Source organism: Azoarcus sp. DD4, from assembly GCF_006496635.1.
Taxonomy (GTDB): domain Bacteria; phylum Pseudomonadota; class Gammaproteobacteria; order Burkholderiales; family Rhodocyclaceae; genus Azoarcus.
In genome coordinates this window covers 445334-558241 of sequence record NZ_CP022958.1, presented here as the reverse complement: position 1 = coordinate 558241, position 112908 = coordinate 445334, and the positions used below count along the sequence as shown (strand labels likewise).

Annotated in this window: 108 protein-coding genes, 2 pseudogenes, 1 CRISPR repeat array and 2 riboswitches (2 of these 113 only partly in view); of the genes and pseudogenes, 52 read left to right on the top strand and 58 right to left on the bottom strand. The window is 66.8% G+C overall.

Going from position 1 to position 112908, the window contains the following annotated elements; translation table 11 throughout:
• From CJ010_RS02745 to CJ010_RS02720, 6 genes and pseudogenes are all read left to right on the top strand, one after another.
• On the top strand, window positions 1-581 hold the 3' end of the coding sequence (locus CJ010_RS02745) for a DMT family transporter (protein ID WP_141016621.1). The gene continues 1783 nt to the left of window position 1, outside the view; 581 of the gene's 2364 nt are visible here — the last part of the coding sequence; the start codon falls outside the window, past its left edge; the stop codon is at window positions 579-581.
• Window positions 578-1516 (top strand): NAD(P)-dependent oxidoreductase, encoded by a 939-nt coding sequence (locus CJ010_RS02740; protein ID WP_141016620.1) that lies wholly within the window; start codon window positions 578-580, stop codon window positions 1514-1516. Before CJ010_RS02745 ends, CJ010_RS02740 begins: the two co-directional genes overlap by 4 nt.
• Entirely contained in the window at window positions 1479-2828 is a 1350-nt protein-coding gene (locus CJ010_RS02735; RefSeq protein WP_240794482.1) for an NAD(P)/FAD-dependent oxidoreductase, read from the top strand. Before CJ010_RS02740 ends, CJ010_RS02735 begins: the two co-directional genes overlap by 38 nt.
• A complete protein-coding gene (locus CJ010_RS02730) occupies window positions 2825-3214 on the top strand; it encodes a GtrA family protein (RefSeq protein WP_141016619.1) in 390 nt (129 codons plus the stop codon). Before CJ010_RS02735 ends, CJ010_RS02730 begins: the two co-directional genes overlap by 4 nt.
• On the top strand, window positions 3211-4203 hold the full coding sequence (locus CJ010_RS02725) for a lysylphosphatidylglycerol synthase transmembrane domain-containing protein (RefSeq protein ID WP_141016618.1): 993 nt from the start codon (window positions 3211-3213) through the stop codon (window positions 4201-4203). The genes CJ010_RS02730 and CJ010_RS02725 overlap by 4 nt, the downstream gene beginning before the upstream one ends.
• A gap of 268 nt (window positions 4204-4471) precedes the next feature.
• A pseudogene (locus CJ010_RS02720) lies at window positions 4472-4810 on the top strand (transposase); the annotation flags it as partial.
• Between the two features lie 37 nt (window positions 4811-4847).
• Here the strand turns inward: CJ010_RS02720 and CJ010_RS02715 are convergent.
• Window positions 4848-5935 (bottom strand): IS3 family transposase gene (locus tag CJ010_RS02715; RefSeq protein ID WP_141016617.1). Its coding sequence is split into 2 segments (ribosomal slippage): window positions 4848-5683 and window positions 5683-5935, totalling 1089 coding nucleotides; the frame shifts between segments, so codons are not numbered across the junction.
• A 71-nt stretch (window positions 5936-6006) separates the two neighbouring features.
• Between CJ010_RS02715 and CJ010_RS02710 the strand changes: the two are divergent.
• Window positions 6007-6474 (top strand): annotated as a pseudogene (locus CJ010_RS02710) (IS5 family transposase); the annotation flags it as partial.
• 515 nt (window positions 6475-6989) lie between these two features.
• The gene (infA, locus tag CJ010_RS02705) at window positions 6990-7256 is read left to right on the top strand and encodes a translation initiation factor IF-1 (RefSeq protein WP_141016616.1); all 267 of its coding nucleotides are present in this window, start codon (window positions 6990-6992) and stop codon (window positions 7254-7256) included.
• 113 nt (window positions 7257-7369) lie between these two features.
• Here infA and CJ010_RS25090 read toward each other — a convergent pair whose 3' ends face one another.
• Together CJ010_RS25090 and CJ010_RS02700 are read right to left on the bottom strand one after the other, a co-directional pair.
• Window positions 7370-7531 carry a hypothetical protein gene (locus CJ010_RS25090; RefSeq protein ID WP_168224889.1) on the bottom strand — a complete coding sequence of 54 codons (162 nt, stop codon included), beginning with the start codon at window positions 7529-7531 and terminating at the stop codon, window positions 7370-7372.
• A 119-nt stretch (window positions 7532-7650) separates the two neighbouring features.
• Window positions 7651-8232, bottom strand: coding sequence for a peroxidase-related enzyme (locus CJ010_RS02700; RefSeq protein WP_141016615.1), 582 nt, complete (start codon window positions 8230-8232; stop codon window positions 7651-7653).
• Between the two features lie 187 nt (window positions 8233-8419).
• Here CJ010_RS02700 and CJ010_RS02695 point away from each other — a divergent pair, with 187 nt between their 5' ends.
• The 12 genes from CJ010_RS02695 to CJ010_RS02640 all read left to right on the top strand — a co-directional run bounded on the left by CJ010_RS02695 (window position 8420) and on the right by CJ010_RS02640 (window position 24615).
• Window positions 8420-9313 (top strand): dienelactone hydrolase family protein, encoded by an 894-nt coding sequence (locus CJ010_RS02695; protein WP_141016614.1) that lies wholly within the window; start codon window positions 8420-8422, stop codon window positions 9311-9313.
• A gap of 215 nt (window positions 9314-9528) precedes the next feature.
• A complete protein-coding gene (locus tag CJ010_RS02690) occupies window positions 9529-9894 on the top strand; it encodes a response regulator (RefSeq protein WP_141016613.1) in 366 nt (121 codons plus the stop codon).
• Window positions 9895-9896: 2 nt separating this feature from the next.
• Window positions 9897-11165 carry a methyl-accepting chemotaxis protein gene (locus CJ010_RS02685; protein ID WP_141016612.1) on the top strand — a complete coding sequence of 423 codons (1269 nt, stop codon included), beginning with the start codon at window positions 9897-9899 and terminating at the stop codon, window positions 11163-11165.
• A 4-nt stretch (window positions 11166-11169) separates the two neighbouring features.
• Window positions 11170-11484: a lipid asymmetry maintenance protein MlaB gene (locus CJ010_RS02680; RefSeq protein ID WP_141016611.1), complete on the top strand. Its 315-nt coding sequence runs from the start codon at window positions 11170-11172 to the stop codon at window positions 11482-11484.
• Window positions 11485-11497: 13 nt separating this feature from the next.
• Window positions 11498-13708, top strand: a complete 2211-nt coding sequence (locus CJ010_RS02675) for a chemotaxis protein CheA (RefSeq protein WP_141016610.1) — start codon at window positions 11498-11500, stop codon at window positions 13706-13708.
• Between the two features lie 51 nt (window positions 13709-13759).
• Window positions 13760-16210: a methyl-accepting chemotaxis protein gene (locus tag CJ010_RS02670; protein ID WP_141016609.1), complete on the top strand. Its 2451-nt coding sequence runs from the start codon at window positions 13760-13762 to the stop codon at window positions 16208-16210.
• Window positions 16211-16235: 25 nt separating this feature from the next.
• Window positions 16236-18680: a cache domain-containing protein gene (locus CJ010_RS02665; RefSeq protein WP_141016608.1), complete on the top strand. Its 2445-nt coding sequence runs from the start codon at window positions 16236-16238 to the stop codon at window positions 18678-18680.
• A gap of 29 nt (window positions 18681-18709) precedes the next feature.
• A complete protein-coding gene (locus CJ010_RS02660; RefSeq protein ID WP_141016607.1) occupies window positions 18710-19261 on the top strand; it encodes a chemotaxis protein CheW in 552 nt (183 codons plus the stop codon).
• A gap of 61 nt (window positions 19262-19322) precedes the next feature.
• Window positions 19323-22025, top strand: coding sequence for a nitrate- and nitrite sensing domain-containing protein (locus CJ010_RS02655; RefSeq protein WP_141016606.1), 2703 nt, complete (start codon window positions 19323-19325; stop codon window positions 22023-22025).
• A 34-nt stretch (window positions 22026-22059) separates the two neighbouring features.
• Window positions 22060-22650 carry a chemotaxis protein CheD gene (locus CJ010_RS02650; RefSeq protein ID WP_141016605.1) on the top strand — a complete coding sequence of 197 codons (591 nt, stop codon included), beginning with the start codon at window positions 22060-22062 and terminating at the stop codon, window positions 22648-22650.
• Between the two features lie 19 nt (window positions 22651-22669).
• The gene (locus CJ010_RS02645; RefSeq protein WP_141016604.1) at window positions 22670-23488 is read left to right on the top strand and encodes a protein-glutamate O-methyltransferase CheR; all 819 of its coding nucleotides are present in this window, start codon (window positions 22670-22672) and stop codon (window positions 23486-23488) included.
• A 26-nt stretch (window positions 23489-23514) separates the two neighbouring features.
• Entirely contained in the window at window positions 23515-24615 is a 1101-nt protein-coding gene (locus CJ010_RS02640) for a chemotaxis response regulator protein-glutamate methylesterase (RefSeq protein ID WP_141016603.1), read from the top strand.
• Window positions 24616-24767: 152 nt separating this feature from the next.
• On the opposite strand, the gene CJ010_RS02635 is transcribed toward CJ010_RS02640, so the two are convergent.
• The 11 genes from CJ010_RS02635 to CJ010_RS02585 all read right to left on the bottom strand — a co-directional run bounded on the left by CJ010_RS02635 (window position 24768) and on the right by CJ010_RS02585 (window position 32385).
• The gene (locus tag CJ010_RS02635) at window positions 24768-25316 is read right to left on the bottom strand and encodes a Gx transporter family protein (RefSeq protein ID WP_205754879.1); all 549 of its coding nucleotides are present in this window, start codon (window positions 25314-25316) and stop codon (window positions 24768-24770) included.
• The gene (locus CJ010_RS02630) at window positions 25297-25632 is read right to left on the bottom strand and encodes a NusG domain II-containing protein (protein WP_371415703.1); all 336 of its coding nucleotides are present in this window, start codon (window positions 25630-25632) and stop codon (window positions 25297-25299) included. The genes CJ010_RS02635 and CJ010_RS02630 overlap by 20 nt, the downstream gene beginning before the upstream one ends.
• 62 nt (window positions 25633-25694) lie before the next feature.
• A complete protein-coding gene (gene rapZ / locus CJ010_RS02625; protein ID WP_141016602.1) occupies window positions 25695-26573 on the bottom strand; it encodes an RNase adapter RapZ in 879 nt (292 codons plus the stop codon).
• A gap of 79 nt (window positions 26574-26652) precedes the next feature.
• Complete coding sequence (locus CJ010_RS02620) at window positions 26653-27555, bottom strand: MBL fold metallo-hydrolase (protein WP_371415702.1); 903 nt, start codon at window positions 27553-27555, stop codon at window positions 26653-26655.
• An 11-nt stretch (window positions 27556-27566) separates the two neighbouring features.
• Window positions 27567-27752 (bottom strand): DUF1289 domain-containing protein, encoded by a 186-nt coding sequence (locus tag CJ010_RS02615; RefSeq protein ID WP_141016600.1) that lies wholly within the window; start codon window positions 27750-27752, stop codon window positions 27567-27569.
• Window positions 27749-27946 carry a DUF1289 domain-containing protein gene (locus CJ010_RS02610; RefSeq protein ID WP_141016599.1) on the bottom strand — a complete coding sequence of 66 codons (198 nt, stop codon included), beginning with the start codon at window positions 27944-27946 and terminating at the stop codon, window positions 27749-27751. The genes CJ010_RS02615 and CJ010_RS02610 overlap by 4 nt, the downstream gene beginning before the upstream one ends.
• Window positions 27947-28045: 99 nt before the next feature.
• On the bottom strand, window positions 28046-28654 hold the full coding sequence (locus CJ010_RS02605; RefSeq protein WP_141016598.1) for a 2-hydroxychromene-2-carboxylate isomerase: 609 nt from the start codon (window positions 28652-28654) through the stop codon (window positions 28046-28048).
• A gap of 116 nt (window positions 28655-28770) precedes the next feature.
• Window positions 28771-29904: an acyl-CoA dehydrogenase gene (locus CJ010_RS02600; RefSeq protein WP_141016597.1), complete on the bottom strand. Its 1134-nt coding sequence runs from the start codon at window positions 29902-29904 to the stop codon at window positions 28771-28773.
• 176 nt (window positions 29905-30080) lie between these two features.
• A complete protein-coding gene (locus CJ010_RS02595; protein ID WP_141016596.1) occupies window positions 30081-31292 on the bottom strand; it encodes an acetyl-CoA C-acetyltransferase in 1212 nt (403 codons plus the stop codon).
• Window positions 31293-31371: 79 nt separating this feature from the next.
• Window positions 31372-31839, bottom strand: a complete 468-nt coding sequence (locus tag CJ010_RS02590; RefSeq protein WP_141016595.1) for a PaaI family thioesterase — start codon at window positions 31837-31839, stop codon at window positions 31372-31374.
• A 102-nt stretch (window positions 31840-31941) separates the two neighbouring features.
• On the bottom strand, window positions 31942-32385 hold the full coding sequence (locus tag CJ010_RS02585; RefSeq protein ID WP_141020541.1) for a MerR family DNA-binding transcriptional regulator: 444 nt from the start codon (window positions 32383-32385) through the stop codon (window positions 31942-31944).
• Between the two features lie 160 nt (window positions 32386-32545).
• On the opposite strand from CJ010_RS02585, the gene CJ010_RS02580 reads away from it, so the two are divergent.
• The 3 genes from CJ010_RS02580 to CJ010_RS02570 all read left to right on the top strand — a co-directional run bounded on the left by CJ010_RS02580 (window position 32546) and on the right by CJ010_RS02570 (window position 35947).
• Window positions 32546-33574: an MBL fold metallo-hydrolase gene (locus tag CJ010_RS02580; RefSeq protein WP_141016594.1), complete on the top strand. Its 1029-nt coding sequence runs from the start codon at window positions 32546-32548 to the stop codon at window positions 33572-33574.
• A gap of 41 nt (window positions 33575-33615) precedes the next feature.
• Window positions 33616-35439: an alpha/beta hydrolase gene (locus tag CJ010_RS02575; protein WP_141016593.1), complete on the top strand. Its 1824-nt coding sequence runs from the start codon at window positions 33616-33618 to the stop codon at window positions 35437-35439.
• Window positions 35440-35500: 61 nt separating this feature from the next.
• The gene (locus CJ010_RS02570; RefSeq protein WP_141016592.1) at window positions 35501-35947 is read left to right on the top strand and encodes a putative toxin-antitoxin system toxin component, PIN family; all 447 of its coding nucleotides are present in this window, start codon (window positions 35501-35503) and stop codon (window positions 35945-35947) included.
• Here the strand turns inward: CJ010_RS02570 and CJ010_RS02565 are convergent.
• From CJ010_RS02565 to argS, 19 genes are all read right to left on the bottom strand, one after another.
• Window positions 35944-36756, bottom strand: coding sequence for a helical backbone metal receptor (locus CJ010_RS02565; RefSeq protein ID WP_141016591.1), 813 nt, complete (start codon window positions 36754-36756; stop codon window positions 35944-35946). The genes CJ010_RS02570 and CJ010_RS02565 overlap by 4 nt on opposite strands.
• A gap of 18 nt (window positions 36757-36774) precedes the next feature.
• Window positions 36775-37305, bottom strand: coding sequence for a type II secretion system protein (locus tag CJ010_RS02560; protein WP_141016590.1), 531 nt, complete (start codon window positions 37303-37305; stop codon window positions 36775-36777).
• Entirely contained in the window at window positions 37292-37693 is a 402-nt protein-coding gene (locus tag CJ010_RS02555) for a type II secretion system protein (protein ID WP_240794481.1), read from the bottom strand. The genes CJ010_RS02560 and CJ010_RS02555 overlap by 14 nt, the downstream gene beginning before the upstream one ends.
• A 16-nt stretch (window positions 37694-37709) precedes the next feature.
• The gene (locus CJ010_RS02550; RefSeq protein ID WP_141016589.1) at window positions 37710-38189 is read right to left on the bottom strand and encodes a type II secretion system protein; all 480 of its coding nucleotides are present in this window, start codon (window positions 38187-38189) and stop codon (window positions 37710-37712) included.
• A gap of 5 nt (window positions 38190-38194) precedes the next feature.
• Window positions 38195-40426 carry a secretin N-terminal domain-containing protein gene (locus CJ010_RS02545; RefSeq protein WP_141016588.1) on the bottom strand — a complete coding sequence of 744 codons (2232 nt, stop codon included), beginning with the start codon at window positions 40424-40426 and terminating at the stop codon, window positions 38195-38197.
• Window positions 40410-40922, bottom strand: coding sequence for a hypothetical protein (locus CJ010_RS02540; RefSeq protein WP_141016587.1), 513 nt, complete (start codon window positions 40920-40922; stop codon window positions 40410-40412). The genes CJ010_RS02545 and CJ010_RS02540 overlap by 17 nt, the downstream gene beginning before the upstream one ends.
• Window positions 40919-41461: a GspMb/PilO family protein gene (locus CJ010_RS02535; protein WP_141016586.1), complete on the bottom strand. Its 543-nt coding sequence runs from the start codon at window positions 41459-41461 to the stop codon at window positions 40919-40921. The genes CJ010_RS02540 and CJ010_RS02535 overlap by 4 nt, the downstream gene beginning before the upstream one ends.
• Window positions 41458-41994 carry a hypothetical protein gene (locus tag CJ010_RS02530; protein ID WP_141016585.1) on the bottom strand — a complete coding sequence of 179 codons (537 nt, stop codon included), beginning with the start codon at window positions 41992-41994 and terminating at the stop codon, window positions 41458-41460. The genes CJ010_RS02535 and CJ010_RS02530 overlap by 4 nt, the downstream gene beginning before the upstream one ends.
• Complete coding sequence (locus tag CJ010_RS02525; protein ID WP_141016584.1) at window positions 41985-42722, bottom strand: hypothetical protein; 738 nt, start codon at window positions 42720-42722, stop codon at window positions 41985-41987. Before CJ010_RS02525 ends, CJ010_RS02530 begins: the two co-directional genes overlap by 10 nt.
• On the bottom strand, window positions 42703-44382 hold the full coding sequence (locus CJ010_RS02520; protein WP_141016583.1) for a GspE/PulE family protein: 1680 nt from the start codon (window positions 44380-44382) through the stop codon (window positions 42703-42705). Before CJ010_RS02520 ends, CJ010_RS02525 begins: the two co-directional genes overlap by 20 nt.
• On the bottom strand, window positions 44268-45443 hold the full coding sequence (locus CJ010_RS02515) for a type II secretion system F family protein (protein ID WP_141016582.1): 1176 nt from the start codon (window positions 45441-45443) through the stop codon (window positions 44268-44270). The genes CJ010_RS02520 and CJ010_RS02515 overlap by 115 nt, the downstream gene beginning before the upstream one ends.
• An 18-nt stretch (window positions 45444-45461) precedes the next feature.
• Window positions 45462-45911 carry a type II secretion system major pseudopilin GspG gene (gspG, locus tag CJ010_RS02510; RefSeq protein ID WP_141016581.1) on the bottom strand — a complete coding sequence of 150 codons (450 nt, stop codon included), beginning with the start codon at window positions 45909-45911 and terminating at the stop codon, window positions 45462-45464.
• Window positions 45912-46107: 196 nt separating this feature from the next.
• Window positions 46108-46986, bottom strand: coding sequence for a PEP-CTERM sorting domain-containing protein (locus CJ010_RS02505; protein ID WP_141016580.1), 879 nt, complete (start codon window positions 46984-46986; stop codon window positions 46108-46110).
• Between the two features lie 309 nt (window positions 46987-47295).
• Window positions 47296-49077, bottom strand: coding sequence for a S8 family serine peptidase (locus CJ010_RS02500; RefSeq protein ID WP_240794480.1), 1782 nt, complete (start codon window positions 49075-49077; stop codon window positions 47296-47298).
• Window positions 49078-49182: 105 nt separating this feature from the next.
• Window positions 49183-49270, bottom strand: a riboswitch (cyclic di-GMP riboswitch).
• Window positions 49271-49685: 415 nt separating this feature from the next.
• Entirely contained in the window at window positions 49686-50108 is a 423-nt protein-coding gene (locus tag CJ010_RS02495; protein WP_240794479.1) for a PilZ domain-containing protein, read from the bottom strand.
• 121 nt (window positions 50109-50229) lie between these two features.
• The gene (locus CJ010_RS02490) at window positions 50230-51015 is read right to left on the bottom strand and encodes an SDR family oxidoreductase (protein WP_141016578.1); all 786 of its coding nucleotides are present in this window, start codon (window positions 51013-51015) and stop codon (window positions 50230-50232) included.
• A 79-nt stretch (window positions 51016-51094) separates the two neighbouring features.
• Complete coding sequence (locus CJ010_RS02485; protein WP_141016577.1) at window positions 51095-51739, bottom strand: thiol:disulfide interchange protein DsbA/DsbL; 645 nt, start codon at window positions 51737-51739, stop codon at window positions 51095-51097.
• A gap of 88 nt (window positions 51740-51827) precedes the next feature.
• The gene (locus tag CJ010_RS02480; protein ID WP_141016576.1) at window positions 51828-52427 is read right to left on the bottom strand and encodes an SPOR domain-containing protein; all 600 of its coding nucleotides are present in this window, start codon (window positions 52425-52427) and stop codon (window positions 51828-51830) included.
• 16 nt (window positions 52428-52443) lie between these two features.
• Entirely contained in the window at window positions 52444-54207 is a 1764-nt protein-coding gene (argS, locus tag CJ010_RS02475; RefSeq protein ID WP_141016575.1) for an arginine--tRNA ligase, read from the bottom strand.
• Between the two features lie 232 nt (window positions 54208-54439).
• On the opposite strand from argS, the gene CJ010_RS02470 reads away from it, so the two are divergent.
• From CJ010_RS02470 to CJ010_RS02390, 17 genes are all read left to right on the top strand, one after another.
• A complete protein-coding gene (locus tag CJ010_RS02470) occupies window positions 54440-54811 on the top strand; it encodes a hypothetical protein (protein WP_141016574.1) in 372 nt (123 codons plus the stop codon).
• A 197-nt stretch (window positions 54812-55008) separates the two neighbouring features.
• Window positions 55009-57081 carry a TonB-dependent receptor domain-containing protein gene (locus tag CJ010_RS02465; protein ID WP_141016573.1) on the top strand — a complete coding sequence of 691 codons (2073 nt, stop codon included), beginning with the start codon at window positions 55009-55011 and terminating at the stop codon, window positions 57079-57081.
• Between the two features lie 308 nt (window positions 57082-57389).
• On the top strand, window positions 57390-58919 hold the full coding sequence (gene ubiB / locus CJ010_RS02460; RefSeq protein WP_141016572.1) for a ubiquinone biosynthesis regulatory protein kinase UbiB: 1530 nt from the start codon (window positions 57390-57392) through the stop codon (window positions 58917-58919).
• 95 nt (window positions 58920-59014) lie between these two features.
• On the top strand, window positions 59015-61135 hold the full coding sequence (gene rocD, locus CJ010_RS25605; RefSeq protein WP_141016571.1) for an ornithine--oxo-acid transaminase: 2121 nt from the start codon (window positions 59015-59017) through the stop codon (window positions 61133-61135).
• Window positions 61136-61312: 177 nt separating this feature from the next.
• On the top strand, window positions 61313-62773 hold the full coding sequence (locus CJ010_RS02450) for a sodium:solute symporter family protein (protein WP_141016570.1): 1461 nt from the start codon (window positions 61313-61315) through the stop codon (window positions 62771-62773).
• Between the two features lie 131 nt (window positions 62774-62904).
• Window positions 62905-63918, top strand: coding sequence for a peptidase U32 family protein (locus tag CJ010_RS02445; RefSeq protein ID WP_141016569.1), 1014 nt, complete (start codon window positions 62905-62907; stop codon window positions 63916-63918).
• Between the two features lie 14 nt (window positions 63919-63932).
• Window positions 63933-64829 (top strand): U32 family peptidase, encoded by an 897-nt coding sequence (locus tag CJ010_RS02440; RefSeq protein ID WP_141016568.1) that lies wholly within the window; start codon window positions 63933-63935, stop codon window positions 64827-64829.
• Between the two features lie 13 nt (window positions 64830-64842).
• A complete protein-coding gene (locus CJ010_RS02435; RefSeq protein ID WP_141016567.1) occupies window positions 64843-65358 on the top strand; it encodes an SCP2 domain-containing protein in 516 nt (171 codons plus the stop codon).
• A gap of 468 nt (window positions 65359-65826) precedes the next feature.
• Window positions 65827-66867 carry a peptidase M29 gene (locus CJ010_RS02430; protein WP_141016566.1) on the top strand — a complete coding sequence of 347 codons (1041 nt, stop codon included), beginning with the start codon at window positions 65827-65829 and terminating at the stop codon, window positions 66865-66867.
• Window positions 66864-67655: an alpha/beta fold hydrolase gene (locus CJ010_RS02425; protein ID WP_141016565.1), complete on the top strand. Its 792-nt coding sequence runs from the start codon at window positions 66864-66866 to the stop codon at window positions 67653-67655. The genes CJ010_RS02430 and CJ010_RS02425 overlap by 4 nt, the downstream gene beginning before the upstream one ends.
• A 21-nt stretch (window positions 67656-67676) precedes the next feature.
• Complete coding sequence (locus CJ010_RS02420) at window positions 67677-68942, top strand: acyl-CoA dehydrogenase family protein (protein ID WP_141016564.1); 1266 nt, start codon at window positions 67677-67679, stop codon at window positions 68940-68942.
• Between the two features lie 45 nt (window positions 68943-68987).
• On the top strand, window positions 68988-69509 hold the full coding sequence (locus CJ010_RS02415) for a flavin reductase family protein (RefSeq protein ID WP_141016563.1): 522 nt from the start codon (window positions 68988-68990) through the stop codon (window positions 69507-69509).
• Between the two features lie 67 nt (window positions 69510-69576).
• On the top strand, window positions 69577-70722 hold the full coding sequence (locus CJ010_RS02410; RefSeq protein WP_141016562.1) for an ABC transporter substrate-binding protein: 1146 nt from the start codon (window positions 69577-69579) through the stop codon (window positions 70720-70722).
• A 58-nt stretch (window positions 70723-70780) separates the two neighbouring features.
• Complete coding sequence (locus CJ010_RS02405; RefSeq protein WP_141016561.1) at window positions 70781-71770, top strand: NADPH:quinone oxidoreductase family protein; 990 nt, start codon at window positions 70781-70783, stop codon at window positions 71768-71770.
• Window positions 71771-71824: 54 nt separating this feature from the next.
• Complete coding sequence (locus CJ010_RS02400; RefSeq protein ID WP_141016560.1) at window positions 71825-73714, top strand: AMP-binding protein; 1890 nt, start codon at window positions 71825-71827, stop codon at window positions 73712-73714.
• 19 nt (window positions 73715-73733) lie between these two features.
• Window positions 73734-74387, top strand: a complete 654-nt coding sequence (locus tag CJ010_RS02395) for a glutathione S-transferase family protein (protein WP_168224888.1) — start codon at window positions 73734-73736, stop codon at window positions 74385-74387.
• Window positions 74388-74471: 84 nt separating this feature from the next.
• Window positions 74472-75083 (top strand): TetR/AcrR family transcriptional regulator, encoded by a 612-nt coding sequence (locus tag CJ010_RS02390; protein WP_141016558.1) that lies wholly within the window; start codon window positions 74472-74474, stop codon window positions 75081-75083.
• A gap of 17 nt (window positions 75084-75100) precedes the next feature.
• On the opposite strand, the gene CJ010_RS02385 is transcribed toward CJ010_RS02390, so the two are convergent.
• The 10 genes from CJ010_RS02385 to andAc form a co-directional block, all read right to left on the bottom strand.
• Complete coding sequence (locus tag CJ010_RS02385) at window positions 75101-75676, bottom strand: TMEM165/GDT1 family protein (protein WP_141016557.1); 576 nt, start codon at window positions 75674-75676, stop codon at window positions 75101-75103.
• An 8-nt stretch (window positions 75677-75684) separates the two neighbouring features.
• Window positions 75685-75857, bottom strand: a riboswitch (yybP-ykoY riboswitch).
• Window positions 75858-75913: 56 nt separating this feature from the next.
• Window positions 75914-76951, bottom strand: coding sequence for a CDP-6-deoxy-delta-3,4-glucoseen reductase (locus tag CJ010_RS02380; RefSeq protein ID WP_240794478.1), 1038 nt, complete (start codon window positions 76949-76951; stop codon window positions 75914-75916).
• Between the two features lie 24 nt (window positions 76952-76975).
• Window positions 76976-77692: an ABC transporter ATP-binding protein gene (locus tag CJ010_RS02375; protein ID WP_141016556.1), complete on the bottom strand. Its 717-nt coding sequence runs from the start codon at window positions 77690-77692 to the stop codon at window positions 76976-76978.
• A gap of 183 nt (window positions 77693-77875) precedes the next feature.
• Entirely contained in the window at window positions 77876-78625 is a 750-nt protein-coding gene (locus CJ010_RS02370; protein ID WP_141016555.1) for an ABC transporter ATP-binding protein, read from the bottom strand.
• Window positions 78622-79542, bottom strand: coding sequence for a branched-chain amino acid ABC transporter permease (locus CJ010_RS02365; protein ID WP_141020537.1), 921 nt, complete (start codon window positions 79540-79542; stop codon window positions 78622-78624). Before CJ010_RS02365 ends, CJ010_RS02370 begins: the two co-directional genes overlap by 4 nt.
• A 151-nt stretch (window positions 79543-79693) precedes the next feature.
• Window positions 79694-80614 (bottom strand): branched-chain amino acid ABC transporter permease, encoded by a 921-nt coding sequence (locus tag CJ010_RS02360; RefSeq protein ID WP_141016554.1) that lies wholly within the window; start codon window positions 80612-80614, stop codon window positions 79694-79696.
• A 258-nt stretch (window positions 80615-80872) separates the two neighbouring features.
• Window positions 80873-82036 carry an ABC transporter substrate-binding protein gene (locus tag CJ010_RS02355; RefSeq protein ID WP_141016553.1) on the bottom strand — a complete coding sequence of 388 codons (1164 nt, stop codon included), beginning with the start codon at window positions 82034-82036 and terminating at the stop codon, window positions 80873-80875.
• Window positions 82037-82216: 180 nt separating this feature from the next.
• Window positions 82217-82540, bottom strand: coding sequence for an anthranilate 1,2-dioxygenase ferredoxin subunit AndAb (gene andAb, locus CJ010_RS02350; RefSeq protein ID WP_141016552.1), 324 nt, complete (start codon window positions 82538-82540; stop codon window positions 82217-82219).
• A gap of 10 nt (window positions 82541-82550) precedes the next feature.
• The gene (gene andAd, locus CJ010_RS02345; protein ID WP_240794477.1) at window positions 82551-83033 is read right to left on the bottom strand and encodes an anthranilate 1,2-dioxygenase small subunit AndAd; all 483 of its coding nucleotides are present in this window, start codon (window positions 83031-83033) and stop codon (window positions 82551-82553) included.
• Window positions 83034-83038: 5 nt separating this feature from the next.
• Window positions 83039-84304: an anthranilate 1,2-dioxygenase large subunit AndAc gene (andAc, locus tag CJ010_RS02340; RefSeq protein WP_141016551.1), complete on the bottom strand. Its 1266-nt coding sequence runs from the start codon at window positions 84302-84304 to the stop codon at window positions 83039-83041.
• 247 nt (window positions 84305-84551) lie between these two features.
• Between andAc and andR the strand changes: the two genes are divergently transcribed.
• The 6 genes from andR (at window position 84552) to CJ010_RS02310 (ending at window position 89564) form a co-directional block, all read left to right on the top strand.
• Window positions 84552-85535 carry an anthranilate 1,2-dioxygenase regulatory protein AndR gene (gene andR, locus CJ010_RS02335; protein WP_141016550.1) on the top strand — a complete coding sequence of 328 codons (984 nt, stop codon included), beginning with the start codon at window positions 84552-84554 and terminating at the stop codon, window positions 85533-85535.
• A gap of 252 nt (window positions 85536-85787) precedes the next feature.
• Window positions 85788-86873, top strand: a complete 1086-nt coding sequence (locus CJ010_RS02330; protein ID WP_141016549.1) for a VanZ family protein — start codon at window positions 85788-85790, stop codon at window positions 86871-86873.
• Between the two features lie 23 nt (window positions 86874-86896).
• Entirely contained in the window at window positions 86897-87217 is a 321-nt protein-coding gene (locus CJ010_RS02325) for a ferredoxin (RefSeq protein ID WP_141016548.1), read from the top strand.
• Window positions 87218-87224: 7 nt separating this feature from the next.
• On the top strand, window positions 87225-87896 hold the full coding sequence (locus tag CJ010_RS02320; RefSeq protein ID WP_141016547.1) for an alpha/beta hydrolase: 672 nt from the start codon (window positions 87225-87227) through the stop codon (window positions 87894-87896).
• 67 nt (window positions 87897-87963) lie between these two features.
• Window positions 87964-88575: a glutathione S-transferase gene (locus CJ010_RS02315; RefSeq protein ID WP_141016546.1), complete on the top strand. Its 612-nt coding sequence runs from the start codon at window positions 87964-87966 to the stop codon at window positions 88573-88575.
• Window positions 88575-89564 (top strand): ATP-binding cassette domain-containing protein, encoded by a 990-nt coding sequence (locus CJ010_RS02310; protein WP_141016545.1) that lies wholly within the window; start codon window positions 88575-88577, stop codon window positions 89562-89564. Before CJ010_RS02315 ends, CJ010_RS02310 begins: the two co-directional genes overlap by 1 nt.
• A gap of 122 nt (window positions 89565-89686) precedes the next feature.
• Window positions 89687-93146: a CRISPR direct-repeat array (repeat unit 32 nt; unit sequence GTTTCAACCCACGCGCCCGCGAGGGGCGCGAC).
• Window positions 93147-93329: 183 nt separating this feature from the next.
• Here the strand turns inward: CJ010_RS02310 and cas2 are convergent.
• The 10 genes from cas2 to CJ010_RS02265 form a co-directional block, all read right to left on the bottom strand.
• Window positions 93330-93620, bottom strand: a complete 291-nt coding sequence (gene cas2, locus CJ010_RS02305; RefSeq protein ID WP_141016544.1) for a CRISPR-associated endonuclease Cas2 — start codon at window positions 93618-93620, stop codon at window positions 93330-93332.
• 9 nt (window positions 93621-93629) lie between these two features.
• Window positions 93630-94670 carry a type I-C CRISPR-associated endonuclease Cas1c gene (gene cas1c, locus CJ010_RS02300; RefSeq protein ID WP_141016543.1) on the bottom strand — a complete coding sequence of 347 codons (1041 nt, stop codon included), beginning with the start codon at window positions 94668-94670 and terminating at the stop codon, window positions 93630-93632.
• Window positions 94671-94673: 3 nt separating this feature from the next.
• Window positions 94674-95303, bottom strand: a complete 630-nt coding sequence (gene cas4 / locus CJ010_RS02295; protein WP_141016542.1) for a CRISPR-associated protein Cas4 — start codon at window positions 95301-95303, stop codon at window positions 94674-94676.
• A gap of 19 nt (window positions 95304-95322) precedes the next feature.
• Window positions 95323-96204 (bottom strand): type I-C CRISPR-associated protein Cas7/Csd2, encoded by an 882-nt coding sequence (gene cas7c / locus CJ010_RS02290; RefSeq protein WP_141016541.1) that lies wholly within the window; start codon window positions 96202-96204, stop codon window positions 95323-95325.
• Entirely contained in the window at window positions 96204-98027 is a 1824-nt protein-coding gene (cas8c, locus tag CJ010_RS02285) for a type I-C CRISPR-associated protein Cas8c/Csd1 (protein ID WP_141016540.1), read from the bottom strand. Before cas8c ends, cas7c begins: the two co-directional genes overlap by 1 nt.
• Window positions 98024-98638, bottom strand: a complete 615-nt coding sequence (gene cas5c / locus CJ010_RS02280) for a type I-C CRISPR-associated protein Cas5c (protein WP_371415701.1) — start codon at window positions 98636-98638, stop codon at window positions 98024-98026. Before cas5c ends, cas8c begins: the two co-directional genes overlap by 4 nt.
• A gap of 528 nt (window positions 98639-99166) precedes the next feature.
• Window positions 99167-101440 (bottom strand): CRISPR-associated endonuclease Cas3'', encoded by a 2274-nt coding sequence (locus tag CJ010_RS02275; protein WP_141016538.1) that lies wholly within the window; start codon window positions 101438-101440, stop codon window positions 99167-99169.
• Between the two features lie 158 nt (window positions 101441-101598).
• Window positions 101599-101751, bottom strand: a complete 153-nt coding sequence (locus tag CJ010_RS25085; protein ID WP_168224887.1) for a hypothetical protein — start codon at window positions 101749-101751, stop codon at window positions 101599-101601.
• Between the two features lie 274 nt (window positions 101752-102025).
• Entirely contained in the window at window positions 102026-102358 is a 333-nt protein-coding gene (locus CJ010_RS02270; RefSeq protein WP_141016537.1) for a hypothetical protein, read from the bottom strand.
• 70 nt (window positions 102359-102428) lie between these two features.
• Window positions 102429-102632 carry a hypothetical protein gene (locus CJ010_RS02265; RefSeq protein WP_141016536.1) on the bottom strand — a complete coding sequence of 68 codons (204 nt, stop codon included), beginning with the start codon at window positions 102630-102632 and terminating at the stop codon, window positions 102429-102431.
• Between the two features lie 108 nt (window positions 102633-102740).
• Between CJ010_RS02265 and CJ010_RS02260 the strand changes: the two genes are divergently transcribed.
• The 3 genes from CJ010_RS02260 (at window position 102741) to CJ010_RS02250 (ending at window position 105275) form a co-directional block, all read left to right on the top strand.
• Complete coding sequence (locus tag CJ010_RS02260; protein WP_141016535.1) at window positions 102741-103016, top strand: DNA-binding protein; 276 nt, start codon at window positions 102741-102743, stop codon at window positions 103014-103016.
• Window positions 103017-103055: 39 nt separating this feature from the next.
• A complete protein-coding gene (locus CJ010_RS02255) occupies window positions 103056-103841 on the top strand; it encodes an ABC transporter permease (protein ID WP_141016534.1) in 786 nt (261 codons plus the stop codon).
• Window positions 103842-103961: 120 nt separating this feature from the next.
• Window positions 103962-105275 (top strand): esterase-like activity of phytase family protein, encoded by a 1314-nt coding sequence (locus CJ010_RS02250; RefSeq protein ID WP_141016533.1) that lies wholly within the window; start codon window positions 103962-103964, stop codon window positions 105273-105275.
• A gap of 36 nt (window positions 105276-105311) precedes the next feature.
• Here CJ010_RS02250 and CJ010_RS02245 read toward each other — a convergent pair whose 3' ends face one another.
• Window positions 105312-105740 (bottom strand): DUF4124 domain-containing protein, encoded by a 429-nt coding sequence (locus CJ010_RS02245; RefSeq protein WP_141016532.1) that lies wholly within the window; start codon window positions 105738-105740, stop codon window positions 105312-105314.
• 32 nt (window positions 105741-105772) lie between these two features.
• On the bottom strand, window positions 105773-107413 hold the full coding sequence (locus tag CJ010_RS02240) for a Na+/H+ antiporter (protein ID WP_141016531.1): 1641 nt from the start codon (window positions 107411-107413) through the stop codon (window positions 105773-105775).
• A 135-nt stretch (window positions 107414-107548) separates the two neighbouring features.
• Between CJ010_RS02240 and CJ010_RS02235 the strand changes: the two genes are divergently transcribed.
• Complete coding sequence (locus tag CJ010_RS02235; RefSeq protein WP_141016530.1) at window positions 107549-109651, top strand: ATP-dependent helicase; 2103 nt, start codon at window positions 107549-107551, stop codon at window positions 109649-109651.
• Window positions 109652-109687: 36 nt separating this feature from the next.
• Here the strand turns inward: CJ010_RS02235 and CJ010_RS25340 are convergent, their stop codons facing one another.
• Together CJ010_RS25340 and parA are read right to left on the bottom strand one after the other, a co-directional pair.
• Window positions 109688-110437: a hypothetical protein gene (locus CJ010_RS25340; RefSeq protein ID WP_240794476.1), complete on the bottom strand. Its 750-nt coding sequence runs from the start codon at window positions 110435-110437 to the stop codon at window positions 109688-109690.
• Between the two features lie 3 nt (window positions 110438-110440).
• Window positions 110441-111100 (bottom strand): ParA family partition ATPase, encoded by a 660-nt coding sequence (gene parA / locus CJ010_RS02225; RefSeq protein WP_141016529.1) that lies wholly within the window; start codon window positions 111098-111100, stop codon window positions 110441-110443.
• Window positions 111101-111250: 150 nt separating this feature from the next.
• Here parA and CJ010_RS02220 point away from each other — a divergent pair, with 150 nt between their 5' ends.
• A complete protein-coding gene (locus CJ010_RS02220) occupies window positions 111251-112075 on the top strand; it encodes an arylamine N-acetyltransferase (protein WP_141016528.1) in 825 nt (274 codons plus the stop codon).
• Window positions 112076-112090: 15 nt separating this feature from the next.
• On the opposite strand, the gene CJ010_RS02215 is transcribed toward CJ010_RS02220, so the two are convergent.
• The gene (locus CJ010_RS02215; RefSeq protein ID WP_205754877.1) at window positions 112091-112540 is read right to left on the bottom strand and encodes a cytochrome c; all 450 of its coding nucleotides are present in this window, start codon (window positions 112538-112540) and stop codon (window positions 112091-112093) included.
• A gap of 182 nt (window positions 112541-112722) precedes the next feature.
• Here CJ010_RS02215 and CJ010_RS02210 point away from each other — a divergent pair, with 182 nt between their 5' ends.
• Window positions 112723-112908: the start of a sensor domain-containing diguanylate cyclase gene (locus tag CJ010_RS02210; RefSeq protein WP_141016526.1), read on the top strand. Its footprint extends 753 nt past the window's final position; 186 of the gene's 939 nt are visible here — the first part of the coding sequence; its start codon is at window positions 112723-112725; its stop codon lies beyond the right edge, outside the window.

Here is a 112908-nt window from a genome sequence, read left to right as displayed (position 1 = left end):
AAGATACCAAAGATTTTAGTTCGGTTTTTGCTAATTCAAGTTTTTCGTCGGAAAAGGAAGTTGCTTCATTTTCTATCGAGCCGACGGATTTGGGTGCTCTATGGAATGACGATTATCAGATCAGACTATTCTCTTTGCAATATGATCGCCACCATTATGAGCGGCCCACAGACATCCCCGATCAGGCGGAACTAGTCAGTGAAAAAAAATGCGACGGCTATATTGATTCCGTAAACGGTGCCTCACCTTCTGGTTCTGAGGTGCCTTCTGATTGGCTTATGGGGGTTAATGGTTGGCTGTCAACTTCTGGGGCAGATATAAAAAACTCAGATAAGACCTATATTACTTTAAAAAATGACCAGGGAAGAGTTTGGCTAATAGAAACGCAGAGGGCGTCACGTCCGGATGTTGGTGCCTATTTTAAGCAACCTCATTTGAACGATTCCGGATTTGAGGTGGTTGCTGATGTTTCATCGTTGAATGGAAAATTCTTGATGGGCTTGGCGTATTCATATGGAAATCGCTTATTCGTATGCCAACAATTCAAGATTAACATCCAAATTTCTGCAAATATATTATGAAAAATCAAAAAATTGTTTTGCCAGGCGGAGCAGGTCTTGTCGGCCAAAACTTAGTCGCACGTTTGAAAGAAAATGGTTACACCAATATCATTGTTCTCGATAAACATCGTTCCAATCTTGAAGTGCTAAAACGGTTACAACCTGATATCACTGTTAAATATGTTGACCTTGCCGAACACGGTGACTGGCTACAGCACTTTGTGGGCGCAGATGTGGTTGTGATGCTGCAAGCGCAGATTGGGGGTAACGAATATCAGGAGTTTGTGCGTAACAATATTGATTCAACCCGGCTGATTCTGGAGGCAATCAAGGCTAATGATGTGCCTTATTTGGTACACATCAGTTCTTCAGTGGTGGAGTCGGTCGCGGATGATTTCTATACCAACACCAAGAAAGACCAGGAAAAGATGGTGTTGGAAAGCGGACTCGCATGCCCCGTGCTACGCCCGACATTGATGTTTGGTTGGTTCGACCGCAAACATCTGGGGTGGCTGTCCCGATTCATGAAGAAGGTCCCGGTGTTCCCTATCCCGGGGCACGGGCGTTACATGCGTCAGCCACTGTATGTCGGTGATTTTGCCAACATCATCATTAGCTGCATTGAGAATCGCGTTCGCGATGGCGTCTACAACATCTCCGGTCATGAGAAGGTTGACTATATCGACATGATTCGAGAGATCAAGCGGGCGACCCGCGCAAAGACTTTGATCATGCGTATTCCGTATTCACTTTTTTATGCATTGTTATGGGTGTGGGGGTTATTTGACAAGAACCCACCTTTTACTACCCAGCAACTGGCCGCTTTGAGTGCAAAGGATGAATTTGAGGTGATCGATTGGCCGGGTATTTTCGGTGTTCCGTACACGCCATTCAAGGCTGCCTTGGATGAGACATTCAATGATCCGCGTTACAGCGGCGTCGTACTGGAGTTTTGAGATGGGTCAGCGAATTGCGGTGCTGGGTGCTGGCCCCATGGGTTTGGCGGTCGCTTACCAGCTGGCACTTGATGGGCACCAGCCGGTACTGTTCGAAGCGGACGATCGTGTAGGTGGCATGACCGCCACTTTTGACTTTGGTGGCCTGGAGATCGAGCGCTACTACCACTTCCATTGCATATCGGATCACGCCTTCCTTAAAATACTCGAGGAGTTGGGAATTTCCGACAAGATACGCTGGACTGAAACCAAGATGGGCTACTGGTACCAGGCGCGTTTGCAGCCGTGGGGCAATCCTTTTGCATTGCTCAAATTTAGTGGTTTGAGCTTTATGGCCAAATTCCGTTACGGCTTGCATGCCTTCCTTTCCATCAAACGCGATGACTGGCGGCCCCTAGATAGAGTGGAAGCCAGTGGCTGGATCAAGCGTTGGGTGGGTAGTGAAGCCTGGGAGGTGCTTTGGCGGCGGCTATTTGACTACAAATTTTACGAGTATTCCGAAGGGCTATCTGCGGCGTGGATATGGAGTCGTATCCGACGCATTGGGCGCTCTCGCTACAGCTTGTTTCGCGAGAAACTGGGATACCTTGAAGGCGGTTCCAGTACCTTGCTAAATACACTCAAGACCTCCATTGAAGCCCGGGGCGGCGATATTCGCTTCAAGTCAGCCATTGAAAAGGTCGTCATCCGTGAGGGCAAGGTGTTAGGGGTTCAGGTTTCGGGCCAGCTTGAAGCATTCGATAAGGTGATCAGCACGATTCCGCTGCCTTATGTGCCTAAGCTCATGCCGGATTTGCCAGGGGACGTTTTGGCCAAATTCAAGGCGATCAAGAATATTGCAGTCGTCTGTGTGATTGCCAAGCTCAAGAAGGCAGTCACCGAGAACTTCTGGTTGAACACCAATGACCCAGAGATGGATGTACCTGGCTTGGTTGAGTACACGAATCTGCGGCCGCTTGGCCAGCATGTTGTGTATGTGCCGTTTTACGTTCCGGGTGAGAACCCCTTGTTTGCTGAGCCGGATGAGGCCTTTCTAAACAAAGTGCGGCGCTATCTAAAGAAGATTAATCCATCGTTGACCGATGAGGATTTTGTGGATATACGCGCCAGCCGTTATCGCTACGCGCAGCCCATCTGTGATCCGGGTTACTTGGATAAGCTACCTCCAGTTGAATTGCCCGTGCGCGGACTATGGGTGGCTGATACGTCTTACTACTATCCGGAAGACCGGGGTATCTCGGAAAGCATTGGATTCGGGCGGCAAATGGCAAAAATGGCTGCGGGGCAAGACACGGGTTCTGATCGGAAATGATCGCGCCACAATTTCTGCGTTTTCTCGTGGCCGGGGGCATTGCTGCCGGCGCCAACTTTGGCTCGCGGTTTGTATTCAGTATTTTTTTTGCCTACGGTGTCGCGGTCTTTTTCGCTTATCTGGTGGGGATGCTGATCGCTTTTCTACTGATGCGAGGGCATGTTTTCAATGCGAGTCAGGGCCCTCTTGCGCCACAGGTGACCAAGTTCGTAGGCGTAAACCTTTTAGCGGTCCTTCAGACACTTGCAATCAGTCTACTTCTCGCTCGCTGGGCGCTGCCATCGGTTGGCATTCAGGACCATGCTGAGGCGTTGGGTCATTTGGTTGGTGTGGTTGTGCCGGTAGTCACCAGCTATTTCGGCCATAAGTTTTTAACCTTTCGATGAGCAAGTTCGTCGCTCGACTTCAGCTTGCTCTTCTTGAGCAGCGCACCATTCGGGCCATTGTGCGGTTTGTTACCACTGGGGCGCTGCTCTATCTGGCTGGCGTTTTCTGGTTTGGTTGGCAGGAAACAGTGACAGCCTTCGCTGCTTTAGGACTGCAGACGTTGCTGATTGGTGCCCTTCTTTCGAGCAGTTCTTATCTATGGCGCTTTGGGCGATGGGAGTATTCTCTTCAGTGTCTCGAGATTAGCGTGCCCAAATTTACTCATTTTGGCATTTACCTTTCTGGGCTTGCGCTGACTGCGACGCCAGGAAAAGCTGGGGAAACGTTTCGCTCGGCTTTACTGGTTCACCATGGAGTGAAGGTTACGCACAGCCTCGCGGCATTCCTTGCTGACAGGGGTTCGGATGTTTTAGGGATGATTTTTCTGGGTACCCTAGCTGCCACCATGGCCGGACAGCATTTTGCTTGGGTATGGCTTCTGTCATTTGCGCTCATCCTGCTCGGAAGTCTCACCTTCGCATCTCTGTTATCACACCCAGTTGCCAGCACTGGATGGTGCCGACTAGAACGTTCTTTGACTTGGCTCCCCATCAAGGGCGGGCAAGCGACACTTGAAGCTTGGGCGAAAGTGTGGATCCTGCCAAGAGTTTCTGCTTTTTCGGTTGTCGCGATGCTTTCCTATGGGACGCAAGCACTGGTGTTTTCCTGGTTCTGCCATATTTTGGGGACTGGCATTTCAGTTGCTGACTGCGTGTTGATCTTCGTGCAAGCAACTTTGTTCGGTGCGGCGAGTATGCTCCCTGGCGGACTCGGCGCAATGGAGGTTGCACTGGTTTTTCAGTTGTTAGATCGCGGCGTAGGCGACGGTAGTGCAATGTCCTTGGCAATTTCAATTCGCTTAGTGACGCTTTGGTTTGGGATGCTAACGGGTGTTATCTCTCTGTTATTTTTGTCTTCCCATGACTTGAAATCAGAAGGAAAACTGTGACCTTGATGAAGTCTAGGCGGGAGTTTTCTACCTTGAGTTTTGAGGGTGTGTATCAGCTATTGGCCAGCAATGAGGTGTTTTCCAGGATCGCAATCGTGGATTCGGCAAGCGGTGAAGTCATCCGACACGCCGTACCGTTCTCCTTCAGTACGGAACTGGATGCCGAGCTTTGAGCTTCCGCCTAAGAAGCTCTAACAAAATGGCAATAAGGGCTGTTCACCTTTGATTTCATTTGTTAACCTCTGCCTTGTTTCTCGAGGCAGAGGGGATGGCAAGACCGACACTGGACGACGAATTGTGGGCACTGATCGAACCGCTGTTGCCGCCACCGCGGCCGCGCCGAGCGAAACATCCCGGGCGCAAGCCCCTGGACGATCGCAAGGTGCTCACCGGTATCCTCTTCGTACTGCAGTCGGGCATCCCCTGGGAGATGCTGCCCAAGGAGATGGGCTGCGGCTCGCGGATGAGTTGCTGGCGACGACTGCGGGCCTGGCAGGAAGCGGGCGTGTGGGATCGGCTGCACGAAGTGCCGCTTGCGCGGCTTCGCGCTGCCGGTCGCATTGATTGGTCTCGTACCATCGTCGATTCCTCGTCTATCCGTGCTGTGGTAATCCCCCCATTTTCAGGGGCAGCCAGAAGTAGAGCTATGCGGCGATGGCCAGCCGCTGCTTTGGGGTGATACCGCCCAAGGCCATGTTGGGGCGCTCGTGATTGTAGAGCCAGAGCCAGCGGGTGGCGTAATCCTGGACCTCATCGATCGACTCGAACAGGTAGTGACCGAGCCAGTCGTAGCGTACGGTGCGGTTAAAGCGCTCGACGTAGGCATTTTGCTGCGGCTTTCCGGGCTGGATGTGATTGAGCTGAACACCGTTCTTCTGTGCCCACTCGGTCAGCGTCTTGCCGACATATTCCGGTCCGTTGTCGCTGCGGATCGCCGTTGGCTTGCCTCGCCATTCGATCACCTGTTCGAGCGCGCGCACGACCCGCTCGGCGGGCAAGGACAGATCGATGTCCATGGCGAGCGCTTCGCGGTTGAAGTCATCGATGATGTTGAGCAGTCGGAAACTGCGCCCATCGGCCAGCTGATCGTGCATGAAGTCCATCGACCAGCACTGATTGATCGCCTTGGGTACCGCCAGCGGTTCGGGTTTCTCGCGCACGATCCGCTTTCGCGGCTTGATGCGCAGATTGAGCTCGAGCTCGCGATAGATCCGATACACCCGCTTGTGATTCCAGCGGTAGCCCTTCACGTTTCGCAGGTACAAGAAGCACAGGCCAAAGCCCCAGTTGCGCTGGTTGTGGGTCAGGCGGATCAAGTGATCGGCGATCTCGGCATTCTCGGCCGAGCACTTTGCCTGGTAGTGGTAGCAGGTTTCGCTGATCCCGAATGCCGCACACGCCACGCGTATGCTCGCGCCGCGCTGCTGCACGGCCTGGTAAGCCATCTCACGCCGGCGAGATGGCTTCACCACTTTTTTTCGAGGGCCTCCTTCACGATCTCCGCCTTGAGCCGTTCTTCTGCATACATCTTCTTGAGCCGAGCGTTCTCCACTTCGAGCTCCTTGAGCCGCGCCATCAGCGACGCATCCATGCCACCAAACCTGGCCCGCCACTTGTAGAACGTCGCCGAGCTGATGCCGTGCTCCCGGCACAGCTCCGGAACCGGCTTGCCAGCCTCCGCCTGCTTGAGCACAGCGATGATCTGGCTGTCTGAAAACCTCGATGTCTTCATCTTGTAGAACTCCCTCGATCCGAGAAAATTCTACTTCTGAGCGCCCCTATTTGCCGGGGGGATTACCCTGTGGGGGCCGGTCAAAAACAGGACCGAATCCCACCGATCGCGCTCGCCCAGGCTCCAAGCACCATCTCATCACCGAAGCGCAAGGCATCCCGCTTGCGGTGATTCTCACCGGCGCCAATCGCAACGACGTCACCCAACTGCTCCCGCTGGTCGAGGCGATTCCGCCGATCCGTGGCAAACGGGGCCGCCCCTTGTCCAAACCGTCTCTGATTCAAGCCGATCGTGGCTACGGCCACGACAAATAACGTCGCCCCTTGCACGCGGTGGGCATCCAGACTCAGATCGCCCGCTGCGGCCAGCCGCATGGCAGCGGTCTCGGCAAGACCCGCTGGGTCGTCGAACACACCATCGGTTGGCTCCATAACTTCCGGCGGCTACGCATCCGCTTCGAGCGTTTAGCCTTCATTCACGAAGCCTTCCTCAAGATCGCCTGCTGCATCATCTGCTGGCGCTACTTGCGAAAGACATAACGGGCATTTTGTTAGCGCTTCTAAGCCCGCCGATTTGCGCTATAATCCGCAGCGTTGGTAGAGCACGGTTGTTAGTTACGGTGTTCTACACCACCAGAAATGCAGTAAATAGCCAGGCTCGGGCCTGGCTATTTACTTTTCGGATTCTGTCTCCCTCCGGCGCGCGACCTTATCTCCGCTGCATCGACGCCCGCCTGACCGGATTCCGAGCCGCGGGCGCGATCCGCAACACCGATCCGCTGCCCGCCCGTTGCGGCCCCCTGCCCTGAAGGCATTCCGGCCGCTGTCACGCGACGCGTTCTCCTCGCATTCCGCGCCGCTCACGTCTCTCGCCCCTGGGCGTCGACGCGCCACCCTCACTCGGCCCGCCGCTTACCGTGCCGACCCGGCCCGACCGCTCATGGCTGCACCTGCCCCAGGCGCTCTCCGGCCCGATGCTTGCCCCGGCGGAGGCAAGCCCTCCGGCGTACCGCAATCGCGGCAACACGCCGGCACAAACTAACAGGAGCCCACACATGGCCAAGGAAGAACTCATCGAAATGCATGGTTCCGTTACCGAGGTGCTGCCCGACGGTCGCTACCGCGTCACCCTCGATAATGGTCACTGCCTGATTGCCTACTCCGGTGGCAAGATGCGCAAGCACCACATCCGCATCATCGCCGGTGACAACGTGTCGCTGGAAATGTCGCCCTACGATCTGAGCAAGGGACGGATCACCTTCCGCCACCTCCCGGAACGTGCGTCCGGCGCTCCGTCTCACGCACCGGCACGCCGCCGCTGAGCCGCAGGCGGGCCACCCCGCCTCGGACGAGAAAATGCCCGGCACGATGTCCGGGCATTTTTTTGCGACTGCGAACGCATTCCGAGCCAACCGGGCGCGGCTGCCCCCGGGCTTCAGTCCCGCACCACCCCGGCATCGCTGTCGCAGCGGCCGCGCAGATCGGTGAACCAGGCCATGAAGATGGCCTCCGCGCTGGCGGCAGCGTCAGGCTCGGGCGCATCGAACCCATCCAGCTCGATGACTTCCAGCTCGCACTCGAGGTATTCGACGTCCATTTTCCTGCTCCACACCGGGGCGGGCGCCCCTTCCACGCATGGGAGCAGATTAAGGCTGGCGGCGGCCGGGCGGTCTGCCGATAAGGCGGGAAAAACCGCGCCAAATCGGCTGCGAACGCTCAACCCTTGGGCAGTCGCCCGAGCAGGTAGAACTCGTCGTTCGGTCGCATGCTGGCCAGATTCGCCAGGCGGTTGCTGAGCGCAAAGAATGCCGCGATGGCACCGATATCCCAGGCGTCCTGGTCGCTGAAACCCGCGGCACGCAAGGCCTCGAGATCGGCATCCTCGACCGCCGCCGAGTTCAGCGCGACCTTGAGCGCGAAGTCGAGCATCGCACGCTGGCGCGGGGTGATCTCCGCCTTGCGGTGATTGGTTGCAAGCTGGTCGGCAAGGCGCGGGTTCTTGGCGCGGATGCGCAGGATCGCACCATGCGCAACGACGCAGTAAAGGCAGCTGTTCGCACCGGACGTGGCGACCACGATCATCTCGCGCTCGGCCTTGGTCAGTCCGCCATCCTTCTCCATCAAGGCATCGTGATAGGCGAAGAAGGCCCGGAACTCGTCCGGACGATGCGCCAGGGTCAGGAAGACATTCGGCACGAAGCCCGATTTCTCCTGCACCGCCAGAATCTTCTCGCGGATGTCGTCGGGCAGGTCGCCCAGTTCGGGTACCGGGAAACGGCTGATCGTAGGCTGGCTCATCGGATCTCCTCTCTCATGTCTTTGTGATTGCAATACGCCTCCGTACGGACGAGGCGAACCGACTACACCATGCGTCCGGAAACATTGCAAGGGCATCGCGCGGTCGCCGGGAACAATTCGGCCACGACGGCATCATCTGCCAGACCAGCCCTGTTCCATCGTTCCACGCTCCGCCGAGGAGAACCCGATGCGCACTCGCCCCGACCCACAGCAGCACCGCGGCACCGCCGTCGACTTCGACAGCCTGCTGCCCGCCACGCACGTGGACCGCCGCGGCTTCATCGCCACCGCGCTCGGCGCCGGTTTCGCGCTGGCGGTGCAGCCGGTCCACGCGACCGTCATCCGCACCGATGCCGCCGGTCTCGAGCACGGCAACGCCACGGTGGAAATCGGCGCCGATCGGCTCCCCATCTACCATGCCCGTCCCACCGGCGGCCGGCAGCTGCCCACCGTGCTGGTGGTGCAGGAGATCTTCGGCGTGCACGAGTACATCCGCGACGTCTGCCGCCGACTGGCCCGGCAGGGCTATCTCGCGATCGCGCCGGAGCTCTATTTCCGCCAGGGCGATCCGGGCAAGCTCGACAACGTCGGCGCCATCCTGGAAACCATCGTATCCAGGGTGCCGGACGCGCAGGTCATGGCCGATCTCGATGCCTGCGCCGCCTGGGCCGCCGCGCACGGCGGCGACCCGGCGCGACTGGCAATCACCGGATTCTGCTGGGGCGGACGCATCGCCTGGCTGTATGCCGCGCACAATCCACGCCTCAAGGCCGCGGTCGCCTGGTACGGCCGGCTCGACGGCGCACCCTCGGCGCTCACCCCCGAGCACCCGATCGACATCGCCGCCCGCCTGCACGCGCCGGTGCTCGGACTGTACGGCGGCAAGGACCAGGGGATTCCGCTCGACGACGTGACGGCGATGCGTGACGCCCTGAAGCGGGCCGGCAGCCGCAGCGAACTGATCGTTTATCAGGAAGCTCCGCACGCCTTCCATGCCGACTACCGTCCGAGCTATCGCAAGACCGAGGCGGAGGACGGCGAGCGCCGCCTGCATGCCTGGCTACGCCAGCACGGCGTCTAGCGTCGCCGCCGGGGTTGCGCCGAGTTCGATGCGGATGATTTGCAGTACGGCTGCACTACACCACGCCCACACCGCAGCACAAGCGCATTTATCCATCAGCGAAGGCTAAAGTCCCTTCTCGGTGTAGTCGTTAAGTGATATGAAGAAGGACTGCCGGCCACACCCACGGACGCGGCCGGCCTGTCCTCCTCATCCTGCAAATCTGGCACCGAACAATGAAAACGATTTTCCTGGTCGACGACTCCGCAACCATCCTGCTGTCCATTTCCAACATCCTGTCCAAGGCGGGCTACGGCGTGGAGAAAGCCGGCAACGCCGCCGAGGCGCTGGGCAAGTTCCAGTCCGGCGTGAAAGTGGACCTGCTCATCACCGACCTCAACATGCCCGGCATGAACGGCATCGACTTCATCAAGGAAGTGCGCAAGCTGCCGAACTACCGCTTCATGCCCATCCTGTTCCTGACCACCGAATCGCAGCAGTCGAAGAAGGCCGAAGCCAAGGCCGCGGGCGCGTCGGGATGGATCGTCAAGCCGGCCTCGGCGGACGAACTGCTCAACACCATCAAGCTGGTCATGCGCTGAATATGCCTGTCACTACGCTCCTGCAACGCTCGCTCGTCGTCTTCGCGACCGTCGCCATCCTGGCCGGGATCACCGTCTATTTCCTCAACGACTGGTTCCACACCGCCTTCCTGCCGGCGATAGGCCTGTCGCTGCCGATCGGCGACGCGATCGGTTCGATGATGATCGTCACCGTTGCCTACGTCGGTCAGCGGCTGGTGTCGCTCGCCTTCTTCCGCGACCACATGTACGGCCTGACCTCCTCGCAGGAGCAGCTGCAGCACGCCTCGCACAACGTCGCGGCGGTCGGCGAGGAAGTCGCCGGCGAACTGCGCGCGGTGCCTACCTACAACGACGTGCTGCGCCAGCAGCTCGACAGCGTGGTGCAGCAGACCGAGCAGGCCGCGTACGACATCACCGAGCGCTTGCAGGCGATCGACGGCGTGGTCAGCCATCTCAACACCTTCGTGGCCGAAAGCTCGTCCGAATCCGACCAGATGGCGCATGCATCCGAGGCCCGCATCGCCAGCAACCAGAAGCTGATCGCCGAGATGCGCCAGTACATCGAGTACCGCATCCAGGAGGCCCGCCAGGACCAGGAGCGCGTCGGCCAGGTGGTGCACGAAGCGCGTTCGCTGGAATCGCTGACCCGGCTGATCAAGGACATCGCCGCCCAGACCAACCTGCTGGCGCTCAACGCCGCCATCGAGGCCGCCCGCGCGGGCGAGGCCGGACGCGGCTTTGCGGTGGTAGCCGACGAAGTGCGCAAGCTCTCGGCCGAGACCGAGAAGGCGGTGCTGGCGATCAACCAGGGCATCCTCGGCGTTGCCAACACCATCGAAACGCAGCTGCAGGAGAAACTTTCCGCGATCAACCTGGACCGCGAACAGGCGGCGCTCGGCCAGTTCGCCGATCAGCTCGGCGCGCTCGGCCACAGCTACGAGGAAATCCTCAAGCATCAGGGCAGCGTGATCGATACCGTGCGCGGCAGCAGCGAGGAACTGGCCAACATGTTCATGGCGGCGCTCGCCAGCGTGCAGTTCCAGGACGTCACCCGCCAGCAACTGGAGCACACCGCCGAATCGCTGCGCCGGCTCGACAGCCACCTTGGCGTACTGGCCGAGCGCCTGCTGCAGTCGGAGAACGCCAGTTTCCAATACACGCCGCTATCCGTGCATCTGGACGAGATCTACTCGCAGTACGTCATGGACCAGCAGCGCCACACCCACCGCAACGCGCTGCACCAGGCCGACGACGTAAGCGGCGGCAGCCGGAAGATCGAACTGTTCTGACCCCATGAGCACCGACACGCCGAACAGCCCCCGCCTCGCCATCGTCGAGGACATGACCATCTACCACGCCGCGGCGCAGAAGCAGCAGCTGGTGGACGCGCTTGCCGCCACCGACGATCTCGAGATCGACCTCTCGGCGGTAGCCGAGATCGACACCGCCGGCTTCCAGCTCCTGATTCTCGTCAAACGCGAAGCCAGCCGTCTCGGCAAGAAGGCCCGCATCGTCGCCCACAGCCAGGCGGTGCGCGAAGTGGTCGACTTCTTCAACATGGCCGCCGAGTTCGGCGACCCGATGCTGATTCCCGCCCAAGAAAGCTGACCCGGTACCCGCCATGGACGAAATCACAACGGTTTTCGTAACCGAGAGCCGCGAGCAGCTTGCCGCGCTCGAAGCCGCCCTGCTGCAGCTCGAAAGCACGCCGGACGACAGCGACACGCTCAACGCGGTGTTCCGCTCGGCGCACACCATCAAGGGCGGCGCCGGCGTGGTCGAGTGCGACTTCATCGTTGCCTTCACCCATGTGGTCGAGAACGCGCTCGACAAGCTGCGCAACGGCGAGATCAAGCTCGATGCCGACCTCGTCGCCCTGCTGCTCGCCTGCTCGGACCACATCGGCAACCTGCTCGGCGTGCTCGAAACCGGCGCGCCGGCACCCGACGAGGATCTGGCTGCCGAAGGCGCCGCCCTGCTCGGCCGCATCCAGCGCGACTGGCTGGACGGCCATGCAGCCCCTGCCGGCCACGCCGGCCCGCCGACCGCGTGCGAGGAGGCGGTGCACAGCTCCGGCGGCGGCGCAGTCGAAACCGACTGCTGGCACATCTCGCTGCGCTTCGGGCCCGATGTGCTGAAGAACGGCATGGACCCGCTGTCCTTCCTGCGCTACCTCGCCACGCTCGGTCAGATCCTGCGCATGGAAACCCTGGCCGACGCCATGCCGGCGGCCGAGGAGATGGACGCCGAGTGCTGTTATCTCGGCTTCGAGATCAGCTTTGCGTCCTCGGCCGACAAGGCGGCGATCGAGCGGGTGTTCGATTTCGTCCGCGACGACTGCACGCTGCACATCCTGCCGCCCAACAGCCGGCTGGCGGACTACGTCGCACTGATCAACACCCTGCCCGAGGACACGATGCGCCTGGGCGAGATTCTCGTCCGCGTCGGCGCGCTCACCCAGGCCGAACTCGACGCCGGCCTCGACGCCCAGCAACACCCAACCGCCGACGAAGCGGCCGAGGACGGCACGCCGGCCCCGATCGGCGAGATCCTGATCGAGCACAAGGTGGTGCAGCCCGAGCTCGTCGAAGCCGCGGTCGTCAAGCAGAAGCAGGTACATGACAAGAAGGCCGCCGAATCGCGCCTGATCCGCATCCAGGCCGACAAGCTCGACAAGCTCATCGATCTGGTCGGCGAACTCGTCATCGCCGGCGCCAGCGTGAACCTGCTGGCCGGCAAAAGCGGGCTGGGCGAACTGGTGGAAGCCACCTCGCTCACCAGCCGCCTGGTCGAGAGCATCCGCGACGCGGCTCTGCAGCTGCGCATGGTGCAGATCGGCGAAACCTTCAACCGCTTCAACCGCGTCGTGCGCGACGTCTCCAAGGAGCTGGGCAAGGACATCGAGCTGGCCATCTCCGGCGGCGAAACCGAACTCGACAAGTCCATGGTGGAAAAGATCGGCGATCCGCTGATGCACCTGGTGCGCAACGCCATGGACCACGGCATCGAGGCCCCCGAGGCACGCATCGCCCACGGCAAGCCGGCGCGCGGCCGGCTGGAGCTCAATGCCTATCATGATTCGGGCAGCATCATCATCGAGGTGGCCGACGACGGTGGCGGCCTCAACCGCGAGCGCATCGTCGCCAAGGCCGTCGAGCGCGGTCTGGTGCAGGCCGGCCAGCCCCTGTCCGACGCGGAAATCTACAACCTCATCTTCGAGGCCGGCTTCTCGACCGCGGCCCAGGTCAGCAACCTGTCGGGACGCGGCGTCGGCATGGACGTGGTCCGCCGCAACATCCAGAGCCTGCGCGGCACCGTGGAAGTCAGCTCGGAAGCCGGCCAGGGTTCGCGCTTCGCGATCAGGCTGCCGCTGACGCTGGCCATCATCGACGGCTTCCTGGTCGGCGTCGGCCGCGCCGCCTACGTCATACCGCTGGACACCGTGGTCGAGTGCATCGAACTCGACCACAACGCCAATGGCCGCGACTACATCAGCCTGCGTGGCGAAGTGCTGCCCTTCGTGCGCCTGCGCGACATGTTCGAAGTCGCGGGCGAAGCGCCGGCACGGCAGAACGTGGTCGTCGTGCAGTACGCCGGACTCAAGGCCGGCATCGTGGTCGACCAGCTGATGGGCGAGTTCCAGACGGTGATCAAGCCGCTCGGCTCCATCTTCCGCCATGTGAAGGGCATCAGCGGCTCCACCATCCTCGGCAGCGGCGAAGTCGCGCTCATCCTCGACGTCCAGGCCCTGGTTCAGCGCTGCGCCAGCCGTGAGGAACAGAAGGCGCGCCTGCCCGGCGCGCCCCGGCAGCTCGCATCCTCACCCAACTGATTTTTCCGTATCCACATCCACCGATAACGACCGGCAGCTCACGAGGCAAGCATGAAGAACCTGAAAATCGGGATACGACTCAGCATCGGCTTCGGCATCACCCTGGCCCTGCTCATCATCGTCGCCGCGGTTGCGGCAACGCGCGTCAACACCCTGTCGAACTCGATCGACTACGTGGTGAACGAGAGCTTTCCCAAGACCGTTCTGGCCAACCGCATCATCGACAACGTCAACGTCTCGGCGCGTGCGCTGCGCAATGCGGCCCTGGTCAAGACGCCCGATGCCATCGCCGAAGAGTTCGCCCGTATCGCCGAGGCCCGCCGCAAGACCGCGGAAGACTTCGCCACCCTGGACAGGATCATCGTGCTGCCGGAAGGCCGCCGCATCCTCGACAAGACACTGGAGAGCCGCCGTGCGACCGGTGCCGAGCAGGACAGGTACATGGAGCTGCTCAAGGCCGGCCAGACCGAGCAGGCGATCCACCACCTGCTCGGCCCGGTCCGCAAGACCCAGGCCAGCTACCTCGCCAACGCCGAAGAGATGATCGCCTTCCAGTCGAGGCTGATGACGGAATCCGGTCAGGCGGCCAACGCGCTCGCCAACAGCACCGCCATCCTGATCGGCGTGCTGGCAGCCATCGCCGTGCTGCTCGCGATCGGCTTCGGCATCTTCGTCACGCGGTCGATCACCCGGCCGATCGGCGAAGCGCTCGGCGCCGCCCGCAAGATGGCGGTAGGCGACTTCAAGTTCGAACTCGCCTCCGACGCCAAGGATGAAGTCGGCGAAGTGGTCCGCGCCGTGGCCGACGTGCAGCGCAGCGTGCGCACCATGATCGACGACGCCGGCCTGCTCGCCCGCGCCGCGGTGGACGGCAAGCTCGCCACCCGCGCCGACGCCGCCCGCCACCAGGGCGACTTCCGCAAGATCGTCGAGGGCGTGAACGCCACGCTCGACGCGGTGATCGGCCCGCTGAACGTGGCCGCCGACTACGTCGACCGCATCGCCCGCGGCGCCATCCCGCCCCGCATCACCGACAACTACAACGGCGACTTCAACGCCATCAAGAACAACCTCAACACCGCCATCGACGCGATCAACGCGCTGGTGGCCGACGCCGTCATGCTCTCGCGCGCCGCCGTCGACGGCAAGCTCGCCACCCGCGCCGACGCCAGCCGCCACCAGGGCGACTACCAGCGCATCGTCCAGGGCGTCAACGACACCCTCGATGCGGTCATCGGGCCCCTCAACGTCGCCGCCGACTACGTCGACCGCATCGCCCGCGGCGCGATCCCCGCGAAGATCACCGACAGCTACAACGGCGACTTCAACACCATCAAGAACAACCTCAACACCTGCATCGACGCCGTCGGCGCGCTGGTGGCCGACGCCGCCATGCTCGCCCAGGCCGCCGTCGAGGGCCGGCTCGATACCCGCGCCGACGCGGCCCGCCACCAGGGCGACTACCGCAAGATCGTCGAGGGGGTGAATCACACGCTGGACGCGGTGATCGACCCGATCAACGAGGTCAAGCGCGTCATGATCGCGCTCTCGCACGGCGATCTCACCCAGAAGATCGATGCCCAGTACGCCGGCGATTTCCGCGTGCTGCAAGAGGCGGTCAACGGCTCGCTCGACAAGCTCGCCGAGATCATCGAGCAGGTGCGCTCGGCCGCCGATGCGCTTTCCAACGCCGCCGGACAGGTCTCCGCCACCGCACAGAGCCTGTCCCAGGCGTCCTCCGAGCAGGCCGCTTCCGTCGAGGAGTCCTCCGCCTCGGTCGAGCAGATGACCGCCTCGATCAACCAGAACTCCGAGAACGCCAAGGTCACCGACGGCATGGCCACCAAGTCCGCCACCGAGGCGGCCGAGGGCGGCGAGGCGGTGCGCAATACCGTCGAGGCGATGAAGAACATCGCCGGCAAGATCGGCATCATCGACGACATCGCCTACCAGACCAATCTGCTCGCCTTGAACGCCGCCATCGAGGCGGCGCGTGCCGGCGAGCACGGCAAGGGCTTCGCCGTCGTCGCCGCCGAGGTCAGGAAGCTTGCCGAGCGCAGCCAGGTCGCCGCCCAGGAGATCGGCCAGCTCGCCGGCAATTCGGTCACGCTCGCCGAGCGCGCCGGCGCGCTGCTGGGCGAGATGGTGCCCTCCATCCGCAAGACCTCCGACCTCGTCCAGGAGATCGCCTCGGCCAGCCAGGAGCAGTCCGCCGGCGTCGTCCAGATCAACAACGCCATGGGCCAGCTCAACAAGGCCACCCAGCAGAACGCCTCCGCCTCCGAGGAACTCGCCGCCACCGCCGAGGAACTCGGCGGACAGGCCGGACAGCTGCAGCAGCTGATGGGCTTCTTCACCGTCGGCGACAACGCCGGTTTCAAGCCCGCCGTGGCCTCGCGCAAGCCCGCGCCCCGGGCCGCGCCGGCACCGGCCGCGGTGCCCGCAGCGCGCAGCACCCGCAAACCCGTCAGCTTCTCCGAAGCCGATTTCGAACGTTTCTGACCACTCTTATCACCCCCCAGCCTCCATGAAGATCGCAACCAGAACCCGGCTGCTCGTACTCGTCGCGGTCCTCGGCATTGCCGTGGCCGTGGTGTTTGCGCTGTTCAGCCTGCAGTCCAGCATGATGGCGGACCGCAAGGACAAGACCCGCAACCTGATCGAGCTCGCGCACGGCATCCTCAAGCACTATCACGAGCGCGAGCTCGCCGGCCAGATGGGTCGCGAGCAGGCCCAGGCGGCGGCGATGGACGTGATCCGCGGCCTGCGCTACGACGGCGAGGAATACTTCTGGATCAACGACCTCGACCACAAGATGCTGATGCATCCGATCAAGCCCGAACTCAACGGCAAGGACTTGTCGCAGATGAAGGACAGCGGCGGCAAGCTGTTCTTCGTCGAGATGGTCAGCGTGGTCAGGCAGCGCGGCGAGGGTTTCGTCGATTACCTGTGGCCGCGGCCGGGTTCGGACAAGGCGGTGCCCAAGCTGTCCTACGTCAAGGGCTTCACCCCCTGGGGCTGGATGCTGGCGAGCGGTATCTACATCGAGGACGTCGAAGCGGCGCTGTGGCAGGAAATCGGCGTGCAGCTGACGATAGGCGGCGTGATGATCGCCGGCCTGCTGCTGCTCTCGGTCGCCACCGTGCGCGACCTGACCCGTTCGATACGCAGCGCGGTGGATTCCGCCCGTCACCTGGCCGACGGTGATTTCGACACCGTAACCGACAACACGCTGAAGAACGAACTGGGTGCGGTGCTGGACGCCAACGATGCGATCCGCATCAGCGTCCGGCAGATGCGCGCCGAGGCGGTGTCGCTGTCGCGCGCCGCGGTCGCCGGCCAGCTCGCCACGCGTGCCGACCTAGAGAAGTACCACGGCGGCTACCGCGAGGTGGTCGAAGGGGTGAACGCCACCCTGGACGCGGTGATCGGCCCCCTGAACGTGGCCGCCGACTACGTCGACCGCATCGCCCGCGGCGCCATCCCGCCCCGCATCACCGACAACTACAACGGCGACTTCAACGCCATCAAGAACAACCTCAACACCGCCATCGACGCGATCAACGCGCTGGTGGCCGACGCCGTCATGCTCTCGCGCGCCGCCGTCGACGGCAAGCTCGCCACCCGCGCCGACGCCAGCCGCCACCAGGGCGACTACCAGCGCATCGTCCAGGGCGTGAACGACACCCTCGACGCGGTGATCGGGCCGCTCAACGTCGCCGCCGACTACGTCGACCGCATCGCCCGCGGCGCCATCCCGCCGCGGATCACCGACAGCTACAACGGCGACTTCAACACCATCAAGAACAACCTCAACACCTGCATCGACGCCGTCGGCGCGCTGGTGGCCGATGCCGCCATGCTCGCCCAGGCGGCGATCGAGGGCCGGCTCGACACCCGCGCCGACGCCGCCCGCCACCAGGGCGACTACCGCAAGATCGTCGAGGGGGTGAATCACACGCTGGACGCGGTGATCGACCCGATCAACGAGGTCAAGCGCGTCATGATCGCGCTCTCGCACGGCGATCTCACCCAGAAGATCGATGCCCAGTACGCCGGCGATTTCCGCGTGCTGCAAGAGGCGGTCAACGGCTCGCTCGACAAGCTCGCCGAGATCATCGAGCAGGTGCGCTCGGCCGCCGATGCGCTTTCCAACGCCGCCGGACAGGTCTCCGCCACCGCACAGAGCCTGTCCCAGGCGTCCTCCGAGCAGGCCGCTTCCGTCGAGGAGTCCTCCGCATCGGTCGAGCAGATGACCGCCTCGATCAACCAGAACTCCGAGAACGCCAAGGTCACCGACGGCATGGCCACCAAGTCCGCCACCGAGGCGGCCGAGGGCGGCGAGGCGGTGCGCAATACCGTCGAGGCGATGAAGAACATCGCCGGCAAGATCGGCATCATCGACGACATCGCCTACCAGACCAATCTGCTCGCCCTCAACGCCGCCATCGAGGCGGCGCGTGCCGGCGAGCACGGCAAGGGCTTCGCCGTCGTCGCCGCCGAGGTCAGGAAGCTTGCCGAGCGCAGCCAGGTCGCCGCCCAGGAGATCGGCCAGCTCGCCGGCAATTCGGTCACGCTCGCCGAGCGCGCCGGCGCGCTGCTGGGCGAGATGGTGCCCTCCATCCGCAAGACCTCCGACCTCGTCCAGGAGATCGCCTCGGCCAGCCAGGAGCAGTCCGCCGGCGTCGTCCAGATCAACAACGCCATGGGCCAGCTCAACAAGGCCACCCAGCAGAACGCCTCCGCCTCCGAGGAACTCGCCGCCACCGCCGAGGAACTCGGCGGACAGGCCGGACAGCTGCAGCAGCTGATGGGTTTCTTCACCGTCGGCGACAACGCCGGCTTCAAGCCCACCACCGTGGCCTCGCGCAAGCCCGCGCCCCGTGCCGCGCCGGCACCGGCCGCGGTGCCCGCAGCGCGCAGCTCCCGCAAACCCGTCAGCTTCTCCGAAGCCGATTTCGAACGTTTCTGAACTTACGCCCCTCACGCGAGCGCCAGACCATGAACCAGATAGTTGCAAGCGGCAAACGCCAGCCCGGCAGCGTCCAGACCACGGCCGACGACGGCCCGCAGCAATACCTCACCTTCAGCCTTGGCGGCGAGGTCTTCGCACTGGGCATCCTCAACGTCAAGGAAATCATCGAGTTCGGCAACGTCACCGAGATCCCGATGATGCCCAGCTTCATCCGCGGGGTAATCAACCTGCGCGGCGCGGTGGTGCCGGTGATCGACCTCTCGGCCCGCTTCGGCGGCAAGAACTCGACGGTGTCGCGCCGCACCTGCATCGTCATTGTCGAAATCGAAGGCGAGGACGGCAAGCAGGATCTCGGCGTGATCGTCGATGCGGTGAACGAGGTGTTGGAGATCCCGCGCACCGAGATCGAACCGCCACCCGCCTTCGGCGCCAAGATCCGCGCCGACTTCATCCAGGGCATGGGCAAGGTCGACGGCCGCTTCGTCATCATCCTCAACGTCGAGCGGGTGCTCTCCACCGAGGAGATCGCCATGCTCACCCGCCTGAGCGATGACGACAACGCCGCCAGCGCCGAATAAAAAACAGGCCCCCGCCACCCGGCGCGGGGCCACCGCACCGAGGACTGCTCGGGGAGACAGAATGAAGAACAACAACTACGGCTGGCGCTCGATCCGCCTGCGCCTGTTCCTGCTGTTCGCGCTGGTGATCGCCGGCGTGCTCTATTACGCTGCCGCCGACCTCGTGCGCCAGTGGCAGGCGATGGGCACGCTCGCCCGCAGCGCCCAACTCGGCGAACTGTCGGTCCAGGTCAACGGCGTGGTGCACGAACTGCAGAAGGAGCGCGGCCTGTCGGCCGGCTTCATCGGCTCGCGCGGCGAGCGTTTCCGCAACGAACTCGATAGCCAGCGCCGGGCGTCCGACAGCGCCCGCGAAGCGCTCGACGGCTGGCTCGCCAACGCCGGCGCCGAGCTGCCGCCGGCGATCGCCGACGCACTCGGCAGCGCCCAGGGCCAGCTGCGCGAACTCCAGGACAAGCGCGCCCAGGTTTCGGCCCTGAAGCTCGCCGGTCCGGCGTCCTTCTCCTATTACACCGGCACCATCGAAAGCCTGCTTGCGGTAGTCGAACGCGCCGCCGCCGCGGCTGACGAGGCCGACATCGTGCGCGGCATGACCGCCTACCTGATGTTCGTCAGCGCCAAGGAACAGGCCGGTCGCGAGCGCGCCTCGATCAACGGCCTGTTCGCCGCCAACCAGCCCGCCGACGTCGCCCTGCACCGGCGCATCATCACCATCCTCACCGCGCAGGACACTTATCTCGCCAGCTTCCGGCCGATGGCACGCGCCGAATGGACCGCCTCGCTCGACGGCGTGCTGGACAGCGAGACCGGCCGCGAGGCTGCGCGCCTGCGCAAGGTCGCGCTCGACCGCATGCTGGAGGGCCAGTTCGAGGTCGACCCGGCGCGCTGGTTCGCCACCATCACCACCAAGATCGACCAGATGAAGGCGCTGGAAGACCGCATCGCCGGCGATCTCACCCTGTACGCCAACACCCTCAAGCAGGGTTCGCAGTGGCGCTTTGCGCTGTCGGCGCTGCTCACCCTGCTGGTGGCGGTGGTGGCGGTCCTGTTCGGCTGGCAGGTAACCCATGTGCTGCGCAGCCTGCATTCGACGGCGGTGGCGGCCCGCCGCATCGCCGCCGGCAGTCTCGACCAGGCGATCGACGTCAGCGACCGCAACGAACTCGGCGAGATCGAAACCGCGCTCGCCGAGGTGCAGCGCAATGTGCACGCGATGATCGACGACGCCGGCCTGCTCGCCCGCGCCGCGGTGGACGGCAAGCTCGCCACCCGCGCCGACGCCGCCCGCCACCAGGGCGACTTCCGCAAGATCGTCGAGGGCGTGAACGCCACGCTCGACGCGGTGATCGGCCCGCTGAACGTGGCCGCCGACTACGTCGACCGCATCGCCCGCGGCGCCATCCCGCCCCGCATCACCGACAACTACAACGGCGACTTCAACGCCATCAAGAACAACCTCAACACCGCCATCGACGCGATCAACGCGCTGGTGGCCGACGCCGTCATGCTCTCGCGCGCCGCCGTCGACGGCAAGCTCGCCACCCGCGCCGACGCCAGCCGCCACCAGGGCGACTACCAGCGCATCGTCCAGGGCGTGAACGACACCCTCGATGCCGTCATCGGGCCCCTCAACGTCGCCGCCGACTATGTCGACCGCATCGCCCGCGGCGCGATCCCCGCGAAGATCACCGACAGCTACAGCGGCGACTTCAACACCATCAAGAACAACCTCAACACCTGCATCGACGCCGTCGGCGCGCTGGTGGCCGACGCCGCCATGCTCGCCCAGGCCGCCGTCGAGGGCCGGCTCGACACCCGCGCCGACGCCGCCCGCCACCAGGGCGACTACCGCAAGATCGTCGAGGGGGTGAATCACACGCTCGACGCGGTGATCGACCCGATCAACGAGGTCAAGCGCGTCATGATCGCGCTCTCGCACGGCGATCTCACCCAGAAGATCGATGCCCAGTACGCCGGCGATTTCCGCGTGCTGCAAGAGGCGGTCAACGGCTCGCTCGACAAGCTCGCCGAGATCATCGAGCAGGTACGCTCGGCCGCCGATGCGCTTTCCAACGCCGCCGGACAGGTCTCCGCCACCGCACAGAGCCTGTCCCAGGCGTCCTCCGAGCAGGCCGCTTCCGTCGAGGAGTCCTCCGCATCGGTCGAGCAGATGACCGCCTCGATCAACCAGAACTCCGAGAACGCCAAGGTCACCGACGGCATGGCCACCAAGTCCGCCACCGAGGCGGCCGAGGGCGGCGAGGCGGTGCGCAATACCGTCGAGGCGATGAAGAACATCGCCGGCAAGATCGGCATCATCGACGACATCGCCTACCAGACCAATCTGCTCGCCCTCAACGCCGCCATCGAGGCGGCGCGTGCCGGCGAGCACGGCAAGGGCTTCGCCGTCGTCGCCGCCGAGGTCAGGAAGCTTGCCGAGCGCAGCCAGGTCGCCGCCCAGGAGATCGGCCAGCTCGCCGGCAATTCGGTCACGCTCGCCGAGCGCGCCGGCGCGCTGCTGGGCGAGATGGTGCCCTCCATCCGCAAGACCTCCGACCTCGTCCAGGAGATCGCCTCGGCCAGCCAGGAGCAGTCCGCCGGCGTCGTCCAGATCAACAACGCCATGGGCCAGCTCAACAAGGCCACCCAGCAGAACGCCTCCGCCTCCGAGGAACTCGCCGCCACCGCCGAGGAACTCGGCGGACAGGCCGGACAGCTGCAGGAACTGATGGATTTCTTCGCGACCGAGGACGCCCGTCGATGAATCCGGCGCCGGACGCCCCGGAACCCCTCTCACCGTGACCGACTGGGATGCCCTTTCGCCGCAGGAAGTCGAACGCCTGGCGCGCAACATCGCGCCCGGCGAATGGGCCGTCGAGCGCCAGCGGCCGATCTCCACCCTGCTCGGCTCCTGTGTCGCGGTCTGCCTGTTCGACCCGGCCACCCGGCTCGGCGGCATGAACCACTTCATGCTGCCCACCATGCGCCGCGACGACCACCACGCCGACGACGACATGCTGCTGTCGGGCGACTACGCCATGGAAGCCCTGCTCAACGGCCTGCTCAACCAGGGCGCCGCGCGCCACCGCATCCAGGCCAAGGCCTTCGGCGGCGGCACCATCATCAGCGGCATGGCCTCGGCCGGCATCGGCAACCGCAACGCCGACTTCGCCCGCGAATGGCTGGCGCGCGAGCGCATAGAACTGCTCGCCGCCGACCTGCTCGGCCCCTGGTCGCGCAAGCTGCTGTTCATCCCCGCCACCGGTACCGCCTGGTGCAAGCGCCTGCCGACGACGATGGCGACGGCGCAGGAAATCGCGCGCGAGGAAGCCAACTACGCCGAGTCGCTGCAGCGCAAGCCGCCGCCCGGCAACATCGAACTCTTCTGATCCGGGAGCCACTGCACCAATGGACAGTCCGGCCATCACCGACCGGGAATTCGCCCTCTTCCAGCGTCTGATCTACCGCCTGGCCGGCATCAGCCTGTCCGACGCCAAGAAGATCCTGCTCGTCGGCCGCCTCGGCAAGCGCCTGCGCCATCATGGGCTAACCAGCTTCGGCGACTACTACCGGATGCTTGCCAGCGGCGAGCATCCGGACGAGCTGCAGACCATGGTGGATCTGCTCACCACCAACGAGACCTACTTCTTCCGCGAATCGGCACACTTCGACTTCCTGGGCGAATTCGCCGCCGGCCGCCGCGGCCAGCCCTTCCGTATCTGGAGCGGCGCCTGTTCGTCGGGCGAAGAACCTTACACGATGGCGCTGGTGCTGGCCGAAACCCTGGGCCTGTCGGCACCGTGGGAAATCGTCGCCTCCGACATCAGCCTGACGGTGCTCGAACGTGCCCGCGCCGGCCATTACCCGATAGAGCGGGCCGAAGGCATTCCGCCGCCGTTGCTGAAAAAGTACTGCCTCAAGGGGGTGCGCGAGCAGGAAGGCAGCTTTCTCATGTGCAAGGAACTGCGCGAGCGCATCGACTTCCGCCAGCTCAATCTGGTGGCATTGGACGCGCGCGACATCGGCCACTTCGACCTCATCTTCCTGCGCAACGTCATGATCTATTTCGACAACGACACCAAGCGCAAGGTGATCGCCAACATGGTGCCCCACCTCAAGACCGACGGCCGCTTCATCGTCGGCCATTCGGAAACCCTCAACGGCATCACCGACGAACTGGCCGTGCTGCGCCCCACGCTGTATAAACGGGCCACTCCCCAACGCTGATTGCCGCTTCCCCCGGCGAGCCGCCCATGACAAACAAGATCAAGGTAATGATCGTCGACGACTCCGCCCTGGTACGCCAGGTCGTGAGCCAGGCGATCAGCCGCGACCCCGGCATCGAAGTCATCGCCACCGCGCAGGACCCGCTGTTCGCGCTCGACAAGCTCAAGACCCTGTCGCCCGACGTGCTTGTGGTCGACATCGAGATGCCACGCATGGACGGCCTAAGCTTCCTCAAGCGCATCATGGCCGAACGGCCCACGCCGGTGATCATCTGCTCGTCGCTGGCCGAGCAAGGCGCCCAGGTCACGATGGAAGCGCTTGCCGCCGGCGCGGTGGCCATCATCACCAAGCCCAAGCTCGGCCTCAAGAGCTTCCTGGAAGACTCGTCCAACGACATCGTGCAGGCCATCAAGGCCGCCGCCCGCGCCAATCTGCGCGCGCTGGGCCGCAGCGCGGCCACGATGGCGAACCGCCAGCCGCCGGAAGTCCGCCCCAAGCTGTCGGCCGACGCGGTGCTGTCGCCGGCAAGCCACCAGGGCGCCGGCATGTACGGCACCACCGACCGCATCGTCGCCATCGGCACCTCCACCGGCGGCACCCAGGCGCTGGAAGCGGTGCTGACCCGCTTGCCGGCGGTGAGTCCGGGCATCGTCATCGTCCAGCACATGCCGGAACGCTTCACCGCGATGTTCGCCGAACGCCTCAACGGCCTGTGCAAGATCGAGGTGCGCGAAGCCCGCCACGGCGACCGTGTGATGCCCGGCCGCGCGCTGATCGCGCCCGGCGGCAAGCACATGATGCTGGCACGCAGCGGCGCGCAGTACATGGTGGAGGTGGTCGACGGGCCCTTGGTGAACCGTCACCGGCCGTCGGTGGACGTGCTGTTCCGCTCCTGCGCCAAGTTCGCCGGCCGCAACGCGCTCGGCGTCATCATGACCGGCATGGGCGACGACGGCGCGCGCGGCCTCAAGGAAATGCGCGACGCCGGCGCCCGCACCGTGGCCGAGGACGAATCCACCTGCGTGGTGTTCGGTATGCCCAAGGAGGCGATACGGCTGGGCGGTGTAGACAGCGTGCTGCCGCTGGACAGGATACCCGACGCCATCCTGCAGTCGGCGCGCGGCTGAGGGGGTTCGGCCGCCCGCACCAGGCCGATGCCGGCGAAGAACCCGAAAACCAGCCCGCAGGCGGCGGCGAGCACCGCGCCGAGCATGTCCCACACGCGCCTTGCCATCGCCCGTCCCCCATCCGCATTTGCGGGTTGGACGGACGGTTTCGGCTAGCGTTCCGGCATTGGGCGGGCAGGATCGGTCGGCGGTAGCTCGGCCAACAGGCGTGCTGCGATCAGGCCATTCACGGTGCCGAAGACCACCGCTGCCACCGCGAACACCGGCACCAGGTAGAACACGCCGTCGTGGGGCACCAGCCATAGCCGCGCCACCACCAGCTGGGCACCGATGTGGGCGAAGGCGGCCAGGATGCTCTGGCTCACCGGCCCGAACCAGCGCCGCGGCAGGTGCATCGCCAGCCCCAGCGTCAGCAGGCTGGCGAGCGCACCCGACAGGCTGAGGAAGAAGCCCGGTGCCAGGAACTGGCCGAGCAGCAGGCTGCCCGCCCCCACCCGCAGCAAGGCCACCCACACCGCCTCGCGCCAGCCCCAGCGCGCCAGCACGATCAGCGTGACGATGTTGGCCAGCCCCGGCTTGACGCCGGGCAGCGGCAGCGGAATCGCGGCCTCGGCCACCGTCAGCACAATGGCCGCCGCGGCATGGCGCGCGATGCGGCGGTCCTCCGCGGTCGGGACGAGTTCAATAGTTGAGGGAGTCATAATCCGTACCTCGACCGGTGAGGGCGAGGCTGACCTCGTTGGGCGCACAGATGGCCACCGCACCGGCGCGCGACAGCCAGCCCTGGCGCACGCAGTACTGGCGCGGACCGGGGTCGGAGGCCACGCGGGCACGGCCGGGCTCGATCTCGATGCGGGTGGTGCCGATCGGCCCCGGCACCTCGACGATGCGCGCGTGGGCAAGATCCACCTCGGCGTACACCTTGCCCCCGGCCCGTATCACCGCGCCGTCGGGCGCGCCGCCGCGCCACAACGCCAGCGCGGACCCGACGCAGACCGCCAGGCCGAGCGCCATCATCAGCAGGTCGCCAACGCGCAGCAACCGGCGCCATTCGGCCAGCGCCGGAGCGAGCCGCAGGCTCACTTGCCCGATCCGTTGGCGGGCTGGTCGCGGGCGCGGCGCGCCGCCGATCGGTGGCGCACGATCACGCGCGCATTGTCCTGGAAGCGCTGCGCCAGCCATTCGGCCAGGTAGACCGAGCGGTGCTGGCCACCGGTACAGCCGATGGCGACGGTGAGATAACTGCGGTTGTCGCGCATGTAAGCCGGCAACCAGCTGGCGACGAAACGGCGGATGTCTTCCGCCATGCGCGCGACCTCGGGAATCTTCTCGAGGAAGTCGATCACCGGCTTGTCGCGCCCGGTGAGCGGGCGCAGCTGCGGATCGTAGTAGGGATTGGGCAGACAGCGCACGTCGAACACCAGGTCGGCGTCGAGCGGAATGCCGTACTTGAAGCCGAAGGACTGGAACATCAGCGTCAGTCCTTCGCTGGCCTCGACCTGGATGAAATCCTTGATCCAGGCGCGCAGGGTGTTGGCCTGGATGTCGCTGGTGTCCATGCGGTGGCCCAGCTCGGCGACGCTGGCGAGCGCGTCGCGTTCGCGCTGGATGGCCTCTTCGAGCGACACGTCCTCGTCGGCCAGCGGATGGCGGCGGCGGGTCTCGGAAAAGCGCGCGATCAGGGTGTCGTCACGCGCCTCGAGGAAGATGAAACGCAGGTCGTCCACCATGCCGCGCAGCGCCTCGACCTGCTGCGGAAGGGCCGCGATGCTGGTGCCCGACCGCATGTCGACTGCCACCGCGGCGCGCTGGTAGCCGGAGCCGCGCAGGTGCAGCACCAGTTGCAGCAGCAGCGCCGAGGGCAGGTTGTCGACCACGTAGTAGCCGGCGTCTTCCAGCACGTTGAGGGCGATGCTCTTGCCCGAGCCGGAGAGGCCGCTGATGAGTACGATCTGCATGGGTTCCGCGTCAACGAGAAGTCCTCGCAACTATAGCGCAGCCGCATGCCGCCAAGCGCGCCGCAGCATGTCCGACGGCTCAGCGGGCGACCAGCGCGCCGTCCTCGCGCTGCGCCACCCCGGCGCGTTCGAGCTCGGCCACCAGCCAGTCGGCCAGCGCGTCGGGCGTCAGCCCGAGAAAGCGGGCGTTGGCTTCACGGTAGAGCGGCGTCGTGGCCAGGTAGTCGGGCAGCGTATCGAGCGCCATGCGGCGTACATCGAGCAGGGCGAAGCTCATGCAGGCGCGGATGGCATTGCGCGCGATGCGGGCGCCGTCGGCCTCGAAGGCGGCCAGGCGGGCGAAAGCGCGTTCGAGCGCGTCGTCGAATTCGACGAAGGGTGCGCCATGGCCGGGGATGACCACGTCCACCGCCAGACGGCCGAGCGCCTCCAGCGTGCGGCGTGCCTCGCCCACGCCGTCGCCGGTGCCGAGCACGTCGGCGAAGAGGATGCCGAAACCGTCGCGCCACAGCGCGTCGCCGGAAATCAGGATGCGCCTGTCCGGGCTGTAGTAGGCGAGCGCGTCCATGTCGTGGCCGGGCACCGCATGAGCCTGCCACTCGAGCTCGCCGGCAACGAAGCGCTCACCCGCGGCGAGCACCGCATCGTGGGCGAAACGCTCGCCCACTTGCGCCGCCGTGGTGAGCAGCAGCGCATCCTCGTCCCAGGCTGCCACCGCCGCCGCCATGCCGGCCGGCACCGTGATGCTGCAGCCGAAGGCGCGCTGCAGCGCGGCGTTGCCGCCGATGTGGTCGGAATGGGAATGGGTGTTCACCAGCCGCGCCAGCCGCCGTCCGCCCAGGCCTGCGCGCACCAGCGCCACCGTCTGCGTCGCGTGGCTGAAATAGCCGGAATCGATCAGGGTGGCCTCGTCGCCGTCGAACAGCAGCACATTGTTGGCCGACAGCCAGCCGCGCTCGAACACCTGCACGCTGGCCGGCAGCGCAGCCACCTTCAATCGCTGCCCTCGCCCACCTGGGCGGCGACGTTGGCCGGCAGGGGCACTGCGGCAGGCGCCGGCTCGGCCGGCGGCGGTGTCGGCACGCCGTTGATCTCGTCGGCGGTGCGACCGCAGCCGAGACAGACGCCGGAATCCCAGTCGATCATGCAGACGCCCACGCAGAGCGCGTCGCCGCTCATCGCCCGGCTCCCGCGGCGGCCGCCTCGGCCAGCCAGGCGCGACGCTCGGTGACGGCGGCGAGGATGCGGCGCTTGTCGTCCTCGCTCGCGCGGCTCCAGCCGGCGATCTCGTCCAGGCTGCGCTGGCAGCCCTCGCACCAGCCGGTGTCGGCGTCCATGCGGCAGATGTTGATGCAGGGGGAAGGAAGGCTCATGGCTTTGTGTCGGGGTCGGGCTTGTCGGTTTGCGGGCTCTGTCGGCCCTTAGTCAGCTGTGAGCGGCCGGTCGTTCCCCGGCCCCCTTCCGGCCTTGCGTCAGAAACCGCCGGCCAGCCAGCGTTCGATCTGCGGCAGGCGATCCACGCCCCAGAAGGGCTCGCCATCGATGATGACATAAGGCGAACCGAAAACGCCGGCCTCGATGGCCTCGTTCGACGCCGTCTTGAGCGCCTCCTTCACCGTGTCGGTGCCGAGCGCCTCGGCCAGCGCCGAAGGCTCGATGCCCTGCCCCGCGGCCAGTTCGAGCACCACCGGCAACTGCGAGATGTCGTGCCCATCGACGAAATAGGCGCGATAGGCGGCGTGCGCAAAGCGACGGGCCAGCGCGGCGTCTTCCGCCGCCAGCCAGTAGAAGGCGCGGCCGGCATGCTGGGTCGCCACCGGGAAAGGGGTCGGCAAGGCAAACGGCAGGCCGAGGAAGCGCGCGCTGCGGTCGAGGTCGTGACGGGAGTAGTCGCCCTTGAGCGGGATCTCGGTCAGCGGCCGGCCGCCCACCAGCTTGTACACCACGCCGAGCAGGAAGGGTCGCCAGCGCACGCTGCGGCCGTGGCGCGCGGCGAGCGCATCGATCTTCTCGCTCATGAAATAGCCGTAGGGCGACGAAAAGTCGAACCAGAAATCGATGGGCGCGGCGCCATCACGCATCGTGCTCACTCCTTCGGCGAAAGGGAAAGGATCCTGCGGACACGGCGGGAAGGGGAGGGAGCAGGGAAACCCGCCGCTGCTCGTCCGCAGGATGGCAAAAACAGGGCAGCGAGCGCCTACTGCGCCAGCGCGCGACCGATCACCAGCTTCTGGATGTCGGAGGCGCCTTCGTAGATCTGGCACACCCGCACGTCGCGGTAGATGCGCTCTACCGGGAAGTCGGTGACATAGCCGTAGCCGCCGTGGATCTGGATCGCGTCCGAACACACCTTCTCCGCCATCTCGGAGGCGAACAGCTTGGCCATCGACGCCTCCTTCAGGCAGGGCCGGCCGGCGTCCTTCAGGCTGGCGGCATGCCACACCAGCTGGCGCGCGGCTTCGAGCTGCGTCGCCATGTCGGCGAGGCGGAAGTTCACCGCCTGGTGTTCGAAGATCGGCTTGCCGAAGGTCTCGCGCTCGTGCGCGTACTTCACCGCCGCCTCCAGCGCCGCGCGCGCCATGCCGAGGCACTGCGAGGCGATGCCGATGCGGCCGGCTTCGAGGTTGGAGAGCGCGATGCGGTAGCCGTCGCCTTCCGCACCGAGCAGCGCGTCGGCCGGCACGCGGCAGTTCTCGAACAGGATCTGCGCGGTGTCGGAGGCCTTCTGGCCCATCTTCTCCTCGATGCGGGCGACGATGTAGCCGGGCGTGGCGGTCGGCACGATGAAGCAGGAAATCCCCTTCTTGCCGGCCGCCTTGTCGGTGACCGCGAACACGATGGCGACGTCGGCCTCGCGGCCGGTGGTGATGAACTGCTTGACGCCGTTGAGCACCCATTCCTTACCGTCGCGGACGGCCGTGGTGCGCAGCGCCGAGGCGTCGGAGCCGACGTGCGGCTCGGTCAGGCAGAAGCAGCCCAGCATCTCACCACGCGCCAGCGGCTTCAGCCAGCGTTCTTTCTGCGCGTCGGTGCCGTACTTGGCGGGGATGCCGCAGGCGAGCGAGTTCTGCACGCTGACGATGGTGGAGGTGGCGCCGTCGCCGGCGGCGATCTCTTCGAGCGCCAGCACCAGGCTCATGTAGTCCATGCCGGCGCCGCCCCACTCTTCCGGCACCACCATGCCGAGCGCGCCGAGTTCGGCGAGTTCCTTCAACGCCTGGCGTGGAAAGGTGTGGTTGCGGTCCCATTCGGCGGCGAAGGGGGCGAGGCGCTCCTGCGCGAAGGCGCGGATGGAGTCGCGGATGAGTTCCTGTTCGGAGGTCAGAATCATGGTGTTTCCAAAAGGAGGCGAGGCCTTCCATAAACAAGTGTTCAGCAGCCGCCCACGTCAAGCCGGACGTGTCGGGTACTTGCGGAGCTGGCGAGGACTGTCCGAGGCCGCAGGCCGAGTTCCGCAGCCTGCGGAGCAAGTACCCGGCGCGGCCGGCGTTTCAACGCGCCAAGGGATCAGCCGCCACAAGCCACGGCAGCATTCACCTCGATCGCCATCGCGGTCGCCTCGCCCCCGCCGATGCACAGGCTGGCCACGCCGCGCTTCAGCCCGCGCCGGCGCAGCGCGCCGATCAGCGTCACCAGGATGCGCGCACCGGACGCGCCGATCGGATGGCCCAACGCACACGCGCCGCCATTCACATTGACCTTGTCGTGCGGCAGGTTCAGCTCCTTCATCGCCGCCATCGTCACCACCGCGAAGGCCTCGTTGATCTCCCACAGATCCACGTCGCCCACGCCCCAGCCCGCCTTCGCCAGCACCTTCTGCATCGCCCCCACCGGTGCGGTGGTGAACCAGGCCGGCTCCTGCGCATGGGTTGCGTGACCGACGATGGTCGCCAGCGGCGCCAGCCCGAGCTTGTCGGCGGTCGACCTGCGCATCAGCACCAGCGCCGCCGCGCCATCGGAAATCGACGACGAATTCGCCGCGGTCACCGTGCCATCCTTCTTGAACGCCGGCTTCAGCGTGCCGATCTTGTCGAGCTGCGCCTTCAGCGGCTGCTCGTCCTTGTCGACCACCACATCGCCCTTGCGCCCGGCCACCGTCACCGGCACCACTTCCCAGGTGAAAGCGCCCTCGTTGATCGCCGCCTGCGCGCGCTGCGTAGACGCCACCGCGAACTCGTCCTGCGCACTGCGGCTAAAATCGAAATGCGCGGCGCAATCCTCGGCGAAAGTGCCCATCAGGCGGCCCCTGGTTTCCTTCGCGTAGCTGTCTTCCAGACCGTCGAGGAACATGTGGTCGAGCAGCTGGCCGTGACCCAGGCGATAACCGCCGCGCGCCTTCGGCAGCAGATAAGGTGCGTTCGACATCGACTCCATGCCGCCCGCCACCATCACCTCGTTGGTGCCGGCCAGCAGCAGGTCGTGGGCCAGCATGGTCGCCTTCATGCCCGAACCGCAGACCTTGTTGATCGTCGTGCAGCCCGCCGCCAGCGGCAGCCCGGCGCCCAACGCCGCCTGACGCGCCGGCGCCTGGCCGACACCGGCGGGCAGCACGCAGCCCATGATCACCTCCTGCACCTGTTCGGGCGCGAGGCGCGCGCGCTCCACCGCCGACTTGATCGCGATGGCGCCGAGCTGCGGCCCGGTGAGGCCGGAAAGATCGCCCTGGAAGCCGCCCATCGGCGTGCGGGCGACGGAAACGATGACTACGGGATCGGACATGCTGGCTGCTCCTGTTGCTGTCTGTCGATTCATGCGCCGCGCCCGCCGAACGGACGCGGCCCTGGGTGCCGGCGAGGACTCAGCCGGCAAGTTCCTTCTTGCCGTGCATGGCCATGATGGTCTGCTGCATCACCGCGCACAGGTTCCACTTCTCGTCGCGGATCGCATACACCTCGGCGCGGGTGATCAGCAGCGTGCGGCCGGGCTTGATGACCTCGCCGCGCGCCACCAGGCGTTGACCGTCGGCAGGGGCGATGAGGTTCAGCTTGTATTCGACCGTAAGCACGCTGGTGTCGTGCGGCGTCAGCGTGTTGGCGGCATAACCGGCAGCGGAATCGGCGATCATGCCCACCACGCCGCCGTGGATGTAGCCGTGCTGCTGGGTGATCTCCGGCCGATGCGGCAGATGGATTTCGGTATAGCCGGGCTCGACCACCGCCAGTTCGGCACCGATCAGTGCCATCGCCTGCTGCTGGGCAAAGCTGGCGCGCACGCGCGCCGCGTAGTCCGGGTCGCGCGGCTGGAACTGCAGCGGCTCGTGTCGCATCGGGGTCTCCTCCACCGCGAAGGCGTGGCTGCCTTCGAATCATTTGTGCTTTCGCGATCTTTTTATTACGTTTACGTCAACGTAAACTAACTGGAAAAAAAATCAAGCGGTGCTGGCGTTGTCGATGCGGCGGACCAGCTCGGCGCGCGCCGCCGCAGCACCCTCGGCGTTGTGACCGAGCAAGGCGCGGCACTGCTCTTCGAGCACGTCGATCTCCTGCATCACCGCCTCGATGTCGAGGCGCTGCTGTTCGAGCGCAGCGCGGCGCGCGGCCAGCCCGGCCAGGAAGCGCTCGAGCTGCGGTGCGGAGTTGCGCACGCCGTCGTACATGTCGAGCAGTTCCTTGATGTCGGCGAGCGAGAAACCGAGGCGCTTGCCGCGCAAGGTCAGTTTGAGGCGGGTACGATCGGTCCGGGAATAGACCCGCGCACGGCCCGACCGCGACGGCGTCAGCAGCCCCTGGTCCTCGTAGAAGCGGATCGCACGCGGGGTGATGTCGAACTCGCGGGCCAGCTCGGTGATGGTGTAGGTTTGTTCGCGGACCATGTCTGCCATTGCCACCGACTCCACCAGGTGTCGGTCAGTGTTTGATCTGGATGCGGATCAATTTCGCATCGTGAAAATATTAAACGGATCCCGGAAGCCACGGCAACGCACTGTAACCGTGGAGCCCAAGCCGGACCAAGCAGGAGAACGAGACAAAGCCATGAACGCCCCCAAGGAACTCCACTACCCCGTCGCCGACCTGCCCGAACCCGGCACCGCCGTCGAAATCGCCCCCGGCGTGCGCTGGATCCGCATGCCGCTGCCGTTTGCACTGGACCACATCAATCTGTGGCTGCTCGACGACGACGACGAACTCGCCATCGTCGACACCGGCTTCGGCCTCGACCCGATCAAGGTCCAGTGGAACGCCGTGCTCGACCTCGAAAACCGCCCGGTGTCGCGCGTCTTCGTCACCCATCATCACCCGGACCATCTCGGCCTCGCCAGCTGGCTGATGGAGCACGACAACGCCACGCTGCACACCACCCTGGGCGAATTCCTCGCCGGCCATGCCATCTGGCACCAACTGCCGGGCTATTCGGTGGCCGACATGGTCGCACAGTTTCGCGCCCACGGGCTCGACCGGGAACGCCTTGACGCCCTCGCCGAACGCGGCAACGCCTATCGCCGCGGCATCCCCGAGATCCCGTCCAGCTACCACCGCCTGTTCGACGGCGACCGCGTCCGCATCGGCGCGCACGAGTGGGAAGTGATCGTCGGCTACGGCCACGCACCGGAGCACATGAGCCTCTACAGCGAGGCCCTCGGGGTGCTCATTTCGGGCGATATGCTGCTGCCGCGCATTTCCACCAACATCAGTGTTTACGCGGCAACGCCGGAGGATGACCCCCTCGGCTGGTTCCTCGATTCGCTGCGCCGCATCAGTCACTTGCCCGACACCACGCTCGTGCTACCATCCCACGGCAGACCTTTCAAAGGGATCCGCGCCCGCGTGGAGCAGCTCATCGCTCACCATCGCGAACGCTGCGACGCACTCGTCGCTGCCTGTGCCGAACCACAGTCGGCGGCCGACCTGCTGAGCACGCTGTTCCCGCGCGAGCTGGATACCCATCAGGTCATGTTCGCCATGGGGGAGGCGATTGCCCATCTGAATCACCTGGTGAAGCTGGGAGAGCTGCGCCGGGTGGGAAGCGCCGCGGATGGGTTCCGTTTCACCACGACCAGCTAAGCGGTCCGCCCCGGACCGCGGGAACGAGGAGTACAAAAACAATGGCTGCACCCGGCACCGAACACCAGCACCCTGAACTGCCCGACCCCAAGGAAGTTGCCAAGACCTACGCCGAAGTCGCCCAGCGCGCCTCGCACCTGATCAGCGAGCATGTCCAGCGCCAGCTGAAGAAAGGCGTGGCCGCGCCGGCCGACGAACTCGGCATCGCCCAGGCCTTCATGGACATGATGGCCAAGCTGCTGTCCAATCCCTACAAGCTCGCCCAGGCGCAGATGAACCTGGTGTGGGACTACTTCTCGCTGTGGCAGCACTCGATGCTGCGCTTCATGGGTGTGAATGCCGCGCCGATCGCTGCACCGGAAAAGTCGGACAAGCGCTTCAAGGACGAGGAGTGGCAGGAACACTTCATGTTCGACTTCATCAAGCAGTCCTACCTGATCGCCGCCCGCCACATCCACGACACCGTGTGCTGCGTCGAAGGCCTGGAAGAGCAGACCCAGAAGAAGGTCAATTTCTACACCCGCCAGTACATCGACGCGCTGTCGCCGTCCAACTTCGCCATCACCAACCCGGAAGTCTTCCGCGAAACGGTGAAGAGCCACGGCCAGAACCTGATCAAGGGCCTCAACAACCTGCTGCGCGACGTCGAGGACGGCGGTGGCAACCTGCGCGTCAGGATGACCGATACCTCGGCCTTCGAGCTGGGCAAGAACGTCGCCACCACGCCGGGCAAGGTCGTGTTCCAGACCGACATGATGCAGCTCATCCAGTACACGCCGACCACCGACAAGGTGCTCAAGCGTCCGCTGCTGATCATTCCGCCCTGGATCAACAAGTTCTACATCCTCGACCTGCGCGAGAAGAACTCCTACATCAAGTGGTGCGTCGATCAGGGCCACACCGTGTTCGTGATCTCGTGGGTGAACCCGGACGAGCGCCAGGCCGAGAAGACCTTCGAGTCCTACGTCAAGGAAGGCGTGATCGCCGCCCTCGACGCCATCGAGAAGCAGACCGGAGAGAAGGAAGTGAACGCCGCCGGCTACTGCCTGGGCGGCACCCTGCTGGCCACCACGCTCGCCTACCTGGCGGCGAAGAAGGAAAAGCGCATCGCCGCCGCCACCTTCTTCACCACCATGACGGACTTCTCCGAACCGGGCGAGTTGGGCGTGTTCATCGACGAAGGCCAGATCTCCAGCCTCGAGAAGAAGATGTTCGAACGCGGCTACCTGGAAGGCTCGGAGATGGCCGGCACCTTCAACATGATGCGGGCCAACGACCTGATCTGGTCCTTCGTGGTGAACAACTACCTGCTCGGCAAGGACCCCTTCCCCTTCGACCTGCTGTACTGGAACTCCGATTCCACCCGCATGCCGGCGAAGATGCACAGCTTCTACCTGCGCGCGATGTACATGGAGAACCGCCTGGTCGAGCCGGGTGGCGTCGAGATCGACGGCGTGCCCATCGACCTCGGCAAGATCAAGGTGCCGTGCTACTTCATCTCGACGATCGAGGACCACATCGCGCCGTGGAAGAGCACCTACATGGGGGCACGCAACTTCGGTGGCCCTGTGCGCTTCGTGCTCGGCGGCTCCGGTCATATCGCCGGCATCGTCAATCCGCCGGTGGCCAACAAGTACGGCTACTGGCTCAACCCGGTGGCCAAGCTGCCGGCCACCGCCGACGCCTGGTTCGAAGGCGCCCAGCAGCAGGCCGGTTCGTGGTGGACCGACTGGCAGGCCTGGGTCAGCGCCCATGACACCGAGCAGGTCGCCCCGCGCGATCCGGCCAATGGCAAGCTGAAGGCGCTGGAAGACGCGCCGGGTTCCTTCGTCAAGATCCGCCTGGACGCCCGCAAGGCGGCCTGAGCGGCCTCTGCAGCAAGGCTCGGGGGAAGGACGGCGTCCTTCCCCTTTTCATTTGTACCCGATGTCCTATCCCACACGTCTGGTGCTAGACACCAATACCGTGATGGCGCTGTGGTTCTTCCGCGACCCCGGCCTCACCGCACTGCACACCGCGCTCGACAGCCCGCGCTACGTCCCCTGCTGTCGCGAAGACGCCCTGGAGGAACTGCGCCGCGTGCTCGGCTACAGCCAGTTCGCCATCGCCGCCACCGAGCAGACACGCATCCTGGGTAGCTACCGCGAACGCGTAAAGCTGATCGCGGCATCCGACCCGGCGGCAGAAACGCCGCTGCTGCCGCTGTGCCGCGACCGCGACGACCAGAAATTCCTCGAGATCACCCGCGACGCCACCGCCGACTACCTGCTGACACGGGACAAGGCGTTGCTGCGCCTGGCCCGCCACCGGCTGGTGCGCGACCGCTTCCAGATCCTGACCCCGGAGCGCTTCGTCTCCGACCGGCTTGCCTAGACGGCGAGGCGGCGGCGCAAGGCCGCCAGGTAACGCAGACCGGCGATTGCCCGGCTGCCATACCACGACGCCATTTCGCCGTCGATGAGGTTGACCGGGCGCCCCGACAGCGCAGCCACTTCCGCCATATGGCGCTCGCCGAAGGTATAGGGCTCGGTGGAGAGAAAGACGCGCGCCGCGTCGGCAACCCAGGGCGCCTGCCAGTCCACCGTCGGATAGCGCAGGCTTGCCTCCTGCGGCAGCGTGATCCAGCCGACTGCAGCGAGCATCGCCGAGATGTAGGTTGCGCTCGCCACCGTCATCCAGGGCTCGCGCCAGATCAGGTAGAGCACCCGCTCCGGCGGCAAGGCGGCCGTCACTTCCGCCGCCTCGTCGAGTGCGGCGCGCAGCCCGTCGGCCAGCTGCGCCGCCTCCGCCGCGCGGCCAAACACGCCGCCGAGCAGGCGGTACAGCGCGAAATTGTCCGCTGGCACGCACGGATGGGTAACGATGATCTCCGGCACGAAAGTCGCCAGCTCGTCCACCGTCTCGCGCCGGTTCTCATCGATGTTCACGATCACATGGGTCGGCGCCAGGGCGCGTATCGCATCGAGCTTGACGTCCTTGGTGCCGCCGACCTTGGGCACGGTGCGCAGGCGTTCGCGCGGATGGATGCAGAAGCCGGTGCGCCCGACCAGGCTGTCGGCCAGCTCGAGCTCGCAGATCAGCTCGGTGATGGAAGGCACCAGGCAGACGATGCGGGGCGTGTCGGCAACGGGCCGATGGCGGGTGCCAACGGCGTCGGTCAATTCATCGAGATCAAACGTCATCCAGCGACATGCTCCGGATCAGGCGCCCGTCGGGCTGTTTGCATTACGCGGCGGCGGCAGCGGGGAAAACTCCGGCGTGCCCGCCGCCCGCGGCCGGAACACCCATTCGGTGTAGCTTGCCGCGTTCTCCGCAGCGCTGCCGAGTTCGAGCGGGAGGTCGGCGCGTCGTATCGGCACCGCCGTGGCCAGGCTGTGGATACCGACGATCACCTCGCCGTCGCGGATCAGGCCCCACTCGGCCCGGCCGCTGAAGGGATCACGGTAGATGCGCCGCAGGTGGCGCCGCGGCACCGGGAAGCGGCGGTCCTCCAGCAATTGACCGAGATCGGTCGGCCACGGCCGCGTCCCGACAGGCGATTCGTCGCGGTAACGCGCCAGCGCGCGCGCCATCTCGACGCCGATGGCGAGCAGTTCGGCCTCGCGTTCGCGCTGGGCGAGCGTCTGCCACACCACGCCGGCCTGCGCCAGGAACAGGCCCAGCGCTGCGGCCATGAAGAGCACGAGCAGGTAAGTGTAGCCGCGCTGCGACGCGAGCCTACCAGTCCGCATAGGCCGTCCCGTCCAGGCCGTTGCCGGGGGCGCCACTGCGCACGTCCCATACGCCGGTCTCCTGGCCGCCGGGCGGCGGCACTTCCTGCCAGCTGGTGGCGAGATCGGTGATCGGGTCCTTGGGCATCGCACGCAGATAACGCTTGCTCACCAGCTCCTGCAGATTTTCGGGGAAACGCCCGGTATCGGCGCGAAACTTGTCGATGGCGTCGCGCATCACCGCCAGCGACTGGTGCAGCGAATTCTCGCGCGCACGGTCCAGGTGGTCGAAATAGCGCGGCGCCGCGATCGACAGCAGGGTCGCGATGATCGCCATCACCACCAGCAACTCGATCAGCGTGAAGCCGCGTGCGATCCGCGCGCGCAGCGACCGGTCCGCCCTGTTCACCGCTGTTCTCCTCCTGTCACCAGTCACGATAGGGCACGCCGTTGAGCCCGCTGCCCGGCGTCAGCGAGTAGACATCGAACACATCGACGCCTTCGCGCGGCGCCTCGGGCGGACTGGCGTAGCTGCGCCGCCCCCAGGTCTGCGCCGCCGGCACCGTGGCGTCGGCATGAAAGGGGTCGCGCGGCAGGCGGCGCAGGAAATAGAGGCGGCGCCCTTCCGGATCGCTGGCATCGGCAACGCCGTCCACCAGCGCCCCCAGGCTGGGCGGATAACCCGACGCGCCGAGCTTGCGCTCTATCCGGCCAGTGTCGTAGGCCGCCTTGTAAGCGTCGATCGCGTTGCGGATCTGGCGCAGGCCGGTGCGCAGTTCCGACTCCTTGGCGCGCTGCGTTGCCAGTTGCGCCAGCGGCATCGCTCCCGCCGCCAGGATGCCGACGATGGCGACCGTGATGATCAGCTCGATGAGCGTGAAGCCACGCACGGATCGCCGCGCCATCGGCGTCACTGCGTGATCGCCACCGTCGCCGAGCCGGTCAGGGCCAGCGGCTGACGCTGACCGCCGACCTCGAGCGACACGCCGCTGATGGCCACGCGTGCGCTGCCGCTGGCATCGGTCCGCGCGCGGAAGCTGAGCGGCAGCGTGATCGGCAGACGCCCTGCCGGCACCGCAAGTGCGCCGCGCCCCTCGCCGGACGCGGTAAAGCCCACCGGCTCCAGCTGCCTGGCGTCGTAGTCGAACTCGATCGTCCCGCCGTCGTGGCGGCCGTTGCCCTGCAGTTCGATCCGGAAATCGAGCAGGCTGCCCGCCTGGATGCTGGGCGGCGCGATCATCGTGACCGCCACGTCCGCCGGCACCTGCGCGGCGGGTGCAGGCAGGGCCTCCGGCGGCGGCAGCAGGCCGGCCGCCGGGCGCGGCGCAGCACCCGATGCGCTGCCGTGCAGCGTCAGGCTTTTGTCGGCCGTCGGCGACAAGGTGAAGGGCGAGGCGCCCACCATGGCCTCGGTGCCGGACGGCAGGTTGTCGCGCGACGTGACCGGCGCCACCACGTTGCGCACGATGCGCGGCGTGATCAGCAGCACGATCTCGGTCTTGATGCCTTCCTTGCTCTCCGCGGTGAACAGGCGACCGACCACCGGCAGATCGCCCAGCCCGGGCAGGCGCGAGGCGCTGCTGCGCTCCTCGTCGTTGATCAGCCCGGCCAGCACCTGGGTTTCGCCATTGCGCAGGCGCAGCGTGGTCGCCGCGCTGCGGGTGCCGAGCTGGTAGGCGAGCGAGCCCTCAGGGCCGGTCACCTCGCGCACGATGTTGCTGACCTCCAGCCCCACCTTGATCGCCACCTCGTCGTCGAGCGTGACGCTGGGCTGCACATCGAGCTTGAGACCGACATCGAGATAGCTGACCGAGGCCGCGACGCCAACGTTGGCGGTCGAGGTCGTCGTGAACACCGGCAGCTTTTCGCCGATGTGGATCTTGGCCTCGGCACGGTTCTTCACGCGGATGCGCGGGTTCGCCAGCAGGCTGGTGTCGTCGTCCTCGCTGCGCAGCCGCAGGACCGCGGCCGGGTTGGACACATAGGGCACCAGCGCGCTGCCGCGCTCGAGATTGATGTTGCTCGCCGCCAGTTCGCCGCCGTCGGTGCCATCGAGCAGGCCGTATCCGATCTCCGCCGGGAACTGCAGGCCGATGTCACGCAACTTGTTGCGGCTGACCTCCAGCACCTCGACCTCCAGCATCACCTCCGGCTCGGCGACGTCGAGCGAGGCCAACAGCCGTTCGGCCAGGCGCACGGCCTCGGGCGTGTCCTTGACCACCAGCAGGTTCAGCTTCTCGTCGATGAAGAGGTCGCGCGTCTTCACCAGCTGCTTCAGCAAGGCCTGCGCCTGCTTGGCGTCGGCATGCGAAAGGTAGAAGCTGCGCGACACCAGCTCCAGGTACTCGCGCTGCTTGGCGGGCGTCGCCGGGAAGATCAGCACCGTGTTCGCGTTGAGCTGGCGGCGCTGCAGCTGCTGCGTCCAGGTGATCAGCCTGATCACCTCCTCCACCGGGGTATCGCGCACGAACACGCTGACCGGCGCCTCGGTGCGGACCTCGCTGTCGAAGATGAAATTGAGCCCGACCGCGGTCGACAAAGCCTCGAACACCGCCCGCAGCGGTGCGTCGCGGAACTGCAGGCTGACCGTACGCGCCAGCATGCCGCCCGGCGCCACCGCCGGCCCCGCCTTCAGGCGGCGTTCGTCCACCTCGTGCATCAACCGTTGCGCCCGCTGGTTGGCCGGCGCCTCGGCCAGCACCGAGCGCGCGCGATGCTCCGCGGCATCCAGATCGCCCCTTCCCAGCGCGACCTCGCCCTCGGCCAGCCGCGCCTGGCGACGATGCTCGGCGGCGATGGCATCGAGCCCCGCGCGCACCCGCGCGTCGCCGGGATCGACCCGCCGCAGCGCGTGGTAGCGCTTTTCGGCCAGGTCGTACTCGCCGCGCTCGCGGGCCTGCTCGGCCAGGGCCAGCTGTTCGGCCGTCACCAGTTCGCGCTGGCGCAGGTAGTAACTGCGCAGTTCGATGTTGCGCGGTTCGCGCTTGACCGCGTCCTCCAGTGCCAGCAGTGCGGTGAGACGGTCGCCGCGGGCGAAATCGGCGCGACTCTGCTCCAGCGACGAATTGGTCGCGCAGGCCGACAAGGCGACAGCCAGCAGGAGGGGCACCCAGGTGCGCGCGTTTTCAGCGGGAGGGGTCATAGGACGGGGCAATCTCCAGCGATTGGCGTTGGCGCAGCGGCATGTAGGTGAACAGGATCTGCGTCGGCGTAATGCGTTCTACACGATAGCGCTGGTCGACGTCCTGGCCGACACGCAGGACATGCACCGTAGGGCCCTCCATCAGCACCACCGACTGCAGGCCCTTTTCTTCCAGGGTACCGAGAAAGCGGAAGGGCAAGGGCGGCGGCCCCTCCACATCGGCAGACGGCGCCGCCGGCGTCGACACTTGCGGGAGTTCGGGACGAAAACTGTAGGGGCGCATGATATCGGCCGCAAGCGCCGGCCAGGTTTCGCGGGCCAGCGTCAGCTTGCCCTGCGGCAGCACCGGCTGCCCGCCCGCCCCGGCAGGCAGCGACCGGGCCGCTCGCTGCACCGGCCCCTGCGTTGCACCCTCGTCCTCCAGGCGCGAGGCCCACCAGGTGGCGGCAAGCGTCGCCGCCAGCGCGACGAGCAGGATGACGGGGCGGCGCTTCATGGCTGACGCCTCACGAACACCACCAGCCTCAGATCGGCGTCGACCGGTGCGATCTCGGCATCGCTGCGGCGGACCGACAGCGCTTCCAGCCCCACCGCCGGCATGGCGCGGAGCACCTCGTCCAGCCATCCGTAAATGGCGGCGAATTCGCCATGCACCGGCAGATGCAGCGCAACGCGCACCAGCGGCGTACCGGGCTCGTCCGCGCTGCGGTAGTCGCTGCGGCTGAGGTCCAGCCCATGCTCGTCGCCCATCGCATGCAGCCGCGTCAGCAATTGCGGCAAGTCCTGCACCGTCGGGAAGTGGCCGTAGAACTCCGCCGTCCCGGCGGGAAGGACCAGACCGCCGGCGGTCTCGCTGCCCTGCAGCAGGCGCGTCCGTTCCGCGCTCAAAGCCTGTCGTCGCAGTTCGATGGCAGGCACTGCGAGCAGATCGATGGCCAGCGCGAGCAGCAACAGGGCCAGGCCCAGCCAGCCGGCCCAGCCCGCACGTCGCCAGGCGCGCCGGACCGGATCGCGGAGCACTGTTCCGGCCTTCACGACCCGCCCCCCCAACGTGCGGATGCAGAAAATTCCAGCACCGTCATCGTCCCGACTTCGACCCACTGGTGGCTGTCGACGTGCGCCTGCCGCAGCCCGCCCTTCAGCGCCAGGGCCTCGACATAGGCGAACGCGGCTTCGAGCGAACGCGCCTGGCCGCGCAGGCGCACGCTGCCGCGGGCGACATCGATCTGCACCTCGAGCAGCCCGACCTCGTCGTCCGGCGCCTGGCCGAGCGCGCCGAACACGCCCGCCCAGTCGGCCTGCAGCTGGGCCGCGACTTTCGAGGCCGCCAGCGGATCGGTGGCCTGCCCCGCCGTCGTCACGCTGACGGCAGGCGCCTGCGCGCGCAGGCGTTCGACAATAGCGGCGCGCTCGGCCAGGTCGGTACGCGCTTCGAACAGGGATTTCAGCTGCAGCGCCAGCACCAGCAGCCCGAGCGCCAGCAGCACCCAACCCAACCAACCCGGCCGCCTGCGGTTTCCGGACAGATCGAGCGCCAGCGCGGCGGGGGCATTGCGTCTCAGGCGCATGCGGGCTCCTTCAGCCGGGATGCCCGCCATCCGGCCGGCACCAGCGGTGCAAAGCCCACGGCGTACAGGGTGCCCGGTTCCACCCGCGGCTCGACGGACTCGGGCGCAGCGTCGGACAACCAGCTTTCCAGCATGCGGCACACTTCCATTGCAACAGACGGCCCATGTGCCTGGCTGCGTAGGGCCAGCCATTCGCCCTTGCGCCACAGCCCCGCCGTCACCCGCCCTCCGCGAGCCAGCGCCAGCAGGCCATAGTTGCCGCGCGCCTCGTCCAGCCCGGCCTGCACGGCGTTGTAGGCATCGACGAAATCGCCCTCGATGGCGATCAGGCGCAGCCCGCGCGCAGCCGCAAAGGCGCGCAGCCCGTCGACCAGCGCGCGCGGCACAGCGCAGGCCAGCGCGGTGGCGCCGACCGCGTCGCGGTCGCTCACCAGCATCCAGTCCGGCTCCGCCACGCCGTGTACGGTCTGGAAGCGATGCAGCAGCCAGGCGCGGCGCTCGGCCGCACGGACCACCTTGTCCGGCCAGCGCAGCGCGAGATAACGCAGGACGCCGTCGCCGAGGACGACCTTCAGACGCCCGGCACCGCGGGTCGCCGCGCCGTCGAACCGGGCCAGGGCTTCGACCGGCGCCCCGTCCAGCGCCACCAGCAGCTCGCCCGCCGGCCCGCGCAGGCGCCATGCGGCGGGTTCGAGGCGCAGCAGGACCTCAGCCGTGGCGGGTGACACGATTGAGTTCCTCCAGCGTGGTCTGTCCGGCCGCAACCAGCTCCATCATGGCTGCGCGCAGCTCGCGGAAACCGTGCCGGCGCGCGGCATCGCGCACGCTGCGCACCGGGGCGCGCGCGATGATCAGGTCGCGCAGCTCGTCGTCGATCGCCAGCACCTCGGCCACCGCGCGCCGGCCGCGGTAGCCGGATCCGCGGCAGTGCTCGCAGCCGCGCCCGGCACGAAACACGAAACCGCCGGTGTCGCCCAGCCGCGATTCCTCGATCACTGCGGGATCGGGGCTGATCCGTTCGCTGCAATCCGGGCAGTTCAGGCGCACCAGCCGCTGCGCCACCACGCCGTTGAGCGCGGCGACCAGGTTGTAGGGATCGATGCCCATGTGCATGAAGCGGCCGATGACGTCGAACACGTTGTTGGCATGCACGGTGGTGAACACCAGGTGGCCGGTGAGCGCGGCCTGCACCGCAATTTCGGCGGTCTCGCCGTCGCGGATCTCGCCGACCATGATCTTGTCCGGGTCGTGGCGCAGGATGGAGCGCAGCCCGCGGGCGAAGGTGAGCCCCTTCTTCTCGTTCACCGGGATCTGCAGCACGCCGGGCAGCTGGTACTCCACCGGATCCTCGATGGTGACGATCTTGTCCAGCCCGCGGTTGGTTTCGCTCACCATGGCATACAGGGTGGTGGTCTTGCCGCTTCCGGTCGGACCGGTGACCAGCAGCATGCCGTAAGGCTCGGTGGCGAGGCGACGCAGCTCGGCCCGGGTGGCTGGCATGAAACCGAGCGACTCCAGCGTGAGGCCGCTGATTTCGCGGCTGAGATGTTCCTTGTCGAGCACCCGCAGTACCGCGTCCTCGCCGTGGATGCTGGGCATGATGGAGACGCGGAAATCGATGTCGCGGCCCCCGGTCTGGGCCTTGAAGCGCCCGTCCTGCGGCACCCGCCGCTCGGCGATGTCGAGCTCGGCCATCACCTTGATGCGCGAGATCGCCTGCTCGGCGAGGTCGCTGCCAGCCGCCCCGCCGACGCGCGACAACACCCCGTCGATGCGGTACTTGATCTCCAGCCCGCCCGGCACCGACTCCAGGTGGATGTCGCTCGCGCCCTGCTTGAGCGCATCGTAGAGGGTCGAGTTGACCAGCTTCACCACCGGGCTGACGTCGGCGCTGATGCGGCGCAGCGACAGATCCTCGGCGCCTTCGTCACCACCGCCGGCACCCCGCTCCTCGACCAGGCCGACCGCGCGGCGCACTTCGTCCTCGTAACCGGCCAAGCAGGTCGCGAGCGCCTCGTGCGTGGCCAGTACCAGCTCGTAGGCCTCGTCCAGGCGCGCACCGAGGCCATCGAGCAGGTCGCGATCGGAAGGATCGACTACCGCGATCACCAGGCCGCCGCCGGCATCGCGCAGGGCCACGCATTCGCGCTGCAGGGCGGCGTCGAAGGGGATGACCTCGAAGTCGGGCGCCAGGGCACTCAGGCCCTCCGCATCCAGCCGCCGCAACGCTGCCGCAGGCGGGCGGACGTCGATGCCGGTATCGCTGGCCGCGCTCACCCTACGCTCTCCGCAAGCTGGAAGATGGGCAGATACATCAGCACCACGATCAGGCCGATGGCGCCGCCGATCAGCAGCATCAGCAGCGGGCCAAACAGGCGCGTCAGCCATTCGACTTCGCGGGCGGTGGCTTCTTCGTGGAATTCCGCCGCGCGGGTGAGCATCTCGCCCAGGTTGCCGGCACGCTCGCCTATGGTCAGCATGTGGCGGGCCACCGGCGTCGCCAGCCCTTCCTCCACCAACGTGACGGTAAAGCCGCGGCCTTCGCGGATGCGCTCGATCGCGGCAGCCAGGCCGCTGCGCAGGGTCGGCGCAAGCAGCCCGCCCACCATGCCCAGGGCGGTCACCACCGGTATCCCGCCGGACAGCAACATGCCCAGCGTCCGGTAGAAGCGCGCCAGCTGGAAGCCCCGCAATCGCGAACCGATCATCGGCATGCGCCACAAGCGCCGGCCGACCGCGCTCCAGACGACCGGGCTGCGCACCGCCGCCCCCACCAGCACACCCACCACCAGCAAGGCCATGGCCAACGCGATCGCATTGCCCTCGACCAGCCGTCCCCAATCGATCAGGAGCTGCGACAGCCACGGCAGATCGCCGCCGACATCCTCGTAGATATGGGAAAAACGCGGTACGACGTAGCCGAGCAGGAACAGCACCACCAGGCCGCCGACACAGATCAGCAAGCTGGGGTAGATCGCCGCGCTGAGCAGCTTGCCGCGCAACTCGTCCAGCTGCTGCCGATAGGCGATGTAGCGCGCCAGGGCATGCTCGAGATCGCTGGTCCGCTCGGCCGCACGGATCATCGCCACGTAGAGATTCGGGAAAGCGTGAGGCGCCGCCTCGAGCGCACTCGACAGCGTTCGCCCTTCATTCAGCGCGGTCCGCATGTCGGCGATGATCACCCGCACCGCCTGGCGGTTCTCCTTTTCGGTCAGGGCCGAAAGGGCCTCGGCCAGCGGAATGCCGGCACGCAGCAGGGCCAGCAGCTCCTGATTGAACAGCATCAGCGGAAAACGCGAGCGCGCGGGGGTGATACCGGCCCGCCGCAAGGACAGCACCGCGAGGCCGCGCGCAGCCGCAAGCGCCCTGGCTTCGGCCTCGCTGTCCGCATCGAACTCGGTTTCGACTACTGCCGCATCCGTGCCCACGGCTTTCACGCGATAGCGCATCAGCCTCCCCCCGGCCTGTCACCAGTTGCCGATATCGGCGTCCGTCCCCTCTCCACCCGGTTTGCCATCCGCCCCCCAGGACAGGATGTCGAACTCGCCATGCTCCCCCGGTTGCCGATACTGGTAAGGCTGGCCCCAGGGATCGGCCGGCACGGCCTTCTTCAGGTATGGGCCGGTCCAGCGCGTCGTCCCGGCCGGCGCCTCCATCAGCGCCTGCAGGCCCTGTTCGCTGGTGGGGTAGCGGCCGACGTCGAGCCGGTATTGATCCAGCGCCTTTTCAAACGCATCGATCTGCGCCCGCGCCGTTTTTACTTCGGATTTGCCGATCTGGGAAAAAAATCGCGGGCCGACGTAGCCCGCGAGCAGGCCAATGATGACCATTACAACCAGGAGTTCGAGCAGGGTGAAGCCACGGCGCCGATCAACAGCGCGCCTTACCCTTCTCCTCGCATTCCGAGTCTCGCTCATGACCGCCCCGTCGTCGATGAATCGGAAGCAATTGTGTCACAAGGAATCGGGCGGGAAACATCGAAGAGAGTATCAAGACTACAGAAGCAAACCAGCGGCGACCGGACCAGATGCAGGCCCGATCGCTGAGGCCCAATGGTTACCCACTGGGCCTCAGCCTTCTACCAGATATCGCAAGAAAAGCCGCTTTCAGTCCTCACTGAAGCACCGCCCTGCGGCGGACAAGCTGCACCCCCAATAATCCGAACATGGCCAAGCCAACCAGGGTCAGGCTTCCCGGCTCGGGAATGAGCACCGGAGGGATCGTGCAGTTCGGCGGAGTACCAACCGTTCCCGGCGGGCAAACATCGGACGTGCCGCGCGCCTGATACCACCATTCCTCAAAACCGTCGCCAGCACCCGAGAACTGCGTTGCGAATACGATCCTGTCAGTGGTGCTACCCGTGAACACGCTCGTTGGAATCAACACTTCGAGATCGATACCTTTGCCACTACCACTACCGAACACGTCGTAATCGAGCCCCAACGAATTGGCGCCCAGGTCGTACAGGAGTGACCACCCCTGCGTACCCAGATCGGCCAGAGTCGTGCCACTCCCGAGCGTTACGGCACTGGACGAACCCGTGTTGTAGATTTTCAGGAGATCGAGCGACAGCAAGCTGCTCGTTCCTCCCGACGGCTCGTTGATATCAAGAAAGAACCGGTAGTAGCTGGTTCCGTTCACCGTGACAGCGAACAGATCACCGATGGTGAAGGTACGGGTGAACTGTCCGTTGCCTTCCGCGCGCTTGGTATCCAGCGGGAGATCGTTGCTCGGTGCGTCCGTGCTGAAACCTGATTCGGTGCCGTTGTTCTGAACCGTCAGGAACGGGTCGATCAGTCCTGAACCGACCACCGTCGAATTGTCTGGATTCTGGTAGATCGCATCCGGCGTCGAACTATCCGTTGCAAACGTACACGTCGCATCAAGAGAACTCAGACTACACACTGCGGCGTAAGTCGTAGGCGCGGCAAAAAAAAGACTGCCGCCGGCCAACAGTACGGCCGCCAATTTCCCCTTCATCATTGATCCCATGGCACACCTCCTAGAGTGCTTCTGCCGAATACGCGGCTTGAGGTCTGATGATCCCTGATGAACTACCTTGCGCCGCCACTTGAACCGAAGCAACTCCCAGACCAGAATTCAATTTATTGATTTATATGAATAAATTTTCTCGACGTAAAAACACTGTAAAGACAACCGACAGATTGAGCGATAACGGAAAGCGTGCCGCCAAAAAAAGAAATGGCGGACAGAAATCCATTCCTGTCCGCCAAATTCAACGCGTCCGTAAAGCTCCTTCAACCCCCTAGCTACGAACGCGCCTCCGTTATACCTTTCGACTCAACGCACAACCCGTACGCTGGTACTGCCCTTATTGCCGGCCGCGTCATCTGCCTCAGCCGTAATCGTGTGCGTGCCGGTTGTCGCGGAGCGCGCGTTCCACTTATAGGTGACGCTGCCACCATTGGAAGTAGCAACCAAACCGCCGTCGATGTACAACCGCGTCTTCGTCACGGCGACATTATCCGTAGCGGTCGCCTGGACCGTCACACGACCATTCACCTGACTACCATCGCTCAGACCGCCGATACCGACCTGCGGAGCGGCAGTATCGCTTCCCGTACCGGACGAACTCGTAGCATTCTCGACCTTCACGCTGATCGACTTGGTTGCATAGTTCCCTGCCGCGTCGTACGCGTAGGCCACCAAAGTCGCCGTTCCATCAGGTACGGCGCTGCTATCCCAGCTGAAACCGTAAGGGACCCCCGTATCGGTCGCAATCTTCGTCCCGTTCACCATCAGTTCAACGCGATTTACCCCGACGTTGTCACTGGCCGCGACGTCGACGACGATGATCCCTTTGACGGTGCTGCCATTCACAGGATTAGTCAGTGAAACGGTCGGTGCCGTCGTGTCCGCAGCAACGGCACCCACCGCTGCCTGTACCGCCGCAGCCGCATTGACGCGACCATTGCCGTACGACGTATCGAAACCTGCGGTTCCCAAGTCCGTTGCCGTCGAGAACAACAGCTTTTCGACCGAGGAAGCACTCAGGTTCGAGTTTGCCGCCATCATGAGCCCCACCACGCCCGCTGCAACAGGACTCGCAACAGAAGTACCGGAGGCAGCCGTGTAGCCACCGCCGCGCGTCGTGGTCCAGATGCTGGTACCGGGAGCTGCCACATCGACAAACGCGCCATAGCTCGACCAGCTTGCCCGGTCGTCGTTACTCGTCGTGGCCGAAACGACAATGGTCGTGTCGCTGGCCGCAAAAGTCTGCTCGGTGCCGTAATTGCCCGCCGCGGTGACAACCAGCCCGCCTTTACTCTTCATGTACTGCGCCGCGGTTTGCACCGTTGCATAACCGCCTGCACCGGCAAAACTCAGGTTGGCAACTTTTGCGCCACGATCTGCCGCCCAGGTAATGCCAGACGCCATATGGCTGAGCAACCCCTGACCCGACGTGTCCGTCACGCGGATCGGCATGATGCGAGCAGCACCCGCGACCGCACTCACACCAATGCTGTTGTTGCTCGCAGCAGCCGCGGCACCGGCAACCTGCGTACCGTGTCCATACACATCGGCAGTGTCGGAATTGCCATCATAGAAGTTCCAGCCCGAAACCAGCTTCGGTGCCAGATCTGCATGCTGCCCATCAACACCGGAATCGAGAATCGCGATGGTGACGTTTTGCCCTTGGGTCACGTCCCACGCGGTCGGAGCGCCAATCTTTGGAAGGTGCCAAGCGCTACCGAAATAGGGATCGTCGGCAACCAGATCCGGCTTGAGAAGCATGTCGCGCTCGACGAACTCGAGATGCTTGTTGTGCTTGAGCAGCGCCTCGACCGCCTTTTCGGACGCCTGCGGGGGCAGCTGGATGATGCGGACGTTGATGCCTTCGATCTTGCCAACCTGGCGTGCGCCGTGCGGCTTGATGATCTTCTCGAACTCAGCGTCGGACAGGCCGGCGCGCGGTTGCACCAGCAGGCGGCCGGGCACCCATTGTTGTTCGGTCGAAGTGGTCTGCGCGGAAACCGGCAGCGAGAAGGCGCCGAGGGTGAGGCTCGTCAGGGCGGCGATGCCGACGGAGAGGGCCGTTTTGCGGAGGGGTAGAGTGTTCATTTGCAGCTCCATGCATGCGGTGACCGGCCGAGGCACCCTGGACATGGAATTGCACAAAAGGAGATGACGTACACCTACCGTCGCGAGCGAACACCCGCTGCATCACCTGGCAATCCCGCTATCGTTGAGCTTTTCGCCCTTTAGACCGGAGATTTTGCGTCCCCGCCTTTCGGCGGGTTTGCCCTTTTCAGGTCGCCGCGGCCTTTCCGCCGTGGCATGGGTGCAGTCTACGTCAAGGCAGTGACAAAGTTGAGCGGCTTTCCCGCCAATTACCTGATTTGGGTCAAATACTTGCAACCTCATGCACGGCACCCACAGACATCCGTATGCCCCGCAAAATACAGGAGGCATAAGCCGAGAATCGCGCCGAGGCGCTTCTTTCTTTGTTCTGACGCAATCCTCGAACAAGCAGCCCGGCGCTCCTTCAACCCTGTAAACAGGTTCCGCAAAGGCCCAATCTGTTACATAGAGTTACAACTAGACCGCCTCGCCCGTGACGTAGTTGGTCGCAGCAATCATCCACAGCCCATTTCGGGCGGCATGAGCAGCGGCGAGATCGAGCCCGGAACATGCGCACGGCCACCGCCTCCGGGACGAGGCGGACACCGTCAAACCAGCGACCGGCCCAGCACGATGGCGGTGGCGTCCTTTTCGGTGATGCGCACCGTTGCGCTCACGATCACATGGGTGATCAGCCAGTCTTCGAGCCGCGCCAGCACCTCCGCCGGAAGGTCGACGAAGCGGCAGCCCAGCGTCCGACCCGGTGCGCCGACTTGGCTGCCCGCCGGGTTGACGACCACGGCGCGGCCAGCGACCTGATCCGGCACGTCGGCTCGCTGTAGTACGAAATCGAAGCCTTCGTGCGATGCGCCATCCATCGCCGGCATCGAGAAGCCTTCGAGCGAAATGTCGATCAAGGCCTGTCGGTGGCCGTCCACCACGACCCAGAAGCAGGGTTCGCCACGACGCTGCGCGAGAAAACGTTGACGCGCACGACGCTCCGAACTGTCGCCGGTCGGGGGAGGCTGCATATCCATTTCGCTACCCATAACATGCCGATGAAGTGCGCGATGATAAACGAAGCCATGACATCGGAACGTCGCGAAGCGCAGGCCGGCCCATTCGCGGGCATCGTCCGCAGTGCCGGCACGGCTAGAGCGGCAAGCCCCGCGGCTTGCGGCCGGCATGTGCGAACAGGCGGTCGAACACGGCATCCGGCAGCCAGCGCAGCAACTTCGCCACCATACCCATCTGCCAGGGCACCACCGCGTAGCGGCGACCGGCATCGATCTCGCGGGCGATGCGGCGTGCGGCCTCGGCGGCCGGCAGCATGAAGGGCATGGGGTAAGGATTGATCGCCGTCATCGGCGTAGCGATGTAACCGGGCGCGATCGTGCTCACCCGCACGCCGCTGCCATGGAGCTCGACCCGCAGGCTCTCGAGGTAGGCGATGGCGCCCGCCTTGGACGCGCTGTACGCGCCGGCGCCGGGCAGACCGCGGATGCCGGCGACCGAGGCAATGCCGGCCAGCCGACCGCTGCCGCGCATCCGCATCGCCTCGACGAAGGGCTGGAAGGTGGCGACCATGCCGACGAGGTTGGTCCGCAGCACCCGCTCGAAGGCGTCGATGTCTTCGGCGTACTCGGTCAGCGTGCCCACCGATACACCGGCATTGGCGATGACGATGTCGGGCACGCCGCAGGCCGCCGTGAACTGCGCCGCCGCAGCGCGCATCGCATCGCGGTCGGCGACGTCGGCGACCAGCGCCAGATGACGACCGGGAAGATCAGCGCGCAGCGACTGCAGTGCCTCGCCACGCCGTGCCACCAGCCCGAGCATGGCGCCGCGCGCGGCATAGTGGCGCGCGAGCGCTTCGCCCAGCCCGCTTGAGGCACCGGTGAGGAAGACGCGAAGTTGAGCAGGCGGATTCTGGACCATGGAAACGAATCCGGCAGCCTGCGTGGCTGCCGGAGAAGCTGCGGCCGGTGACACCGGCCGGGTGAAGGGGCAGCGGCGTTCAGCCGCGCTTGGGCTGGCTGCGGGTGCGGCCGAGCAACTCGTCGACCATCTTCAGCGTGGCCTCGTGGCTGCCGGTCATCGAAGCCGAGGTCAGGTAGCGGCCATCGACCGCCATCGTCGGCACGCCCTGGATCTTGTAGGCGCGGGCCACCTGGTCGGCGCGCTTGAGCATGGACTGCACACCGAAGGACTTGTAGGCATCCATGAAGGCCTTGACGTCGACGCCCTGCTTGGCCACCCACTCGCGCACGCCGTCTTCGGTGTGCAGCGGCACCTTGTCGTCCTGCACCGCGGTGAAGACCTTGCCGTGCAGCTGATCGACCTTGCCGGAGACCTCGATCGCGTAATAGAGCTGGGCCAGCCTGGCGAGCTGGGCATTGCCCCAGATCGCCGGCACGCGTACGAAGGCAACATCGGCAGGCAGGCGCTTGACCCAGGGTTCGAGCAGCGGATCGAAGGCGCGGCAGTGCGGGCAGCCGTAGTGGAAGAACTCGATGACCTCGAGCTTGTCCTTGCTGTCGGTCGGGACCGCTGGATCCAGGGTCTGGTACGGGCCGGACGCCGGCGCGGCAAGCACCTGGGCGGCCGGTCCCGCCAGCACGGCGAGGGCGGCAAGCTGTTTGAGGGCGATGCGACGATTCATTCAGGACTCCTGGATCAGTGACGACGCGTCAGACGCGATTGGCGGCCGCGCGTTCCGCAATGCATCGAAATTACCGGCGACCGGGTGCTCAGGGCGCCGCCTTGGCGACGCTGGCCTCGAAACCGGCCGAGGCCAGACGGGAACGCACTGCATTCATCTCTTCGGGCTTGGCGAAAGGACCGATACGGACCCGATGAACCACGCGGCCGTCCGGCAACTGGGCACGCTGCGAGCCGGCCTGGATGCCGGACAGGGCCAGCCGGGCCTTGAGGTTTTCGGCATCGTCCGCATCTCCGAAGGCGCCGACCTGCAGCCAGATCTTCTCTGCCGACTTTTCCTCCGGCTTCTCCGGTGGCTTGACCGGCTCCGCCTGCGCCGGATGCTGGGCGACGTTTTCGCCCTGCGGCAGGATCTTGTAGAACTCGAAATCCTGCTTCACCACCGGGCGGTCGCCGGGCTTGCCGGGCAGCGCCGCGGGCGGCTGGTCGGCCGCCGGCGCCCGCGTAGGCGCAGTCGGCACCGTCTGGAAGGGGTTGGCGCGGGTGAAGTACCAGGCCGCACCCGCGGCAATCAGGGCACCCATCACCAGGCCGATGAAAATGCCCACCAGCGTGCCGCCGCCGCTGCGGGCAGGAGAACGCGCCGGTTTGCGCGTGGTCTTGCGCGCAGGTTTGTGATCTCGACTCAAGGACGACTCCGTACGCTTACATCGATTCGGGTGCGGACACGCCCAGCACTGCCAGACCGCCGCGCAGCACGCTGCGCACCGCGGCGGCAAGCGCGAGGCGCGCGAGCTTCACCGCCTCGTCCTCGACCAGCATGCGCTCGGCGTTGTACCAGCTGTGGAAGTCGGCGGCGAGATCCTTCAGGTAGAAGGCGATCTGGTGCGGCGCGTAGTCGGCGGCGGCGCCCTCCACGATTTCCGGGAAGCTGGCGAGTCGCGCGCACAGCGCGAGTTCGCGTTCGTTCTCGAGCTTGCCGAGATCGGCCGCCTTCAGCTCGGCCAGTTCGCCGCCCCACTGGTTGAGCACCGAGCAGACGCGGGCGTGGGCGTACTGGATGTAGTAGACCGGGTTCTCGTTGCTCTGGCTCTTGGCGAGGTCGAGGTCGAAGTCCAGGTGCTGGTCGGACTTGCGCAGCACGTAGAAGAAGCGGCAGGCGTCGTTGCCGACTTCGCGGCGCAGCTCGCGCAGGGTGACGAATTCGCCCGAGCGGGTGGACATCGAGGTCTTCTGGCCGTCGCGGTAGAGCACCGCGAACTGCACCAGCGCCACTTCCAGCTTTTCCGGCGGCAGGCCGAGCGCGGCGATGGCGCCCTTCACCCGCGGGATGTAGCCGTGGTGGTCGGCGCCCCAGATGTCGATGATGCGGTCGAAGCCGCGCTCGTACTTGTTGAGGTGGTAGGCGATGTCGGAGGCGAAGTAGGTGTAGAGGCCGTTCTCGCGCTGCACGACGCGGTCCTTCTCGTCACCGAAGTCGGTCGAGCGGAACCACTTGGCGCCGTCCTGCAGGTAGATGTGGCCGCGCTTTTCCAGCTCCGCCACCGCGCGCTCGACCAAGCCGGTATCGAACAGGCTCTTCTCGGAGAACCACTTATCGAAATGGACGCCGAACTCCTTCAGGTCGTCGCGGCCGTCGCCCAGCTGTTCATTGAGCGCGAAGCCATGCACGAAGGGGTAGTCCTCGCCGAGCAGGCGCTTGGCGTTGGCGATCAGGCCGTCGAGATGCAGCTCGCGCTGCTGCTTGGCCTCGTCGTCCTTGCGCTCGGCGGGCGGCAGCCCGGGCGTACCGTCCAGCACCTGCGCCAGGGTGAAGCGGGCGTAGCGGTCCTGGTGGGCGTCGCGCAGTTCGCGCGCCATGTCGATCACGTAATCGCCCTGGTAGGCGTTGGGCGGGAACGGGACTTCGATGCCGAAGAAGGCCAGATAGCGCAGCCAGGTCGACAGCGCCAGGATGTCCATCTGGCGGCCGGCGTCGTTCACATAGTATTCGCGAGTGACGTCGTAACCGGCGAAGGCCAGCACCTCCGACAGCGAGGCGCCGTAGGCCGCGCCGCGGCCGTGGCCGACGTGCAGCGGACCGGTCGGGTTGGCCGAGACGAACTCCACCTGCACCTTCACGTTCTTCTTCGCGCCGCGGCCGAAATCGGCACCGCGCTCCATCACCTCGCCCACCACCGCAGTCTTGGCGGCGGAAGCCAGCGTGAAGTTGATGAAACCGGCGCCTGCCACCTCGGTCTTCGCCACCAGCTTTGATGCCGGCAGTTCGGCCAGCAGCAGCGCCGCCAGTTCGCGCGGATTGCGCTTGAGCGGCTTGGCCAGCTGCAGCGCCAGGTTGGTGGCGAAATCGCCATGGCTGGCCTGCTTCGGGCGCTCGAGCAGGATGGCAGTATCGGCAAGATCCGGTGCCACGCTCTTGAGGGCGGTCTTGATCAGGTCGGTCAGCAGGGCTTTGGGATCGGCGCTCATGGCACTCGGCAGGAATTCGAAACGCGCAATTATAGCGGATGGACCGGCCCGGCCCGGCGGCCGCGTGTGAGCAAGGATTGCCGCGATCCGGCGCGCGGCGGCTGTCATCAAGTCGCAACAGCGTTGCATTAGCATGCAGACAGCTCCTAGAATGGCCCCCATGCACTCACCGTCCTCCGCTTCCACGGCTGTGCGGCGACGCGTACCAAGCGCGCTGCCCAGCCGACTGCGCTTGCTGCGCCTGGCCCTGGGCCACGGCTTGGCGGACGGTACGCGCCTGCTGGTCGCGCGCCTGCTGCTGGCACTGACGCTCGTACTGGCTCAGGGCGGTGCGCTGAGCCACGCCATCGGCCACCTCGCCGACGCAGCGGGAACCCGACAGGGGCAGGACACCAGCCTGCGCGACGACGACGGCCCGGCCGACCTTCTGGGCGTCTGCGTGGAATGCCTCGCACTCGGCGGCATCGACCTGCCGCTGGGCGAGAGTCGCGGCCACGCCCCGTTCGCCGCGCCTCATTTCGCGCCGCTGGCCACGCACGCGGCAACGCCGGTACCGACGGCGGCGCTGCGGCCGCACTGCCGCGCCCCGCCCACGCTCGCCTGATTCCCCCGCGCGATCCATCCGTAGCGCCAAAGGCGCCATCGGCCGGCTCGCGTCCGTCACCCCCGCTCCCTTAAGCACCCGTATCCCGGCCCGACCGTGCATCCCGCACGCGGCCTGGGCCACGTCGTGCCGGCAAGGCAGCGCGCCCCATGGGCGCGACGCCTCGCCGGCACGATCCAGCACATGCAGGACATGCCATGACCGCAAGGATTCACCCGCTCAGCCTCGCGCTGATGTTCGCCCTCGCCCACCCGGCGCTTGCCGCCGACCCCCAGCCGGCGCCCGCCACCGACAGCGGCAAGGCCGTCGAACTCGACGCCGTCACCGTGTCGGCGAGTGCGCTGGCCGTCGGCAGCGATGCGATGAGCACCCCCGTCACCGTGCTCGAAGGCGACGACCTGATACAGCGCCGCGCCGCCACCCTGGGCGAGACCCTCGCCCGCGAACCCGGCATCAGCGCCACCCAGTTCGGCGCCGGCGCCAGCCGCCCCATCATCCGCGGCATGGACGGCGCGCGCGTCAAGGTGCTGGCCGACGGCACCGAGATCATGGACGCCTCCACCATCAGCCCGGACCACGCGGTGGCGGTCGAGCCGATGCTGAGCGAGCAGATCGAGGTCTTGCGCGGCCCATCGGCGCTTGCCTACGGCGGCGGCGCGATCGGCGGCGTGGTGAACGTGCTCGACCGCAAGATCCCCACCGCCATCCCGGAACGCGGCGTGGAAGGCAGCGTGGAACTGCGCGGCAACACCGCGGCCAAGGAAGCCGCCGGCGCCTTCGAGGTGACCGCCGGCGCAGGCAACTTCGCCATCCACGCAGAGGGCGTCAAGCGCGACGCGCGCGACTACCGCGTCGGCGACGGCTGGGCCGGCGGCAGCCGGGTGGACGGCAGCTACAACCAGACCGAGACCGGCAGCGTGGGCGTGTCGTGGATAGGCGATCGCGGCTACCTCGGCATCGCCTGGACCCGCCAGCGCAACGAGTACGGTCTTCCCGGCCACGCCCACGACCTTGAGGATTGCCACGCGCATGGCGACCATCTGCACTGTGGCAGTCACGACGAGGAGGAAGGCGAGGACGACCATGATCACGACGACGCCGAGAGCGGCGTGCCTTACGTCAAGCTCGACAGCGAACGCTGGGATCTGCGCGGCGAGTACCGCGAACCGTTCGCCGGCTTCACCCGCCTGCGCCTGCGCGCCAGCCACACCGACTACCAGCACGACGAAATCGAGGACGGCGCCGTCTCCACCCGCTTCCGCAACGAGGCCAGCGACGGCCGCGTCGAACTCGAACACCAGCCCGTCGGCGGCTGGCGCGGCGTGTTCGGCCTCCAGACATCGCGCCGCGACTTTTCCGCGCTCGGCGAGGAGGCTTACGTGCAGCCGACTCTCACGCGCCGCCACGGCGCCTTCCTGATCGAGGAATACAAGACCGGCGACTGGCGCTTCGAGGCCGGCCTGCGCCATGAATGGCAGCAGATCGATGTCGACTCCGCCGCGCGCGACCGCAGCCACCGCGGCAATTCGCTGTCGCTCGGCGCGGTGTGGAACTTCGCGCCGCAATACGCCCTCGGGATGTCCCTGTCGCGTGCGCAGCGCCTGCCCACCGCCGAGGAGCTGTACGCGGACGGCCTGCACATGGCGACGCGCACCATCGAGCGCGGCAACGCCGACCTCAAGGCCGAGACCTCGCACAACATCGACGTCAGCCTGAAGAAGCTCGCCGGCGCCACCACCTTCAGCGTCAGCGCCTTCCACAACCGGGTGTCGGACTTCATCTACGCCAACACCCTGGACGAGCTGGGCGGCCTGCAGCTGATCGAGTACACCCAGCGCGATGCCATCTTCACCGGCGTCGAAGGCCAGATCCGGCAGCGGCTCGACGACATGTTCGGCCTCACCCTGTTCGGCGACTACGTGCGCGCCCGTCTCTCCTCCAGCGACGGCGACCGCGACCTGCCGCGCATTCCGGCGCATCGCATCGGCCTGCGCCTGGACGCCCACTGGCAGGGCTGGGAAGGCGAGATCGAGCTCTATCGGGTCGGCCGCCAGCGCCAGCTCGCCGAGTTCGAGACCAGCACGCCGGGCTACAACATGCTGAACATAGGCGTGAGCTACGCCGCCGAGCTCCAGGGGGTGCCCTACCTGTTCTACGTGAAGGCCAACAACCTCACCGACGAACTGGCCTACAGCCACACCTCCTTCATCAAGGACGCCGCCCCGCTGATGGGCCGCAACCTGACGATGGGGGTGAAGCTGGCGTTCTGAGTCGGCGGCTGAGCGTCCGCGGCGGAAGGGGGCGGGCCGGGGCGTTCGGGAGCCGGGCTGTCGAGAGCGCCGACCCGGCGGATGGGTGCGGGGAAACAAGGCGATGCATGTCTGAGCCCGCAGGGCGAGTTTGCATCGCCGCCCCGTAGCCGTCCGCCGGGTCGGGAAGCCGCAGGCCGCGAACGTCTGCCCGGCGGACGAACGCCCCGGCCCGACCCCGGGACGAAGCCGCAGCGCCATCCCGCCCTTTCCCCGCCGCCCGCTTTCCGGCTAAAGTCCGCGCTTTGCCGCCGTCCTTGCCCGCTCCCGTGCGCCTCCTCCGCCTCGCCAAGATCGCCACCGTCAGCCTGCGTTTCGGTCTCGATCGCATGATCCTCGATGCCGACAGCAGCGGCCGGCTCGGGCGTATCTGGCACCGGGTCTTCTTCTGGCGCACGTTCTCGGAACCGCGCGGCGTTCGGCTGCGCCAGGCGCTCGAATCGCTCGGCCCGATCTTCGTCAAGTTCGGCCAGATGCTGTCCACCCGGCGCGACCTGCTGCCGCCCGACCTCGCCGACGAACTCGCGCTGCTGCAGGACCGTGTGCCGCCCTTCCCCACCGCCCAGGCGCTGGCCGTCATCGAGGGCTTCTACGGCAAGCCGGTGGACGACGTGTTCCGCGACTTCGAGCGCACCCCGGTGGCCTCGGCCTCGGTCGCCCAGGTGCATTTCGCCCGCCTCCCCGACGGCACCGAAGTGGCGGTCAAGATCCTGCGGCCGGGCATCGAACGCGTCATCGCCCACGACCTCGCGCTGATGGAAGTCGGCGCCATGCTGCTGGAAAAGACCTGGCCGGAAGGCCGCCGGCTCAAGCCGCGCGAGGTGGTCGCCGAATTCAGCAAGTACCTGCGCGACGAACTCGACCTGATGCGCGAGGCCGCCAACTGCTCGCAGCTGCGGCGCAACTTCACCGATTCGCCGCTGCTGCTGGTGCCGGAAGTCTATTGGGACTGGTGCGGCAAGCACGTGATGGTGATGGAGCGCATGCACGGCGTGCCAATCTCCCAGACCGCCGCCGTCACCGCCCAGGGCACCGACCTCAAGGCGCTGTCGCGCGCCGGCGTCGAGATCTTCTTCACCCAGGTGTTCCGCGACGGCTTCTTCCACGCCGACATGCACCCCGGCAACATCTTCGTGCATGCCGACGGCCGTTACATCGCGCTCGACTTCGGCATCATGGGCACGCTCAACGAGGTGGACAAGAACTACCTCGCCACCAACTTCCTCGCCTTCTTCAAGCGCGACTACAAGCGGGTGGCGATGGCCCACATCGAAGCCGGCTGGGTACCGGCCAAGACCCGGGTCGATGAGTTCGAGGCCGCCATCCGCACCGTGTGCGAGCCCATCTTCGACAAGCCGCTGAAGGACATCTCCTTCGGCAAGACCCTGCTGCGCCTGTTCCAGACCGCGCGCCGCTTCGAGATGGAAGTGCAGCCGCAACTGGTGCTGCTGCAGAAGACCCTGCTCAACATCGAAGGCCTCGGCCGCCAGCTCGACCCCGAACTCGACCTGTGGAAGACGGCCAAGCCCTTCCTCGAACGCTGGATGAACGAGCAGATGGGCTGGCGCGCGCTGATGCGCGGCATCAAGGAAGAAGCCCCCTCGTGGGCCGGCACCCTGCCGCAGCTGCCGCGCCTGGTGCATCACAGCCTGGTCGAATCCGCCCGCCACCAGACCAGCCAGCAGGAAGGCCTCGAGCAGCTCGCCGCCGCCCAGCGCCGCCAGGGCCGGCTGCTGGTGCTGGTCGGCCTGGTCGCCGCGGCGCTGCTGGCCTTCGAAGTGCATCGCCTGCTCGGCTGAACGTTTCCCGCCTCGCTAAGCTCAAAGTCGTACGCTCATTGCTTATTCGCCCGTGCTGGCTCACCGGCCGGCCGGGCGTTAACGGGAGGTACGCCATGAACGTTCCCACCCCGCTGCCCTCGGGGCCGCATGCCCATGTAAGCATCATCAGCGCCGCCTTCGCGCTCGGCGCGCCGCACGGCGGCAGCGCCGACGGACCGGATGCGCTGCGCCGCGCGATGCTGCCCGAGCGCCTGCACGGCGCCGGCATCCTCGCCCACTGGCACGATCCGCTCAAACCCCAGCGCATCCCCGACGCCGAGGCCGACATGGCCGAGCGCATCGCCGCCGTCGGCGACTACTGCGCGCGGCTGGCCGACCAGCTGGCCGCGCTGCCGGCCGACACGTTTCCGCTGGTGCTCGGCGGCGACCATGCGGTGGCGATCGGCACCTGGCGCGGCATCGCCCGGCGCCAGGGCGGCGCCCCCGGCCTGATCTGGATCGATGCCCATCTCGACAGCCACACCGACACCAGCACCTGGTCGGGCAACATCCACGGCATGCCGCTCGCCGCGCTGCTCGGCGAAGGCGCCCCGGAACTCACCGGCATCGCCGGCCCGCGGCTGGACCCGGCCAGGGTCTGCATCATCGGCGCACGCGAGTGGGAACCGGAAGAGCTCGAACGGCTGGACCGCCTCGGCGTACGCATCTTCACCATCGCCGAAGTGCGCGAGCGCGGCCTGCCCACGGTGTTCTGCGATGCCCTCACCATCGCCCGCAGCGGGCAGGGGCGCGACGGCGGCTTCGGCGTCACGCTCGATCTCGACGCGCTCGACCCGCAAGCAGTGCCGTCCGTGACCTGCCCGGCCCCCGACGGGCTCGACCCGCGCGAACTCGCCGACGTTTTCCTGACCCTGCGCAGCTGCGGCGACTTCGTCGGCCTGGAAGTGGTCGAATACCGCCCGGACCTCGATACCCGCGGCCACGACGCGGCGACGGCCGCCGAGCTCATCACCGCCGCGCTCGGCCCCTCGACCTACTGGCTGCGCGAGAAGGAACGCCATTTCGGCGCCACCAACTATGCGCCGCTGCCGGTGGTCTTCCACCGCGGCGAAGGCGTGTGGCTGTGGGACGTGGAAGGCGCGCGCTACCTCGACATGATGAGCGCCTACTCGGCGGTGAGCTTCGGCCACGCCAATCCGCGCCTGCTGCGCGCACTGCAGGACCAGGCCGCGCGGCTGTCGCTGACCTCGCGTGCCTTCTCCAACGACCGCCTGCCGCTGCTGCTCGAACGCCTGTGCACCCTGCTCGGCTTCGAGCGCGCGCTGCCGGTGAATACCGGGCTGGAGGCGGTGGAAACCGCACTCAAGGCCGCGCGCAAGTGGGCCTACACGGTCAAGGGCGTCGCCCCCGACCGCGCCGAGATCCTCGCCTGCGACGGCAATTTCCACGGCCGCTCGATCACCATCGTCGGGCTGTCGTCCAAGGAGCAGTACCGCGAGGGCTTCGGCCCCTTCCCGCCCGGTCTGCGTCGCATCCCCTTCGGCGACCCGACCGCGCTCGAAGCGGCGATCACGCCCGAAACCGCGGCCTTCCTGGTCGAGCCCATCCAGGGCGAGGGCGGCATCATCGTGCCACCGCCGGGCTATATGGCGCACTGCGCCGAGATCTGCCGCCGTCACCAGGTGCTGCTGATCGCCGACGAGGTCCAGACCGGCCTGGGCCGCACCGGACGGCTGCTCGCCTGCGACCACGACGGCGTGCGCCCGGACGGTCTCATCCTCGGCAAGGCGCTCGGCGGCGGCCTGCTGCCGGTGTCGGCCTTCCTCGCCGACCGCGCGGTGATGGACGTGTTCCGCCCCGGCGACCACGGCTCAACCTTCGGCGGCAATCCGCTGGGAGCGGCGGTCGCGCTGGAGGTGCTCGACATCCTGGTCGAAACGCGGCCGTGGGAAGCGGCCGAACGCCTCGGCCGGCGCCTGCGCGAACAACTCGTCGCCGCCCGGCTGCCCTGCGTACGCGAGATCCGCGGCCGCGGCCTGCTCGTCGGCATCGCCCTCGATCCGGTCAAGGCGCCCGCCCAGCTCGTCGCCGAACTGCTGCTGGCGCGCGGCATCGCGACCCGCGACACCAATGGCAACGTCATCCGCCTGGCGCCGCCGCTGACCATAGACGAAAAAACCCTGGACGACGGCGCCGCCATCGTCATCGACACGCTTGGGGGACTCAGCCGCTGATCGCAGCGCTTACCCACCTCGACCGACTGTCGCAGCGCACCAAGACGGTGCGCTGCGACAGCCGATAATCATTGCGCTTTCAGTCCCTTAAGCGCATTCCGCCCACCATGGGCCGGCCATTCGTTGTTACACTCCGCGCACTTTTTTTCGTCCCCGCTGTCCGGAAGAGGCCTTTCCATGCTGCTCTGGCTCGTCGTCGCCTACCTCGTCGTCTCCATCGGCATCGGCCTCGTTGCCGCAACGCAGGTGCACAACGCCCGCGACTACATCACGGCCGGTCGCAACCTGCCGATGTTCATCGTGCTGGCCATGGTATTTGCCACCTGGTTCGGCGCCGAAACCGTACTCGGCATCTCCGCCACCTTCCTCGAGGAAGGCTTTCGCGGCCTGATCTCCGACCCGCTCGGCGCCTCGGTCTGCCTTGTGCTGTTCGGTCTGATCTTCGCCCGCCCGCTCTACCGGATGAACCTGCTCACACTGGGCGACTTCTTCCGCCAGCGCTACAACCGCACGACCGAACTCATCCTGTCGATCTGCATCGTGTTCTCCTATCTCGGCTGGGTCGCCGCCCAGGTCACTGCCCTCGGCCTGGTCTTCAACGTGCTTTCGGCCGACACCGTGTCGATGAACCAGGGCATGCTGATCGGTGCCGGCGTGGTGCTGGTCTATACGCTGTTCGGCGGCATGTGGTCGGTAGCGATGACCACCTTCGTGCAGATGATCGTGATCGTGCTCGGCCTGTTCTACGTCACCTGGCTGGCGGGCGACATGGCCGGCGGCTTCTCCACCGTGGTCGGCAGGGCGGCGGCCGAGGGCAAGCTCGACTTCCTGCCCACGCTCGACGCGACCGACATGATCGCCTGGATCGCCGCCTTCTTCACCATGGCGCTAGGCTCCATTCCCCAGCAGGACGTTTTCCAGCGCGTCAATTCGTCCAGGAACGAACGCATTGCGGTGTGGGGCACCACGCTCGGTGGCGTGTCCTATTTCTTCTTCGCCGCGGTGCCGTTGTTCCTCGCCTACACGGCCCAGATCATCGACCCGGCCATGGTCGAGCGCCTGATGGCACAGGATTCCCAGCTCATCCTGCCAACGCTGATCCTGCAGTACATGCCCTTCACTGCCCAGGTGATCTTCTTCGGTGCGCTGCTGTCTGTGATCATGAGCACCGCTTCGGGCACCCTGCTGGCGCCGTCGGTGACGTTTTCCGAGAACGTGCTGCGCGGCTTCGTGCCCGGCATGAGCGACCGCCAGTTCCTGTGGGCCACCCGCGCCACGGTGGTGGTGTTCACCGGCCTGGTCACGTGGTACGCCACCAGCACCGAATCGACCATCCACCAGATGGTGGAAAACGCCTACCGCATCACTCTGGCCGGCGCCTTCGTGCCGCTGGCCGCCGGCCTTTTCTGGAAGCGCGCCAACAACCTCGGCGCCGCCCTCGCGATCGTGCTCGGCCTGTTCACCTGGCTGTTCCTCGAATTCACCGCGCCCGAGGGCGACATCGAGCCGCAGCTCTTCGGTCTGGCCGCGAGCGCGCTCGGCATGGTGGTCGGCGGCTTCCTCGGCCCCAGGACTCATCACCGCCCGCAAGCCGCCCACCACCACGCGGCGGCGACCACCCACCATATCGCACGCTGAACCGGCCCGAACAGCCGGGCGGCAACCGCGACGCCGCCGCCCGCGACGGGCGTTTGACCCGGGTCAAAGCAGGGGGCGTCGCGGGCCACTAAGGTGGCGGGGCTCCGCAACCGGGCTCCCGCCACCCACTCATGACCCAATCCCAGCGCATCGAACTGGTCTGCCCCGCCGGCTCCCTGCCGGCCCTCAAGACCGCCATCGACCATGGCGCCGACTGCGTCTATCTCGGCTTCAAGGACGCCACCAACGCCCGCAATTTCACCGGCCTCAACTTCGACCCCGCGCAGATGCGCGAAGGCATCGCCTACGCCCACGCGCGCCGGCGCAAGGTGCTGCTGGCGCTCAACACCTATCCGCAGAGCGCCAACTGGGCAGGCTGGACCGCCGCGGTGGACCGCGCCGCCGAGTTCGGCATCGACGCGGTGATCCTCGCCGATCCCGGCCTGATGGCCTACGCGGCCAAGACCCATCCTCAGCTGCGGCTGCACCTCTCGGTGCAGGGCTCGGCCACCAGCTACGAGGCGATCAATTTCTATCACGAGCGTTTCGGCATCCAGCGCGCGGTGCTGCCGCGGGTACTGTCGATGGCGCAGGTGGAGCAGGTGGTCGGCCGCACGCCGGTGGAAATCGAGGTGTTCGGCTTCGGCGGCCTGTGCGTCATGGTCGAGGGCCGCTGCGCGCTCTCGGCCTACGCCACCGGTGAATCGCCCAACTGCAACGGCGCCTGCTCGCCGGGCAAGCATGTGCGCTGGGAGCAGACGCCGCAGGGCATGGAGACGCGGCTCAACGGCATCCTGATCGACCGTTTCGGCGAGCAGGAGCGCGCCGGCTACCCGACGCTGTGCAAGGGCCGCTTCGAGGTCAACGACGAGACCTACTACGCGATCGAGGAACCGACCAGCCTCAATACGCTGGAAATGCTGCCGGAGCTCGCCCGCATCGGCGTGGCCGCGATCAAGATCGAAGGCCGCCAGCGCAGCCCGGCCTATGTCGCCCAGGTCACCAAGGTGTGGCGCGCCGCGCTCGACCGCGTCGCCGCCGACCCCGCCGGCTTCCAGGCGCTGCCCGCCTGGATGGCCGAACTCAACAAGGTGTCCGAAGGCCAGAGCCACACCCTCGGCGCCTACTACCGCCCCTGGAAATGAGGATGCAGTCCGCCATGAAGCTGTCCCTCGGCCCCCTGCTCTACTACTGGCCGCGCCAGAGCGTGCTCGACTTCTACGCCGGGATCGCCGACAGCCCGGTGGACATCGTCCACCTCGGCGAGACCGTGTGCTCGCGCCGCCACGAGCTGCGCCTGGACGACTGGCTGGAAGTCGCGGCGATGCTGGCCGACGCCGGCAAGGAAGCGGTGCTGTCCACCCAGTCGCTGATCGAATCGGAATCCGACCTCAAGACCCTGCGCCGCGTCGTCGGCCAGCCGCGCTTCCGCGTCGAGGCCAACGACATGGCGGCGGTGCGCTTGCTCGCCGAAGCCGGCCGGCGCGACTGGATCGCCGGGCCCACGCTCAACGTCTTCAACCCGCACACGCTCGGCCTGCTGATCGAGGCTGGCGCCACGCGCTGGGCGGTGGCGCCGGAAATGTCGGGCGCGGCGCTGGCCGAAGTGCGCGCCGCGCTGCCGACGCCGATCGAAACCGAAGTCTTCGGCTACGGCCGCCTGCCGCTGGCGCATTCGGCGCGCTGCTTCACCGCCCGCCACTACAACCTGCAGAAAGACAACTGCGAATTCCGCTGCCTCGGCATCGCCGACGGCCTGGTGTTACGCACCCGCGAAGGCGAACCTTTCCTGACGCTGAACGGCGTGCAGACCCAATCGGCCAAGGTACACACCCTGCTTGGCGATCTGTCGGCCATCGAGGGCTGCGCCGAAATCCTGCGCATCAGCCCGCAGGGCAGCCACACCCGCGCCATCGTCGAGCATTTCCGCGCCACACTCGACGGTCGCGAGGCCCCGGCCGAAGCACTGGCCGCCAGCACCGGCCAGATGCCGGCCGCACCCTGCAACGGCTTCTGGCACGGCCGCCCCGGTGTCGAGCAGTTCGTCCCCGCCTGAACACGGAGCCCCCATGTCCTTCCTTGCACCGCGCCTGCCGCTCGCCGAACTGCTGCCGCACAGCCTGCGCCAGCGTGTCGCCCGGCAACTCGAACAGCGCTTCGCCGGGCTGCGCATCCCGGCCTTCACGGTGCCGGCACCGCTCGCCCGCGTCGCCGCCCGTCTGCCGCAACAGATCCCGACCCAGGCCCTGGTCGGCGCGCTCAATCTCGCGCTCGGCCGCATCCTGCCCCGCGAGCAGCTCGAAGCGCTCGTCGACCGCCGCCTGCGCATCCGCGTCACCGACGCGGGCCTGACGCTGGACTTCACGCTCTCCGAAAAGGGCTTCCGCCGCGCTGCCGGCGAGACCACGCCCGACCTGGTGCTGTCGGCCAAGGCGCGCGACTTCATGGCGCTCGCACTGCGCGAGGAAGACGCCGACACCCTGTTCTTCAGCCGCCGCCTGCTGATGGAAGGCAACACGGAGCTCGGCCTGCTGGTGAAGAACACACTGGACGCCATCGACTGGAGCGCACTGCGCCCAGGCTGACGGATCGCACCGCCGCCACACCCCCCTCTCCTAGCCCTCCCCCAACCCTCCCTTCGCGCGGCATCCGCCGCGCCCCCTGCCCTTTCCTCCGCGGGCGCCGCCTCCCTGCGCCCCGAACCGATGCGCTCCAGGCACCACGAACGTGCCTGCCGCAATGCGTTGCCGACCGGCACTGAAACGCTTGTCCGACGAAGTGTCCACTCATATTAAACGACCAATTGGTCGTTTAATAAAGAATTCCGTAAATCTTGCGCCGCACCATTTTCATGCACTCGTTCGATACTCACGCACTGAAATAGCGCGCCATTTGTTGATTTCTGCACTGAAACATAATGGATTTCTATTCCATGGTGTGCATCAAAATCTACTTGACACATAAACGTCTATCTCCAATAGTCGACTCACGGGTCTACTAATTCGAGACGAAAGCGAACGCGATCCACCCGTATCCGGTCGCTGGAGCTAGCGATGAAAGTGCAGGAAAAGTGGTTGCGCGCCTTCGAGACGATCTTCCGCAGATGCAAGGTCCAGCCGGGGGAGGTCGTCCGCATCCTGGCCGAAACGGAAAGCCGGCAGATCAACCTCGACCTCGCCGAACTCGCCCTCGCCCGCCTCGACGCGGTACCGGTGCGCATCACCGTGCCCTCGCTGCCGATCGCGACGCCGGTGCCGGTGCGCTCGACCGGCGCCTCGCACGTCATCCAGCGCATGCGGCCGGTGATGGCGGCGCTGTCCGGCGAAGGTCTGGTGGTGGATCTCACCGTCGAAGGCTTGCTGCACGCGCCGGAACTCGGCGAGATCCTCGCCAGCGGCGCGCGCGTCATCATGATCAGCAACGAACACCCGGAGATCATCGAACGGCTCACCACCGATCTCGACCTCACGGCGCAGGTCAAGCAGGGCGTGCGCATGCTGGCCAAGGCGGGCGTGATGCGGGTGACGTCGGAGGCCGGCACCGACCTCGAGATCAAGCTGGCCGGCGCCAAGGTCGCCGGCGTGTGGGGCGGCGCCGACCGGCCGGGCCTGGTGCAGCACTGGCCCGGCGGCATCTGCCTCGCCTTTCCCGCCAAGGATTCGGTCAACGGCACGCTGGTGCTCGACACCGGCGATGTGAACCTCACTTTCAAGCGCTACCTTGAAAGCCCGGTCGCGCTGCGCATCGACGACGACTACGTCAGCGCGATCGAGGGCAAGGGCCTGGATGCCGAGCTGATGCGCTCCTACATGGAGGCCTGGAACGACCGCGACGCCTACGCAGTCAGCCACGTCGGCTGGGGCATGAATCCGCGTGCGCGCTGGGAGGCGCTGCAGATGTTCGACAAGACCGAACTCAACGGCACCGAACTGCGCGCCTTCGCCGGCAACTTCCTCTACTCCACCGGCGCCAACGACGTCGCCGGCCGCCACAGCCTGGGCCACTTCGACCTGCCGCTGCGCAACTGCAGCGTCAGCCTCGACGGCCAGCTCATCGTCGAGCGCGGCAAGCTGGTAAGCGGGGTGTTCGCATGAAGTCCGTGCCGAGCTGGCTCGCCAGCGGTCAGGGCGACATCCCGCTGGTGCTACTGCACGGCATGGGGTCGAGCGCCGAAGTCTGGCTGCCGCAGTTGCACCACTTCGGCCGCCGCCGCCTCACCCTGGCGTGGACCATGCCGGGCTACGGCAACTCGCAGGCGCTGGCGGAGAACAGCTGGGAGGCGCTCGCCGATGCGCTCGCCGCGATGCTGGATGCGCAGGGCATGGACCGCGTCCACCTGCTCGGCCACTCGATCGGCGGCATGGTGGCGCAGGCCTTCCATCACCGCCATCCGCAACGGGTCGCCAGCCTGATCCTGTCCGCCACCAGCGCCGGCTTCGGCAGCCCCGACCCGGCCTGGCAGGAGGAGTTCATCCGCCAGCGCGCCGAACCGCTCGCCGACGTCGCCCGCTTCGCCGATGCCGCCCCGGCGCTGCTGAAGAACTTCATCGGCCCGGCGATCACGCCCGCGATGCACGCGATCGCGCTGCTCGCCGCCGACCAGGTCGACCGCGACCGCTACCTCGACTACATGCGTCTGCTCGTCACCTTCGACCGCAAGGCCGCGCTCGGCGACATCGCCGTCCCGACGCTGCTTCTCGCCGGCGAACTCGACCTGCAGGCACCGCCCAAGGGCATGCGCCGCATGGCCGAGCGCATCCCGCACGCCGCGCTGCACGAATTCCCCCACACCAACCACATGGCGAATCTCGAATCGCCGGACGCCTTCAACCGCGTCGTCGACGACTTCCTCGCGACGCACTTCCCGCACACCGCCCCCTGAGCCCCACCCGAGGACACCGACATGGACAGCAGCTACCTGACCCAATACGCCGCCAAATCCGCCGACAACAACACCCTGTTCGACGGACAGCCGCTCACCGAGCTGCAGCGCGAACTGATCGCCCGCGTCGACAAGTACGGCGTGGCCTGGGCAGAACGCGCCTTCAAGCACGACCGCGAGGCGAGCTTCCCCACCGCCAACTACGAAGACCTGAAGGAGATAGGCTTCCTCGGCCTGTGCGTGCCGAAGCGCCTCGGCGGCCTCGGTGCCGATTACCGGACCTACGCGCTGGTGGCCTCGCGCATCGCCTACTACTGCGGCTCCACCGCCAACACCTTCAACATGCACAACGCCAACGCGCTGTGGACCGCGGACATGATCGATGCACTCGATCTCACTCCGGCCCAGCGCGAAAGCCACGAGCGCAACCGCGCCATCCACTACCGCAACATGCTGGACGGCAAGATCTACTCGCAGCCCTTCTCGGAAGGTAGCGGCGCCGCGGCCGGCAAGCACCCCTTCGGCACGGTGGCCACCAAGACCGGCGACGGCTGGGTGCTCAACGGCAAGAAGATCTTCGCCTCGCTGGCCGGCTCGGCCGACTACTACGGCGTGCTGTGTACCGAGGACGTGCCCGAGCCGACCTACGCCAACACCATGTTCATCGCGGTACCGGCGGATGCGCCGGGGGTTTCTGTGGTCGGCGACTGGGATCCGCTCGGCATGCGCGGCACCGTCTCGCGCACCCTGCTGTTCAAGGACGTGCATGTGCCCGACACCGCCCAGCTGATGCCGCAGGGCGTCTACATCCAGGCTGCCAGCCAGTACCCGCACATGTTCATGACGCTCACCCCCTGCTACATGGGCGTGGCCCAGGCCGCCTACGACTTCACCGTCGCCTACTTGCGCGCCGAGGTCTCGGGCGTCAATGTGAAGCGCCGCATGTACCCGACCAAGCAGTACGGCGTCGCCGAGATGTACGTCAAGCTGCAGCAGGCCTGGGCCCTGTTCCACCGCGTCACTTCCGAGTTCAAGCGCAACCCCTCGCGCGCCGAGCGCATGCGCGCCTATGCCTGCCAATACACTGTCATGGAGTACTGCGCCGAGATCTGCGCTATCGCGGTGCGCGTCTGTGGCGGCCAGGCGATGCTCAAGAGCTTCCCGCTCGAACGCATGTTCCGTGACAGCCGCTGCGGCGCGCTGATGCTGCCGTGGACCGCCGAGATCTGCATGGACCGCATCGGTCACGGCGTGCTCTACGAAGAAGGCGAACGCCGCGACGACTGAGCATCGCCCCCGACCCGCAACGCCACCATCCACGCGAGGTGCATCATGGCCCAGACCCCTGCCGCGCCGGCCGCCGCCGGTGCCAAACCCGAACTGCGGCGAGCCTTCGGCCGCTTCCCTACCGGCATTGCCGTCATCACCACGCTCGACGATACCGGCACCCCCTTCGGCATGACGGTCAACTCCTTCGTCAGCGTTTCGATGGAGCCGCCGATGGTGAGCTGGAACGTCATCCGCGGCTCGCGCGCCCACGCCACCATCAGCCGGGCTCGCCGCTTCGTCGTCAATGTGCTGGCCGAAGACCAGCGCCCGATCGCGCAGCAGATGGCGCGCCCGGCCGACGACCGCTTCGCCGGCGTCGATTACCGGCTGTCGGCGGCTGGCCTGCCGGTGATCGCCGATGCGGTCGCCACCTTCGAATGCTCGGTGCATGCGCTGGTCACCGCCGGCGACCACGACATCGTGCTCGGCGTGGTGGACGGCTTCGAGCATCGCGATGGTCCGCCGCTGGTGTACTGGCAGGGCACCTACGCCAGCGCCCGCGCCAGCGACAACAAGAACCACTGATCCGCGCCCTAGCGGCGTCCGCCCCACCGGCCTTCGGCCGCGCTTCACCCCAACCACGGAGAGAACCATGCACTACAAGAAGCTCGTTTCCTCGCTGTTGTTGAGCGCCTGTTTCGCCACCGCTGCCCACGCCCAGATGAAGGTCGGCGTCGTGTCGTCGGCCACCGGCCCCGGTGCACTGGTCGGCATCCCGCAGAAGAACACGGTACCGCTGCTGCCGACGAAGATCGGCGACCTCAGCGTCGAATACGTCGCGGTGGACGATGCCAGCGACCCCACCGCCTCGGTCACCGCGGTGAAGAAGTTCATCACCGAACAGAAGGTGGACGCCATCATCGGCCCCACCGGTTCGCCCAACGCGATGGCCATTCTCGGCTTCGTCGCCGAGGCCGAGGTGCCGCTGCTGGCGCCGGTCGGCACCATCGCCATCGTGCTGCCTATGGACGACAAGCGGAAATGGGTGTTCAAGACCACCCAGAACGACGGCATCATCGCCGAGGCGCTGGTCGAGCACATGGTGAAGACCGGGGTGAAAACGCTGGGCTTCATCGGCACCGGCGACCCTTACGGCGAAACCTGGCACAAGGTGATGTCCGAACTGGCGGCGAAGCACGGCATCAGGATCGTCGCCAACGAACGCTTCCAGCGGCCGGACACGTCCGTCACCGGCCAAGCGCTCAAGGTGTTCGGCGCCAAGCCCGACGCGGTGCTGGTGGCCGCGCCCGGCGGCCCGGCGGTGCTGCCTCAGACCACGCTGTTCGACCTGGGCTACAAGGGCACGATGTACCAGACCCACGGGGCCGCACTCAACGACTTCCTCAAGCTCGGCGGCAAGAAGGTGGAAGGCACGGTGCTGGCGGCCGGCCTGATGCTGGTGCTGGACGAAATGCCGGACAGCAACCCGTCGAAGAAAGTCGCTGCCGACTACATCGACGCCTACCGCAAGCTGCACGGCACGGTGCCCGCCACCTTCGGCGCCAACATGTACGACGCCGGCCTGCTGCTGCAGCAGGCGGTGCCGGAAGCGGCGAAGAAGGGCAAGCCGGGCAGCCGCGAGTTCCGTCTGGCGCTGCGCGACGCGCTCGAGCAGACGCGCGAGGTGGTCGGCGCCCAGGGCGTCTATAACATGACGCCGGAGGATCACAGCGGCTTCGACAAGCGCGGCCGCGAGCTGATCACGGTGAAGAACGGCAACTGGACCCTGCTGCGCTGACGCACCGGGCCGCCGGACCGCCCGGCGGCCCGCTCCGGGGACGATACCGAGGACGAACATGACCGCCACGCCCTACGCACTCCACTGCCACGAATACGGCAACCCGCCGCTGATCGACGCCCGTCCGCTGCCGCCCGACGCCACGCCGGGGCCGGGCGAGGTGCTGATCGAGGTCGCCTGCGCCGCCTTCAACTTCACCGACTACCTGATGATCCAGGGCCGCTACCAGGACAAGCCGGCGCTGCCCTTCGTCCCCGGTCTGGATGCCGCCGGCACGGTGCGCGCGGTCGGCGCCGGCGTAGCCAGCTTCGCACCGGGCGACAAGGTGATCTCCAGCGGCGTGGTCGGCGCCTGGTCGGCCCGGCTCGTCGCCCCGGCCCACCGGCTGGTGAAGATCCCCGGCCAGGTATCGGCGGCCGACGCGGTCGCCTCGATCAACTCCCATCTCACCGCCTATCACGGCCTCATCGACCGCGCCGCGCTGCAGGCCGGCGAGCGGGTGCTGGTGCTGGGCGCCAGCGGCGCCGTCGGTCAGGCCGCGGTTCAGATCGCCCTCCACCGCGGCGCCGAGGTTTTCACCGTGGCGCGCGACGGCGGCCTGCTGCAGCTCGCCGGCCCGCAAGGCGCGGCCCTGCGCGTGCCGCCGGCCGAACTCAAGCAGGGCCTGCGCGAACTGCTCGGAGCCCCGGGCGCCGACGTGGTGGTCGATCCGGTCGGCGATTTCCATACCGAAGCCGCGGTACGTAACCTCGGCTGGCGTGGCCGCCTGCTGGTGATCGGCTTCGCCGCCGGCGACATCCCGAAGATCCCGGCCAACCTGCTGCTGCTGAAGGGCGCGACGGTAATGGGCGTCTATTGCGGCGGCCTGCTGCTGCGCGAAACCGCCGCCTTCACCAGCCAGCTCGCTGCGATGCTGGCGCTGATCGATGCCGGCGTGCTGACGCCCTCGCCGCACGAGACCCTGCCGGCGCACCGCTTCGACGACATCTGGGCGCGCCATGCGGACGCCCCGCGCGGCACCAAGGTATTGCTCGGCTTCACCGGCTGAGCGACAACCCAACGACAAGACAAGACCGAAGAACCCGACGAGAGAAACGACGCCATGACCACCGCCTGCCCGCCGCCGCTGGACTTCGAGTCGCAGCGGCCGGCCGCCCCCTTCCGCGAACTGCGCTTCGGCCCGGTCGACATCGACCTGCAGACCCGCACCGACGGCAGCCTGCTGCTCACCAACCGCCAGCCGCTGGCCGCCTTCGCCGTCACACAGATCGCCGACTACCTGCGCCGCCACGCCGACGCCCACCCCGACCGGACCTGGCTGGCCGAGCCCGCCGGCGACGGCTGGCGGCGCCTGAGCTATCGCGAGGCACGCGGCAACGTCGATGCGCTGTCGCAATGGCTGCTCGACCGCCGCATCCCGGCCCACCGCCCCATCCTCATCCTGAGCGACAACGGCATCCACCACGCCCTGTTGCAGATGGCGGCGATGCAGATCGGCATTCCGGTGCTGGCGGTGTCGCCCGCCTACAGCCTGATGTCGGAGACCTGCGCCAAGATCGTCGACCTCGTCAAACGCTTTGCCCCGGCGCTGATCTACGCCGCCGACGCACCCCGCTACGCGCGCGCGCTCACCCTCGCCAAGCCGCTGTCGGATGCGCTGATCCTGTGCGACGACGCCCCCGGCGGCGTGGTCGACGCGAGCTTCGGCCAGGCGCTCGACACCTGCCCGACCGAGGCGGTGGAAAGGGCCTATTCGCGCGTTGGGCTGGACACCATCGCCCGCCTGCTGCTGACCTCCGGCTCCACCGGCACGCCGAAGGCCGTGACCATGACCCAGCGCAACATCATCGCCTCCGGCACGCTGTGGGATCAGGTCTGGCCCTTCCTCGCCGACAAGCCGCCGGTGATGGTCGACTGGCTGCCGTGGAACCACACCGCCGGCGCCCACGGCGCCTTCGGCATGGTGCTGCGCCACGGCGGCACGCTCTACCTCGACGACGGCAAGCCGGTACCGGAACTCATGGCCCGCAGCATCGCCCACCTGCGCGAGATCCGCCCCAACGTCATGGTGAACGTGCCGCGCGGGCTGGACATGCTGGTGGCGCAGATGGAAGAGGACCCGACCATCGCCGAAGCGCTCTTCCCCAATCTGGACATCATCGTGTACGGCGGCGCCTCGCTATCGCCCAACACCCTGCTCAAGCTGGAGCAGCTTTCCGCCCGCGCCACCGGCCGCCGCATCCCGGTGTCGTCCTCGCTCGGCTCCACCGAAACCACCATGCCGGCCACGCTGATCTGGTGGCCGCCGGAGGTCATCGGCACGCTCGGCCTGCCGGCACCCGGCGTCGAAGCCAAGCTGGTGCCGGACGGCGAGCGCTACGAGATCCGCTTCCGCGGCCAGAACATCACCCCCGGCTACTACCGCGACGACAACGCCAACCGCGCCGCCTTCGACGACGAAGGCTTCCTCAAGACCGGCGACGCGGTGGTGTTCGCCCGCCCCGGCGAACCGAAACACGGCCTGCTCTACGCCGGCCGGCTGTCGGAGAACTTCAAGCTGTCGACCGGCACCTGGGTCTCGGTGGCGACGGTGCGCGGCCATCTGCTGAGCCAGTTGCACCCGCTGCTGACCGACGCGGTACTGGCCGGCCACGACCGCGACCAGCTCGGCGCGCTGCTCTTCATCAACGTCGCGCAGGTGCGCAAACGCTTCCCGGAACTCGCCGATGCCGCGCCCGCGGTAATGGCCGTCCACCGTCCGCTGCTGGATGCGCTCGCCGCCGGCATCGCCGATTACAACGCGCGTTTCCCCGGCAGCAGCACCCGCATCGCCCGGGCCCTGGTGCTGGACCGCCCGCCCAGCATCGACGACGGCGAACTCACCGACAAGGGCCACATCAACCAGCGCGGCGTACTCAAGCTGCGCGCCGATGCGGTCGCCCGCCTGTATGCTGCGCTCCCCGGCAGCACCGGCTGCATGCTGTTCGACTGACCCCCACCACGAGGCCCTCATGCCCGCCACGCTCATACTGCACGGCTCGCCGCTCAGCAACTTCTACAACAAGATCAAGATCGCGCTGCTCGAACTGGATATCCCCTTCGAGGAGCGCGCGCACCGGCCGCATTCCGGCCAGTGGCCGCAGAGCGGCTCGCCCACCGGCAAGATCCCCTTTCTCGAAACGCCCGACGGCTGCGTGTTCGAGTCGCAAACCATCCTGGAATACCTGGAAGACATCCGGCCCGGTGCCAGCCGCTACCCGGCGGACGCCCTCGGCCGCGCGCACTGCCGCGAGCTGATCGCCTACCTGGAGCTTTACCTGGAGACCGCGGCGCGGCCACTGTACGGCGCCGCCTACTGGGGCCGCGAGATCGACGACGCCACCCGCAAGGCCGCCTGCGACGCCGTTACCGCCGCACTGATACCGCTGGCGCGGCGGGCGCGCTTCGCGCCCTGGCTGTGCGGCGCGGATTACACCCACGCCGACGGCGCCGCCTGGGTGCATGTGCAAACGGTGGTGGGCGCGCTCAAGGTGCTCGGACTGCCGGCGCTGGTACATGAAGGCCTGCCGCAGCTCGGCCCCTGGCTGGAGATGGCGGCGGAACGGCCGAGCATACGGCGTGTGGATGGCGATCGCCGCGAAGCCGCGCGCAAGCTGCGCGGCTAGCATCCGACACCGCGGCGGCGGGGCCTGCCGCCGCCCGGCCGCCCTTCTATAATTCACGGCCACGCCGAACGAGCACCCACCCTCATGGCCCGCACCCGCGCCCTGGACTTCGAAGACCGCCAGAAAGACATCCTGCGCGCTGCCGCGGTGCTGTTCGCCGAGCGCGGCTACAACGAAACCCTGCTCGAAGACATTGCCGAGCAGTGTGGCATCAAGAAATCCTCGCTGTACCACTACCACGACTCCAAGCACACCATCCTGCACCGGCTGATCGCCTGGAAGATCGAGGATCTGGCGTGGAAGGCGGATGCCGCGGTCGAAGCCGCCGCCACGCCGCGCGACAAGCTGCACGCGCTGGTATCGACGCTGATCAACGAGTACATCCGGGTGCCGCAGGAGGTCACCGTGCTGCTGACCCAGACCCGCCACCTGGAGCCCGCCGCGCTCGAAGCCACCGCCGAGATCCAGAACCGCATCATCAACCGCGCGGTGCTGCTGCTGCAGGACATCCGGCCGGATGCGGAGATCACCCGCAAGAAGGTCATCGCGGTGGCCATGCTGTTCTTCGGCATGACCAACTGGATACACGTCTGGTACAAGCCGTCGGGCTCGATCAAGCCTACGGAACTGTCGGCGATGATCGTCGACATCTTCCTCGACGGCTTCAACAACCTCGACCCTGCCAGGCTGCGCTGACGGGGCCGACCCCCGGCTCAGAAGCCCAGGCGCTCCCCCGCCCCCAGCAGCGTCGCCACGCCCAGCACCGCGAAGATCGCCGCGGCGATGCCGTGCACCAGCTTCACCGGAATGCGGTTGGCGATGCGGTCGCCGAGCAGCACCGCCGGCACATTGGCGATCATCATGCCGAGCGTGGTGCCCATCACCACCGCCACCAGCGCCTGGTACTGCGCCGCCAGCGCCACCGTCGCCACCTGGGTCTTGTCGCCCATCTCGGCGAGGAAGAAGGCGATCAGCGTGGTGCCGAACACGCCGAAGCGGGCGAAGGTGGCGTCGCCTTCCTCGAACTTGTCGGGGATCAGCGTCCAGATCGCCATGGCGATGAAGGACAGGCCCAGCACCCAGCGCATGACTTCCGGCGACACCAGCGACGTCACGAAGCTGCCGAGCGCACCGGCGCCGGCGTGGTTGGCCAGGGTGGCGACCAGGATGCCGAGCACGATGGGCCAGGGCTTGCGGAACTTGGCGGCGAGGATGAAGGCGAGCAGCTGCGTCTTGTCGCCGATCTCGGCGAGCGCGACGATGCTGGTGGAGACGAGGAAGGCTTCCATTTAGTGACGATCCCTGGCCGGAACACCCCATGACCACGCGCCTCCCCGGCCATACCGGAGGCATCGTGATCAAAGGTCTTGCCAAGTCCAGGAACCGCTTGCGCCATGGCCGGACGGCCAAGTGTGTTGACGCAAGCCCCTTCACCACGGTGAAGGGCGGCTACTCCCCAATGAAGGCGCGGATTCTAGCGGCGCGGGCGGTTGCCGTCCAGCCCGTCATGCCGCAGCGCACAAAGCTCAGCCGGACGCTGCCGCGCTCACGAACGCATCGGCGAAGAAATTCCCTTCCGCCAGCCCGCAGCGCGCCACGAAATCCCGCCGCGCCGCGTCCACCATCGCCGGGGCGCCGCAGGCATAGACCTCGTGCGCGGAAAGGTCAGGGAAGTCGGCGATCACCGCCTCATGCACGAATCCCGTCCGGCCGCTCCAGTCCGCATCGGCCATCGACAGCACCGGCACGTAGCGCAACCAAGGCAGTTCGCGCGCCCACTGCAGCGCCATCGCGTGGAAGTAGAGGTCGGCACGGCGGCGGCCGCCCCAGTAGAGCGTGGCCGGGCGCTTGAGGCCGCTGCGGCGGGCCTGCTCGACGATGGCCTTGATCGGCGCGAAGCCGGTGCCGCTGGCGAGCAGGATCATCGGCGCGGCGCTGTCCTCGCGCAGATGGAAACGGCCGAAGGGGCCTTCGATGCGCAGCATGTCGCGCACCTTGAGACTGCCGAACACCTGCTCGGTGAAGGCGCCGCCCGGCAGGTGGCGGATGTGCAGTTCCAACTGCTCGGCCTTGCCCGGCGCCGTCGCCAGCGAATAGCTGCGGCGGCGGCCGTCGCGCAGCAGCACGTCCACGTACTGGCCGGCGAGGTAATCCAGCGTCTGGCCGGCCGGCGGCTGCAGGCGCAGCACCGCCACGTCGGCCGCCGGCCGTTCGATGCTGGCGACACGCACTGCGAGCTTGCGCAAAGGCAGACCCGGCACGCCGGCGACTTCCTCGCAGCCGATGCGCACCGGGCCGCGCGCCTCGCAGCGGCACAGCAGGCACAGCCCCTCTTCCAGCGGCCAGCTCGCCGGCAGGTGCTCCACCTCGCCGTCCAGCACGGTGGCGCGGCAGGTGCCGCATTCGCCGGTGCGGCACTGGTAAGGCAGGGCGAGCCCGGCGGCGAGGCCGGCATCGAGCAGGCTCTGGCCGGGCGCGGCGGTGAAGGTCTTGCCAGAGGGCGTCAGTTCGACGGTGCTGGCGCCCTCGGCGGGCGCGATCATGGCGGTGGAAGCGGGATTCATCGGTGACAGTCGGTCCGTGAAGGTTCAAACGCCGAGGTAGCGCGACCACAGGCCGCGATCGCCGTCGAGTTCGACGGAGCTGCCGCTCCAGGCGATGCGGCCGCGCTCCAGGATGAGATGGCGGTCGGCCAGCAGCACCAGCTTTTCGACGTACTTGTCGACCACCAGCGTGGTCTGGCCGGCGGCTTTCAGCTGGTCGAGGCAGCGCCAGATCTCGTCGCGGATCACCGGCGCCAGGCCCTCGGTGGCCTCGTCGAGGATGAGCAGGCGCGGATTGGTCGACAGCGCGCGGGCGATCGCCAGCATCTGCTGCTCGCCGCCGGAGAGCTGGTTGCCCATGTTGTTCGCGCGCTCCTTCAGGCGCGGGAACAGCGCGTACAGCCGCTCCAGCGTCCACGCGTCGCGCTGGCCGTTGCGGTTGTCGGCGAAGGCCACCAGATGCTCGCGCACCGTCAGGTTGGGAAAGCACTGCCGGCCTTCCGGCACGATAGCGACGCCGAGGCGGGCGATGGCATCGGCACGCGCGCCGTGGATGGCCTTGCCGCCGAAGCGGATCTCGCCCTTCTTCGCGCGCAGGCCGCCGACCAGGGTCTTGATCGTGGTGCTCTTGCCCATGCCGTTGCGGCCGAGCAGGCCGACGACTTCGCCGGCGTTGATTTCAAAGTCCAGGCCGAAAAGCACCTGGCTGGCACCGTAGCCGGCTTCGAGGCCGGTGCAGGTCAGGAGGGGTTCGTGTTTCATGACATGCCTCGCGTGGAGATGGCAGCGGTTTTCTCCCTCCCCTTCAAGGGGAGGGCTGGGGTGGGGATGGGGTTACGCAGCGCTGAGCCCAACCCCATCCCCCTCCTAACCTCCCCCTTGAAGGGGGAGGGACAAGAGCGCGCCTAATGGACGGCTGCGCATCGCAATCCCTTACGGGGGACTTCACACCCCCACCTCCGTCCCCAGATACACCGCCTGCACCTCCGGATGCCCCTTGATATGCGCCGCATCGCCCGAGGTCAGCACCCGCCCATACACCAGCACCGAGATCCGGTCGGCGAGCTGGAACACCGCGTCCATGTCGTGCTCGATCAGCAGGATCGCGGTGCGGCTGCGCAGCTGTTCGATCAGCGCCACCATCTGCAGCGAATCCTCCGGCCCCATGCCGGCCATCGGTTCGTCGAGCAGCAGCAGCTTGGGCCGCGCGGCGAGCGCCAGCGCCACGTCGAGCTTCCTTTGCGCGCCGTGCGGCAGCGTGCCGGCGATACGCGGCAGCACATCCGCCAGGCCGACGGTGGCGGCCAGTGCCAGCGCGGTTTCCATCAGCACGTCCTCGGCCGCGCGCTTGGACAGGAAGCGGAAGCTGGAACCTGCATGCGCCTGCGCGGCGAGCAGCAGGTTGTCGAGCACGCTGTCGCCCTTGAACACGCTGGTCACCTGGAAGCAGCGCGACAGGCCGGCGCGCACGCGCTGGTGCGGCGGCAGGCCGGTGAGGTCGATGCCGTCCAGCACCAAACAGCCTTCGTCCAGCGGCAGCAGGCCCGAGATCAGGTTCACCAGCGTCGATTTGCCGGCGCCGTTGGGGCCGATCAGGGCGTGGATTTCGCCCGGCTCGACCGCGATGTCCACATGGTCGGTGGCAAGCAGCCCACCGAAGCGCTTCACCAGGCCGTGGGCCGCGAACAGGCTCATTGGTTTTTCTCCTTCCGCTCGAACAAGGCCGCCACGCCGCGCGGCGCGAAGAACACGATCAGGATGAGCAGCAGGCCCATCGGCCAGTGCCAGTATTCGGTGTAGAGCTTCAGCACCTCGGCCAGGGTCAGCCAGATCGCCACCCCCAGCGGGCCGCCCCAGCGCCGGCCCATGCCGCCGATGGCGACCATCACCAGCAGGGTGGAGGATTCCGTCCAGTGCATCAGCGAGGGGCTGACGAAGGCGTTGTGGCTCGCGAGCAGCGCGCCGGCGAGGCCCGCCACCGCGCCGGCGCCGGTGAAGGCCGCCAGCTTGATGCGGAACACCGGGTAGCCGAGCGCGGCCATGCGCGTTTCGTTGTCGCGGATGCCCATCAACGCGTGGCCGAAGCGCGACACCGCCAGCCGGCTGCCGAAGGCGAACACCAGCGCGGCGATGGCCAGCACCACCCAGTAGAAGATGTCGGCATGCAGGCCGTCGAACCAGCCCAGCGACAGCGGGGTGTAGATGCCGTAACCGTCGTCGCCGCCGTAGGTGCGCAGCGACACCGCGACGTAATAGAGCATCTGCGCGAAGGCCAGCGTGATCATCAGGAAATACACGCCGCGGGTGCGCAGCGACACCACGCCGATCAGCGCGGCGAAGGCGGCGCTCACCGCCAGCGCGGCGCCCCAGGCGGCCCAGGCCGAGCCGAAGCCGCCCTCCACCATCGCCACCACCGTGTAGGCACCGACGCCGATGAAGCCGGCGTGGCCGAGCGCCACCATGCCGCCGTAGCCGAGGATGAAGTTGAGGCTGGTGGCGGCGATCATCACGATCAGCAGGCGGCGCACGAAGCCGACGTAGTACTCCAGCTCGAAATGCGGCGCGATCAGCGGGAAGGCGGCGAGTGCGGCCAGCACCAGCCACGGCAGCATGACGGCGGCCGTCGTGCGGGGTGGCCGAACGGCGCCAGGGGGTGCAGTCACCGCGGGTTTCGCCGCTGCGGCGGCCGCGGCTTCCGGGGCCGCCGAGCCGGGCGCCGGCCCGGCAATGGCAATGCTTGCGCTCTGGTTCATGGAACGGACCTCAGGCACGCGCGGGGAACAGCCCCGCCGGTTTCAGGGTGAGCACCGCCGCCATCAGCACGTACATGGCGATGCCGGCCAGCGCCGGGCCGAGGTCGGCGGCAAGCGAGGGCGGCAGCACGGCGCGCAGCGCCGGCGGCAGGAAGGCGCGGCCGGCGGTATCGACCAGCCCGACCAGCAGCGCGGCGACGAAGGCACCGCGCACCGAGCCGATGCCGCCGATGACGATGACCACCAGCGCCGGAATCAGGATGGCTTCGCCCATGCCGATCTGCACCGCGCCGATCGGCCCCATCAGCGCGCCCGCCAGCGCGGCCAGCGCGGCGCCGAGCGCGAACACGAAGGAGAACACCCGGCCGACGCGCACGCCCATGAATTCCGCCATCGCGCGGTTGGAGGCACCGGCGCGCACCAGCATGCCCATGCGGGTGTGATTGACCAGCAGGTAGAGCCCCACCGCCACCGCCAGGCCGACGCCGAGCAGCAGCAGGCGGTAGGCGGGATAAGGCAGCTCGGCCAGGACCTGCACCGGCCCGGCGAGCGCGGCCGGCGTCGGCGCCATGATGGGCGACGGCCCCCAGATGGCCTTGACCGCGTCGTCGGCGACCAGGATGACGCCGAAGGTGGCCAGCACCTGGGCGAGATGGTCGCGGCTGTAGAGCCTGCGCACCACCAGCAGCTCGATCACCGCGGCGATCACGATGGTGGCGGCGATGGCGATCAGCACCGCGCCGAGGAAAGAGCCGCTGCTCTCATGCACCTTGGCGGCAATGTAGGCCCCGGCCATGTAGAGCGAGCCGTGGGCGAGGTTCATGGTGTCCATGATGCCGAACACCAGGGTAAGGCCGGCCGCGAGCAGGAACAGCATGAAGCCGTAGCCAAGGCCGTTGAGCAGCTGTTCGAGGATGAAGATGGGATCCATCGGGGACTCCGGGGGTGATGGGGCTTGGGTTCGCTTCAAGGGAGTGACGATGGGTTGCAGCGAGAGTCGGTTGTCGCCCCCTCCCCTTCAAGGGGGTAAGGCCGGGGTTTCGGCGAGCACTGCTCGCCGCCGGCCGAACGACGGTGCCCGCTGGCACCGGCTACCGGGCTGGGGTGGGGATGGGGTAGTCGCGGCGCGGAGCTAAACCCATCCCCCTCCCAACCTCCCCCTTGAAGGGGGAGGAATAAAAACCCTCTCTTACTGCGCGCATTCCCCCACGTAAGCGTCCTGGTGCTTCTCCATCACCGTGCCCACCAGCTTGTTGGTCAGCTTGCCGGCGGCGTCCTTCTCCACCACGCGCAGGTAGTAGTTCTGCACCGGATAGTGGTTCGGCCCGTAGCTGAACTCGCCGCGCACCGACTTGAAGCTCGGCTTGGCGAGCGCCTTCACCACCGCGGCACGGTCTTCCACCTTGCCGCCGGTGTCGCGCACCGCCGCGTCCATCGCCAGGATCGCGTCGTAGGCCATGGCGGCGTACACCGTCGGGTAGCGGCCGTCGTACTTCTTGCGGAAGGCGGAGACGAACTCGGTGTTGGCCGGCAGCGGCAGGTCGTGCGTCCAGTGCGCCGTGTTGTAAAGGCCGAGCATCGGCTCGCCCACCGCCTGGATCACGTCCTGGTCGGCGGAGAAGCCGGGCGCCACCAGCGGAATGTCCTTCAACCCGCCGCCGATGTACTGCTTGATGAAATTGATGCCCATCGCGCCCGGCAGGAAGAAGAACACCGCGTCGGGCTTGGCGGCGCGGATCTGGGCGATTTCGGCGGCGTAGTCGATCTGGCCGACCTTGGTGTAGATCTCGTCCTTCAGGCTGCCCTTGTAGAGGCGCTTGAAGCCGTTGAGGTGGTCCTTGCCCGCCGGGTAGTTGGGGGCAATGATCACCATGTTCTTGTAGCCCTTCTCGTTGGCGAGCTTGCCGGCGGCCTCGTCGTAGGTGTCGTTCTGGTACTGGCCGAAGAAGTAGGGGTTGCACTGCTTGCCGGCGTACTGGCTGGGGCCGGGGTTGCTGGAGATGAAGGGCACCTTGGCGGCGAACAGCGCCGGGCCGACGGCGAGCGCCGAGTTGGACGCGATCGGGCCGGTGAAGAAGTCGATCTTGTCGCGCTGCAGATAGCGCGTCACCAACTGGGTGGCCTGCTCCGGGTTGCCGGCGAAGTCGGTCTTGATGAACTCGGCGGGCTGGCCGCCAAGCTTGCCGCCGAGCTTCTCGATGGCGAGCTCGAAGCCGTCCTTGGCCTCGGCGCCGGCAGCTGCGAAGGGGCCGGAGATGTCGAGCGCAATGCCAACCTTGATCGGGTCGGCGGCATGGGCGGCGAAGGCGGTGCAGAGGGCGAGGGTGAGAGCTGCGTGTTTCGGCTGGAACATGGTGGGGCTCCTGGGATCGGGGGTCTTTTCAACAGTTGGGTGGGTGGCCCGGGGATTCAGAACGCTTTTGTCCCTCCCCCTTCAAGGGGGGCGTAGCCGGGGTTTCGGCAGGCACTGCCTGCCGCCGGCGGAGCGGTGAGGCGAAGCCGAGACTCCTGGCTGGGAGGGAGCTAACTGCAGCTACACCGCCACCTGCACCCGCCCCGCCACCACCCGTACCGGAAACGCCTTCACCGGTTCGGTCAGCGGCGCGCACTGGTGCTGGCCGGTGCGGATGTCGAACAGCCCCTGATGCAGCGGGCATTCGACGCAGTCGTTCTCCACGTAGCCGTCGGACAGCTTGGCCGCGCCGTGCGAGCACAGGTCGCGCAGGCCGAAGAGTTCGTCGCCGAGGCGGAACACCGCCACCTCGACGCCGCCGGCCACCACCGGCCAGGAACCGTTGTCGGGGAAATCCTCGGGCACGCCGACGTCGTGCCATTCGATGACGCTGGTGTCGCTCATGGCGGGCTCCTCAGATCGGCGTCGCGAGCAGGGTCTGCACGCGCGAGGTGTCGTAGATCACACGCTTCTTCTGGTAGCGCCAGCCTTCCGCCGTGCGCACCACGCGGTCCTCGTAGCGGCCGGCCTGGTAGACCTGCGATTCGCCGTTGGCGCGGGTCTGCACCACCACGTAGTTGGCCTTCAGCTCCACGGTGTCGGCATCGACCGGGCTGATCTCCAGGCCGGAGGTCATGTGGCGATAGCTGTGGGCTTCGAAGATGTTGGCGTTGCGCAGCGACACCACGCGGTCGCGCAGCATGCGCTGGTTGTTGCACCACATGATCCCCACCGGCAGGCCCATGTCGGCGTTCTCGCGGGGGATGATGGCGTACTCGCAATCCTCGGTGAAAAGCCCCGGCCATTCCTCCAGCCGGTCGTTGTCGAGCACGCTGACGTAGCGTTCCTGCAGGCTGTGGAGTTCGAACCACAGCGCCATGCGTTCCATCGTGTTCATGGTGGTCACAGTCCCATCAGTTGCTGGTAGCCGGCCCAGAAGCGGCGGATCAGGCTTTCGGTGATCACGGTGTCCTGCTGGCCGGGGTTGTCGCGCGCCATCTCGATCACCGAGCAGGCGTCGGGGTCGCGTCTGGTGCCCTTCTGCACCAGCTCGGTCGCCTCGGTGTCTTCCATCGAGATGTAGCCGGCGGGGCCGACGAGATTGGCCTGCTTCAGGCGCAGCTCGCGCAATTCCGGGGTGTCGTCGGTGTAGCCGAAGAAGTGGAAGATCAGCTCGAAGTTGCCCGGCCCCTTGGGCAGCAGCTGGCGCGCCACCAGGGTGTTGTGGATCTGCTGGATCACCAGCTGCGGGAAGATCGGCTGGATGTGGTTGGTGGTCAGTTCGTCGTATTCCTTGACGTGACCGAGCACCGACTCGTCTTCCAGGCGGAAGCCTTCGTCCATCGAGCGGATGTTCTGCTGCTTGTAGGCATCCGCCGTCTCTTCCTCGTTCTTGGTCACGGTGATGATGCTGTGCAGGCCGTGGGTCGCATCCGGAATCGAGCGCGCCGCCATCCCCACCCGGAAGATGTTGAAGGTGGTGTGGAAGAGGTGAAGCATGGACGCGTGGTACGGGTCCTTCACGTTCTCGAAGTAGAGCTTCCAGTTCGACTGCGAGTACTGCCGGGTACAGCCGAGGAATTCGATCGGCTTGTGGAAGATGCGGTCGATCCACGGCCGCATCTCGGCGCCGAGGTAATCCGGCAGCGCCGGCGCTGCGTCGCTGAAGGTGGCGAACAGCAGGCCGCGGTAGCTCTCCACCTTGAGCTGGCGCAGGCTGTGGCACTTCGGGTCGAAGTCCTTGGGCATTCCGCTCATGTGCTTCTGGCCGCGGCGGAAGGGCACGCCGAGCAGGTTGCCGCGCGCATCGAAACTCCACTGGTGATACACGCAGGAATGCGAGCTGGCGTTGCCGCGGGCATTGCGGCAGACCATCGCGCCGCGGTGCGAACAGCGGTTAACCCAGGCGGCGAGTTCGCCATCTTCGGTGCGGGTGACGACCACCGGCGTGTCGCCCACGAAGGTGCTCTTGTAGTCGCCCGGCTTGGGGATTTCGCATTCCAGGCCGAGGAAGTTCCAGGTCGGGCCGCGGTAGATGCGTTCCTGCTCCAGGTCGTAGATTTCCTGCGAGCTGAACACCGCGTAGGGCACCCGCGAACCGTCTTCTCGCGGGAAATACACCAGCTTGTCGGTAGGCGCGGCGGGGGCCGCGGCGAGGGGGGCATTCATCGGCTTCTCCATCGATGCATTCGGTTTGCTGCACTGCGATATCCGTGATGCCATTCTGCGCAGCCCGCTGCCCCCGCCTCTATCCGTTCACCGCAGGCGGAGCACCGCGATGTCCACTTCCCGCAGCTTTCTGCCGCCCGCTTGATCCGCCTCAAAACCCGCATCCGCCTTCTGCTGCAATGCGGCACGATCATTGCTAAATCCAGGCTACCCGACGCCCGCAGCACACAAAGTCAGGAGCGCCCCAATGGCAACAATCGCCCATGGCCCGGAGCCGATCGCGCTCCGCCAGCACCGCTATTTCGAGTCCTACGACGTCGACGACACCCGCGAGCGCATCGCCGAAGTGCTGCAGCCGCATCGACTGGAACCCACGCGCAGCGCGCGCCGCATCCGTTCGCACATGGATTTCGTGCGTTTCGGCGGCACCGTGATCGGCGCACTCGACTTCGGCGACGAGATGGACGTGGTGGTCGACGAGATGGACGATTACTACCTCTTCGTCTGCAGCCTGCGCGGCCACGCCGAGGTGCGCAGCATGGGCGAGCGCACCACCATCGGGCGCGACCGCGGCGCGGTGTGCATTCCCGGGGCGGAGTTCGCCGGCCGCTTCTCGCCGGACTGCGAGCAGTTCTTCATGCGCGTCGACCGCAGCGCCTTCGCCGCCCACACCGGCGTGGACCTGATGCGCTTCGACGCCGGGCTGAACCTCGCCAGTCCGGCGCTGGCGCCCTGGCTGGCGCAGTTCCGCCTGCTTGCCTCGCAACCGGAGCTGATGGCGCTGGCACAGCGCGACGAGCGCGTGGCGGTGGAGCTGGAACGCCTGCTGCTCACCCTGCTGCTGTCCGGCCAGCCGCACCGCCCGGCCGAAGCAGCGCCCGCCGCCGGCATCGCCCCGGCGGTGGTGCGCCGCGCCGAAGCCTGGATCGAAACCCACGCCTGCGAGCCGATCCGGCTGGGCGACATCGCCGCCGCGGTGGATGTGCCGGTGCGCACCCTGCTCGACGGCTTCCAGCGCTTCCGCGCCGCCAGCCCGATGCAGCTGGTGCGCCAGTACCGGCTGGAGCACGCCCACCGCCGCCTGCTGCAGGCCGGCGACGACGCCCGCATCGCCGACATCGCGCTCGATTGCGGTTTCGCCCACCTTGGCCGCTTCTCGCAGACCTACCGTCAGCACTACGGCGAAAGCCCTTCCGACACCCTGCGCCGGCGCAGCGCCTGTCCGCGCTGAGAACGTGTGAAGAAATCGTAGCGAGCAGGGTTGAGTGCAAGGCCTCAGTTGGCAAATGAGCGAACGAACGACGAGACATATCAGATAGATAGGCGAGGAGTGAGCGAGTGAGCAACGCAGCAATCGACCCGCGCAGTAGATTTATTCACACGTTCTGAGCGGTCCGCCATGCTGCCGGTATGGGCCGGCAGCGGCGCGGCACGAAACGGCGGGCTCCGCTACACTCGGGCATCCGCCCTGCCGCTGTCGCCGATGCCCCCGCGCCCCGCGTCCTCCCTGCCGCGCAATCTCGCCCTCGCCTACGGCGTGCTCATCGTGTACGCCTGCCTGCACCCCTTCGCCGGCTGGAAGGCCACCGGCCTGCAACTGTTCGACTTCATGGTGGCGCCGTGGCCGAAGTACTTCCTCGCCATCGACCTGGTGTTCAACGTGCTGGGCTATTTCCCGCTCGGCTTCGTGCTGGTGGCGGCGCTGCCGCGCGCCTGGCCGCGCTGGCGCAGCGTAGCGACGGCAGCACTGTTGGCGGCGGCGTTGAGCTTCGGCCTGGAGACGGCGCAGAACTTCCTGCCGACACGGGTTTCGAGCAATGTCGATCTCGGTGCCAATGCGCTCGGCGGGCTGCTCGGCGCGCTCGCCGGCGCGTGGTGGGCGCACCCGCTGTTCGACCACCGCGGCGGCCTGCACCGCTGGCGTAACGAACGCATCGTCGGCGGCCACACCGGCGACGCCGGGCTGATCCTGCTCGGCCTGTGGCTGCTCGCCCAGCTCACCCCGGACGGACTGCTGTTCGGCAGCGGCGACGTGCGCAGCCTGCTCGGCCTGCCGGCTCCGCTGCCCTTCAACCCCGACCGCTTCATCGGCTTCGAGACGGTGCTGATCGCCACCTCGGTGGTGGCGCTCGGCCTGCTCGCACGCTGCATGATGCAGACGCCCAGCCCCTGGCCGGTGGTGCTGCTGTTTGCGCTCGGCCTGGGTGCCAAGTCGCTCGCCACCGCCACCTTCTTCGTACCGGGCGAACCGCTCGCCTGGCTCACGCCGGGCGCGGCGCGCGGGCTCGCCGCCGGCGGCGTCGTGCTGGCGACTGCGCTGCTGCTGCCGCGGGTGCTGCAGCACGCGCTGGCCGGCTCGGCGCTGCTGGCCGCCACCGCGCTGATCAACCTGATGCCCGAGAACCCCTACCTCTACCTCGGCCGCCGGCTGATCAACCAGGGCAATTTCCTCAATTTCCACGGCCTGACCCAGCTCGTCGCCAGCCTGTGGCCCTTCGCCGCGCTCGCCTACCTGTCCGCGCTCGGCCTGTGGCGCGGCGAGCACCTGGCCGGCGAACGACGCCTATAATCGGCGCACCCACGGAGAACCCGATGAGCTACTTCAAACACCACGTCTTTTTCTGCTGCAACCAGCGCCCGGCGGGCGAATCCTGCTGCAACGACCACGGCGCCAGCGCCATGCAGGTGTACGCCAAGGAGCGCACCGCCGCGCTCGGCCTCAAGGGCAAGGGCAGCGTGCGCATCAACAAGGCCGGCTGCCTCGGCCGCTGCGACGACGGCCCGGTGCTGGTCGTCTATCCCGACAACGTCTGGTACACCTACGTCGACAAGGACGACATCGACGAGATCATCGACCAGCACCTCGCGCACGGCCGCATCGTCGAACGCCTGCGCCTGCCCGATTCTGTTTGAGGAAGCCATGAGCAGTCGTCCCATTGCCACCGAATCCGCCCTGCTGCGCGGCGGCGCCGGCGCCATCGAGGTGCTGATCGACGCCCCCGAACAGGTCCGCGGCATCGCCCTCGTCTGCCACCCGCACCCGCTCTTCGGCGGCGCCAACACCAACAAGGTCGCCCACACCCTGGCGCGCACCTTCCGCGACCTCGGCTACGCCGCGGTGCGGCCCAACTTCCGCGGCGTCGGCAAGAGCGAAGGCGAGCACGACCACGGCCAGGGCGAAACCGAGGACATGCTGTCGGTGATCGCCTGGATGCAGTCGCGCTGGGGCGGCCTGCCGCTGGTGCTGGGCGGCTTCTCCTTCGGCGGCTTCGTCCAGACCCGCGTCGCCAACCGCCTGGCCGACGGCATCGCGCCGCCGCGCCAGATCGTGCTGGTGGGCATGGCCGCCGGCACCGCCGCCGACGGCGCCCGCCACTACGAAACCCCGGAGCTGGCCAAGAACGTGCCGGCGCTCATCATCCACGGCGAGTCCGACGACACCGTGCCGCTCGACAACGTGTTCGACTGGGCCCGGCCGCAGGAACTGCCGGTGATCGTCGTCCCCGGCGCCGACCACTTCTTCCACGGCCGCCTGCACCTGATCCGCGACCTGATGCTGCGCAACGTCGCCCCCGCCAGCCAGGCAGCCTGAGCACGGCCGGCCGCCGCGCGGCGGCTGCGGCGCCGGCCGCCCCCACACGCAACCCCGAGGACATCCGATGAAACTGCTCGCTTCGCTCACCAGCCCCTACGCCCGCAAGATCCGCATCCTGCTGGCGGAAAAGAACATCCCCTTCGAACTGGTCGTCGATTCGCCCTGGGAGACCGCCACCCGCGTGCCCGAGGTCAATCCGCTGGGCAAGGTGCCGGCGCTGGTGCTGGACAGCGGCGAAGTCTTCTTCGATTCCCCGGTGATCGCCGGCTACATCGAAACCCTGGGCGTCGGGCCGGCCATGCTGCCCGCCGGCGGCATCGAGCGGGTGCGGGTGCGCCAGAGCGAAGCGCTGGCCGACGGCATCCTCGACGCCGCCGTCACCGCCTACCTCGAAGGCCGCCGCCCCGAGGCGCAGCAAAGCCCGCTCAACCTCGACCGCCAGTACGACAAGATCCAGCGCAGCCTGGCCGAACTCGAAAAACGCCTGGCCGACCGCCAGTGGCTGGACGGCGACACCCTGCAGCTCGGCGACATCACCGTGGGCGTCGCGCTCGGCTATCTCGACCTGCGCCTGGGCTACCTCGACTGGCGCAGCGGCCACCCGGTGCTGAGCGCCTTCGCCGAACGGCTGTTCGCCCGGCCCAGCTTCGCCGCCACCGTGCCGCCGGCCGGCTGATGACCGCCGCGCTGCCCGCCGCCAACGCCGTCCGCCCGCCCGGCGAACGGCCCTCGCCGCTGATGATCCGCGGCCTGGTCAAACGCTACGGCGACACCGAGGTGGTGCGCGGCATCGACCTCGAACTGCGCGCGGGCGAATGCTTCACCCTGCTCGGCCCCAACGGCGCCGGCAAGACCACCACCCTGCGCTGCGCGCTCGGCCTCGCCACGCCGACCGCCGGCGACATCCGCCTGTGCGGCGAACCGGTGCCCGAGCGCGCCCGCGAAGCGCGCATGCGGGTCGGCATCGTGCCGCAGATCGACAACCTCGACCCCGACTTCACCTGCGCCGAAAACCTGTTGGTGTACGGCCGCTACTTCGGCATGAAGGACGCCGACATCCGCGCCCGCATCCCCGAGCTGCTCGCCTTCGCCGGGCTGGAAACCAAGATGGACGCCCGCATCCAGTCGCTCTCCGGCGGCATGAAGCGGCGCCTGACACTGGCGCGCGCGCTGGTCAACCGCCCCGAACTGCTGGTGCTGGACGAACCCACCACCGGGCTGGACCCGCAAGCCCGCCACCTCATCTGGGACCGCCTCAAGCAGCTCATCCGCAACGGCACCACGGTGCTGCTCACCACCCACTTCATGGACGAGGCCGAACGCCTCTCCGACCAGCTCGCCATCCTCGACACCGGCCGCATGCTCGCCGGCGGCAGCCCGCGCGAAGTGATCGCCACGCACATCGAACCGCAGGTGGTGGAGGTGTTCGGCGAGTGGGGCAATGGCGGCAACGGTTCCGCCGGCGCCCCCACCTGGGCCGCCCAACACGCCGCCGCGCTATCCGACCGCTTCGAGATCAGCGGCGAAACCGCCTTCTGCTACGTCCGCGACCCGGCGCCGCTGCTGGCGCACCTGGCGGCGCAACCGGGGCTGAGGTATCTGCACCGGCCGGCGAATCTGGAGGATGTGTTTTTGAAGCTGACGGGGCGGGAGTTGCGGGATTAAAGGAAATGACGCGCGGCAAACTCGAAACCCGTTTGGGTCAATGTTAGTTGGGCCGTTCAGCTAAGCCTACTTGCGTGGGGCGCAACGCGGCCATCTTGATCTGTGCCCTTGCTGTCGGTCCGGTTCCGACCCACGCGCCCGCGAGGGGCGCGACCCGCGAAGTGATCGCAGCGTCTGAACTTGTAACCTGTTTCAACCCACGCGCCCGCGAGGGGCGCGACCGGCTGCGGCTATATCGCCCACGGGGGGAAGTCTCAGTTTCAACCCACGCGCCCGCGAGGGGCGCGACGACCTGCGGCTTGATCTGCGACAGCGTGGCCTCGCGGTTTCAACCCACGCGCCCGCGAGGGGCGCGACAGCCGAGGCCCTGCCAGTGGAAGCCCATGACCTGGTTTCAACCCACGCGCCCGCGAGGGGCGCGACCAGACTGCCCGCAAAGCCATCAAGGATCAGGACGTGTTTCAACCCACGCGCCCGCGAGGGGCGCGACCGCTGCCCCCAAGCCGCGGCGGTGGAATCTGAGCGTTTCAACCCACGCGCCCGCGAGGGGCGCGACCACGGCAGGACTCTGAAGGCGTGCCACAAGGGCACGTTTCAACCCACGCGCCCGCGAGGGGCGCGACATCGGCGGTATTTTCACGTGGTCACCGCAGTTGCCGGTTTCAACCCACGCGCCCGCGAGGGGCGCGACGGCAGCCAACCTCGACAAGGCGCTCGAACACGCGAAGTTTCAACCCACGCGCCCGCGAGGGGCGCGACCAAGCTGTGGCGGGCGACCAAGTTCAAGGCGCTGCTGTTTCAACCCACGCGCCCGCGAGGGGCGCGACATTTGGCGATTGCTGCTTACAAGTGGCATGTCGAGTTTCAACCCACGCGCCCGCGAGGGGCGCGACAGCGTTCGGCATGACTGGCCATAGTGTTTACCTCACGTTTCAACCCACGCGCCCGCGAGGGGCGCGACGAAAACCACCTGGAATACGCGCCCATCCGCGTGCTGGTTTCAACCCACGCGCCCGCGAGGGGCGCGACCCGCGTCTCGGGAGCAGGAGACGGCTGATGCCTGAAAGTTTCAACCCACGCGCCCGCGAGGGGCGCGACCATCTGGTGCATGCCGACAGCGCCGGCAACAACTCGTTTCAACCCACGCGCCCGCGAGGGGCGCGACGGCACGCACATCTGCATCGCCGACCTGGTGGCGCTATGTTTCAACCCACGCGCCCGCGAGGGGCGCGACCGATCCGCAGGCGGCGGTGCGGCTGCGTGAAATTGTTTCAACCCACGCGCCCGCGAGGGGCGCGACGGCCGAGCAGTTCCGGGGAGTCGAGGTAGCGGGTGTTTCAACCCACGCGCCCGCGAGGGGCGCGACCTCGAGCCCGACGCCGACCACGCGCGCCTGATGCCGGTTTCAACCCACGCGCCCGCGAGGGGCGCGACGCCATGGCGAGCTCGGCGGCGGTCATGCCGCTGCGGTTTCAACCCACGCGCCCGCGAGGGGCGCGACTCCCGTTGATGCGCACGGTCAGCACGTTGCTAACGTTTCAACCCACGCGCCCGCGAGGGGCGCGACTGCGCGCTTGAAGACTGCGAGCGCCGCCAGCACCACGTTTCAACCCACGCGCCCGCGAGGGGCGCGACCAGCGCCTTGTCCTGCTCTTGCTCGCCCTGAAAGAGTTTCAACCCACGCGCCCGCGAGGGGCGCGACCATAGACCCGGCGGAAGTCCATCACGCCACCTTGGTTTCAACCCACGCGCCCGCGAGGGGCGCGACCCAATCCAAGCGCCTGGTCTGTCGCGGTTGGCGGAGTTTCAACCCACGCGCCCGCGAGGGGCGCGACTCGCGAGGGCGCCTGGTGGCGCCCGACCCGCGAGGTTTCAACCCACGCGCCCGCGAGGGGCGCGACTACCTGCGCCACGACGGCGACCGGGTAGCGGCGGCGTTTCAACCCACGCGCCCGCGAGGGGCGCGACTCGCGAGGGCGCCTGGTGGCGCCCGACCCGCGAGGTTTCAACCCACGCGCCCGCGAGGGGCGCGACTACCTGCGCCACGACGGCGACCGGGTAGCGGCGGCGTTTCAACCCACGCGCCCGCGAGGGGCGCGACCTATGCCTGCCTCGCGGATGCCAAGGTGGAACAGTTTCAACCCACGCGCCCGCGAGGGGCGCGACGGCGCCCATTACTTCACCGCGCGACGCATGTACATGTTTCAACCCACGCGCCCGCGAGGGGCGCGACGAGGAAGGGGTGCTTTCCCAGCACCTCGGCTCTAAGTTTCAACCCACGCGCCCGCGAGGGGCGCGACGGCCGGCGGAACCGCGATTGCATAAGGGGGCAGCATGTTTCAACCCACGCGCCCGCGAGGGGCGCGACGCGCCGCCTTCGGCCGTTTCGGCGGCGTTGTTGGTGTTTCAACCCACGCGCCCGCGAGGGGCGCGACACACACGAACCTGAGCGATTCACGGCAGTGGAACACGTTTCAACCCACGCGCCCGCGAGGGGCGCGACGATGCCGACTTGCTGCGAACGCCAGAACATGGCCTTGTTTCAACCCACGCGCCCGCGAGGGGCGCGACGCCGCAGCCGTCGCCGAGTTCGAACCCGTATTCGTAGTTTCAACCCACGCGCCCGCGAGGGGCGCGACCAGCAGGATGAACAGCCCGCCAGCCTTGGCGATGTTTCAACCCACGCGCCCGCGAGGGGCGCGACGAAGTGTCGATGAACAAGTGGATCAACCAGAAGCTGTTTCAACCCACGCGCCCGCGAGGGGCGCGACCGTCGTCGAACACCCAGCTGTAGGCGTTGCCGGCGTTTCAACCCACGCGCCCGCGAGGGGCGCGACGTCCCATGCCGAGCCGTTGAACCGGCACAGGTAGTTTCAACCCACGCGCCCGCGAGGGGCGCGACGATCGAGCAGGCCGCAACTCGCGCTCAAGCCAAGATGTTTCAACCCACGCGCCCGCGAGGGGCGCGACTGCGCCTCTACCACGCAGGGCGGGGCTACTGATGGCGTTTCAACCCACGCGCCCGCGAGGGGCGCGACTGGCGCACCCGCAGCTGCTCTTTCACCCAGTGGTCGTTTCAACCCACGCGCCCGCGAGGGGCGCGACGGGGTGGAGCTGCATCACGCTGCGCGTGCGGCAGGCTGTTTCAACCCACGCGCCCGCGAGGGGCGCGACTGGCCTTTGTCGTCGGATTCAAGCTTGTACGCTTGTTTCAACCCACGCGCCCGCGAGGGGCGCGACATGGAGTCGGCGACCGCGTACCAGTCCTTGACCTGTTTCAACCCACGCGCCCGCGAGGGGCGCGACCCCGACCATGCAAACCAGCGAGCCGAACATCATCGACGTTTCAACCCACGCGCCCGCGAGGGGCGCGACGCGTGGTCACCGGCTGATTCGCGCTGGATGACCGGCGGGTTTCAACCCACGCGCCCGCGAGGGGCGCGACTTCGGCGTGGCGCTCAATGACGTCACGAGCGGCGTCGTTTCAACCCACGCGCCCGCGAGGGGCGCGACCTTCGTCGATGATGACAAGCGCCCCGTCCGGAAACACGTTTCAACCCACGCGCCCGCGAGGGGCGCGACACCGGCAAGGTAACACCAAGCCGGGCAAGGGAAATACCGCCGGATTTCGCGAACCTGTTCAGTAAAGCCTGGACAAATGCCAACGAGATGGGCGACGCAAAAGGAAAAAGCTTCTGTATCAGCCGGATAGAAAAACGCGAACCTCCCGGTATCTTCCCCGCAGCTAGGGGTTCGCAGCGGCCTTTAGAAAACCAGTGGTCCATTCAGATCGAGTGCGGCCTTGGCGCCGATGTGCTCGACCTTGGTTTTCCAGTTCTTGCCCAGATAGTAGAAGCGCAGGCTGTCTTGCGCTGGGTCGATGAGCCCCATCAGCCGATGCTTGAGCACCGTCCACTGGGCAGGATCAACCTCGATCTCGAACACCGAGAACTGCACACGCTGACCGTAGTCACGGCAAGCCTTGGCGACGCGCCGGAGGCGGCGCTCCCCGGCGGACTCGCGTGTGCTCACGTCATAGCTCACCAGAACCATCATCGCGCGGCCTCACTTCCACAGGAACGGGGGATAGGCTTCCAGATCGCCACGCAGATGGCGGGCGAACAGTTGTGCCTGAACAGCAGGAAACAGGCCGACGGCGAACTTCTCTTCGAGAAAGGCATGCCGCATCTCCTCCCGCTTGCGCTCCTGATAGGCAGTGAGCACCGTTTTGCGGGACTCTTCCTTGAGTGACACTGCACCGTTGTCCAGTTGGACGAAATCGCGCTCGCCGAGTTGGCGTCGGTTGATCAGTGACAGCGCCAGACGATCCGCCATGACGGGGCGAAACTCTTCCAGCAGGTCGAGCGCGAGGCTGGGCCGGCCGGGACGATCGCGGTGTAGGAAACCCACCGCCGGATCCAGCCCGACACTCTCCAACGCGGAACGGCAGTCATGCGTCAGCAACGTGTAGAGGAAGGAGAGCAAGGCATTCACTGCGTCCAGTGGCGGCCGGCGGCTGCGGCCCTTAAAGCGCAAGGCAGGCTCCGGCACACGGATGAGGTGATCGAAGACGCCGAAATAGGCCTGCGCCGCCTCTCCTTCCAGGCCACGCAACACATCCAGCTTCTCTTCCAGCAACAAGCGCGCGGAGATGCGCCGCAGGCGCTCCCGGGCGTGCGCCAGGGCGGTCTGATCGGCTTCCGGCATGCCCTCACCGTGATCGCGCAGCGCACGGCCAAGCACCGCGCGTTGGTTATGTACCTTGCCGATCAACAGATTACGGACGACTAGACCACAGCGGGCCGGATCATCGGTACGGCGGTATTGCTCGCGCCGTAGCAGCACGTTGCCAGAAACCGGCCCCTCCATGCGTGCCAGGAACTTGCCGTTGGGCGAGAGGAAGCTGACGCAGATGCCCTGCTCGGCGCAGTAGCCGAGCAGTGGCGGCGACACCATCACCCGCCCCATACACACCATGCTCTCCAGCATGTGAACCGGCAAACGGGCGCGTTCCGCCCCTTCCACCTCCATGACGATGTTGGCGCCATCCTTCTTCAGCCAGGCGCCTTCGGTGGTCACATACAGGGTGTTGAGCTGGCGGCGCATGCCTCAATCCTCGTTCTGCAATTGCCGTTTCAGCCAGACCTCCACGCCACCGGCTTTCGCCAGCAAGCGCGGCTGACAGAGATCGAGCAGGGAGCAGTTGTCGCAGCGCTTCGCGTCATAACTGGCCAGCGGCGTGCCGCCGGAAAGGAACATGGCACGGGTGGCAGCTATCGTTTCCTGCGTCAGGGTGCGCAGCGCTTCATCGAACACCACCACCTCCCGCCGCCGTGGCTGGCCGTAGAACAGGGCGCCTTCCTCCACTGGCACGCCAAACATCGCTTCCAGGCACAGAGCCTGGGCGCAGAGCTGCACTTCATCTGCCCGGTGCGCCTTCGGCCGACCACGTTTGTACTCCACTGGATACGGGCGCTCGCTAGCCGCTTCAACGTGGAACTCCACCACGTCCGCCACCCCGCTGATGCCCAGCTCAACGCTGGATAAGGGCATGGCGGTGACGGTGCGCACACCGTGGCGCCGCTCTATCGCAGGCTTGTCAGCCTTGTCGTGCAGCAAACGTCCTTCCACCGTCTGCCGGTTCTCGGCCCACTGCTGCTCCAGGTGGATGAGCGCGCATTGGCGGGGGCAATAGAGATAGTGCTGGAGGGCGGAGAGGGGGATGAGGTTGTCTTCCATGCTCGTCCCCCGCCTCCACTCAGAGGTACTCGCGCACGCTCACGCCCTGGGGCAGCATCTCGGCATCCACCTTGACCCTGTAGTCGGCGAAGCTGCGCGCCGGGCCGTCATCTTCCTGCTTCGCCCGCGTCACCTTAACGGTATCGAACAGCACATGCGCCGGCGCGTTACCCATGGCGTTGTCGTGCTCGAAGACGATCAGCTTGCGCGCCGCCATCTCGCCGCGCGCGGCGGAACGGTCATGCTCGAACATATTGATGAGGGCACGCCACAGCAGTTGCAGGTCGTCATCGGAGAAGCCAGTACGCTCGGCCAGCTTGGCCGAAACGAAACCATGGGCGCGATACAGGCCGTAGGGCAGGATGTGCTTGCGGCCCATAGTGCGGTTGTCGCCGCTTTGCGCCTCCGCTTCCTTCTCGGTGGTGACCGCCATGCGGGTAATGGAGATTTCAAGCGGCAGCACCGGCTCCACCGAGGTGGCGAAGGCCAGTTGCACCGGCCCCCGCACCTGACCGGCATTGACGCCGGTGGTCATCACCGCGCCGAAGGTGCGCACGTCGAAGAAGTTGGCACACATCCAGGCGGTGATCTCCCGCGCCTTGGCCTCGTCCTTGGGCAGCTTCTTGTCCTCGGGTTTGATCTCCAGCGCGTCGTAGGCCCGCTTGTGCTGGTTGTTGAGCACCGCCTTTTCCTGCATGTAGATGGCGTAACCCGTGCTGCCATCCTTATCCAGGGTCACGAAGTTGCGGATCTTGCGCTTCAAGGCGACGTCGGTCACCAACCCGCAGTTGGTTTCCGGGTCCAGGCGTGGCAGGTTGCCGGCATCCGGGTCGCCGTTCGGGTTGCCGTTGGTGACGTCGAACAGGTAAACAAATTCGTAGCGGTGGGCGATGGCCGTCATCAAAGGGCTCCTTCGGTCTCGGTTTCGGTGTTTTCAGCGGCATCGCCGCTGGCGTCGCGCTTGGCAAAATGGGTGTGGGACTGGTGGTAGTAGCCGATGGCGAAGCGGCCCTGGTCCTCGATCTTCAGGCTGCGCGGAAACTGGTCCGGCAGGCCTTCGACGATGTCGCGGATTTCCTTTTCCAGGTTCACCGCCTGCCCGGGGCGCTCCTTGCGCAGCTTGCCCATGTGGTTCTGGGTGTTGCGCAACAGCACCGGAAAGATGGCGGCCGGTGTCGCCGACGCCGCACCGTAGTAGCGGTCGCGGATGGTGGCGTTGACCTGGCCGCCCAGCGCGCAGCGCTGCACGAACTCCAGCACGGCGAACAAGCGCCCGAGCAGGTAGCCGGGCTGGGTGGATTGCTTGTCTAGACTCACGGGAATCTCCTCGTCGGAAGTACGGATGCCCAGGCGGCGCTCGCGCGTCAGGACACCCTTGCAGATCGCGGCACGCATGCCGGAAAGATTGCCGTCGCTGCGGATGCGCAGCACGGTGTTGGCGAGCAGGCTGCGCGGGTACAGGCCACCGCTGAGGATGGCGCGCATGGTTTCGCCGATGAGGTTGTCGAAGGCATCATCCGCCTTGGGCATCGCCCCCTCGCGGTTGGGCACGGTGGCCAGCAGCAGGCGGTAGACCGTGGGCTCGATGCGCCAGGGCAAGGGCTCGATACGCAGATCCTGCGCATGCTCGGCCAAGCGCCTGGCGAACACCTCCAGCGTATCCACCTGCCAATAGCGCACGGAAAGGCGGGAGGCGTTCGGCGCCAGACCGAGCACATACATGCGGGTGCCGGGCGCAAGGCCGGGGTCCAGCTCGGCCAGCGGTCTGCCCTTGCCCAGGCCATCCAGCACCGTGCGCAGGCGGTTGGCCTCGCTCTCGTCGTCCGGCGGCAGGAGCAGGCTGGAGAGGAAATTCTCCGCCGCCTGGGCATCAGCCTCGCTGCCGGCCGCTTCCGCCCAGAACACCACCGAGGTGTCGCCCACCTGCAGGCGCTGGCGGTTATCGGGACCGCGCCGCAGCAGGTGATTCAGCACCGAGGTGTAGGCGAAGGCGGCTTGCTCGGAAACCGGCGCGTTGTCGCCCTGGTTCTTCCCGTAGGAGGTGAAGGCATCCAGGTTGAAGGACACCAGCGAGGCCCCGGAACTTTGCGCGCCGTTGACGCCCTTGATCGCCGGGTGCAGGCGGGCAATAGGCGCGACCTCACCGCTCACCAGGCAGATCGCACCAGCGGCAGGCGGGGTGCCTTCTCCAGCCTCCTCATCGCCCAATAGCCGGGCACGCAGGGCGTTCGCCGCTTCGCGTTCGTGCATGTGGCGATGCTCATTCCCCAGGCGGAACACCAGGTTGGCATCGCGCATTTCCTCGGGAAACAGCGGCGCCTGGAACTGCTCCGGCGACCAACGCTGCAGAAAGGCCAGCAGGGCTTGCAGCCCTTCGTCCTGCACGCCTGCCAGGGCCGTTTCATGCAGCGCCTTGAAGGCTTCGTGTTCCTTGTCGGCACGCTTGCTGGTGGCGCTGACGCCGAGCACATAGCTGGTCTTGTCCCACAGGAAATTGGACTTGATGCCGACCGTGCGTTTTTCCGGCTGAGGCACATCCAGCACGCGGGGCTGCGGTTTCTTGCCGGTGGTGTCGCGGATGTCATTCACCGCCAGCACCGCACCATTCGGCGCCAGCACGATCTCGTAGCTGATCTTCTCCGGGCTGTAGCCGTAGCCGGCAATGCCTCCGGCGCCGCGCGCCATCAGGCGCTGGTAGTAGCGGACAAGCGCCTGCAGGATCATGCCTTCACCTCCACCGCCTGCCAGGGCGGCACTTCGATCACGCCCTTCTTCATGCAAGCGCGGAAGAAGTGCGGCGTCATGCCATCGGCGAAGTCGATGTCGTGCAGCATCCAGCCGAGATCTTTGTCCAGTTCCACGCCGGCTGCCGGCTCGGGTGGCAAGGCCCCCTCCTCCAGCAGTTCGAAGCTGGCGGGAAACTCGCGCACGCCCAGGCAGGGCGCATGGAAGCACTGGCCCTTGCGCGCGCGGCGGTTGAAGATGTCCAGGTGCTTGCCCACCGAGTCGTCCGGCCCGGCGCGGCCGGTGAGCTGGAAATGGGCTTCGATCAGATAGTGCACATCGCGCAGCACGGTGGCCGCGCGCTGCTGGCGGTCTTCATCCACATAGGTGGCCAGGCCGGCGGTGCTGCCCGCCTTCATCGCCTTCGCCACGCTGGCCGGCGACAACTTGCCGCCAACCTCGTTGCGCCGGATCGATTCGAAGCGGATCGGGTTCAGCACATGGATGCGATCAATGTGCCAGCGTATCGCCGGCTTCCAGTGGATCGCTTCCAGGATGCCGCGTGCGGCCGACGGGGTGATCACGTCGTAACTCACGCGCTCGACCTTCATCTCTGGCCGGGTGAAGCAGGCTCGCTCGCCCCAAATCTCGAGACGTACTCCAAAACTCACTTTGCCCTCCCGCTCAAGTTAAATGACGTGAAAATAATATTGATGCAATTGCCGTAGTCCAGAAAGGCTGTAGGACGCCCTTAGCCAATTACACGTGCTAAGGGCGCCCTTCCATCAAACGCCTTCTGCCAACAGCTCAATATTTCAATCCACACGCCTCAACGAGACGAGACAGGCGCAACACCCTACTACTGCGTTACAGTGCGCCTGCTCCTCCTTAACAAAGTGGAGCAGGCGTCTAGCGCTAGTCTGATGAGGTCATATGGGTTCTAGCCATATATCGGCCCTCCCTGCTAGCTCAAGGCGCTAGCTTTTTCCGCGTGCGAAGCGAGTTGCTCTCAGAAGGCCCCAGTGTTGGCAGACACCGGGGCCTTCGCCTTTTCGCGGATGAGAGTAGCCTTATGTACGGGCTTGGTCAACTCCTCATAAAAATCATCGCCGTCTGACAACAGCTCAATGAACTGACTATTACCAACACAAACTCTCCGCCTTTAGGAAAGCGGGATCGTCCCAACTCAAACCAAAGTCCTTGCTGTAGATATCCATCACCGTCAGCGCCATGAACTGCTCGCCCCAGCGCTCCGGCGCCACCGGCTGGATGGCACCCGACTTCCGCAGGGCTTCGAAGCCCTGACGCGGCAGTTGCACCAGGTAGGACTGCAGGCTGCGGGCGATGCCGCCGCTCTTCTCCACGTAGCGCAAGGCCTTCAGCGCATCGCGGGCGGTGTCGTCGTAGGGCACAATCACCGGCATCTGCACCGAGTCGATCATGCGGAAGCGTGTCGCCAGGGTTTCCAGCGGCAGGCTGTCGAGGCGGCTGCTGCGCAGCAGGCCCAGCAGCCCGCCCCCATCCAGCGCGGACTCGCCCTTCCGCCAGTACAACTCGCGGAAGTAGGCCTCGATGGCCGCCGGGCATAGCGGGTCGGCCGCATGGCTGCGCAATACGGTGGCCGCCGCCTGGGCGAATTGCTTGAGTTCCGGCGGCGGCGCCCAATCGGGGTTGGCGGTGGAGAAGACCAGGACTTCGCTGGCGGCCGCATCCCGCCGCCCTTCCCGGTTGCAGCGGCCGGCGGCCTGGGCGATGGAGTCCAGCCCGGCTTCGGCGCGCAGCACCAGCGGGAAGTCCACATCCACCCCGGCCTCGATCAGGCTGGTCGAGACGAGGCGGCAGGGCCGGCCCGACTTCAGATCGTCCCGCGCCTCGGCCAGCACCTTGCTGCGATGGCTGGCGCACATCAGCGTCGTCAGGTGCCGCGCCCCCGGCAGATCGGCCATGCCCTGGAACACCGCGCGCGCATGGCGGCGGTTGTTCACGATGCACAGAACCTGTTCGTGCGCTCGCATATGGGCGGCGAGCGCTTCATCGTCCAGTTCGCCCACATGCCGTACGCGAACGCGCTCCAGCTTGCGGAACAGTTGGGGCGGCTCGGGAGCAAGCTCCCGCACGCTCTCGAAACCGCCGACAAACTCCGGCGCCTTCAAGGCCGGCTGGGTGGCGGTGCACAACACCACGCTGCTGCGGTAGTTGCGCGCCAGCTCGTCGATGGCAGCCACCGCCGGGCGCAGTAGCTTCAGCGGCAGGGTCTGGGCTTCGTCCAGGACCACCACGCTGCCGGCAATGTTGTGCAGCTTGCGGCACTGGGACGGCCGCGCGGCGAACAGGCTCTCGAAGAACTGGACGGCGGTGGTGACGACGATAGGCGCGTCCCAGTTCTCCATCGCCAGCTTGAGCTTCTCCTGCGACTGGTAGCGCTCGGCGTCGTCACGCGTCGGCGGAGGTTGCACGAAGGCGCTGTGGTGCTCCAGCACCGCGCTTTCCCCAAGATCGCCGAGGGCGCGGCGGAACACCGCCGCGTTCTGCTCGACGATGCTAGTGAAGGGGATGACGAAGATCACCCGCTGCAGACCGTGGCGTATCGCGTGGTCGAGTGCGAACGCGAGCGAAGCCAGCGTCTTGCCACCGCCGGTGGGCACGGTCAGCGAGAACAGGCCGGGGTCGCGCACGGCTTCGCCCCGAACATGCGCAAGGATGTCGACGCGGATTCGATTGACTTCGGAATCAGCGGTAAAGGTGGCGAGATAGGCATCGAGACGCTCCCGCAGCGCCTCCAACCGTGGCGCTTCGAGCGCTCTCAACACGTTTCGGTCATTCGGCTCGCCGGGCTGCGCCACCCCGTCGTAGAAGGCTTCGGTATCCAGGTAGTCGGCATCCACCAGACACGAAAAGAGCATGCGCACCAGAAAAGCCGCCTGGAACATCGGCCCACCGGAACCCGCTTTCTTGAATGGCAGTTCGCCCAGGTTCGCGGGCAGCTGGATTTCCTCTTGCCAGACCGGCAGCAAGGGGGGCAGGCCAACGCCGCGCAGACGCTCCTTCAACGACGTGCGCTCGCCGCTCTCAATGCCGTTGGCCAGGCCGGCATGGTGGCCGGCGATGGCGTAGGCGATCAGGTAACCCAGATCGGGGTACTGCTGCAGCGCCAGCATTGCACCGCGGGTCGCGTGATCCACCCGCACCGCCTCACCAGCAATGCGGCGCTGGAAGTCTTCGGTGTATTTGCCGATGTCGTGCAACAGACCGGCAGGCGCAGCAAGTCCGGCGGCATTGAAAATCGATGCAAACCGTGCCGCCATCGCGGCGACGTTCTGCAGATGGTGGGCAAGCGGTTGCCAGTCCGACCGATCTGCCAGGGCGGTCGAATGCGCAAAGAAACGGCTGATCGCCAGGGTCAATTCTTCCATGCCGCCCTCATCTGGTATCGCGAACAGCATAGATGCAGCGCATCGTCATTTCCGTGATGGATGACGCGACGAGAGGAAGGGGCTGGATTCCGGTGAATCAACTCGGACTGTCCAAGGAGGCGCCTTGCATCGCAAATGCCCTGTTACGACCAACCTCCTCAGCGTTTGGGTGGCATCGGCCCGTAGATGGCCAACAGCACCACGGCGACGATGGAAAGCACTAATCCCAAAGGGCCGAAAGCGGCGTGAACGATGCTGCCAATTGCGAGCAGGGCGAAGAGGAAAAACAGGAGTTCGATCAGCTTAAGCATGGGGTCATGAGTCTCTTACCATCCACACACCCAATCCAATGACAGCACCGGCACCGTGGGGGACGCGGGAAGGTTCAATTCACGCACCCGCAACGTCAAGAACCGAACGCGTCGAGGAGGCGCATCAAGGCCGCCAGCGTGACGTTCCCGACCTGCGTAGGAGTGCCATCACGGACACAACCGAAATCCGTCAGTCGGTATCCTCCCTCACGTCCATAGGGATCAGCCGATCCGCGTGTGTGTGCCGAAACGACCGCCGCAACATCGACGAAGTTCACCTGAGAGTCTTCAGTTGCAGCGGACGCCCATAGACATCCAACAGATCCAACACAGCTTCTGATAACTGCAGACGAACAACACCTGGTAGCTGAATAGCAGGCGCGTTCGGATCACTCAAATAAAACCAGTAGTGCCACTCCGCCTCGCTCTCCGGCTCCGCGTAACTGAGTTCGAACCCACCCCGCAGCCCCGCCCGCCGGCGCGCGAGCACCGCCAGCGAGTGATTGCCTTCGCTGCACCAATCCAGACTCCAACACTCCAGATGAGGCGAATGCCCCGTAATGCCGGCAACACGCTCCACGATCTTTACCGCCAGGGCGAGATTCATCCGGCGCCTCCTTTCTGCGCTTGAGCCGCCTGGCCCCACTCGGAGTCACGAGCGCGCGCCACCCCGTCCATCAGTCCGCCACCTCCACCATGCAGTCCGCGGTAAGCCGGGCGAGATTGATGAAGCGGTGCCGGCCGAAATGGATGACCGGCAGATGCCCCTTCTCGCACAGCCCCCGCACAACGCCTTCATCAACGCCGACCTGCTGCGCGAAGAAGCGCCAGTGCATGACGGGGACCGGGTAAAGCTGGAGCAGCTTGATGGAATCGGACATGTCGACCACTATTGACCACTGTTGACCACTATCTAGCCAAATGAACAATTTTTGTTCGTTTGAGCAATTTTTGCTCATGAACAAATTTTGTTCAAATGAACATTTCTTATGATTTATGAGCGTTTGATAAAGATCATCAATGCTCGCTTGCCGCGGCATGGTGCATTCGCTTTGCTTGAAGAAAAGACAGGCATCAGCGCGCGCGCATGGGCGCACGTGTGGCATGGACGAACGAAGCCAAGCGCGGATCATCTGGAACAGATCTGCCTGCTGTACCCCGAATACACACTGTGGCTGATGACCGGGCGCACCTCCCCGGAAGCGGAACAGACCAGCCCCGACCTGGAACAACTGGAAGAACTGAAGAAGACAGTCGGTCCCTGAGCCTTGAGTTCTGCTCCCTACCCGACCGCTACCCCACCCATGACCCCCAACCCCTGGCGCCCGCCCGCCCTCTCCCGCCGCTTCGTCCCCGTCTGGCAGCGCAACTTCCTGGTCTGGCGCAAGCTGGCCCTGCCCTCCGTACTGGGCAACCTGGCCGATCCGGTGATCTATCTCTTCGGCCTCGGCTTCGGCATCGGCCTGCTGGTGCCGGAGGTGGGCGGGGTGTCCTACATCAGCTTCCTCGCCGCCGGCATGGTGTGCTATTCGACGATGAACAGCGCCACCTTCGAGGTGCTGTATTCCAGCTTTTCGCGCATGCATGTGCAGCGCACCTGGGATGCCATCCTCAACGCGCCGGTGGCGCTGGATGATGTGGTGTTCGCCGAGCTGGTGTGGGCGGCGTCGAAGGCGCTGCTGTCGGGCGCGGCCATCCTGCTGGTGACGACGGTATTCGGGCTGGTGGAGGTGCGCTATGCGCTGTGGGTGCTGCCGCTGATCTTCCTGGTGGGGCTGACCTTCGCCGCGCTCGGGCTGATCATGACCGCGCTGGCGCCGAGCTACGACTTCTTCATGTACTACTTCACCCTGTTCGTCACGCCGATGATGCTGGTGTCGGGGGTGTTCTTTCCCACCGACCAGCTGCCGCCGCTGCTGCATGCGGTGACGCGCGCGCTGCCGCTCACCCACGCGGTGGAGGTCGCCCGCCCGCTGCTGCTCGGCCGCGTGCCGCAGGATGTGGTGGTCCATCTCGGCGTGCTCGCAGGCTATGCGGTGGCGGCTTTCTGGGTGGCGCTGGCACTGACCCGCAAGCGCCTGCTGAAGTAGGGAAGCCGGCCCGGCGATGGTCCGATGGGACCATCCCGTGGTCATCACGATGCAAATCGGGCGCACTAGCCTCCGGTGGTTTCGGACCGATACCCGGTCCGCCAACCCACCGGAGTAACCATGCCTGCTTCATACAACAAGATCGCCCTGGCGCTCGCCCTCGCCGCCGCTGCGGCATCCGCCCAGGCCGACACCAACACCCTGGTCGGCTGGGCGATGCTGCCCGCCGCCACCTTCGCCGACGGCCCCACCTCCGGCCAGTTCACCGGCGCCAACCCCTATGGCAGCAACCTTCCGCCCTACTTCGGCCAGCAGCCGGTGCAGGGCTTTTCCGGGGTGCTGCGCGGTGCCGGCCGCAGCCTGCGCGTGATCGCCGACAACGGTTTCGGCGCGCAGGGCAACTCCGCCGACGCGCTGCTGCGCGCCTACGCGGTGCTGCCCGATTTCAAGACCGCCCGCGGCGGCAGCGGCACCGTGTCGGCGGCCGACTGGAAGACGGGCACGCCGCTCTCCGCTTTCGACGAGGCCAGCCGCATCACCCTGCACGACCCGGACAACCTGCTCGGCACCCGCATCCAGGCCGACTACGCGCACTACTACAACAACGCCGCCAACCCCGAGGTCGATCCGGCGATCAAGGCCGGGCGCCTGCTGACCGGCGCCGATTTCGACATCGAATCGGTGCGCGAGGACAAGTTCGGCAAGCTGTGGTTCGGCGACGAGTTCGGCCCCTACCTGATCCAGACCGATGCCGACGGCAAGGTGCTGCGCCGCGAGACCGCGCTGCCCGGCGTGTTCGCGCCGCAGCACCCGGCGGTGACGGGCGGCAGCGTCGCCGCCAACCTCGGCAGCTCCGGCGGCTTCGAGGGCATGGCGATCAACAAGCGCGGCGACAAGCTCTACACCCTGCTGGAAAAGACGGTGAGCGGCGACGCCGCCAAGACCCTGCGCATCAACGAGTTCGACATCCGCAAGGGCGCCTACACCGGCATCGACTACCGCTACCGGCTGGAGGCGGACGGCACCGCCATCGGCGACATGACCGCCATCGACGATCACCGCTTCATCGTGATCGAGCGCAACGGCTGCACCGCCACCAGCGGCTGCACGCCGTTCAAGAAGCTCTTCATCGCCGACATCGCGGGCGTGGCCGACGGCGGCGAGGCGGTCAAGACCGAGCTGGTGGACCTGATGAACATCGCCGATCCGCACGACCTCAACGGCGACGGCAACACCCGTTTCAGCTTCCCCTACGTCACCATCGAAGACGTGCTCGTCCTCGACGCCAACACCCTGGTGGTGATCAACGACAACAACTTCCCCTACGGCGGCGGCCGCGAGCTGGCCTCGGACAACACCGAGTTCCTCAAGATCCACCTCGCCAACCCGATCCGCAATCCGCAGCCGACGGATTGCTGCGCGCCGGCGCAGTAAGCCGCGCGGCCGGCGTCGCCCCGCGGCGGCGCCGGCTCAATCGCACTGCGGTTCCGGGATGTCCTTGCAGTAGCGGAAGGCCTCGGGCTTGACGCTGCCATTCACGTTGCGGAAAGGCGCGAAGCACTCCTGGCTCTGATGGTAGCGGCGCATCTGCGCGGCGCAGCTGTCGTCCCGCTCCGCCGGGCGGGCCTCCGCTGCCGGCGCGGCGATCACCCCGGCTTCGCCTGCCGGCGCTTTCAAGGTGGCGCGCTGTTTTTCCAGCCGCTCGATGGCTTCCTGGCGTTGCGCTTCCGGGAGTTCGGGCACCTGCAGCTCGCGCCTTTCGGCTGCCGGCGCGCTGGGCGAAGGCCGGTCGCCGTAGTGCACGCGGCCCTGCTCGTCGGTCCATTTGTAGATGTCGGCTTGGGCGGCCGTGGCGGCCAGCGCCAGCGCGCCGGCGAGAAGCAAGTGTGCGATCTGCATGGGTGTCTCCGATACGGCGGCTGCGCGTGCGCTCAGCGGTAGCGCGCCTCCATCAGGTCGATCTGGCGCACCAGCTTGCGCGAGATCTCGTCCGAGATCGCGTAGTCGCGCGCCAGCCGGAAAATGGCCTCGCGCTCGGCCTGCAGCGCCGCCAGCCGCAGCGCCACCTCGGCGCGGTCGGCCTGGCGCAGGCGTTCGGCGTCCACGCCGCCGGGCATCGCGCTGTCGGCCAGGCGGTGCTGGTAATTCGACATGACCCGTAGCGCCGCGTTCGTGTACAGATCGGCCTCGGCCGCGCTCGCGTCCGACAGGGCATGGCGGGCCTGCTCGATGGCGGCGATGGCGGCGGTGGCCGCTTCGCGTCGGGCGAGGTCTTCCTCGCGCCGTTCGGCCGGTTCGTCCGGCAGTTCCAGCCCGCGCAGCAGGCGCGGCAGGCCGACGCTGGCGAGCAGCAGCGAAACCAGGATCACCGCGGCAGCGAGGAAGATCACCAGATCGCGCGCCGGAAACTCGCGGCCGTCGGGCAGCAGCAGCGGCAGCGTGAGCACGCCGGCCAGGGTGATGGCGCCGCGCACGCCGGCCAGCGACACCGCGGCCACGATGCGCCAGTCCGGCCGGTGCAGCGGCTCGCCCGGTTCGCGCGCCTTGAACAGGCTGATGCGCAGCGACACCCACACCCAGGCGAAGCGCAGCAGCGCAAGGATGACGCTGATCGCCAGCGCATACACCAGCAGCCACCAGCGCGACAGGTGGCCGGTGTCTTCCACCGAAGCCGCCGCCCGCGCCAGGATGCCGGGCAGCTGCTCGCCCAGCAGCACGAACATGATGCCGTTGAGCGAAAACTGCACCGTGTCCCACACTGCCGCGCGCTGCACCCGGGTGGTGGCGAGCGCCCGGCCGCTGAGTTCCACATAGCTCATGGTGACGCCGGCGGCGACCGCCGCGAGGATGCCGGACGCATCCAGATGCTCGGCGATCAGGTAGGCGCCGAAGGGCGTGAGCAGGTTGATGAGGATGGGCGAACCGGCCTCCTCGCCCAGATGGCGCGACAGCCAGCGCTGCGCCAGGGCCACCGCCCAGGTCGCGCCGGCGCCGACCGCCAGCCCGACCAGCGCCACCCACAGGAAGGTGAGCGAAGCGCTGGCCAGCGAGAAGCTGCCGGTCATCGCCGCCGCCACCGCAAAGCGGAAGCACACCAGGCCGGAGGCGTCGTTCAGCAGCGATTCGCCTTCCAGGATGTGCATCAACCGCTTGGGGATGGGCGCGCGCGCCGCGATCGACGACACCGCCACCGGATCGGTGGGCGACACGATGGCGGCCAGCGCAAAGGCCACCGCCAGCGGCATCGCGGGAATCAGCCAGTGGATGAGGAAGCCGGCGCCGACCACGGTGAACACCACCAGTCCGAAGGCCAGCTCCAGGATGGTCGCCTTGTCGCGGAACAGCCCGACCTTGGGGATGCGCCAGCCGTCGAGAAAGAGCAGCGGCGGCAGGAAGAGCAGGAAGAAGATCTCCGGGTCCAGCCGCACGCCGTGGCCGAACACCCCCGCGATCACCGCGCCGAGGGCGATCTGCACCACCGGCAGGGGCAGCGACACCGGCACCACGCGCACCAGGTAGCCGCTGGCCACCACCGCCAGCAGCATCGCCAGCACCACCTCGATCGAATGCATATGCGTCGGGAATTTCCTTGAGTAGCCGCCAGTTTACCGCGCGGCTCGCAGCGATGCCGCGCAGGCGTGCGCGCCCGGACGACTTGCGAAAGTCGGGCTACCGCCCGCCGGGGTGGACTGGATAGAATTACAGGCATGAACAGTCCCGCGCCCCTGCCCGCCGCCGCCCCGGCCTACCTCGAACGTCTCAACCCCGCGCAGCGCGAGGCGGTGGAATACGGCGTGCGCGGCGGCAAGGGCAGCGGCGAAATCCCCGGCCCGCTGCTGGTGATCGCCGGCGCCGGCTCGGGCAAGACCAACACCCTGGCGCACCGCGTCGCCCACCTGATCGCCCACGGCGCCGACCCGGCTCGCATCCTGCTGCTCACCTTCTCGCGCCGCGCCGCCGACGAAATGGGCCGGCGGGTGCAGCGCATCCTCGGCCAGCTGGCGGTCGACACGCCCTGGCTGGCGCAGGCCACGCTGCAGTGGTCGGGCACCTTCCACGGCATCGGCGCGCGCCTGCTGCGCGAATACGCCGGCCGCATCGGCCTGGACCCGGCCTTCACCATCCACGATCGCGAGGATTCCGCCGACCTGATGAACCTCGCGCGCCACGAGGCCGGGCTGCCGACGCGCAACAAGCGTTTTCCGCTCAAGGGCACCTGCCTCGCCATCTACTCGGCGGCGGTGAACACCCGCGCGCCGCTGGCCGAGGTGCTGCAGACCACCTTCCCGTGGTGCGCCGAATGGGAGGCCGAGCTGAAGACGCTGTTCCGCGCCTACGTCGAGGCCAAGCAGGCCCAGCAGGTGCTCGACTACGACGACCTGCTGCTGTACTGGGCGCACATGGTGGCCGAGCCGGCGCTGGCGGAGGAAATCGGCGGCCTCTTCCGCCACGTGCTGGTCGACGAATACCAGGACACCAACCACCTGCAGGCCGAGATCCTGCTGGCTATGAAGCCGGACGGCCGCGGCCTCACCGTGGTGGGCGACGATGCGCAGTCCATCTACGCCTTTCGCGGCGCGACGGTGCGCAACATCCTGGATTTCCCCGGCCGCTTCGAACCGCCGGCGCACCGGGTGACGCTGGAGCAGAACTACCGCTCGACGCGGCCGATTCTGGACGCCGCCAATGCCGTGATCGCGCAGGCGAGCGAGCGCTACAGCAAGGATCTGTGGTCGCTGCGCGAATCCACCGCACGGCCGCAGCTGGTGTCGGTGCGCGACGACGCCGACCAGTCCGCCTTCGTGGTGGAACGGGTGCTTGCGCGCCGCGAGCAGGGCATCAAGCTCAAGCAGCAGGCGGTGCTGTTCCGCGCCGCCAGCCACAGCGCCCGGCTGGAGATGGAGCTGACCCGCCGCAACATCCCCTTCGTGAAATTCGGCGGGCTCAAGTTCCTCGAGGCCGCGCACGTGAAGGACATGCTGGCGCTGCTGCGCTGGGTGGAAAACCTGCGCGACCGCGTCTCCGGCTTCCGGGTGGTGCAGCTGATGGCCGGCATAGGCCCCAAGACCGCCGGCAAGGTGCTGGACCACGTGGTAGCGGCGCCCGAGGGCTGCGAGCTGCTCGCCGAGCAGCCGGTGCCGGAAGCGGCGCAGGCGGACTGGCGCGAGTTCGCCACGCTGGTCGAACACCTGCGCCGGCCCGACGCGCCCTGGCCGGCCAGCTTCGAACTCGCCTGCCGCTGGTACGAGGGCCAGATGCCCCGCCTCTACGACGACGCGGCGGTGCGCCAGGGCGACATCCAGCAGCTCGGCCGCATCGCCGCCACCTACCCGAGCCGGCAGCGCTTTCTCACCGAACTCACGCTCGATCCTCCCAGCGCCACCAGCGACGAGGCCGGCGTGCCGCTGCTCGACGAGGACTACCTGATCCTGTCGACCATGCATTCGGCCAAGGGCCAGGAGTGGAACGCGGTGAGCGTGCTCAACGTGGTGGACGGTTGCGTGCCGTCCGACATCGCCACCCGCAGCAGCGGCGAGATAGAGGAAGAGCGCCGCCTGCTCTACGTGGCGATGACGCGCGCCAGGGACCACCTGGAACTGCTGGTGCCGCAGCGCTTCTACGTGACGCAGCAGCAGGGCATGGGCGACCGCCACGTGTATGCCGGCCGCAGCCGCTTCATCCCCAACCGCCTGCTGCCGCAGTTCGAGCAGGTGTCGTGGCCGGAGCCGCCGCCGGAATTCCGCGGTACGCCGCAGTCGCGCCAGGCGGCGCTGGATCTCGCCGCGAAGATGCGCGGCATGTGGGATTGAGCCACGCGCCGGCCTGGGCCGGCGCGCAAGCCGGGCTTAGTGCTTCTTGCTGCGCTTGCCCTTGAGCACCGGCGGCAGGGCGTCGAACAGGGCGGCCAGTTCGTCCGGTCCGCGCTCGTCGAGTGCCGCCAGACCCGCGCGCAACACTTCCGACTTGCTCACCAGGCGGCCAGCCTTGCCGAGCTGCTCGCGCAGCGCCTTGATGCGCCGGTGCTCGCTCGCCGGGAAGGAGAAGGAATCGCGGACGACCTTCTCGGTCTTCTCCACCTTCTCCACCTTCTCGACCTTTTCGGCTTTCTCGGCCTTCACCGCCTTGGCGGCCTTCGCCACTTTCGGCGCCTTGTCCTTCTTGACCGATTCGGGCGCCGGCGCCGCCACTTCCCCGACCACAGCCTTGGTCACGGTCTTCGTCACCGCCGCTTTGGCCTTGGCCGGCGCTGCCGGCTTTTTCTTGGCCACGGCGACAGGCGCCGCCTTGGGCTTGACCGTGGCCACCGGGGCTACAGCCACCTCGGCAGCCTTCACTTCTGCAACCTTCACTTCCGCGATCACGGGCGCGGCCGCCTTCGGCTTGACCGCCTTGGGCTTTGCGGCGGCCTTGCTTGCTGCAGCCTTAGCCGGCTTCTTCACTGCGGCGGGAGCCGGCTCGGCGGCAACAGCTTCGACGGCGACCGGCGCGGCGGCCGGCGCCGCAGCATCGGCCACCGGCAGGCGTTCGGTCAGGGCAGCGTCTTCCTGCTTCAGTGCGGCGCGCAGGGCGGATTGGGTCTTGTTGCGAGTGGTCATGTTTTATTCCCCGAATTGATTGAGAACGGCGGATACGAGCCGGTCGACCTCTTCCTGCGCGGGCAGCGCGGCGCGGCCGAGTTCATAGACGGAAGCGCCCTGCACCGCGCTCTGCGCGTAGGCACTGCGTTGCGAGAGCGCGGCCGCCAGCACCGGCAGTTCGAAGTCCTGCAGCACTTCGAGCACGTCGCCGGCCAGCGCGGTACGCATCACGCGGTTGGGCAGCAGCGCGGCACGCAGCGCGCTTTGCGCGCCCATGCGGGCGAGGATCAGCTTTTCCATGCCGCGCGTCGCCCACAGGTCGGTCGGGCTCGGCACCACCGGCACCAGGGCCAGATCGCACAACTCCAGCGCACTGGCGGTATGAAGGTGCTCGATCGACGGCGGACAATCGAGCACGACAAAATCGACGCGATTCGCGGCGGCCTGCAGGCTGCGCCGCATCTCGTCGGCGCTGCCGCGCAAGCGCATGACCGCGGCCGGGAACGGCACGCCTTCAGCCGCGGCATCGGCCCAGCGCAAGGCGCTTTCCTGCGGGTCGAGATCCGCCACCGCCACCTGGTAGCCCGCCAGGGACAGCCCCGCCGCCAGCTGCATTGCCACCGTTGTCTTCCCCGACCCGCCCTTCTGCGAGAGCAAGGCTATGATCCTCGTGCAACCCATTTTTATAGAGTAATAAGGTAATAACTTATTATTGCACTGGAGAACCCGGGCAACAAGTCGACCGCGGACGGCCGCAAGCCGGTGCGCGGAAGCTACGAATCAACACATGCGCATGCGATCATGACGCCCCCAACCCGACGACATACGACCATGACCACCTCGCCCATCGATCTCGACGCCTATCTCCAGCGCATCGGCCGGCCCGCCGTGCCGCTGCAGGCCAGCCTCGGCACGCTCGAAACGCTGATCGCGCACCATGTGAACGCCATCCCCTTCGAGAATCTCTCGCCGCTGCTGGGCGAAGGGGTGGATATCTCGCCCGCCGGCGTGCAGGCCAAGCTGGTCGGCGCCGGTCGCGGCGGCTACTGCTTCGAACACAGCCGGCTGTTCGCCGAGGTGCTGCGCGCACTCGGCTTTACCGTGCACGAGCTGGCCGCCCGCGTGGTGTGGAACCAGCCGCCGGGCACGATCACGCCGCGCCAGCACATGCTGCTGGAAGTGGAAACGGAAGACGGCCCGCGCCTGGCCGATGTCGGCTTCGGCGGCTTGACCCTGACCAGCACGCTGCGCCTGGTGGCCGACGTGGAACAGGCCACCCCGCACGAACCCTTCCGCCTGCTGCACGACAACGGCGACTGGCAGATGGAGGCCCGCCTCGGCGAGGCCTGGAAGCCGCTCTACCGCTTCGACCGCGTCCGCCAGCACGCCTGCGACTACGTCGCGCCCAACTACTTCCTGTCCACTCACCCGGAATCGGTGTTCACCGGCAACCTGATGCTGGCGCGCGCCGGTCTCGGCCAACGCTGGACGCTGTTCAACCGCGACTATGCCGAGTACCACGCCGACGGCCGCATCCAGCGGCGCACGCTAGTCAGCGCGAGCGAACTCGCCGACGTGCTGCAGGCCAGCTTCCTGCTGCCGCCGGCCATCTGCAGCGCCGCGCAGCCGCGGCTGGCGCGCCTGTTCGAAGCCTGAACCGGCGCCGCCGGCTTACTTCTGCTTGAAGCCGTCGTGGCAGCTCTTGCAGCTGCCATAGACCTTGTCGTAGGCCGCCTTGGCCTGCACCGGGTCGCGCGTCTGCGCGGCGGCCATCAGCGCATCGGTGGCCGCGAAGAAGCCCTGGCGCTCGCGCTCGAAAGCCGCGGCATCGCTCCACACCGCCGCCTTGGCCTTGGTCGGCGGGTAGTTGGTATCGGCGCCGAAATGGCCCCAGGGCGCCTCGCGCTTGGCCACCAGCTCGCCGGCCAGCGAGGCGAACTTGTCCGCCTGGTACTTGCCGTCGCGCAGCATCACCCCCATCGGCTCGAACACCCGCAGGATGGCCTTGAACGCATCCTGGCGATGCTTCACCGGCTGCCCCGGCCGCGTGTCCTCCACCGCACCGCCACAGGCAGCAAGGGACAGGGCGATGAAAAGGGCGGAAACGATATGACGCGACATGGGAGACATCCAGTTGGGTTGGGTTGACTGACGGCGGCGGATTATAGGGCCGCCGAAGGTCCGAAAGTTCCCGCACCGGCGCCCCTCCGGGGGCACGCCATCGCGCCGAACAAGACCGGCAACATCGCTTCCATTACCATCGGTGCTCCGCGACGCTTCCCGCGCTTTCCCCGACCGCACCGATGAACGCTCCCGACCAGAACCTCGAACCCGACAGCGACGTCTACAAGACCCTGCTCGAATCCACCAGGGCCATCCCCTGGCGGATCGACTGGAAGACCATGCAGTTCACCTACATCGGCCCGCAGATCGAGGCGCTGCTCGGGTGGGCGCCGGATAGCTGGGTGAGCGTGGAGGACTGGGCTTCG

What these genes read in the sequence shown, in the direction of transcription:
- CJ010_RS02740 (WP_141016620.1), top strand. Translation starts at nt 578, where the DNA reads ATGAAAAATCAAAAAATTGTTTTGCCAGGCGGAGCAGGTCTTGTCGGC.
- CJ010_RS02735 (WP_240794482.1), top strand. Translation starts at nt 1,479, where the DNA reads ATGATCCGCGTTACAGCGGCGTCGTACTGGAGTTTTGAGATGGGTCAG.
- CJ010_RS02730 (WP_141016619.1), top strand. Translation starts at nt 2,825, where the DNA reads ATGATCGCGCCACAATTTCTGCGTTTTCTCGTGGCCGGGGGCATTGCT.
- CJ010_RS02725 (WP_141016618.1), top strand. Translation starts at nt 3,211, where the DNA reads ATGAGCAAGTTCGTCGCTCGACTTCAGCTTGCTCTTCTTGAGCAGCGC.
- infA (WP_141016616.1), top strand. Translation starts at nt 6,990, where the DNA reads ATGGCCAAGGAAGAACTCATCGAAATGCATGGTTCCGTTACCGAGGTG.
- CJ010_RS25090 (WP_168224889.1), bottom strand. Translation starts at nt 7,531, where the DNA reads ATGGACGTCGAATACCTCGAGTGCGAGCTGGAAGTCATCGAGCTGGAT.
- CJ010_RS02700 (WP_141016615.1), bottom strand. Translation starts at nt 8,232, where the DNA reads ATGAGCCAGCCTACGATCAGCCGTTTCCCGGTACCCGAACTGGGCGAC.
- CJ010_RS02695 (WP_141016614.1), top strand. Translation starts at nt 8,420, where the DNA reads ATGCGCACTCGCCCCGACCCACAGCAGCACCGCGGCACCGCCGTCGAC.
- CJ010_RS02690 (WP_141016613.1), top strand. Translation starts at nt 9,529, where the DNA reads ATGAAAACGATTTTCCTGGTCGACGACTCCGCAACCATCCTGCTGTCC.
- CJ010_RS02685 (WP_141016612.1), top strand. Translation starts at nt 9,897, where the DNA reads ATGCCTGTCACTACGCTCCTGCAACGCTCGCTCGTCGTCTTCGCGACC.
- CJ010_RS02680 (WP_141016611.1), top strand. Translation starts at nt 11,170, where the DNA reads ATGAGCACCGACACGCCGAACAGCCCCCGCCTCGCCATCGTCGAGGAC.
- CJ010_RS02675 (WP_141016610.1), top strand. Translation starts at nt 11,498, where the DNA reads ATGGACGAAATCACAACGGTTTTCGTAACCGAGAGCCGCGAGCAGCTT.
- CJ010_RS02670 (WP_141016609.1), top strand. Translation starts at nt 13,760, where the DNA reads ATGAAGAACCTGAAAATCGGGATACGACTCAGCATCGGCTTCGGCATC.
- CJ010_RS02665 (WP_141016608.1), top strand. Translation starts at nt 16,236, where the DNA reads ATGAAGATCGCAACCAGAACCCGGCTGCTCGTACTCGTCGCGGTCCTC.
- CJ010_RS02660 (WP_141016607.1), top strand. Translation starts at nt 18,710, where the DNA reads ATGAACCAGATAGTTGCAAGCGGCAAACGCCAGCCCGGCAGCGTCCAG.
- CJ010_RS02655 (WP_141016606.1), top strand. Translation starts at nt 19,323, where the DNA reads ATGAAGAACAACAACTACGGCTGGCGCTCGATCCGCCTGCGCCTGTTC.
- CJ010_RS02645 (WP_141016604.1), top strand. Translation starts at nt 22,670, where the DNA reads ATGGACAGTCCGGCCATCACCGACCGGGAATTCGCCCTCTTCCAGCGT.
- CJ010_RS02640 (WP_141016603.1), top strand. Translation starts at nt 23,515, where the DNA reads ATGACAAACAAGATCAAGGTAATGATCGTCGACGACTCCGCCCTGGTA.
- CJ010_RS02635 (WP_205754879.1), bottom strand. Translation starts at nt 25,316, where the DNA reads ATGACTCCCTCAACTATTGAACTCGTCCCGACCGCGGAGGACCGCCGC.
- CJ010_RS02630 (WP_371415703.1), bottom strand. Translation starts at nt 25,632, where the DNA reads ATGATGGCGCTCGGCCTGGCGGTCTGCGTCGGGTCCGCGCTGGCGTTG.
- rapZ (WP_141016602.1), bottom strand. Translation starts at nt 26,573, where the DNA reads ATGCAGATCGTACTCATCAGCGGCCTCTCCGGCTCGGGCAAGAGCATC.
- CJ010_RS02615 (WP_141016600.1), bottom strand. Translation starts at nt 27,752, where the DNA reads ATGAGCGGCGACGCGCTCTGCGTGGGCGTCTGCATGATCGACTGGGAT.
- CJ010_RS02610 (WP_141016599.1), bottom strand. Translation starts at nt 27,946, where the DNA reads ATGAGCCTTCCTTCCCCCTGCATCAACATCTGCCGCATGGACGCCGAC.
- CJ010_RS02605 (WP_141016598.1), bottom strand. Translation starts at nt 28,654, where the DNA reads ATGCGTGATGGCGCCGCGCCCATCGATTTCTGGTTCGACTTTTCGTCG.
- CJ010_RS02600 (WP_141016597.1), bottom strand. Translation starts at nt 29,904, where the DNA reads ATGATTCTGACCTCCGAACAGGAACTCATCCGCGACTCCATCCGCGCC.
- CJ010_RS02595 (WP_141016596.1), bottom strand. Translation starts at nt 31,292, where the DNA reads ATGTCCGATCCCGTAGTCATCGTTTCCGTCGCCCGCACGCCGATGGGC.
- CJ010_RS02590 (WP_141016595.1), bottom strand. Translation starts at nt 31,839, where the DNA reads ATGCGACACGAGCCGCTGCAGTTCCAGCCGCGCGACCCGGACTACGCG.
- CJ010_RS02585 (WP_141020541.1), bottom strand. Translation starts at nt 32,385, where the DNA reads ATGGTCCGCGAACAAACCTACACCATCACCGAGCTGGCCCGCGAGTTC.
- CJ010_RS02580 (WP_141016594.1), top strand. Translation starts at nt 32,546, where the DNA reads ATGAACGCCCCCAAGGAACTCCACTACCCCGTCGCCGACCTGCCCGAA.
- CJ010_RS02575 (WP_141016593.1), top strand. Translation starts at nt 33,616, where the DNA reads ATGGCTGCACCCGGCACCGAACACCAGCACCCTGAACTGCCCGACCCC.
- CJ010_RS02570 (WP_141016592.1), top strand. Translation starts at nt 35,501, where the DNA reads ATGTCCTATCCCACACGTCTGGTGCTAGACACCAATACCGTGATGGCG.
- CJ010_RS02565 (WP_141016591.1), bottom strand. Translation starts at nt 36,756, where the DNA reads ATGACGTTTGATCTCGATGAATTGACCGACGCCGTTGGCACCCGCCAT.
- CJ010_RS02560 (WP_141016590.1), bottom strand. Translation starts at nt 37,305, where the DNA reads ATGCGGACTGGTAGGCTCGCGTCGCAGCGCGGCTACACTTACCTGCTC.
- CJ010_RS02550 (WP_141016589.1), bottom strand. Translation starts at nt 38,189, where the DNA reads ATGGCGCGGCGATCCGTGCGTGGCTTCACGCTCATCGAGCTGATCATC.
- CJ010_RS02545 (WP_141016588.1), bottom strand. Translation starts at nt 40,426, where the DNA reads ATGACCCCTCCCGCTGAAAACGCGCGCACCTGGGTGCCCCTCCTGCTG.
- CJ010_RS02540 (WP_141016587.1), bottom strand. Translation starts at nt 40,922, where the DNA reads ATGAAGCGCCGCCCCGTCATCCTGCTCGTCGCGCTGGCGGCGACGCTT.
- CJ010_RS02530 (WP_141016585.1), bottom strand. Translation starts at nt 41,994, where the DNA reads ATGCGCCTGAGACGCAATGCCCCCGCCGCGCTGGCGCTCGATCTGTCC.
- CJ010_RS02520 (WP_141016583.1), bottom strand. Translation starts at nt 44,382, where the DNA reads ATGGCTGACGCGCCTGTTTGGCCCGCTGCTGATGCTGCTGATCGGCGG.
- CJ010_RS02515 (WP_141016582.1), bottom strand. Translation starts at nt 45,443, where the DNA reads ATGCGCTATCGCGTGAAAGCCGTGGGCACGGATGCGGCAGTAGTCGAA.
- gspG (WP_141016581.1), bottom strand. Translation starts at nt 45,911, where the DNA reads ATGAGCGAGACTCGGAATGCGAGGAGAAGGGTAAGGCGCGCTGTTGAT.
- CJ010_RS02505 (WP_141016580.1), bottom strand. Translation starts at nt 46,986, where the DNA reads ATGGGATCAATGATGAAGGGGAAATTGGCGGCCGTACTGTTGGCCGGC.
- CJ010_RS02500 (WP_240794480.1), bottom strand. Translation starts at nt 49,077, where the DNA reads ATGAACACTCTACCCCTCCGCAAAACGGCCCTCTCCGTCGGCATCGCC.
- CJ010_RS02495 (WP_240794479.1), bottom strand. Translation starts at nt 50,108, where the DNA reads ATGCAGCCTCCCCCGACCGGCGACAGTTCGGAGCGTCGTGCGCGTCAA.
- CJ010_RS02490 (WP_141016578.1), bottom strand. Translation starts at nt 51,015, where the DNA reads ATGGTCCAGAATCCGCCTGCTCAACTTCGCGTCTTCCTCACCGGTGCC.
- CJ010_RS02485 (WP_141016577.1), bottom strand. Translation starts at nt 51,739, where the DNA reads ATGAATCGTCGCATCGCCCTCAAACAGCTTGCCGCCCTCGCCGTGCTG.
- argS (WP_141016575.1), bottom strand. Translation starts at nt 54,207, where the DNA reads ATGAGCGCCGATCCCAAAGCCCTGCTGACCGACCTGATCAAGACCGCC.
- CJ010_RS02465 (WP_141016573.1), top strand. Translation starts at nt 55,009, where the DNA reads ATGACCGCAAGGATTCACCCGCTCAGCCTCGCGCTGATGTTCGCCCTC.
- rocD (WP_141016571.1), top strand. Translation starts at nt 59,015, where the DNA reads ATGAACGTTCCCACCCCGCTGCCCTCGGGGCCGCATGCCCATGTAAGC.
- CJ010_RS02450 (WP_141016570.1), top strand. Translation starts at nt 61,313, where the DNA reads ATGCTGCTCTGGCTCGTCGTCGCCTACCTCGTCGTCTCCATCGGCATC.
- CJ010_RS02445 (WP_141016569.1), top strand. Translation starts at nt 62,905, where the DNA reads ATGACCCAATCCCAGCGCATCGAACTGGTCTGCCCCGCCGGCTCCCTG.
- CJ010_RS02440 (WP_141016568.1), top strand. Translation starts at nt 63,933, where the DNA reads ATGAAGCTGTCCCTCGGCCCCCTGCTCTACTACTGGCCGCGCCAGAGC.
- CJ010_RS02435 (WP_141016567.1), top strand. Translation starts at nt 64,843, where the DNA reads ATGTCCTTCCTTGCACCGCGCCTGCCGCTCGCCGAACTGCTGCCGCAC.
- CJ010_RS02430 (WP_141016566.1), top strand. Translation starts at nt 65,827, where the DNA reads ATGAAAGTGCAGGAAAAGTGGTTGCGCGCCTTCGAGACGATCTTCCGC.
- CJ010_RS02425 (WP_141016565.1), top strand. Translation starts at nt 66,864, where the DNA reads ATGAAGTCCGTGCCGAGCTGGCTCGCCAGCGGTCAGGGCGACATCCCG.
- CJ010_RS02420 (WP_141016564.1), top strand. Translation starts at nt 67,677, where the DNA reads ATGGACAGCAGCTACCTGACCCAATACGCCGCCAAATCCGCCGACAAC.
- CJ010_RS02415 (WP_141016563.1), top strand. Translation starts at nt 68,988, where the DNA reads ATGGCCCAGACCCCTGCCGCGCCGGCCGCCGCCGGTGCCAAACCCGAA.
- CJ010_RS02410 (WP_141016562.1), top strand. Translation starts at nt 69,577, where the DNA reads ATGCACTACAAGAAGCTCGTTTCCTCGCTGTTGTTGAGCGCCTGTTTC.
- CJ010_RS02405 (WP_141016561.1), top strand. Translation starts at nt 70,781, where the DNA reads ATGACCGCCACGCCCTACGCACTCCACTGCCACGAATACGGCAACCCG.
- CJ010_RS02400 (WP_141016560.1), top strand. Translation starts at nt 71,825, where the DNA reads ATGACCACCGCCTGCCCGCCGCCGCTGGACTTCGAGTCGCAGCGGCCG.
- CJ010_RS02395 (WP_168224888.1), top strand. Translation starts at nt 73,734, where the DNA reads ATGCCCGCCACGCTCATACTGCACGGCTCGCCGCTCAGCAACTTCTAC.
- CJ010_RS02390 (WP_141016558.1), top strand. Translation starts at nt 74,472, where the DNA reads ATGGCCCGCACCCGCGCCCTGGACTTCGAAGACCGCCAGAAAGACATC.
- CJ010_RS02385 (WP_141016557.1), bottom strand. Translation starts at nt 75,676, where the DNA reads ATGGAAGCCTTCCTCGTCTCCACCAGCATCGTCGCGCTCGCCGAGATC.
- CJ010_RS02380 (WP_240794478.1), bottom strand. Translation starts at nt 76,951, where the DNA reads ATGAATCCCGCTTCCACCGCCATGATCGCGCCCGCCGAGGGCGCCAGC.
- CJ010_RS02375 (WP_141016556.1), bottom strand. Translation starts at nt 77,692, where the DNA reads ATGAAACACGAACCCCTCCTGACCTGCACCGGCCTCGAAGCCGGCTAC.
- CJ010_RS02370 (WP_141016555.1), bottom strand. Translation starts at nt 78,625, where the DNA reads ATGAGCCTGTTCGCGGCCCACGGCCTGGTGAAGCGCTTCGGTGGGCTG.
- CJ010_RS02365 (WP_141020537.1), bottom strand. Translation starts at nt 79,542, where the DNA reads ATGCTGCCGTGGCTGGTGCTGGCCGCACTCGCCGCCTTCCCGCTGATC.
- CJ010_RS02360 (WP_141016554.1), bottom strand. Translation starts at nt 80,614, where the DNA reads ATGGATCCCATCTTCATCCTCGAACAGCTGCTCAACGGCCTTGGCTAC.
- CJ010_RS02355 (WP_141016553.1), bottom strand. Translation starts at nt 82,036, where the DNA reads ATGTTCCAGCCGAAACACGCAGCTCTCACCCTCGCCCTCTGCACCGCC.
- andAb (WP_141016552.1), bottom strand. Translation starts at nt 82,540, where the DNA reads ATGAGCGACACCAGCGTCATCGAATGGCACGACGTCGGCGTGCCCGAG.
- andAd (WP_240794477.1), bottom strand. Translation starts at nt 83,033, where the DNA reads ATGAACACGATGGAACGCATGGCGCTGTGGTTCGAACTCCACAGCCTG.
- andAc (WP_141016551.1), bottom strand. Translation starts at nt 84,304, where the DNA reads ATGAATGCCCCCCTCGCCGCGGCCCCCGCCGCGCCTACCGACAAGCTG.
- andR (WP_141016550.1), top strand. Translation starts at nt 84,552, where the DNA reads ATGGCAACAATCGCCCATGGCCCGGAGCCGATCGCGCTCCGCCAGCAC.
- CJ010_RS02330 (WP_141016549.1), top strand. Translation starts at nt 85,788, where the DNA reads ATGCCCCCGCGCCCCGCGTCCTCCCTGCCGCGCAATCTCGCCCTCGCC.
- CJ010_RS02325 (WP_141016548.1), top strand. Translation starts at nt 86,897, where the DNA reads ATGAGCTACTTCAAACACCACGTCTTTTTCTGCTGCAACCAGCGCCCG.
- CJ010_RS02320 (WP_141016547.1), top strand. Translation starts at nt 87,225, where the DNA reads ATGAGCAGTCGTCCCATTGCCACCGAATCCGCCCTGCTGCGCGGCGGC.
- CJ010_RS02315 (WP_141016546.1), top strand. Translation starts at nt 87,964, where the DNA reads ATGAAACTGCTCGCTTCGCTCACCAGCCCCTACGCCCGCAAGATCCGC.
- CJ010_RS02310 (WP_141016545.1), top strand. Translation starts at nt 88,575, where the DNA reads ATGACCGCCGCGCTGCCCGCCGCCAACGCCGTCCGCCCGCCCGGCGAA.
- cas2 (WP_141016544.1), bottom strand. Translation starts at nt 93,620, where the DNA reads ATGATGGTTCTGGTGAGCTATGACGTGAGCACACGCGAGTCCGCCGGG.
- cas1c (WP_141016543.1), bottom strand. Translation starts at nt 94,670, where the DNA reads ATGCGCCGCCAGCTCAACACCCTGTATGTGACCACCGAAGGCGCCTGG.
- cas4 (WP_141016542.1), bottom strand. Translation starts at nt 95,303, where the DNA reads ATGGAAGACAACCTCATCCCCCTCTCCGCCCTCCAGCACTATCTCTAT.
- cas7c (WP_141016541.1), bottom strand. Translation starts at nt 96,204, where the DNA reads ATGACGGCCATCGCCCACCGCTACGAATTTGTTTACCTGTTCGACGTC.
- cas8c (WP_141016540.1), bottom strand. Translation starts at nt 98,027, where the DNA reads ATGATCCTGCAGGCGCTTGTCCGCTACTACCAGCGCCTGATGGCGCGC.
- cas5c (WP_371415701.1), bottom strand. Translation starts at nt 98,638, where the DNA reads ATGAAGGTCGAGCGCGTGAGTTACGACGTGATCACCCCGTCGGCCGCA.
- CJ010_RS02275 (WP_141016538.1), bottom strand. Translation starts at nt 101,440, where the DNA reads ATGGAAGAATTGACCCTGGCGATCAGCCGTTTCTTTGCGCATTCGACC.
- CJ010_RS25085 (WP_168224887.1), bottom strand. Translation starts at nt 101,751, where the DNA reads ATGCTTAAGCTGATCGAACTCCTGTTTTTCCTCTTCGCCCTGCTCGCA.
- CJ010_RS02270 (WP_141016537.1), bottom strand. Translation starts at nt 102,358, where the DNA reads ATGAATCTCGCCCTGGCGGTAAAGATCGTGGAGCGTGTTGCCGGCATT.
- CJ010_RS02265 (WP_141016536.1), bottom strand. Translation starts at nt 102,632, where the DNA reads ATGTCCGATTCCATCAAGCTGCTCCAGCTTTACCCGGTCCCCGTCATG.
- CJ010_RS02260 (WP_141016535.1), top strand. Translation starts at nt 102,741, where the DNA reads ATGATTTATGAGCGTTTGATAAAGATCATCAATGCTCGCTTGCCGCGG.
- CJ010_RS02255 (WP_141016534.1), top strand. Translation starts at nt 103,056, where the DNA reads ATGACCCCCAACCCCTGGCGCCCGCCCGCCCTCTCCCGCCGCTTCGTC.
- CJ010_RS02250 (WP_141016533.1), top strand. Translation starts at nt 103,962, where the DNA reads ATGCCTGCTTCATACAACAAGATCGCCCTGGCGCTCGCCCTCGCCGCC.
- CJ010_RS02245 (WP_141016532.1), bottom strand. Translation starts at nt 105,740, where the DNA reads ATGCAGATCGCACACTTGCTTCTCGCCGGCGCGCTGGCGCTGGCCGCC.
- CJ010_RS02240 (WP_141016531.1), bottom strand. Translation starts at nt 107,413, where the DNA reads ATGCATTCGATCGAGGTGGTGCTGGCGATGCTGCTGGCGGTGGTGGCC.
- CJ010_RS02235 (WP_141016530.1), top strand. Translation starts at nt 107,549, where the DNA reads ATGAACAGTCCCGCGCCCCTGCCCGCCGCCGCCCCGGCCTACCTCGAA.
- CJ010_RS25340 (WP_240794476.1), bottom strand. Translation starts at nt 110,437, where the DNA reads ATGACCACTCGCAACAAGACCCAATCCGCCCTGCGCGCCGCACTGAAG.
- parA (WP_141016529.1), bottom strand. Translation starts at nt 111,100, where the DNA reads ATGGGTTGCACGAGGATCATAGCCTTGCTCTCGCAGAAGGGCGGGTCG.
- CJ010_RS02220 (WP_141016528.1), top strand. Translation starts at nt 111,251, where the DNA reads ATGACCACCTCGCCCATCGATCTCGACGCCTATCTCCAGCGCATCGGC.
- CJ010_RS02215 (WP_205754877.1), bottom strand. Translation starts at nt 112,540, where the DNA reads ATGTCGCGTCATATCGTTTCCGCCCTTTTCATCGCCCTGTCCCTTGCT.